This window comes from Yoonia sp. SDW83-1 (genome assembly GCF_046762885.1).
GTDB lineage: Bacteria > Pseudomonadota > Alphaproteobacteria > Rhodobacterales > Rhodobacteraceae > Yoonia.
In genome coordinates, this window is sequence record NZ_JBKQXO010000001.1 from 282,256 (window position 1) to 391,725 (window position 109,470).

General features: G+C 58.7%; 127 protein-coding genes (2 of these 127 cut by a window edge). 62 read left to right on the forward strand and 65 right to left on the reverse strand.

Translation table 11 applies throughout. The annotated features are described in order from the left end of the window. The 8 genes from ACFWW4_RS01390 to coxB form a co-directional block, all read right to left on the reverse strand. Nucleotides 1-935, reverse strand: partial view of a M16 family metallopeptidase gene (locus ACFWW4_RS01390; RefSeq protein ID WP_393931998.1) — the 5' portion only. The gene continues 334 nt to the left of window position 1, outside the view; only the first 935 of its 1,269 coding nucleotides appear in the window; its start codon is at nt 933-935; its stop codon lies off the left edge, out of view. Then, the gene (thrC, locus tag ACFWW4_RS01395; protein ID WP_411889221.1) at nt 936-2,318 is read right to left on the reverse strand and encodes a threonine synthase; all 1,383 of its coding nucleotides are present in this window, start codon (nt 2,316-2,318) and stop codon (nt 936-938) included. A gap of 3 nt (nt 2,319-2,321) precedes the next feature. Continuing rightward, a complete protein-coding gene (locus ACFWW4_RS01400) occupies nt 2,322-2,999 on the reverse strand; it encodes an SURF1 family protein (RefSeq protein WP_411889222.1) in 678 nt (225 codons plus the stop codon). A 95-nt stretch (nt 3,000-3,094) separates the two neighbouring features. Continuing rightward, nucleotides 3,095-3,895 carry a cytochrome c oxidase subunit 3 gene (locus ACFWW4_RS01405; protein ID WP_411889223.1) on the reverse strand — a complete coding sequence of 267 codons (801 nt, stop codon included), beginning with the start codon at nt 3,893-3,895 and terminating at the stop codon, nt 3,095-3,097. A 25-nt stretch (nt 3,896-3,920) separates the two neighbouring features. Continuing rightward, complete coding sequence (locus tag ACFWW4_RS01410) at nt 3,921-4,535, reverse strand: cytochrome c oxidase assembly protein (protein ID WP_393931990.1); 615 nt, start codon at nt 4,533-4,535, stop codon at nt 3,921-3,923. Next, nucleotides 4,532-4,732, reverse strand: coding sequence for a hypothetical protein (locus ACFWW4_RS01415; protein WP_411889224.1), 201 nt, complete (start codon nt 4,730-4,732; stop codon nt 4,532-4,534). Before ACFWW4_RS01415 ends, ACFWW4_RS01410 begins: the two co-directional genes overlap by 4 nt. Next, nucleotides 4,732-5,664 (reverse strand): heme o synthase, encoded by a 933-nt coding sequence (gene cyoE, locus ACFWW4_RS01420; protein WP_411889225.1) that lies wholly within the window; start codon nt 5,662-5,664, stop codon nt 4,732-4,734. The genes ACFWW4_RS01415 and cyoE overlap by 1 nt, the downstream gene beginning before the upstream one ends. 82 nt (nt 5,665-5,746) lie before the next feature. Beyond that, nucleotides 5,747-6,571 (reverse strand): cytochrome c oxidase subunit II, encoded by an 825-nt coding sequence (gene coxB / locus ACFWW4_RS01425; RefSeq protein ID WP_393931984.1) that lies wholly within the window; start codon nt 6,569-6,571, stop codon nt 5,747-5,749. Between the two features lie 179 nt (nt 6,572-6,750). Here coxB and tldD point away from each other — a divergent pair, with 179 nt between their 5' ends. From tldD to topA, 6 genes are all read left to right on the forward strand, one after another. Further along, nucleotides 6,751-8,172 carry a metalloprotease TldD gene (tldD, locus tag ACFWW4_RS01430; RefSeq protein ID WP_411889226.1) on the forward strand — a complete coding sequence of 474 codons (1,422 nt, stop codon included), beginning with the start codon at nt 6,751-6,753 and terminating at the stop codon, nt 8,170-8,172. A gap of 4 nt (nt 8,173-8,176) precedes the next feature. Next, nucleotides 8,177-8,338: a hypothetical protein gene (locus tag ACFWW4_RS01435; RefSeq protein ID WP_411889227.1), complete on the forward strand. Its 162-nt coding sequence runs from the start codon at nt 8,177-8,179 to the stop codon at nt 8,336-8,338. A gap of 30 nt (nt 8,339-8,368) precedes the next feature. Then, entirely contained in the window at nt 8,369-8,827 is a 459-nt protein-coding gene (locus ACFWW4_RS01440; RefSeq protein ID WP_411889228.1) for a hypothetical protein, read from the forward strand. Between the two features lie 53 nt (nt 8,828-8,880). Further along, nucleotides 8,881-9,378 carry an N-acetyltransferase family protein gene (locus tag ACFWW4_RS01445; RefSeq protein ID WP_411889229.1) on the forward strand — a complete coding sequence of 166 codons (498 nt, stop codon included), beginning with the start codon at nt 8,881-8,883 and terminating at the stop codon, nt 9,376-9,378. A 276-nt stretch (nt 9,379-9,654) separates the two neighbouring features. Beyond that, the gene (gene dprA, locus ACFWW4_RS01450) at nt 9,655-10,788 is read left to right on the forward strand and encodes a DNA-processing protein DprA (protein ID WP_393932434.1); all 1,134 of its coding nucleotides are present in this window, start codon (nt 9,655-9,657) and stop codon (nt 10,786-10,788) included. A 96-nt stretch (nt 10,789-10,884) separates the two neighbouring features. Further along, nucleotides 10,885-13,464 (forward strand): type I DNA topoisomerase, encoded by a 2,580-nt coding sequence (gene topA, locus ACFWW4_RS01455; protein ID WP_411889230.1) that lies wholly within the window; start codon nt 10,885-10,887, stop codon nt 13,462-13,464. Here topA and ACFWW4_RS01460 read toward each other — a convergent pair whose 3' ends face one another. Then, nucleotides 13,465-13,911, reverse strand: a complete 447-nt coding sequence (locus tag ACFWW4_RS01460; protein ID WP_411889231.1) for a MarR family winged helix-turn-helix transcriptional regulator — start codon at nt 13,909-13,911, stop codon at nt 13,465-13,467. 82 nt (nt 13,912-13,993) lie between these two features. Here ACFWW4_RS01460 and ACFWW4_RS01465 point away from each other — a divergent pair, with 82 nt between their 5' ends. From ACFWW4_RS01465 to ACFWW4_RS01485, 5 genes are all read left to right on the forward strand, one after another. Next, on the forward strand, nt 13,994-14,590 hold the full coding sequence (locus tag ACFWW4_RS01465; RefSeq protein ID WP_411889232.1) for an SRPBCC family protein: 597 nt from the start codon (nt 13,994-13,996) through the stop codon (nt 14,588-14,590). A gap of 84 nt (nt 14,591-14,674) precedes the next feature. Further along, nucleotides 14,675-15,373, forward strand: a complete 699-nt coding sequence (locus ACFWW4_RS01470) for a CoA transferase subunit A (RefSeq protein ID WP_411889233.1) — start codon at nt 14,675-14,677, stop codon at nt 15,371-15,373. A 9-nt stretch (nt 15,374-15,382) separates the two neighbouring features. Beyond that, nucleotides 15,383-15,625, forward strand: a complete 243-nt coding sequence (locus tag ACFWW4_RS01475; protein ID WP_393931966.1) for a hypothetical protein — start codon at nt 15,383-15,385, stop codon at nt 15,623-15,625. A 3-nt stretch (nt 15,626-15,628) separates the two neighbouring features. Next, nucleotides 15,629-16,255, forward strand: coding sequence for a 3-oxoacid CoA-transferase subunit B (locus ACFWW4_RS01480; protein ID WP_411889234.1), 627 nt, complete (start codon nt 15,629-15,631; stop codon nt 16,253-16,255). Beyond that, the gene (locus tag ACFWW4_RS01485) at nt 16,248-16,538 is read left to right on the forward strand and encodes a GNAT family N-acetyltransferase (protein WP_411889235.1); all 291 of its coding nucleotides are present in this window, start codon (nt 16,248-16,250) and stop codon (nt 16,536-16,538) included. Before ACFWW4_RS01480 ends, ACFWW4_RS01485 begins: the two co-directional genes overlap by 8 nt. Nucleotides 16,539-16,583: 45 nt before the next feature. On the opposite strand, the gene ACFWW4_RS01490 is transcribed toward ACFWW4_RS01485, so the two are convergent. Continuing rightward, nucleotides 16,584-17,423, reverse strand: a complete 840-nt coding sequence (locus ACFWW4_RS01490; protein ID WP_411889236.1) for a lytic transglycosylase domain-containing protein — start codon at nt 17,421-17,423, stop codon at nt 16,584-16,586. A gap of 350 nt (nt 17,424-17,773) precedes the next feature. Here ACFWW4_RS01490 and ACFWW4_RS01495 point away from each other — a divergent pair, with 350 nt between their 5' ends. From ACFWW4_RS01495 to pdeM, 16 genes are all read left to right on the forward strand, one after another. After that, nucleotides 17,774-17,962, forward strand: a complete 189-nt coding sequence (locus tag ACFWW4_RS01495; RefSeq protein WP_411889237.1) for a hypothetical protein — start codon at nt 17,774-17,776, stop codon at nt 17,960-17,962. 182 nt (nt 17,963-18,144) lie between these two features. Next, nucleotides 18,145-18,339 carry a hypothetical protein gene (locus ACFWW4_RS01500; protein WP_411889238.1) on the forward strand — a complete coding sequence of 65 codons (195 nt, stop codon included), beginning with the start codon at nt 18,145-18,147 and terminating at the stop codon, nt 18,337-18,339. 270 nt (nt 18,340-18,609) lie between these two features. Next, complete coding sequence (cpaB, locus tag ACFWW4_RS01505; RefSeq protein ID WP_411889239.1) at nt 18,610-19,461, forward strand: Flp pilus assembly protein CpaB; 852 nt, start codon at nt 18,610-18,612, stop codon at nt 19,459-19,461. Between the two features lie 218 nt (nt 19,462-19,679). Next, the gene (locus ACFWW4_RS01510; protein WP_411889240.1) at nt 19,680-21,110 is read left to right on the forward strand and encodes a type II and III secretion system protein family protein; all 1,431 of its coding nucleotides are present in this window, start codon (nt 19,680-19,682) and stop codon (nt 21,108-21,110) included. A 15-nt stretch (nt 21,111-21,125) separates the two neighbouring features. Next, complete coding sequence (locus tag ACFWW4_RS01515) at nt 21,126-21,776, forward strand: OmpA family protein (protein WP_411889241.1); 651 nt, start codon at nt 21,126-21,128, stop codon at nt 21,774-21,776. 240 nt (nt 21,777-22,016) lie between these two features. Beyond that, the gene (locus ACFWW4_RS01520; RefSeq protein WP_411889242.1) at nt 22,017-23,261 is read left to right on the forward strand and encodes a CpaE family protein; all 1,245 of its coding nucleotides are present in this window, start codon (nt 22,017-22,019) and stop codon (nt 23,259-23,261) included. Between the two features lie 11 nt (nt 23,262-23,272). Further along, nucleotides 23,273-24,730 (forward strand): CpaF family protein, encoded by a 1,458-nt coding sequence (locus tag ACFWW4_RS01525; RefSeq protein WP_411889243.1) that lies wholly within the window; start codon nt 23,273-23,275, stop codon nt 24,728-24,730. Between the two features lie 5 nt (nt 24,731-24,735). Beyond that, nucleotides 24,736-25,701: a type II secretion system F family protein gene (locus ACFWW4_RS01530; protein ID WP_411889244.1), complete on the forward strand. Its 966-nt coding sequence runs from the start codon at nt 24,736-24,738 to the stop codon at nt 25,699-25,701. A gap of 10 nt (nt 25,702-25,711) precedes the next feature. Next, nucleotides 25,712-26,689: a type II secretion system F family protein gene (locus ACFWW4_RS01535; protein WP_411889245.1), complete on the forward strand. Its 978-nt coding sequence runs from the start codon at nt 25,712-25,714 to the stop codon at nt 26,687-26,689. A 7-nt stretch (nt 26,690-26,696) separates the two neighbouring features. After that, nucleotides 26,697-27,254 carry a tetratricopeptide repeat protein gene (locus ACFWW4_RS01540; RefSeq protein ID WP_411889402.1) on the forward strand — a complete coding sequence of 186 codons (558 nt, stop codon included), beginning with the start codon at nt 26,697-26,699 and terminating at the stop codon, nt 27,252-27,254. A 26-nt stretch (nt 27,255-27,280) separates the two neighbouring features. Continuing rightward, complete coding sequence (locus tag ACFWW4_RS01545; RefSeq protein WP_411889246.1) at nt 27,281-28,132, forward strand: tetratricopeptide repeat protein; 852 nt, start codon at nt 27,281-27,283, stop codon at nt 28,130-28,132. Nucleotides 28,133-28,144: 12 nt separating this feature from the next. After that, the gene (locus tag ACFWW4_RS01550) at nt 28,145-28,627 is read left to right on the forward strand and encodes a prepilin peptidase (protein WP_411889247.1); all 483 of its coding nucleotides are present in this window, start codon (nt 28,145-28,147) and stop codon (nt 28,625-28,627) included. 120 nt (nt 28,628-28,747) lie between these two features. Then, nucleotides 28,748-30,058: an ATPase gene (locus tag ACFWW4_RS01555; protein WP_411889403.1), complete on the forward strand. Its 1,311-nt coding sequence runs from the start codon at nt 28,748-28,750 to the stop codon at nt 30,056-30,058. A gap of 75 nt (nt 30,059-30,133) precedes the next feature. After that, nucleotides 30,134-30,919, forward strand: coding sequence for an NAD(P)-dependent oxidoreductase (locus tag ACFWW4_RS01560; RefSeq protein ID WP_411889248.1), 786 nt, complete (start codon nt 30,134-30,136; stop codon nt 30,917-30,919). A 42-nt stretch (nt 30,920-30,961) separates the two neighbouring features. After that, nucleotides 30,962-33,367 (forward strand): ligase-associated DNA damage response DEXH box helicase, encoded by a 2,406-nt coding sequence (locus ACFWW4_RS01565; protein ID WP_411889249.1) that lies wholly within the window; start codon nt 30,962-30,964, stop codon nt 33,365-33,367. 39 nt (nt 33,368-33,406) lie between these two features. Beyond that, entirely contained in the window at nt 33,407-34,090 is a 684-nt protein-coding gene (pdeM, locus tag ACFWW4_RS01570; RefSeq protein WP_411889250.1) for a ligase-associated DNA damage response endonuclease PdeM, read from the forward strand. On the opposite strand, the gene ACFWW4_RS01575 is transcribed toward pdeM, so the two are convergent. The 7 genes from ACFWW4_RS01575 to ACFWW4_RS01605 form a co-directional block, all read right to left on the reverse strand. Next, nucleotides 34,044-34,793 carry a LytTR family DNA-binding domain-containing protein gene (locus ACFWW4_RS01575; RefSeq protein ID WP_393931926.1) on the reverse strand — a complete coding sequence of 250 codons (750 nt, stop codon included), beginning with the start codon at nt 34,791-34,793 and terminating at the stop codon, nt 34,044-34,046. The two genes, pdeM and ACFWW4_RS01575, sit on opposite strands and share 47 nt — an antisense overlap. Before the next feature lie 499 nt (nt 34,794-35,292). After that, on the reverse strand, nt 35,293-35,727 hold the full coding sequence (locus ACFWW4_RS01580; RefSeq protein ID WP_411889251.1) for a hypothetical protein: 435 nt from the start codon (nt 35,725-35,727) through the stop codon (nt 35,293-35,295). A gap of 41 nt (nt 35,728-35,768) precedes the next feature. Further along, nucleotides 35,769-35,936, reverse strand: coding sequence for a hemin uptake protein HemP (hemP, locus tag ACFWW4_RS01585; RefSeq protein ID WP_411889252.1), 168 nt, complete (start codon nt 35,934-35,936; stop codon nt 35,769-35,771). After that, nucleotides 35,936-36,085, reverse strand: coding sequence for a hypothetical protein (locus ACFWW4_RS01590; protein WP_411889253.1), 150 nt, complete (start codon nt 36,083-36,085; stop codon nt 35,936-35,938). Before ACFWW4_RS01590 ends, hemP begins: the two co-directional genes overlap by 1 nt. 140 nt (nt 36,086-36,225) lie before the next feature. Further along, a complete protein-coding gene (locus ACFWW4_RS01595) occupies nt 36,226-36,561 on the reverse strand; it encodes a DUF2794 domain-containing protein (protein ID WP_411889254.1) in 336 nt (111 codons plus the stop codon). 261 nt (nt 36,562-36,822) lie between these two features. Then, nucleotides 36,823-37,107 (reverse strand): I78 family peptidase inhibitor, encoded by a 285-nt coding sequence (locus ACFWW4_RS01600; RefSeq protein WP_411889255.1) that lies wholly within the window; start codon nt 37,105-37,107, stop codon nt 36,823-36,825. Then, a complete protein-coding gene (locus ACFWW4_RS01605; RefSeq protein ID WP_411889256.1) occupies nt 37,107-37,349 on the reverse strand; it encodes a hypothetical protein in 243 nt (80 codons plus the stop codon). Before ACFWW4_RS01605 ends, ACFWW4_RS01600 begins: the two co-directional genes overlap by 1 nt. A gap of 113 nt (nt 37,350-37,462) precedes the next feature. On the opposite strand from ACFWW4_RS01605, the gene ACFWW4_RS01610 reads away from it, so the two are divergent. From ACFWW4_RS01610 to ACFWW4_RS01620, 3 genes are read left to right on the forward strand one after another with little or no spacing between them, the layout of a single operon-like run. Next, nucleotides 37,463-38,575: an S-(hydroxymethyl)glutathione dehydrogenase/class III alcohol dehydrogenase gene (locus ACFWW4_RS01610; RefSeq protein WP_411889404.1), complete on the forward strand. Its 1,113-nt coding sequence runs from the start codon at nt 37,463-37,465 to the stop codon at nt 38,573-38,575. After that, on the forward strand, nt 38,572-39,579 hold the full coding sequence (locus ACFWW4_RS01615) for a serine hydrolase domain-containing protein (protein WP_411889257.1): 1,008 nt from the start codon (nt 38,572-38,574) through the stop codon (nt 39,577-39,579). The genes ACFWW4_RS01610 and ACFWW4_RS01615 overlap by 4 nt, the downstream gene beginning before the upstream one ends. A gap of 2 nt (nt 39,580-39,581) precedes the next feature. After that, on the forward strand, nt 39,582-40,316 hold the full coding sequence (locus tag ACFWW4_RS01620) for an NYN domain-containing protein (protein WP_411889258.1): 735 nt from the start codon (nt 39,582-39,584) through the stop codon (nt 40,314-40,316). On the opposite strand, the gene ACFWW4_RS01625 is transcribed toward ACFWW4_RS01620, so the two are convergent. Both ACFWW4_RS01625 and ACFWW4_RS01630 read right to left on the reverse strand, forming a co-directional pair. Further along, nucleotides 40,313-40,936 (reverse strand): TetR/AcrR family transcriptional regulator, encoded by a 624-nt coding sequence (locus ACFWW4_RS01625; RefSeq protein WP_411889259.1) that lies wholly within the window; start codon nt 40,934-40,936, stop codon nt 40,313-40,315. The two genes, ACFWW4_RS01620 and ACFWW4_RS01625, sit on opposite strands and share 4 nt — an antisense overlap. A 108-nt stretch (nt 40,937-41,044) precedes the next feature. After that, nucleotides 41,045-41,236: a hypothetical protein gene (locus ACFWW4_RS01630; RefSeq protein WP_393932088.1), complete on the reverse strand. Its 192-nt coding sequence runs from the start codon at nt 41,234-41,236 to the stop codon at nt 41,045-41,047. Between the two features lie 153 nt (nt 41,237-41,389). On the opposite strand from ACFWW4_RS01630, the gene mbfA reads away from it, so the two are divergent. Further along, nucleotides 41,390-42,367 (forward strand): iron exporter MbfA, encoded by a 978-nt coding sequence (gene mbfA, locus ACFWW4_RS01635; protein ID WP_411889260.1) that lies wholly within the window; start codon nt 41,390-41,392, stop codon nt 42,365-42,367. Here the strand turns inward: mbfA and ACFWW4_RS01640 are convergent. The 6 genes from ACFWW4_RS01640 to ACFWW4_RS01665 are packed head-to-tail and all read right to left on the reverse strand — an operon-like array spanning nt 42,364 to nt 47,506. Beyond that, nucleotides 42,364-42,942, reverse strand: a complete 579-nt coding sequence (locus ACFWW4_RS01640; RefSeq protein WP_411889261.1) for a GNAT family N-acetyltransferase — start codon at nt 42,940-42,942, stop codon at nt 42,364-42,366. The two genes, mbfA and ACFWW4_RS01640, sit on opposite strands and share 4 nt — an antisense overlap. Next, nucleotides 42,939-45,008: a gephyrin-like molybdotransferase Glp gene (gene glp / locus ACFWW4_RS01645; protein ID WP_411889405.1), complete on the reverse strand. Its 2,070-nt coding sequence runs from the start codon at nt 45,006-45,008 to the stop codon at nt 42,939-42,941. Before glp ends, ACFWW4_RS01640 begins: the two co-directional genes overlap by 4 nt. 17 nt (nt 45,009-45,025) lie before the next feature. Continuing rightward, nucleotides 45,026-45,517, reverse strand: coding sequence for a molybdopterin-guanine dinucleotide biosynthesis protein B (mobB, locus tag ACFWW4_RS01650; protein ID WP_411889262.1), 492 nt, complete (start codon nt 45,515-45,517; stop codon nt 45,026-45,028). After that, nucleotides 45,514-46,101 (reverse strand): molybdenum cofactor guanylyltransferase MobA, encoded by a 588-nt coding sequence (gene mobA / locus ACFWW4_RS01655; RefSeq protein WP_411889263.1) that lies wholly within the window; start codon nt 46,099-46,101, stop codon nt 45,514-45,516. The genes mobB and mobA overlap by 4 nt, the downstream gene beginning before the upstream one ends. After that, nucleotides 46,098-46,628 carry a hypothetical protein gene (locus tag ACFWW4_RS01660; protein ID WP_411889264.1) on the reverse strand — a complete coding sequence of 177 codons (531 nt, stop codon included), beginning with the start codon at nt 46,626-46,628 and terminating at the stop codon, nt 46,098-46,100. The genes mobA and ACFWW4_RS01660 overlap by 4 nt, the downstream gene beginning before the upstream one ends. Then, entirely contained in the window at nt 46,625-47,506 is an 882-nt protein-coding gene (locus ACFWW4_RS01665; protein WP_411889265.1) for a formate dehydrogenase accessory sulfurtransferase FdhD, read from the reverse strand. Before ACFWW4_RS01665 ends, ACFWW4_RS01660 begins: the two co-directional genes overlap by 4 nt. A 60-nt stretch (nt 47,507-47,566) precedes the next feature. Here ACFWW4_RS01665 and ACFWW4_RS01670 point away from each other — a divergent pair, with 60 nt between their 5' ends. Both ACFWW4_RS01670 and ACFWW4_RS01675 read left to right on the forward strand, forming a co-directional pair. Next, a complete protein-coding gene (locus ACFWW4_RS01670; protein ID WP_411889266.1) occupies nt 47,567-48,286 on the forward strand; it encodes an AzlC family ABC transporter permease in 720 nt (239 codons plus the stop codon). Then, nucleotides 48,283-48,618 carry an AzlD domain-containing protein gene (locus ACFWW4_RS01675; protein ID WP_411889267.1) on the forward strand — a complete coding sequence of 112 codons (336 nt, stop codon included), beginning with the start codon at nt 48,283-48,285 and terminating at the stop codon, nt 48,616-48,618. Before ACFWW4_RS01670 ends, ACFWW4_RS01675 begins: the two co-directional genes overlap by 4 nt. Here ACFWW4_RS01675 and ACFWW4_RS01680 read toward each other — a convergent pair. The 4 genes from ACFWW4_RS01680 to ACFWW4_RS01695 all read right to left on the reverse strand — a co-directional run bounded on the left by ACFWW4_RS01680 (nt 48,602) and on the right by ACFWW4_RS01695 (nt 50,363). Continuing rightward, entirely contained in the window at nt 48,602-49,216 is a 615-nt protein-coding gene (locus ACFWW4_RS01680; protein WP_411889268.1) for a hypothetical protein, read from the reverse strand. The two genes, ACFWW4_RS01675 and ACFWW4_RS01680, sit on opposite strands and share 17 nt — an antisense overlap. A 6-nt stretch (nt 49,217-49,222) precedes the next feature. Next, on the reverse strand, nt 49,223-49,360 hold the full coding sequence (locus ACFWW4_RS01685) for an aa3-type cytochrome c oxidase subunit IV (protein WP_411889269.1): 138 nt from the start codon (nt 49,358-49,360) through the stop codon (nt 49,223-49,225). Nucleotides 49,361-49,425: 65 nt separating this feature from the next. Then, nucleotides 49,426-49,905, reverse strand: a complete 480-nt coding sequence (locus ACFWW4_RS01690; RefSeq protein ID WP_411889270.1) for a DUF6173 family protein — start codon at nt 49,903-49,905, stop codon at nt 49,426-49,428. Next, nucleotides 49,902-50,363 carry an Lrp/AsnC family transcriptional regulator gene (locus tag ACFWW4_RS01695; protein WP_411889271.1) on the reverse strand — a complete coding sequence of 154 codons (462 nt, stop codon included), beginning with the start codon at nt 50,361-50,363 and terminating at the stop codon, nt 49,902-49,904. The genes ACFWW4_RS01690 and ACFWW4_RS01695 overlap by 4 nt, the downstream gene beginning before the upstream one ends. Nucleotides 50,364-50,469: 106 nt before the next feature. Here ACFWW4_RS01695 and ACFWW4_RS01700 point away from each other — a divergent pair, with 106 nt between their 5' ends. Genes ACFWW4_RS01700 through ACFWW4_RS01710 form a run of 3 tightly spaced genes read left to right on the forward strand, consistent with a single transcriptional unit; the run spans nt 50,470 to nt 52,225 of the window. Further along, nucleotides 50,470-50,709 (forward strand): DUF6356 family protein, encoded by a 240-nt coding sequence (locus ACFWW4_RS01700; protein WP_411889272.1) that lies wholly within the window; start codon nt 50,470-50,472, stop codon nt 50,707-50,709. Then, complete coding sequence (locus ACFWW4_RS01705; RefSeq protein ID WP_411889273.1) at nt 50,710-51,525, forward strand: class II glutamine amidotransferase; 816 nt, start codon at nt 50,710-50,712, stop codon at nt 51,523-51,525. Next, a complete protein-coding gene (locus tag ACFWW4_RS01710) occupies nt 51,485-52,225 on the forward strand; it encodes a hypothetical protein (RefSeq protein ID WP_411889274.1) in 741 nt (246 codons plus the stop codon). Before ACFWW4_RS01705 ends, ACFWW4_RS01710 begins: the two co-directional genes overlap by 41 nt. Here the strand turns inward: ACFWW4_RS01710 and ACFWW4_RS01715 are convergent. Continuing rightward, a complete protein-coding gene (locus tag ACFWW4_RS01715; protein ID WP_411889275.1) occupies nt 52,222-53,259 on the reverse strand; it encodes an MBL fold metallo-hydrolase in 1,038 nt (345 codons plus the stop codon). The two genes, ACFWW4_RS01710 and ACFWW4_RS01715, sit on opposite strands and share 4 nt — an antisense overlap. Further along, entirely contained in the window at nt 53,259-54,962 is a 1,704-nt protein-coding gene (locus ACFWW4_RS01720) for an acyl-CoA dehydrogenase (RefSeq protein ID WP_411889276.1), read from the reverse strand. The genes ACFWW4_RS01715 and ACFWW4_RS01720 overlap by 1 nt, the downstream gene beginning before the upstream one ends. Nucleotides 54,963-55,078: 116 nt before the next feature. On the opposite strand from ACFWW4_RS01720, the gene ACFWW4_RS01725 reads away from it, so the two are divergent. From ACFWW4_RS01725 to ACFWW4_RS01735, 3 genes are read left to right on the forward strand one after another with little or no spacing between them, the layout of a single operon-like run. After that, the gene (locus tag ACFWW4_RS01725) at nt 55,079-56,029 is read left to right on the forward strand and encodes an L-threonylcarbamoyladenylate synthase (RefSeq protein ID WP_411889277.1); all 951 of its coding nucleotides are present in this window, start codon (nt 55,079-55,081) and stop codon (nt 56,027-56,029) included. Between the two features lie 16 nt (nt 56,030-56,045). Then, nucleotides 56,046-56,819: an aspartate dehydrogenase gene (locus tag ACFWW4_RS01730; protein WP_411889278.1), complete on the forward strand. Its 774-nt coding sequence runs from the start codon at nt 56,046-56,048 to the stop codon at nt 56,817-56,819. A 31-nt stretch (nt 56,820-56,850) separates the two neighbouring features. Beyond that, complete coding sequence (locus ACFWW4_RS01735; RefSeq protein WP_411889279.1) at nt 56,851-58,050, forward strand: Coenzyme F420 hydrogenase/dehydrogenase, beta subunit C-terminal domain; 1,200 nt, start codon at nt 56,851-56,853, stop codon at nt 58,048-58,050. On the opposite strand, the gene ACFWW4_RS01740 is transcribed toward ACFWW4_RS01735, so the two are convergent. The 3 genes from ACFWW4_RS01740 to ACFWW4_RS01750 form a co-directional block, all read right to left on the reverse strand. Next, nucleotides 58,047-58,892 (reverse strand): transferrin-binding protein-like solute binding protein, encoded by an 846-nt coding sequence (locus ACFWW4_RS01740; RefSeq protein WP_411889280.1) that lies wholly within the window; start codon nt 58,890-58,892, stop codon nt 58,047-58,049. The two genes, ACFWW4_RS01735 and ACFWW4_RS01740, sit on opposite strands and share 4 nt — an antisense overlap. Nucleotides 58,893-58,903: 11 nt before the next feature. Then, a complete protein-coding gene (locus ACFWW4_RS01745) occupies nt 58,904-60,193 on the reverse strand; it encodes a calcium-binding protein (RefSeq protein WP_411889281.1) in 1,290 nt (429 codons plus the stop codon). 163 nt (nt 60,194-60,356) lie between these two features. Then, nucleotides 60,357-60,815, reverse strand: a complete 459-nt coding sequence (locus ACFWW4_RS01750) for an Lrp/AsnC family transcriptional regulator (protein WP_411889282.1) — start codon at nt 60,813-60,815, stop codon at nt 60,357-60,359. A 139-nt stretch (nt 60,816-60,954) separates the two neighbouring features. Between ACFWW4_RS01750 and ald the strand changes: the two genes are divergently transcribed. Next, on the forward strand, nt 60,955-62,073 hold the full coding sequence (gene ald / locus ACFWW4_RS01755; protein ID WP_411889283.1) for an alanine dehydrogenase: 1,119 nt from the start codon (nt 60,955-60,957) through the stop codon (nt 62,071-62,073). A 31-nt stretch (nt 62,074-62,104) separates the two neighbouring features. Here ald and ACFWW4_RS01760 read toward each other — a convergent pair whose 3' ends face one another. Further along, complete coding sequence (locus tag ACFWW4_RS01760) at nt 62,105-62,407, reverse strand: hypothetical protein (protein ID WP_411889284.1); 303 nt, start codon at nt 62,405-62,407, stop codon at nt 62,105-62,107. A 60-nt stretch (nt 62,408-62,467) separates the two neighbouring features. Next, nucleotides 62,468-62,896, reverse strand: a complete 429-nt coding sequence (mscL, locus tag ACFWW4_RS01765; RefSeq protein WP_411889285.1) for a large conductance mechanosensitive channel protein MscL — start codon at nt 62,894-62,896, stop codon at nt 62,468-62,470. A gap of 158 nt (nt 62,897-63,054) precedes the next feature. Between mscL and ACFWW4_RS01770 the strand changes: the two genes are divergently transcribed. Continuing rightward, a complete protein-coding gene (locus tag ACFWW4_RS01770) occupies nt 63,055-63,750 on the forward strand; it encodes a glutathione S-transferase family protein (RefSeq protein ID WP_411889286.1) in 696 nt (231 codons plus the stop codon). Between the two features lie 68 nt (nt 63,751-63,818). On the opposite strand, the gene ACFWW4_RS01775 is transcribed toward ACFWW4_RS01770, so the two are convergent. From ACFWW4_RS01775 to ACFWW4_RS01815, 9 genes are all read right to left on the reverse strand, one after another. Further along, entirely contained in the window at nt 63,819-65,276 is a 1,458-nt protein-coding gene (locus ACFWW4_RS01775; RefSeq protein WP_411889287.1) for a nicotinate phosphoribosyltransferase, read from the reverse strand. Nucleotides 65,277-65,360: 84 nt separating this feature from the next. Beyond that, nucleotides 65,361-66,467, reverse strand: coding sequence for an NUDIX domain-containing protein (locus ACFWW4_RS01780; RefSeq protein WP_411889288.1), 1,107 nt, complete (start codon nt 66,465-66,467; stop codon nt 65,361-65,363). Between the two features lie 125 nt (nt 66,468-66,592). Next, entirely contained in the window at nt 66,593-67,042 is a 450-nt protein-coding gene (locus ACFWW4_RS01785) for a YtoQ family protein (RefSeq protein ID WP_411889289.1), read from the reverse strand. 12 nt (nt 67,043-67,054) lie between these two features. Then, the gene (locus ACFWW4_RS01790; protein WP_411889290.1) at nt 67,055-67,486 is read right to left on the reverse strand and encodes a GNAT family N-acetyltransferase; all 432 of its coding nucleotides are present in this window, start codon (nt 67,484-67,486) and stop codon (nt 67,055-67,057) included. Then, nucleotides 67,483-68,262 carry a class I SAM-dependent methyltransferase gene (locus ACFWW4_RS01795; RefSeq protein WP_411889291.1) on the reverse strand — a complete coding sequence of 260 codons (780 nt, stop codon included), beginning with the start codon at nt 68,260-68,262 and terminating at the stop codon, nt 67,483-67,485. Before ACFWW4_RS01795 ends, ACFWW4_RS01790 begins: the two co-directional genes overlap by 4 nt. Next, complete coding sequence (gene pheT / locus ACFWW4_RS01800; RefSeq protein ID WP_411889292.1) at nt 68,259-70,655, reverse strand: phenylalanine--tRNA ligase subunit beta; 2,397 nt, start codon at nt 70,653-70,655, stop codon at nt 68,259-68,261. Before pheT ends, ACFWW4_RS01795 begins: the two co-directional genes overlap by 4 nt. A gap of 106 nt (nt 70,656-70,761) precedes the next feature. Further along, entirely contained in the window at nt 70,762-71,841 is a 1,080-nt protein-coding gene (locus ACFWW4_RS01805; RefSeq protein ID WP_411889293.1) for a rhodanese-like domain-containing protein, read from the reverse strand. Between the two features lie 108 nt (nt 71,842-71,949). Then, nucleotides 71,950-72,153: a phenylalanyl-tRNA synthetase subunit beta gene (locus ACFWW4_RS01810; protein WP_411889294.1), complete on the reverse strand. Its 204-nt coding sequence runs from the start codon at nt 72,151-72,153 to the stop codon at nt 71,950-71,952. Beyond that, complete coding sequence (locus ACFWW4_RS01815; protein ID WP_411889295.1) at nt 72,153-72,983, reverse strand: alpha/beta hydrolase family esterase; 831 nt, start codon at nt 72,981-72,983, stop codon at nt 72,153-72,155. Before ACFWW4_RS01815 ends, ACFWW4_RS01810 begins: the two co-directional genes overlap by 1 nt. Nucleotides 72,984-73,125: 142 nt before the next feature. On the opposite strand from ACFWW4_RS01815, the gene ACFWW4_RS01820 reads away from it, so the two are divergent. Further along, entirely contained in the window at nt 73,126-73,914 is a 789-nt protein-coding gene (locus tag ACFWW4_RS01820; RefSeq protein ID WP_411889296.1) for a hypothetical protein, read from the forward strand. Nucleotides 73,915-73,928: 14 nt separating this feature from the next. Here the strand turns inward: ACFWW4_RS01820 and ACFWW4_RS01825 are convergent, their stop codons facing one another. The 4 genes from ACFWW4_RS01825 to pheS all read right to left on the reverse strand — a co-directional run bounded on the left by ACFWW4_RS01825 (nt 73,929) and on the right by pheS (nt 76,474). Continuing rightward, complete coding sequence (locus tag ACFWW4_RS01825) at nt 73,929-74,276, reverse strand: hypothetical protein (protein ID WP_411889297.1); 348 nt, start codon at nt 74,274-74,276, stop codon at nt 73,929-73,931. 6 nt (nt 74,277-74,282) lie between these two features. Then, the gene (locus tag ACFWW4_RS01830) at nt 74,283-74,711 is read right to left on the reverse strand and encodes an ASCH domain-containing protein (RefSeq protein ID WP_411889298.1); all 429 of its coding nucleotides are present in this window, start codon (nt 74,709-74,711) and stop codon (nt 74,283-74,285) included. A gap of 180 nt (nt 74,712-74,891) precedes the next feature. Then, nucleotides 74,892-75,242, reverse strand: coding sequence for a hypothetical protein (locus tag ACFWW4_RS01835; protein WP_411889299.1), 351 nt, complete (start codon nt 75,240-75,242; stop codon nt 74,892-74,894). A 158-nt stretch (nt 75,243-75,400) separates the two neighbouring features. Continuing rightward, nucleotides 75,401-76,474 (reverse strand): phenylalanine--tRNA ligase subunit alpha, encoded by a 1,074-nt coding sequence (gene pheS / locus ACFWW4_RS01840; RefSeq protein ID WP_411889300.1) that lies wholly within the window; start codon nt 76,472-76,474, stop codon nt 75,401-75,403. Nucleotides 76,475-76,653: 179 nt separating this feature from the next. On the opposite strand from pheS, the gene ACFWW4_RS01845 reads away from it, so the two are divergent. Beyond that, complete coding sequence (locus ACFWW4_RS01845) at nt 76,654-77,697, forward strand: GGDEF domain-containing protein (protein ID WP_411889301.1); 1,044 nt, start codon at nt 76,654-76,656, stop codon at nt 77,695-77,697. 352 nt (nt 77,698-78,049) lie between these two features. Here the strand turns inward: ACFWW4_RS01845 and ACFWW4_RS01850 are convergent, their stop codons facing one another. Next, entirely contained in the window at nt 78,050-79,504 is a 1,455-nt protein-coding gene (locus ACFWW4_RS01850; protein ID WP_411889302.1) for an AMP-binding protein, read from the reverse strand. 164 nt (nt 79,505-79,668) lie between these two features. Here ACFWW4_RS01850 and ACFWW4_RS01855 point away from each other — a divergent pair, with 164 nt between their 5' ends. Then, nucleotides 79,669-80,274 (forward strand): HAD family hydrolase, encoded by a 606-nt coding sequence (locus ACFWW4_RS01855; RefSeq protein WP_411889303.1) that lies wholly within the window; start codon nt 79,669-79,671, stop codon nt 80,272-80,274. On the opposite strand, the gene ACFWW4_RS01860 is transcribed toward ACFWW4_RS01855, so the two are convergent. Then, nucleotides 80,241-80,993, reverse strand: a complete 753-nt coding sequence (locus tag ACFWW4_RS01860; protein ID WP_411889304.1) for an alpha/beta hydrolase — start codon at nt 80,991-80,993, stop codon at nt 80,241-80,243. The two genes, ACFWW4_RS01855 and ACFWW4_RS01860, sit on opposite strands and share 34 nt — an antisense overlap. Nucleotides 80,994-81,056: 63 nt before the next feature. On the opposite strand from ACFWW4_RS01860, the gene ACFWW4_RS01865 reads away from it, so the two are divergent. Together ACFWW4_RS01865 and ACFWW4_RS01870 are read left to right on the forward strand one after the other, a co-directional pair. After that, nucleotides 81,057-82,535, forward strand: coding sequence for an NAD-dependent succinate-semialdehyde dehydrogenase (locus tag ACFWW4_RS01865; protein ID WP_411889305.1), 1,479 nt, complete (start codon nt 81,057-81,059; stop codon nt 82,533-82,535). Between the two features lie 369 nt (nt 82,536-82,904). Then, the gene (locus tag ACFWW4_RS01870) at nt 82,905-84,203 is read left to right on the forward strand and encodes a hypothetical protein (protein WP_411889306.1); all 1,299 of its coding nucleotides are present in this window, start codon (nt 82,905-82,907) and stop codon (nt 84,201-84,203) included. Nucleotides 84,204-84,371: 168 nt separating this feature from the next. Here the strand turns inward: ACFWW4_RS01870 and rplT are convergent, their stop codons facing one another. From rplT to pyk, 4 genes are all read right to left on the reverse strand, one after another. After that, nucleotides 84,372-84,734: a 50S ribosomal protein L20 gene (rplT, locus tag ACFWW4_RS01875; RefSeq protein WP_342078001.1), complete on the reverse strand. Its 363-nt coding sequence runs from the start codon at nt 84,732-84,734 to the stop codon at nt 84,372-84,374. Nucleotides 84,735-84,749: 15 nt separating this feature from the next. After that, nucleotides 84,750-84,950 (reverse strand): 50S ribosomal protein L35, encoded by a 201-nt coding sequence (rpmI, locus tag ACFWW4_RS01880; protein WP_393927924.1) that lies wholly within the window; start codon nt 84,948-84,950, stop codon nt 84,750-84,752. 111 nt (nt 84,951-85,061) lie between these two features. Continuing rightward, a complete protein-coding gene (locus ACFWW4_RS01885) occupies nt 85,062-85,286 on the reverse strand; it encodes a hypothetical protein (protein ID WP_393927925.1) in 225 nt (74 codons plus the stop codon). Between the two features lie 26 nt (nt 85,287-85,312). Further along, entirely contained in the window at nt 85,313-86,758 is a 1,446-nt protein-coding gene (gene pyk, locus ACFWW4_RS01890; RefSeq protein WP_411889307.1) for a pyruvate kinase, read from the reverse strand. A 118-nt stretch (nt 86,759-86,876) separates the two neighbouring features. On the opposite strand from pyk, the gene ACFWW4_RS01895 reads away from it, so the two are divergent. Genes ACFWW4_RS01895 through ACFWW4_RS01905 form a run of 3 tightly spaced genes read left to right on the forward strand, consistent with a single transcriptional unit; the run spans nt 86,877 to nt 88,407 of the window. After that, nucleotides 86,877-87,614 (forward strand): N-formylglutamate amidohydrolase, encoded by a 738-nt coding sequence (locus ACFWW4_RS01895; RefSeq protein ID WP_411889308.1) that lies wholly within the window; start codon nt 86,877-86,879, stop codon nt 87,612-87,614. Between the two features lie 12 nt (nt 87,615-87,626). Next, nucleotides 87,627-87,920: a DUF1244 domain-containing protein gene (locus ACFWW4_RS01900; protein WP_411889309.1), complete on the forward strand. Its 294-nt coding sequence runs from the start codon at nt 87,627-87,629 to the stop codon at nt 87,918-87,920. Then, entirely contained in the window at nt 87,913-88,407 is a 495-nt protein-coding gene (locus ACFWW4_RS01905; RefSeq protein ID WP_411889310.1) for a hypothetical protein, read from the forward strand. Before ACFWW4_RS01900 ends, ACFWW4_RS01905 begins: the two co-directional genes overlap by 8 nt. Before the next feature lie 284 nt (nt 88,408-88,691). On the opposite strand, the gene ACFWW4_RS01910 is transcribed toward ACFWW4_RS01905, so the two are convergent. Further along, nucleotides 88,692-89,555: a D-amino-acid transaminase gene (locus tag ACFWW4_RS01910; RefSeq protein ID WP_411889311.1), complete on the reverse strand. Its 864-nt coding sequence runs from the start codon at nt 89,553-89,555 to the stop codon at nt 88,692-88,694. Nucleotides 89,556-89,642: 87 nt separating this feature from the next. Here ACFWW4_RS01910 and ACFWW4_RS01915 point away from each other — a divergent pair, with 87 nt between their 5' ends. Next, the gene (locus ACFWW4_RS01915; protein WP_411889312.1) at nt 89,643-89,852 is read left to right on the forward strand and encodes a hypothetical protein; all 210 of its coding nucleotides are present in this window, start codon (nt 89,643-89,645) and stop codon (nt 89,850-89,852) included. Here the strand turns inward: ACFWW4_RS01915 and dgcA are convergent. The 4 genes from dgcA to ACFWW4_RS01935 all read right to left on the reverse strand — a co-directional run bounded on the left by dgcA (nt 89,849) and on the right by ACFWW4_RS01935 (nt 93,776). Further along, entirely contained in the window at nt 89,849-90,805 is a 957-nt protein-coding gene (gene dgcA / locus ACFWW4_RS01920) for an N-acetyl-D-Glu racemase DgcA (protein WP_411889313.1), read from the reverse strand. The two genes, ACFWW4_RS01915 and dgcA, sit on opposite strands and share 4 nt — an antisense overlap. Nucleotides 90,806-90,848: 43 nt before the next feature. Beyond that, a complete protein-coding gene (dgcN, locus tag ACFWW4_RS01925; RefSeq protein ID WP_411889314.1) occupies nt 90,849-91,850 on the reverse strand; it encodes an N-acetyltransferase DgcN in 1,002 nt (333 codons plus the stop codon). 239 nt (nt 91,851-92,089) lie between these two features. Further along, on the reverse strand, nt 92,090-93,415 hold the full coding sequence (locus ACFWW4_RS01930) for an ammonium transporter (protein WP_411889315.1): 1,326 nt from the start codon (nt 93,413-93,415) through the stop codon (nt 92,090-92,092). Between the two features lie 22 nt (nt 93,416-93,437). After that, entirely contained in the window at nt 93,438-93,776 is a 339-nt protein-coding gene (locus ACFWW4_RS01935) for a P-II family nitrogen regulator (RefSeq protein WP_393927935.1), read from the reverse strand. 320 nt (nt 93,777-94,096) lie between these two features. Here ACFWW4_RS01935 and ACFWW4_RS01940 point away from each other — a divergent pair, with 320 nt between their 5' ends. Beyond that, complete coding sequence (locus ACFWW4_RS01940; RefSeq protein ID WP_411889406.1) at nt 94,097-96,250, forward strand: transglycosylase domain-containing protein; 2,154 nt, start codon at nt 94,097-94,099, stop codon at nt 96,248-96,250. A gap of 8 nt (nt 96,251-96,258) precedes the next feature. Here the strand turns inward: ACFWW4_RS01940 and ACFWW4_RS01945 are convergent, their stop codons facing one another. Next, the gene (locus ACFWW4_RS01945; protein ID WP_411889316.1) at nt 96,259-96,627 is read right to left on the reverse strand and encodes a hypothetical protein; all 369 of its coding nucleotides are present in this window, start codon (nt 96,625-96,627) and stop codon (nt 96,259-96,261) included. A 158-nt stretch (nt 96,628-96,785) separates the two neighbouring features. On the opposite strand from ACFWW4_RS01945, the gene ACFWW4_RS01950 reads away from it, so the two are divergent. Genes ACFWW4_RS01950 through ACFWW4_RS01980 form a run of 7 tightly spaced genes read left to right on the forward strand, consistent with a single transcriptional unit; the run spans nt 96,786 to nt 103,465 of the window. Beyond that, nucleotides 96,786-98,525, forward strand: a complete 1,740-nt coding sequence (locus ACFWW4_RS01950) for a type I secretion system permease/ATPase (RefSeq protein ID WP_393927938.1) — start codon at nt 96,786-96,788, stop codon at nt 98,523-98,525. Next, nucleotides 98,522-99,835: an HlyD family type I secretion periplasmic adaptor subunit gene (locus tag ACFWW4_RS01955; protein ID WP_411889317.1), complete on the forward strand. Its 1,314-nt coding sequence runs from the start codon at nt 98,522-98,524 to the stop codon at nt 99,833-99,835. Before ACFWW4_RS01950 ends, ACFWW4_RS01955 begins: the two co-directional genes overlap by 4 nt. Before the next feature lie 51 nt (nt 99,836-99,886). Then, a complete protein-coding gene (locus ACFWW4_RS01960; protein ID WP_411889318.1) occupies nt 99,887-100,357 on the forward strand; it encodes a RidA family protein in 471 nt (156 codons plus the stop codon). Continuing rightward, nucleotides 100,354-101,106 (forward strand): glycerophosphodiester phosphodiesterase family protein, encoded by a 753-nt coding sequence (locus tag ACFWW4_RS01965; protein WP_411889319.1) that lies wholly within the window; start codon nt 100,354-100,356, stop codon nt 101,104-101,106. The genes ACFWW4_RS01960 and ACFWW4_RS01965 overlap by 4 nt, the downstream gene beginning before the upstream one ends. Before the next feature lie 31 nt (nt 101,107-101,137). Beyond that, complete coding sequence (locus ACFWW4_RS01970; protein WP_411889320.1) at nt 101,138-102,322, forward strand: GNAT family N-acetyltransferase; 1,185 nt, start codon at nt 101,138-101,140, stop codon at nt 102,320-102,322. Next, nucleotides 102,319-102,618: a 4a-hydroxytetrahydrobiopterin dehydratase gene (locus ACFWW4_RS01975; RefSeq protein WP_411889321.1), complete on the forward strand. Its 300-nt coding sequence runs from the start codon at nt 102,319-102,321 to the stop codon at nt 102,616-102,618. Before ACFWW4_RS01970 ends, ACFWW4_RS01975 begins: the two co-directional genes overlap by 4 nt. Nucleotide 102,619: 1 nt before the next feature. After that, nucleotides 102,620-103,465, forward strand: coding sequence for a mechanosensitive ion channel family protein (locus ACFWW4_RS01980; protein WP_411889322.1), 846 nt, complete (start codon nt 102,620-102,622; stop codon nt 103,463-103,465). A 36-nt stretch (nt 103,466-103,501) separates the two neighbouring features. Here the strand turns inward: ACFWW4_RS01980 and ACFWW4_RS01985 are convergent, their stop codons facing one another. Then, on the reverse strand, nt 103,502-103,993 hold the full coding sequence (locus ACFWW4_RS01985; RefSeq protein WP_393927945.1) for a peroxiredoxin: 492 nt from the start codon (nt 103,991-103,993) through the stop codon (nt 103,502-103,504). Between the two features lie 90 nt (nt 103,994-104,083). Between ACFWW4_RS01985 and ACFWW4_RS01990 the strand changes: the two genes are divergently transcribed. Genes ACFWW4_RS01990 through ACFWW4_RS02005 form a run of 4 tightly spaced genes read left to right on the forward strand, consistent with a single transcriptional unit; the run spans nt 104,084 to nt 106,725 of the window. Then, entirely contained in the window at nt 104,084-105,298 is a 1,215-nt protein-coding gene (locus ACFWW4_RS01990) for an NAD(P)/FAD-dependent oxidoreductase (protein WP_411889323.1), read from the forward strand. After that, entirely contained in the window at nt 105,295-105,852 is a 558-nt protein-coding gene (gene rsmD, locus ACFWW4_RS01995; RefSeq protein WP_411889324.1) for a 16S rRNA (guanine(966)-N(2))-methyltransferase RsmD, read from the forward strand. The genes ACFWW4_RS01990 and rsmD overlap by 4 nt, the downstream gene beginning before the upstream one ends. After that, nucleotides 105,842-106,486: an HAD family hydrolase gene (locus tag ACFWW4_RS02000; RefSeq protein ID WP_411889325.1), complete on the forward strand. Its 645-nt coding sequence runs from the start codon at nt 105,842-105,844 to the stop codon at nt 106,484-106,486. Before rsmD ends, ACFWW4_RS02000 begins: the two co-directional genes overlap by 11 nt. Nucleotides 106,487-106,512: 26 nt before the next feature. Continuing rightward, nucleotides 106,513-106,725 (forward strand): hypothetical protein, encoded by a 213-nt coding sequence (locus tag ACFWW4_RS02005; RefSeq protein WP_393927949.1) that lies wholly within the window; start codon nt 106,513-106,515, stop codon nt 106,723-106,725. Nucleotides 106,726-106,754: 29 nt separating this feature from the next. On the opposite strand, the gene ACFWW4_RS02010 is transcribed toward ACFWW4_RS02005, so the two are convergent. The 3 genes from ACFWW4_RS02010 to map all read right to left on the reverse strand — a co-directional run. Continuing rightward, complete coding sequence (locus ACFWW4_RS02010) at nt 106,755-107,795, reverse strand: TRAP transporter substrate-binding protein (RefSeq protein WP_411889326.1); 1,041 nt, start codon at nt 107,793-107,795, stop codon at nt 106,755-106,757. An 87-nt stretch (nt 107,796-107,882) separates the two neighbouring features. After that, complete coding sequence (locus tag ACFWW4_RS02015) at nt 107,883-109,061, reverse strand: MFS transporter (protein ID WP_411889327.1); 1,179 nt, start codon at nt 109,059-109,061, stop codon at nt 107,883-107,885. Continuing rightward, nucleotides 109,058-109,470: the 3' portion of a type I methionyl aminopeptidase gene (gene map, locus ACFWW4_RS02020; protein WP_411889328.1), read on the reverse strand. It continues 403 nt past the right edge of the window; 413 of the gene's 816 nt are visible here — the last part of the coding sequence; its start codon lies beyond the right edge, outside the window — the gene reads right to left on this strand; the stop codon is at nt 109,058-109,060. The genes ACFWW4_RS02015 and map overlap by 4 nt, the downstream gene beginning before the upstream one ends.

The window sequence follows — 109,470 nt, forward strand, 5'->3', positions numbered from 1 at the left end:
TCGGCGATCTGTTCGGCACTGGTACCGGCATAAATCGTGGTCAGGCCGGTATCTTCATAGGCCCCGGCCTGGGCGAAGATCGTATAGCAAAGCCCCCGGTTTTCACGGACCTCCTGAAACAGGCGCGAAGACATGCCGCCGCCCATGGCCGAGGCATAGATCTGGGCAGTATAGATCGCCGGATCGCGATAATTCGGTCCTTCAAGCGCCAGCGCGAAATGTACCTGTTCCAGGCCTTTGATCTCTCGCCGTTCGCCGCCGCCGAACGCGGCTGGTTGCAGCAGTTCCGGCGCGCGGGTCACAGCGGGCAAATGGCCAAACAGCGCCTCGGCCTGTGTGACAATGGCGTCATGATCCACAGCCCCTGCGGCAGACAGGATCATCTGGTTGGGGCCGTAATGTTCGCCGACAAAGCTCTGCAGATCGCCGCGACTGAAGGCGCTGACCCGCTCGGACGGGCCAAGGATCGTGCGGCCCAGTGCCTGATCGGGGTAAGCCACCTCTTGCAGCCAGTCGAAGATGATGTCGTCCGGGGTATCCAGCGCCTGCCCGATTTCCTGCAGGATTACACCGCGTTCGACCTCGATCTCGGCAGGATCAAAAACCGGGTTCAGCAGGATATCTGCGATCACATCAAGGCCAAGGGCTACGTCATCTTCTAGAACGCGGGCATAGTAGGCGGTCATCTCGCGGCTGGTATAGGCGTTGATATAGCCGCCTACATCCTCGATGCTTTCGGCGATCTGCAGGGCGCTGCGCGTTGCTGTGCCCTTGAACGCCATATGTTCGAGGAAATGGGCAATCCCGTTCTGTTCGATCCGTTCATGCCGCCCACCGGCCTGCACCCAAATGCCGATGCTTGATGATTTCAGCCCGGGCATATGTTCGGTAACAATCCGAAACCCGTTGGACAGCGTGTGCAGTTCAATCGTCAATTACGTGATCCGTTCCCTGATGACGGCCTGTATCGCCGCCAAATCCCCCGCAACGCGTGTGACGCGCTCGGGACGGTCATACAGGTCTGCCATGCGCGGGGGAAGGGGTGCCGCGACGCCGGAGGCTGCTTTCACGGCATCTGGAAACTTTGCCGGATGCGCTGTCGCGAGGGTCACCATAGGTGTTGTGCCCAGATGCGCCTCGGCCACATGAACACCGACGGCCGTATGCGGGCACAACAATTCGCCATGATCTGTGCGGTACGATTTGATCGCAGCATAGGTTTCTTCCTCGGACGCCCGCCCTGATCCGAACGTGTCTTTCAGCATTTGGTAGGCGCCCTGGCTGATCTGGAAACCGCCACCTTTAAGGTCCTCCATCTGGGCAGCGACGGTGGCCCCGTCCCGCCCGTAGGCATCAAAAAGCGCGCGTTCGAAGTTGGAACTGACCTGAATATCCATCGACGGGCTGATCGTTGGTGTCACACCTTCCTTGGTATAGGCCCCGGTTTCCAGCGTGCGGTGCAGGATATCGTTGCGGTTGGTGGCCACCACCAGATCGGCAATCGGCAGGCCCATCCGCTTGGCAATATAGCCCGCAAAGATGTCGCCGAAATTGCCGGTGGGCACTGTGAAGCTGATCTGACGATGCGGTGCGCCCAGCGATACGGCGGCAGTGAAGTAATAGACCACCTGCGCCAGCACGCGGCCCCAGTTGATCGAGTTTACACCGGCCAGCTTGACCTCTTCCCGGAAGGCGAAATCATTGAACATGTCTTTGACGATGGCCTGGCAGTCGTCGAAATCGCCATCGACAGCGAGCGCGTGAACGTTGGATTCGCTTGGCGTTGTCATCTGGCGACGCTGCACCTCTGACACCCGGCCATGCGGATAAAGGATGAAGACATCGACGGCTTCCAACCCGCGAAACGCCTCGATCGCGGCGGAGCCTGTGTCGCCCGAAGTTGCGCCCACGATCGTCACACGATCGCCGGACCGGCTGAGTGCAGCCTGAAACATCTGGCCGATCAGTTGCATGGCGAAATCCTTGAACGCCAGTGTCGGTCCATGGAAGAGCTCAAGCAGGAAATGATTGCTGTCCAGCTGCACCAGCGGGGCCCGCGCCGCATGGCCGAAACCGGCATAGGCCTGCGCGATCAGGGCCTTGAATTCCGGATCGGTGAAGGTGTCGCCGATAAAGGGGCGCATGACCTCGAACGCCACCTCTTCATAGGTTTTGCCTGCCATCGCCGCGATCTGGGCGGTGGTGAGGGTCGGCACGTTTTCAGGTACGTAAAGGCCACCGTCGCGGGCTAGGCCTGTCAACATCGCCTCTTCAAATGTCAGGGCAGGCGCGGTGCCGCGGGTCGAGATATAGCGCATGGCTCAGGCGTCCTTTGGCCGTGTTGTGCGAATGATCAGAAACAGGCTCATGACGGCCCAGACGAGGGCCAGCAGGAACCATGTGATCGCGTATTCCAGATGGTCATTCTTGATATTGGCCGTGTTGATCGGCAGCGGGGTCAGGCGTGGGTCGGCCGGCGCGGTTGTCGTGGCAACCACCATCAGCGGGGCGGTGTTGAGGGCCGTCGACATGGTGGTAACGTTGCGGGCAAACCAGATATTTTCGGCCAGATCAGGCTCTGGCGTGCTGCTGTTCTGATCGTCGGGCCAGAGCAGGACCCCGGTGATCTGCATCGGTTCGATCAGTGGTGAGGCATCTTTGGCTTCAAGCGGCAGCAGACCTTGATCGACAAGGATCGGGCCAAGCCCGGTTTGCATCTTGGATATGACCCGATAGCCGGTCCCGGCCTGGGTGCCTGAGACCAGCACATGCAGCTCATCGCCGGTCGGTATGCCCGAAAATCTGACTCGCGTGTATTCGTGATCGGCCTCGGTCACGTCCAACGTCAGAACAGCCGGAGTTGCGGCCAACCGGGCGTTGATGCCCTCCAAGATATCCTCTTTCCAGGCCAGACGCTGGACCTGCCACAGCCCAAGGCTGATCAGGATCGCACAACCGGCGATACCAAAAATAAGAGGAAAGAGGATATTGCGCAGCATCGGCGACCTTTGATGCAAAAACGCGCGAGTTATCCCGCGCGTCGATCTTGTCAATGAGATGGGTTGAAACCCATCTTACGGTGTGGCGTCTGTTGTCAGCCACCCCAGACGTATACGGCGGCGAACAGAAACAGCCAGACCACGTCAACAAAGTGCCAGTACCATGCAGCGGCCTCAAAACCCACATGTTTTTCCGGCGTGAAGTCGCCCTTTTGCAACCGCAAGAGACACACGGCCAGGAAGATCGTGCCGATGATCACATGAGCCCCGTGGAACCCGGTCGCCATAAAGAAGTTGGCCCCATAGATGTTGCCTGCAAACCCAAAGGCGGCGTGGCTATATTCATAGGCCTGAAAGACCGTGAAGATCGCACCGAGCGCGATCGCCAGGATCAGGCCCCATTTCATGTCCTGACGGTTATTTTCATGGACTAGCGCGTGGTGGGCCCATGTGGCTGCCGCACCAGAACACAGCAGGATCAGCGTGTTGATCAGTGGTAAATGCCAAGGATCGAAGGTTTCGATGCCGACCGGGGGCCAGACCCCATCTACCGCCGGGCTTTGGGGGCCCATCGGATACATGGCGTGTTTGAAGAAAGACCAGAACCAAGCGGCAAAGAACATCACCTCGGACATGATGAACATGATGAAGCCGTAGCGCAGGCCGATCCGGACCACCGGGGTGTGATCGCCGACCCGGCTTTCAGCCACAACATCGGCCCACCATGCATACATGACATAGAGCACAGCGGCGAGGCCCATGAGGAAGATGTAAGGCCCGGATCCGTGCATCCAGAGGGTCGCGCCCAACAGCATGATAAATGCGCCGACACCGCCGATCAGCGGCCAGATCGACGGTGGCAGAATGTGATAGTCGTGGTTCTTTGCATGCGCCATGTGGTGCGTCCCTATCGGCTGGTCGTTAGTTCGTTTCTATGGCGTCTTGCGGCGCCGTTGTCAAAGCTGCGGGGGCCAGAGAGGCCTGGATTTCATCATCTGGCACGTCGATCTGGTAGAATGTGTAGCTGAGCGTGATGGTGTGGACATATTGCCCTTCGCGGTCATCCACGATGGCCGGATCCACGAAAAAGCTGACCGGCATCATCACCGTCTCACCCGGCATCAGAACCTGTTCAACGAAACAGAAGCATTCGATCTTGTCGAAAAATGCGCCCGCCTCGTAAGGTGTCACGTTATAGGCGGCCTGCCCCGCGACCGGCACGTCCAACGGATTATGTGCCTCGTAAAAGGCAAGACCAGTCTCCCCGATCCGAATTTCCATTTCCCGGACTTCCGGTTTGAAGGTCCAGGGCATATCCCGTTCCAGTGACGCATCAAAGCGGACCTTGATCGTCTGATCGAGGATCACGTCACTGCCGGTTTCGGCCACATTGGTGGCCCCGCCAAAACCCGTCACCCGGCAGAACCAGTCGTAAAACGGGACAGAGGCCCATGCGAGCGAGCCCATGATCACCACCACGCTTGCGGCCTGCGCCGCTGTGCGTTTGGGGCCAACGAGGTTAGGGAACAGTTTCATTCACTCTCCTCCTGCGGGACGATCTGTGGACGGGCCACATGGTCGAATTTTTCGAACTGGGCGGCATCGCCAAGCTGCAGCACCTTGACGACGGTAAGTCCAAAGACGATCGCGATAAAGCCAATCAGCAGAGCGAAAACGCCGAAATTGCGGCCGCGCCGCCGTTCGTGCAGCTCGTGTTCGACCTTGATCGCCATCACCAGCCACCCAGACCATACTGGCGCAGCGCCGCTTCGATCAGGAGCGCACCGAAATGGGCAAACAGGTAGTAGAGCGACACTTTGAACACACCGATTTCGACGGCATGCTTGTCCGCTTCGCAGGCGGCGTCATCACGTTTGTAGATGTCGTAGGCCCCTTTGAGGAACCAGACGTTCATCACGATCGCCACCGCCATGTAGAATGGTCCGCCGATGCTGGTCAGTCCCAGCCCCAAGGCCACAGGCACGAGCAATAGTGTGTAGATGATCACATGCTTTCGCGTTGCATCCCGCCCGTGCGTTTCGGTCAGCATGGGAACGCCTGCATTGCCGTAGTCAGACTTTACAAACAGCGCCAGCGCCCAGAAATGAGGCGGCGTCCACATGAAGATCAGGGCGAACATCAGCAGGCTTTCGATGCTCACACTGCCTGTGGCGACCGCCCAGCCGATCATGGGGGGGAAAGCACCAGCGGCTCCACCAATCACGATGTTTTGCGGTGTGGCCCGCTTGAGCCACATCGAATAAACCACCGCGTAGAAAAAGATGGTAAAGGCCAGCAGGAACGCGGCGAGGAAGTTTGTCGCCAAAGCCAGCAAGATGGTGGCAAACCCAGACAGGGCGAGCCCGATGCCCAGCGCCTCACCCGGCGCGACGCGCCCCGATGGGATCGGCCGCCCGGCTGTGCGCCGCATGCGGGCGTCGATATCGGCGTCCCACCACATGTTGAGCGCACCGGACGCCCCCGCGCCCACCGCGATGCACAGGATACCCACAAAGCCGATGAACGGATGCACCGGCACGGGTGCCACCAACAGCCCCACAAGGGCTGTGAAGACCACCAGCGACATCACACGCGGCTTTAGCAGGGCGAAGTAGTCGCCCATGCTGGCCTCATAGCTTGTGTCCTGAATGCTGATATCGCTCATGCGGAACCTTGCGGATAGGATGGGTTGGAACCCATCTTACGGCGTTGATCTGTCGTAAGATGGGTCTTGGCCCATCGCCTTGTTAAGAGGTGCCTTTGGCCTCGGCCAGCCACTGGTCATAAGTCTCCTGGCTCACCACTTTGACCGTGATCGGCATGTAGGCATGATCCTTGCCGCACAGCTCTGAACACTGGCCGAAATAGATGCCTTCACGCTCTGCCGCGAACCATAGCTGCGCCAGACGACCGGGCACCGCGTCCTGCTTCACCCCAAAGGCCGGGATCGTCCATGAATGAATCACATCCGCGCCTGTGACTTGCATCACCACTTTGGCACCAATCGGCACAACAACGGCGGTGTCAGTTGCCAGCAGGTATTCATCCTGGCTGTAGCCAAATTCTTCCAGTTCGTCGCGGGTCAGCATGAAGCTGTCAAAGCTCACGCCTTCGTCCACATATTCGTAACCCCAATACCACTGGTAGCCGGTCACCTTGATATTGATGTCGCCTTCAGGAATTTCCTGCTGTTTGAACAGCACAGGCAGCGAAAACGCACCGATAAAGACCAGAATGACGATTGGTACGACCGTCCATGCCACCTCAAGCGGCGAATTATGGGTGAAACGGGCCGGCGTCGGGTTCTTCGTCTCATTGTAACGCACGATCACCCAGACCAACAGACCCGTCACGAAGAGCGTGATCGCCGTGATGATCACAAGCAGCATGTTGTCCAGCCACACAACGTCGCGCGCCAGTTCGGTTGCCGACGGCTGGAAACCTGTCGCCCCGTTGACGGGTGCCCCTACAATTTCCAGCTCCTGATTCACTTCTTGTGCAAAGACGGATGACCCCGCCATGATCAGGCCCGCTGTCGCCCAGAGTGAGGTGGCAAAGGATTTCAGTTGCATGTTTTACCCTAACATCAGTGCGCCTCTGGCGCGTCTCCCTGGTCATCCTGTCCGGCTGCGGACGGAATCCCGTTGTATCTGCGTGCCCATGTCCCATATCTTGATGAACAACTCAAGAACCGCTGTTGCGGCAAACAGACGCTTTCGCCGATAAATCGCGCCCGAGACGAGGAAATCCCATGTCCGTCGACCCCTTTCGCCCGTTTGAAACCAATCTTGACCAGACCACGGCGCTTGCGCTGCTGAAAGAGGCAACAGACGGTGCCGATGACGGTGAGCTGTTCCTCGAACGCCGCAAATCTGAAGTCCTGTCATTCGATGATGGCCGGGTCAAAACCGCAAGTTTCGATGCCTCCGAAGGGTTCGGGTTGCGCGCAGTGAAAGGCGAAACCGCAGGCTACGCCCATTCGACCACCATCGACGAACACGCCCTGCGCCGCGCTGTTTCCACCGCGCGCCTTGCCGTGGGTGATGGCGGCGGCACCATGTCGGCGGCCCCTGCAGGCACAAATCGCAAGCTTTACAGCGATGACGACCCGATGTTGCAGGCCACATTCCCTGCCAAAATCGATGTCCTGCGCGAGATCGATGCCTTTGCCCGCGCCCTCGACCCCGGCGTGGTGCAGGTCTCCGCGACCCTCGCCGCATCGCATCAAGAGGTGCTGATCCTGCGCCCTGAAGGCACATTGGTCACTGATACCCGCCCCATGTCCCGCCTGAATATCAGCGTTATTGTCGAAAAGGACGGGCGCCGGGAAAGCGGCATGTCCGGTGGCGGCGGGCGTGCTGGCCTGATCGGCCTGATCAGCCGCGACAACTGGGAACCGGTGACGCGCGAGGCTTTGCGCATTGCGCTGGTGAACCTTGATGCCGAACCGGCTCCGGCTGGCGTAATGGACGTGGTGCTTGGCCCCGGCTGGCCCGGCATCCTGCTGCACGAGGCGATCGGACACGGGCTGGAAGGGGATTTCAACCGCAAGGGGTCATCCGCCTTTGCGGGGCTGATGGGCCAGCAGATCGCAGCCAAAGGGGTCACGGTGCTGGATGACGGCACCATCCCCGACCGGCGCGGGTCGATCACCGTGGATGACGAAGGCACGCCCAGTGCAAAGAACACCCTGATCGAGGATGGCGTGCTGACAGGCTATATGCAGGACCGCCAGAATGCCCGCCTGATGGGCGTCGCTCCCACCGGCAATGGACGGCGCGAAAGCTACGCCCATGCGCCGATGCCGCGCATGACGAATACCTATATGCTGGCGGGCGATGCCGCCCCTGAAAGCCTTGTCGCAGACCTCAAGGACGGCATCTATGCGGTTGGCTTCGGCGGCGGTCAGGTGGATATCACCAACGGCAAATTCGTGTTCAGCTGCACCGAGGCCTACCGCGTCAAAAACGGCGTTGTCGGCGCGCCGGTCAAAGGCGCGACGCTGATCGGCGACGGGGCAACCGCGCTCAAACAGATCAGGGGCATCGGCAATGATCTGAAGCTTGACCCCGGCATCGGCAATTGCGGCAAGGCCGGGCAATGGGTGCCGGTCGGTGTCGGCCAGCCCAGCCTTATGATCGGCGGATTGACAGTGGGCGGTGCGGCGGCGTGATGCCATGACGGAGCTATTCGCATTACTGGTCGCGGCCGTTGTCACCGTGGCTGTGGTCGCCCCTCTGTTTCACGGGCCTGCGAACGCATTTCCTGAAACGACAGACACGAACCGGGAGCGGGCCAGCCTCGAACTCGAGCTGCTGGGCGAATTGCAGCACATCTGAGCAACGAAATGACAACGCAAAGGATACATGATGAGCCTCCTGCACGTCTCGCTCAGCGCCTCCGACCCGCAGAACGTGGCATCCTTTCTGGCGACGGTCATGAGCGGCAAACACATGCCGTTTCCGCCTTTTCCCGACAGCTGGATCGCCTTCACCGCAGCCGATGACGGCACGGCGATCGAGGTTTATCCCGACACACATACCCTGACGCAAGGCGAGGATCAGGTGTCCTGCGACGTTGGCCAGAGCGACAGCCGCCCCAGTTTTTGCCACGCGGCTGTCGGGTCCGTTTTATCCCGGTCTGAGATTCGGTTGCTTGCCGACGATCAGGCCTGGCCGAACCGCATCTGCAATCGCGGGCCCTTTCATTGCGTCGAGGTTTGGGTGGAGGACCGCATCCTTATCGAAATTCTCGATCAGGCCATGTATGACGACTACCGGCGCGGCATGACAGCCCGGAATTGGGCGGCGATGTTCGGTCTTGATTAGCGGGGCGTACCCGCAAAGCGACGTTTCCTGCCATCACCAAAATAGGACAGATCATGCATATCCGCCCTGCCACCGCCGACGACGCCATTGGCATGAGCGTGGTCCTGCGGTCGCTGACAGCAGCGGGCCTGCGCACGCGGCCCGACAGCCCGGAATTTGCGCTGCAGAACTACATCGCCCCGGCGGATGGTATCTTATGTTCGGTTGCCGAAAGCGAAGCTGGCGCGGTCCTCGGCCTGCAATCGCTTAAACGTGCCAGTCCGGGTAATCCTTACGGCGTCACACCTGGCTGGGGTATCATTGGCACGCATATCTGCCCCGATGCCACGCGGCAGGGGATCGGCAAGGCGTTGTTTGTCGCCACACTGGATGCGGCCCGTGATGCGGGGCTGACCGATATCGACGCGACCATTGGCGCCGATAACGCTCAAGGCCTCGCCTATTACGAGGCGATGGGTTTTCGCACCTACCGCAGGATGGAAGGAGCCGTGTGCAAGCGGTTTACGCTGTCAGGTGCCAGCCACGGGCGATCCGTATCGCAGGAATCATAGCTGCGGCCTGATGGCCGAAAAGGCGAGTGGCTCGTTTTTGATTCGCGTTGATCCAATTATTGCTGCCCCAGCCCCGCTATTTATGGGGGGCCAGTATGGCAGGTGCATGGACGCGTTACGTAAGGGATATACGAGCCGTCTGTATCGCAGTTCTGTCGCAAAAACAGTCTGTTAAGCGCGCTCCGAACAGCTTTCAGCAAATCTGCTGTAATGCGTTCACACCTCATTAACCCCGACAACCTAATGCTGATCAGGCAATACGGCGGAGCTTACGGGATGACCGGAACACACACTTCTTCCACTCACCCCCCACTCCTACCCACCACGGAAGAGGATACGGTCAACCGGCTCCGCCTATTGCGCTCACGTCGGGTTGGCGTAGCAACTTACCGTCGGCTGCTGGCAGAACACGGCAGCGCGGCGAACGCATTGAAAATACTTCCAGAAATCGCAAAGTCCGCCGGTGTGCAGGACTATCAGGTGTGCCCGCCGGGAGTGGTGCAGGCCGAAATGAAAGCCGCGCGCGCTGCCGGTGCGCAACTGATCGTCGAGGGTGACGCACATTATCCCAGGGCGCTCTCAGACATCCCCGATGCGCCACCGCTCTTGTGGGCGATCGGGAACATCGCCCTGCTCCACCGGCCCATGATTGCGCTGGTGGGCGCGCGCAACGCCTCATCGCTTGGAACCCGGATGGCCAAACGATTGGCCGAGGAACTGACAAAGGAAGGTTTCGTCGTCGTCTCCGGCCTGGCCCGCGGCATAGACACCGCCGCCCATCATGGCGCGCTGGCCGGTGGGACAATTGCCGTTCAGGCGGGTGGTGTTGATGTGATCTATCCCGCGGAAAACGCACAGCTGACGCATGATATTGGAAAAAACGGGCTGCGGCTGTCCGAGATGCCGATGGGGCTGCAGCCGCAGGCCCGGCATTTCCCGGCCCGTAATCGGATCATCTCGGGCCTGTCGCAAGCTGTTGTCGTGGTTGAAGCGGCAGCCAAATCCGGCAGCCTGATCACCGCCCGTAACGCGCTGGACCAGGCGCGCGAGGTACTTGCAGTACCCGGCCATCCGTTTGATGCGCGGGCATCAGGCTGCAACATGCTGATCCGCGACGGGGCAACATTGGTGCGCAACGCAGCTGACGTTGTCGACGCGCTGGCACCCGTCGCCATGCCGGAACCGGAATTGCCGTTGATACCAGCAGAACCGGATGCGCGCCCGCTGCGTGCCACTGCGGCCCTGCATGACGAAATCCTGTCGCGGCTTGGCCCCGCGCCGGTGGCAGAGGATCAGTTGCTGCGCGACATAGCCGTGCCAGCCACGACAATGGCCCCCGCCCTGGTCGATCTGGAGCTTGAGGGCAAAATCGCCCGTCAGGCCGGTGGTCTTCTATCGCGAGTTGTGTGACGTGAAGTCCACAGGTTTTGCGCTGCATTGACATTCCCTTGAGCTACCCCACATCTTGCGCGACCTAAGAGCACGCGTTTTTGGAAAAGGATTCTCATGCCGGTTGTCGTTGTCGAATCCCCTGCCAAGGCCAAGAAAATAAACGGGTATCTGGGTAAGGATTATATCGTTCTGGCCTCTTACGGGCATGTGCGCGATCTGCCGCCCAAGGACGGATCTGTTCTGCCGGACGAAGATTTCGACATGAAATGGGAAATCGCCAGCGACAGCAAAAAGCACATCAAAGCCATCGTTGACGCGCTGAAGGAAGACAATGCGCTGATCCTTGCCACCGACCCCGACCGCGAGGGCGAGGCGATCAGCTGGCACCTGACCGAGGCGCTGACCGCCAAGAAGGCGATCAAGAAAGACACCCCCGTCAGCCGGGTCGTTTTCAACGCCATCACCAAATCCGCCGTGACCGAGGCAATGAAGCATCCCCGCCAGGTCGACGCCCCGCTGGTCGAGGCGTATCTGGCCCGCCGCGCACTGGATTATCTGGTGGGCTTCAACCTGTCGCCGGTCCTGTGGCGCAAGCTGCCTGGGGCAAAATCTGCGGGCCGCGTGCAATCCGTCTGCCTGCGCCTGATCGTCGAACGCGAGATGGAAATCGAGGCATTCCGCGCCCAGGAATACTGGACCGTCAAGGCACTGCTGCAAACTCCGCGTGGCCAGACATTCGAGGCACGACTGACGACACTGGCTGGCAAGAAGCTGGACAAATTCGATCTGGGCAACGAAACGCAGGCCGAAATGGCTGTGCAGGCCATCAACTCCCGCGATCTGGTCGTCAAATCGGTCGAGGCGAAACCAGCAACGCGCAATCCGTCACCCCCCTTTATGACGTCCACGTTGCAGCAGGAGGCCAGCCGCAAATTTGGCATGGGCGCCCGGCAGACGATGAGCGTGGCACAGCGTCTTTATGAGGCCGGTCTAATCACTTACATGCGGACCGACGGGATCGACATGGCCCCCGAAGCGGTGACAAGCGCCCGCGATGCAATCAAGGCGAAGTTCGGCGACAAATACCTGCCGGACCAGCCACGGATGTATAAGAACAAGGCCAAAAACGCCCAGGAAGCCCACGAATGTATCCGTCCGACCGACATGATGGTCGATACGGCCGAAGCCAAGATCGCCGACGCAGATCAGCGCAAGCTCTACGACCTGATCTACAAGCGCACCATGGCCAGCCAGATGGCCGCCGCCCGGTTGGAGCGCACCGTCGTTGATATCGCCAGTGCCGATGGGCAGGTTATTCTGCGCGCCAACGGGCAAGTCATGTTGTTTGACGGGTTCATCGCCATTTACGAAGAAGGCAAGGATGACAGCGTCGTCGATGACGATGACAAGCGCTTGCCCCAGATTGCCGAGGGTGAGCCGACGGACAAGAAATCCGTCACACCCGAACAGCATTTCACTCAACCCCCGCCACGCTATACCGAAGCGACGCTGGTCAAGCGGATGGAAGAGCTGGGGATCGGGCGCCCCTCCACCTATGCCTCGATCGTGACGACCATTCAGGATCGCGGCTATGTGGAAAAGGACAAGAACCGCCTGATCCCGCAGGACAAGGGGCGTCTGGTGACCGCGTTCCTCGAAAACTATTTCCGCAAATATGTGGGATACGATTTTACCGCTGATCTGGAAAACCAGCTGGATGAAGTCAGCGCAGGTGATGCCGATTACAAAAAGGTGCTGGGCCAGTTCTGGCGCGATTTTTCTGCCGCCATCGCCGAAACGGCGGAATTGCGGATCACCGAGGTACTGGAAAAGATCAACGAGGTGCTGGAGCCGCATCTGTTCCCTCCCACCGAAGATGGTGGCGATCCGCGTCTTTGTCCGAATTGCGGCGCTGGCCGGTTGTCGATGCGCACCGCCCGGTCCGGTGGGGCCTTCATCGGCTGTTCGAACTATCCCGAATGCCGCTATACCCGCCCGTTTGGTCCACCGGATCCTGAGGCCGAAGCCTCTGCCATTCCGCCCGAAGGGAAACTACTGGGCACCGATCAGGGCGATGAGATTCGCGTGTTCAAGGGCCGGTTCGGCCCGTATGTGCAGCGCGGTGCCGTGACCGAAGACAACAAGAAACCGCCGCGCACCGGCGTCCCGGAAGGCTGGAGCCCGGAAGAGGTCGATCTGGCACAGGCGCTCAAACTGCTGGAACTGCCCCGCCTGATTGGCACCCATCCGGAAGACGGGGTGAATGTCTGGGCCAATCTGGGGCGCTATGGCCCTTATCTGAAGCATGCCGAAAGCACTTCTTTCAAAGGTGGCACCAACGCCAATCTTGAAACGATCGAGGATGTCTGGACCGTGGGTATGAACCGCGCTGTTCAACTTTTGGCTGAAAAGGTGGCATCGCGCGGTGGCCGCGGCAAGGCGGCTACGCCGATCCGCGAGTTGGGCGAACATCCCGAGGCTGGCGGCCCGGTCAACATCTTTGACGGTAAGTACGGGCCTTACGTGAAGTGGGAAAAGATCAACGCAACGATCCCCGACACGATTGAACCGGCTGACCTGACCATGGCGCAGGCGGTCGATCTGATCGATGAACGTGCGGCAAAGGCCGGCAAGAAAAAGCCGAGTGCAAAGAAAAAGGCAGCGCCGAAAAAGAAAGCTGCGGCAAAGAAGTAGTCAGCCGCTTTCCTTGGTTCTGATATGATCGGTGATTTTGCCGAGCAGACGCAGGATATCCTCGCGTTCGCCCGCATCCAGCGCATCAAGCATCATGGTCATGTTGCGCCGGTCAACCTCCTGAAGGCGCGCCGCCGCGCTCTGGCCTTCGCTCGTGAGTGACAGGGCGAGCGCACGTCCGTCCGTCTGATTGCGCGATTTCTTGACAAAACCCCGCCGGACCAGCCGATCTATGACGCTGCTGGTGGTCGTGGGCACCACACCCAGCGCTTCACCAAGATCACTGGCGCGCGCACCGGGATGTTCATGCAGAAATGCCAGCGTTTGAAAATCATGCGGATTGTAGCGCAGATCGTCCGGATGCCGTTGGTGCAGCCGTTCGCTGACCAGAAAGGCCCGCAACAGGCTGCGCACATAACCCAGAAGTTCCGCCGGTTGATCGTTCATGTTGCCAGCCTTGCCAGTGAAGGCTTGAAAGCTCAAGCGATCTGATTATTTATTACGAATATCGTAATAAATGGAGTTTATCATGCGCGCCCTGAAAATCCTCGGCATCGTTCTGATCCTCATTGTTGGATTTGTTGGCTACCAGTTGCGGCCTATGGGTCCGCCGGATGGCACCAACCCGCCGCCTTTGGCAGATGATGGTGATTATCTGACAAACACCGAAAGTGTGATCTTCAATGGCAGCCGGGACGAGGTGTTGGCGTTCATGGCAGATCCGGGCCTGACATCATTTCTGAAACCGTCCGGGCGCATCCCGGCCATCACGGACGTCAATGTACTATCAGGGACATGGGGCGAGGCAGGTGCCGTCCGTCGGGTCTCGCTGGCCGATGGGGGATACACCGCCGAGCGGATGCTGGAATCGAACCGTGATATCTTTAGTTATCAGATCTGGGATCTGACCAGTTGGTCCGGGCGCGCCATTGATCACATTCGCGGCGATATCTGGTATGAGGATGTCGGTAACGGGCAGACGCGGATGAGTTGGAGCTACAGCATATTGCCGAAAGCAGGATTGCTCAGCGGCCCGATCAGGACCTTTCTGAAGGAGGATTTCCAGCCTTTCATGGAAAACGGGCTGAACGATATGGCGGCCGCATTCAACGCGCAGGCTGGCTAAGCCTGCCGCGCTGCAGCATCCGAATTGACTTTACGCCCCGGCACCGCCAAGTTCAGCGCCAACGACAATCGGGGGATTCCATTCATGAAGAAAGTCTATGGATCGGCCGCGGAAGCGCTGGACGGCTTGCTGAAGGAAGGTATGTTCATTGCGGCGGGTGGCTTTGGCCTGTGTGGCATCCCCGAACTGCTTTTGCAGGCGATCAAGGAAGCAGGCACCAAGGACCTGACCTTTGCCTCGAACAATGCGGGCGTAGATGATTTTGGCATCGGCATCCTGCTGCAGACCCGGCAGGTCAAGAAGATGATCAGCTCTTACGTGGGCGAGAATGCGGAATTCATGCGTCAGTATCTGAGCGGCGAGTTGGAGTTGGAGTTCAACCCGCAAGGCACGCTGGCCGAGCGTATGCGCGCCGGTGGCTGCGGTATTCCCGGTTTCTATACAAAAACCGGCGTTGGCACGGTGATTGCCGAGGGCAAGGAACACAAAGACTTCAACGGCGAAACCTATATCATGGAAGAAGGCATTTTTGCCGATCTGTCCATTGTAAAGGCCTGGAAGGCTGACCCGACCGGAAATCTGGTTTTCCGCAAGACGGCGCGCAACTTCAACCCGCCCGCGGCCATGTGCGGCAAGGTCTGCGTCGCCGAGGTGGAAGAGATCGTGCCGGTCGGCAGTCTTGACCCCGACGGTATCCATCTGCCGGGCATCTACGTGCATCGGATCATTCAGGGCGAGCACGAGAAACGGATCGAACAGCGTACGACGCGCCCGGCCGCATGAGGAACCCTGATGGTGACGACAGAAGATGATCAGGCCTATTCGCAGCGGTTGCGCAACGTTCAGCGCGATTATCAGTTCTGGCTGAACAAGGCCCGCGAACAGGTCCATGCGAATTTCGGCGGTAGTGAAGCCGAATTGCAGCATCTGACCATTCAGGCCGCACATAGCCTGATGATGGAACATAAACTGGGTGAGATCGAAGCCAGTCTGGTTGAGATCAAAACTGCGCTCAAAACCTCAACGGAGAGCTGATACATGCCTTGGGATCGCAATCAGATGGCCGCACGGGCCGCAAAGGAACTGCAGGACGGCTGGTATGTGAACCTCGGGATCGGGATACCGACGCTTGTGTCGAACTACATCCCGGATGGGATCGAGGTGACCTTGCAATCTGAGAACGGGATGTTGGGCATGGGGCCCTTCCCTGTCGAAGGCACCGAAGATGCCGATCTGATCAATGCGGGCAAGCAGACGATTACTGAATTGCCCCAAACCGCCTATTTCGACAGTGCGCAAAGCTTTGGCATGATCCGCGGCGGCAAGATCGCGATGGCGATCCTGGGGGCGATGGAGGTTGCCGAAAATGGTGATCTGGCCAACTGGATGATCCCCGGCAAGCTGGTCAAGGGCATGGGTGGTGCGATGGATCTAGTGGCTGGTGTTGGTCGCGTCGTGGTTGTGATGGACCACACCAACAAGCATGGCGAATCGAAGATCCTGCGCGAATGCACGCTCCCTCTGACTGGTAAGGGGGTGGTTGATCGCATCATCACCAATCTCGGCGTGCTCGACGTGACCCACAAGGGGCTGCATATTCAGGAACTTGCCCCCGGCGTGACCCGGGAAGAGATGATTGCGGCTACGGAAGCGACCATTGTCTGAATTTGATGTCAGACACACAGCGAGCGGCAGCAAGGGCCGCTACTATATAATACACCCTGAAGGTGAGAGTGAACTGACCTACTCGATCATGTCGCCACAGACGGTGATCGCCGATCATACGGACGTGGCGACGGGTTTCGAAGGTCAGGGCATTGGTTTGGTTCTTTTGGAGCATCTATTGGCAGACGCCCGCGAGAAAGGATTTCGCATCATACCGCTTTGCCCCTTCGTGAACGCGCAGCGGCGCAAACATCCCGAATGGGCCGATCTCTTCTCGGTCTAGAGCATCGTCCGTAAAATCTGCAGCGCAGATTTATGGGATTTCGCTTCAAATGCCGTTCACATTAAAGACGCAAGCATCCGTGATCAGTTGTGGCGGGGTCTGACACAGCCCCTTGGCCACCTGCCAGGCAGCCAGCACCTTTGGCACATAGGCACGCGTTTCCGCAAAGGGCGGCACGCCGTTATGTTTACGCACATTCCCCTCACCTGAATTATAGCCGGCCAATGCCATCAGCGGGTCATTTTCAAAGTGATCCAGCAGCCACGCGAGATAAGCAACGCCACCTTTGATGTTCTGGGCGGCATCCATACTGTCTGTGACACCAAATCGGGTGGCGGTATCCGGCATCAGCTGCATGAGCCCTTCCGCACCGGCGTGACTTGTCACGTCAACACGTCCGGCACTTTCAACAGCGATCACGGCAAGCACCAGAGCGGGCGATACATTGGTGCCTACCGTTTCGCGCAGGATGTCCCGCCCGTGAACCGATGCAATGTCCTGCAGGCTTTGCAGCCGTGGCGCGGAAACACCCTTGCCAACGGGCGGATTATTGATCTGTTGCAGGGCAGTCGTCACCCGACCGGGGCTCGCCCCTACCAAAGCTGGCGAGACATTGGACCAGAACCATTCCATGCCAGACGCCCGCGGCGCGACCGCACCACCCGCAATCGGCAAAACTTCCTCTTCCGGCGGATCGGCATAAACCGGGCCGAGACGTGGTGCATTGGGATCTATCTGGACAGTAATGCGGCTCTGGCTGGCGCCTGTCGGCACTCCGACACGCTTGAAACTGAAGTCCGGCTGCAACCGCTCGACCTCAGCGTGGGCCACACCGACAGTCGAAACCGCGGCCACAAGGGCCAAGGCCATGATTTTAGGAGTCATCTTTGTACCGCTCGTCATTTTTGTTGAATCAACAATGGCACAAATCCGCTCAAAAGCCACCAACCCGGCGACAATTGTGAATTTTTGGCCCGATTGCAGACTTTTTCGCAACGTGGTGTAAGGTGAGTAAAAATTTCTTGAAAAAAATTATTCTTCAAAATCAGCGTATTATGATTTTTTGCGGAAAAATTCGAATGCCGTCGAAAAATGCGCCAAACGCGTCAAACTCCCGCCCCATTCCGCTGTCTATATGTATTCATCCAAGACGGGGAGCGAGCCAAACACGAAATGGCAAGCGAGACCCGGCGAGGTAAACATGAACCCTAGCGATACCCTGAGGAGGGACCACAATGCTTAACTTTCTGAAAACATTCCGCAACGAAGAAGACGGCGCTGTAACTGTTGACTTCGTTGTTCTGACAGCTGCGATCGTTATCCTTGGCCTGCTGATCGGTGCTGCACTGACAAGCGGTGCAACCGACCTGGCTGGTGACATCGAGAAGAACCTGACAGACACCACAATCCCAGCTGGTAAGTAATCCAGTATGAGATGCGAAAACCGCGCCTCGCAAGCGGCGCGGTTTTTTCATGCCTGAACACAATTTCATTTTTAGAAACACAGTGTTTTAGTGCAGAATTATCAAAGCGTTAAGTGCCTTAGACTACACTATGCGCAGGCGTCGCACCACCGCTACGCTAATACGACTAAAGGATCAGAAGCATGATGACAGCAATTCAAAAGTTCCGCAGCAAAGAAGATGGCGCGGTCACTGTTGATTTTGTCGTTCTTACGGCGGCTATCGTTGTGCTGGGCCTGATTGTCGGCACTGCCATAACCACCGGTAGCACCGAACTGGCCGCCAAGCAGGAAGCGTCTTTGAAAGACCGACCTCTTGGAACTGAGTGGTTCAAGTAACGCAACGATGTTGCGCTAACTCACCGCCAATCAGGTTGAACTGTCATTGGGATACGTAGTAAAATTGTGTTTATGAGACAATTAACGTGTCGTCACTTGGTTTCGTAACCCGCACTTATCAGTATTTTGTTTGAATATTATCATGTCCATGATACTGCCCGAGGCTGGAGCATCGGGCAGATGTTTTTTCTGGATACACAAGTTGGCTGCGCAACAGCGCGCCTCTCAAGATGACGTCCGGGCTGACAGGCAAAGAGCAAGGGTTGAAACATGCGGCTAGTTTTTGGATTGGTTCTTTTGATCGGGATGGGACTCGCAGGTTTTGCAGTCTACATGGTCAAGGGCTACTTTGACACGCAAGAAGCGGTATTGCGGCAAGAGCGCGAGCGCGCCGCATCTGCCGTCGTGACCGTCGATGTCTACGCACCGACGCGGGCCATGACGTATGGAGAGTTGATTACGCCGGAAGACGTGAAGCTTATCAAATATGCGGAAGAATTTCTGCCAGAAGGTGTATTCAAGACAGAGGAGGAACTGTTCCCTCTCGGTATTGAGACGCCCCGCGTCGTGACCCGCCCGATGGAAATCAACGAACCCATCATGGCGGTGAAAGTAACAGAACCGGGCGCGCCGCGCGGCATTACCGCCCTGCTTGAGCCGGGTATGCGGGCCTATCCCTTGCCAGATAATGTGACAGAGGCCTTCGCACAGGAATTGCGTCCAACGGACCGTCTGGACGTCTATTGGAGTGGCACGCTGAGCAATGGCAGAACAACAACAAGCATCATCCTGTCGTCGCTTGAAATCATTGCCGTTGATGAACCCGACGCTGATGGAAACGGTGGCGGTCGCGGCGTTGTCGTTCAGGTAACCCCGGAAGAGTTTGCCGCACTTGCTGCTGCCCAGAACGCCGGACGCCTGTCTTTGACGCCAGTCGGAACCGGCGACAACACGGTTGTCACAGATATCAATACAGATATCGAACGTGTACTTGGTATCGAGGCTCCGGTCGTTGAAGCACCACCCGAACGTGTGGTCGAAGAAGCCCCCGAAGAGTGTTTCATCTTCCAGATGAAAGGTACAGAACGGGTCAAAATCCAGATTCAGTGCCCCAACGAATAGGACAAAGCAGCCTCCAACCGCTGAATTATATAAGAGCGTCGCGCACTAGCGCGGCGCTCTTTTTCCTTTTAGGGGCCGAAGTGTTGCGATTTATCCACATTCGGTTCACCCGCCAACGTATTGATTATTGCAATAAATGCGCATCTGCCCCATGGTTCCCAACATCATGGGCATCTAAGACCCGTATAACGAGGCGTGATCGGAGAGGCAGGTCACTTATGAAGTATGACAGATTTATCAAAGCCGCAGTAGCCGGCTTGGCGTTGTCGCTTACCGCGGCAGCACCGACAATGGCACCGGCCGAAACGTTGCGCGTCTTGCGCGGCGCGGCGTCCAGTGCACTCAACGTCCCGATGAATCGGGCCGTCGTCGTGGAAAGCGATGTTCCATTCACGGAACTTTCAATCGCCAACCCCGGCATTGCAGACATCTCGTCCCTATCCGATCGCACGATCTATGTGTTGGGTAAGGAACCGGGGCGCACCACACTGACCCTTCTGGGTACTGATGGTCGTCTCATCACAAATGTCGAGGTTCACGTAACCCCCGACATGGCAGAGTTCAAAGAGCGTCTGACGCAGATTCTGCCAAACGAAAACATCGAAGTGCGTACAGCCAATGACGGGATCGTCCTGTCAGGTACCGTCAGCTCGATTGCACGGCTTGACCGCGCATTGGAACTGGCCGAACGCTACGCGCCAGAACGTGTGTCGAACCTCATGAATGTTGGTGGCACGCAGCAGGTTATGCTGAAAGTACGGTTTGCAGAAATGCAGCGGACGGTCAGCAAGGCGCTTTCGTCATCAATCGGTATCCAGGGCACTGCGCTGGATGGTGACCTGGGTTTGTCAGTGGGGACCAATACCACAAATACCGCAGGAGCTGTAAGCAACAGCTTCAACGGCAATATACCCCTGTCGAACGACAACAACGGTGCATTCTTGTTTGGGTTCAACGCTGGTGGTGTCGAAGTCGGCATTCTGCTGGAAGCGCTTGAATCCCGCGGCGTTGTCCGGACCCTGGCAGAACCAAGCCTCACGGCGCTCAGCGGTCAGGCTGCAACTTTCTTGGCAGGTGGTGAGTACCCCATCCCGGTCAGCAACGAAGAGGGAGCGATCACCGTCGAATTCAAACCATTCGGTGTTGAATTGGAGTTCGTTCCAACGGTCGTTGATCACGACATCATCAATCTGGAACTTCTGGCGGCTGTGTCTGCCCTTGATCCGGCCAACAGCTTTACCGCCAACGGTCTGACAATCGCCGCCTTCACCCGGCGCGAAACCTCCACAACGGTCGAGATGCGTGATGGCGAAAGCTTTGCAATTGCCGGTCTGCTACAGGACGATTTTGTTGACCTGAGCGGTCAGGTGCCATGGATCGGAGATGTGCCTATCCTTGGTGCGCTCTTCCGTAGCGCGGACTACCGCCGCAGCCAGACCGAATTGGTGATCATCGTGACACCACATCTGGTAACACCGACACGTGGCACAGCGCTGGCCTTGCCAACGGACCGTGTGCGCCCACCAACCGAACGGGATCTGTTCCTGTTTGGCCGCGTCGCGGCTTCGGATGCACCCTCTAGCGGTGGTGCTGGCGAAGTGGCCCGTCAGGACTTTAGCGGGTCCTACGGCTATGTCCTTGAAGAATGATTGGAGCACAGGTCAATGAAAAAACTTATGACAACAGCCATGGCCGCTGCGCTCCTCGCGGGTTGCGCAACAGATGATCCGGCGGTTTCCTCGCTTGACGCAGAAGCAGGCGCACGGGTAGATTCGGGTACGTTCGGCAACGCCACGATGAACAATATGTTAGTTCAAACGGGTCAGCAGGACTACACGATCAATCTGGCACGTCGTTTTGCGGCAGATGTGAACTCCACGGTCAACTTTGCCTTCAACTCGACCGCGCTGGATGCAGATGCACGGGCGATCCTGATGCGACAGGCCGATTGGATCCGTCAGTTCCCAGAGGTACGCTTCCGGGTCTACGGACACACGGACCTTGTGGGCAGCAACGCCTACAACCGCAGTCTGGGCCTGCGCCGAGCGCAAACTGTGGTGTCTTTCCTTGTGTCACAAGGCATCGACCGCAGCCGCCTGGAAGCTGTGGCATCCTTCGGTGAGACCCGACCAGTGGTCGAGACCGAAGCACGTGAACGCCGTAACCGGCGCACTGTGACAGAGGTATCCGGGTTCGTGGAAAGCAATCCGCTGATCCTGAATGGCAAATATGCCGAGGTGATATTCCGCGAATACGTTGCTGCCGCCGTGCAAGAGTCCGGCCGCACGACGACCCGCCTCGAGACAGGCGGATAACCGCTGAAAAACTGTTACGCCGGGCACTGCCCGGCGTAAACACTCCTTCGATTTCTTCAAGATCGTCGCAATATACCGCACAATTACGATCTTTTTGTCCAAATCTCGACACGATTGTAACCAATACTCATCATTATGGATCCATGAGCCCGTTTTCGGGCTGACTCGAAACCCTGCATCTGGCTGCACGCAACCAAATGAAATAGGTTTCGACGATGAATATGATGAGGACGCGAGACAATGAGCACGAGCCCGGCCGTTCAGCACGACCAACCACCCATCGTTGCTTGCACAATCAGCCGTGATGTACAGATTTTCGACCTCCTGATTGAGGACATGGAAGCAGCGCTGGGCGATTCATGGGGTGATCTGAGCTTCGAAGATGCGGCATCCTTTCTGAGTCAGCCAGAAGCACGTTCGCTTCAGTTTGTGACCATCGCAATGGATTCGGAGGACGAAGACAGTCTGCCGACGATTTCCGGCGTTATCGCTGCCGCCAAGGCCGCCAAGGTCAAAGTTATCCTAATCGCAGAGGATGTTAGCCCGACCGCGCTGCATCAGTTGCTGCGCGAAGGCGGTGATGAGTTTGTCCCCTACCCCCTGCCCGAGAACGAGCTTGCCCGCGCAATCGAACGCGTCCTGACCGCCGAAGATCCCGTTGAAACGCCCAGCGGCGAATCCAAATTCAAGGCAACAGGTGATCGGTCTGGCGTTGTGATACCCATCCATGGTCTGGCAGGTGGCACCGGTGCAACCATGTTGGCCGTCAACATGGCCTGGGAGTTGGCCAATATCGAAAAGGATGATCCACCCAAGGTTTGCCTGATTGATCTCGATTTCCAGTTCGGCACCGCATCGACATATCTGGACCTGCCGCGCCGCGAATCCGTGCTCGAGATGCTGACCGACACCGAATCCATGGACAGCGAAGTGTTCATGCAGGCGCTTTTGACCTACGGCGAAAAACTGCATGTGCTGACCTCGCCCACGGACATGATCCCGCTGGATATGATCACACCCGAAGACATCCAGCGCGTAATTGAGATGGCGCGCGTCAACTTTGACTATGTCATCATCGATATGCCGTCCACGATGGTGGAATGGTCGCAGACCGTTCTGGAACTGGCACACGTCTATTTCGCCATGATCGAACTTGATATGCGGTCGGCCCAGAATACGCTGCGGATCAAGCGGGCCCTGCAGTCAGAGGATCTGCCTTTTGAAAAGTTGCGCTTTGTGTTGAACCGTGCGCCCGGCTTCACCGACCTGAACGGTAAAAGCCGCGTGAAACGACTTTCCGAAAGCCTTGGAATATCGGTCGAGGTTTTGCTGCCTGACGGCGGTAAGCCTGTTGCACAAGCGGCCGACCATGGCGCACCAATGGCCGAAGGCATCCCGAAGAATCCGCTGCGTAAGGAAATCCTGAAACTTGCGAAGTCTGTGCATGACGTCAACCAGGCTGACGCAGTCGAAGCCCGAGCTTAAGAGGCAAATCCATGTTTTCGAAGTACAAAAAACCGAATGGTCCCAAGGACGCGCCAGCCAAGGCGGCGACCCCATCACCCAAAGGGAAAGTATCGCCAATCGTCGTGGCCCCATCAGAGGAGCCGCGCCAGTCCCTGATGAAAACCATGCCCAAGCGGCCCGCAGAGGCTGGCCCGATGGACAAGGAAAAGCGGCGTAAGGAACGACTGCAGGAAATCAAGCTGGAACTGCACAAGTCCCTGCTCGATAATCTGAACCTTGCTGCTCTTGATACCGCGTCCGAACAGGAACTGCGCACCGAAATTAACGCGATTGCAAACGAAACCCTGGAAGACATGGGGATCGTTCTGAACCGCGACGAACGTCAGACGCTCAGCCAGGATCTGTTCTTTGAAGTCACCGGTCTTGGTCCACTGGAAACGCTGCTGAAAGATGACAGCGTGAACGATATTCTGGTCAACGGACCACAGCAGATTTTCGTGGAACGCAACGGTAAACTTGAACTGACCGACATTGCCTTCAAGGACGAGAAGCATCTGCTGCGTATCATCGACAAGATCGTGTCGGCCGTTGGTCGGCGCGTCGACGAAAGTAACCCTTATGTTGACGCCCGTCTTGCAGATGGGTCCCGTTTCAACGCAATGGTGCCGCCGATTGCTGTTGACGGCAGCCTGGTTTCCATTCGTAAATTCAAAAAGGACAAGCTCGGTATTGAAGAGCTTGTCAAATTTGGAGCCTTCACCGAAGAAATGGCCGCCTATCTTCAGGCCGCCGTTTCTACCCGGCTGAATGTCATCGTGTCGGGTGGTACAGGCTCTGGTAAGACAACCACACTGAACGCTCTATCGGGCTTTATTGATGACGCCGAACGTATCCTGACGATCGAGGATACGGCGGAACTTCAACTGCAACAGACCCATGTCGGCCGGATGGAAAGCCGCCCGCCGAACGTCGAAGGCAAAGGTGGGGTATCTCAGCGCGATTGTCTGAAAAACGCCCTGCGGATGCGTCCGGACCGCATTATCGTAGGGGAAACGCGGGGCGAGGAAGTCATCGATATGTTGCAGGCCATGAACACCGGCCACGACGGTTCGATGACGACGATCCACGCCAACAGCGCGCGCGACGGTGTGTCCCGTCTGGAAAACATGATCGCGATGGCTGGGATCGAAATGCCGATCAAGGCAATGCGCAGCCAGATTTCATCCGCTGTAAACCTGATTGTGCAGGCCTCGCGCCTGCAGGACGGGTCGCGCCGCATGACTTCGATCACGGAAATCACCGGCATGGAGGGCGACGTGATCTCAATGCAGGAAATCTTCCGCTATCAGCGTGTGGGTCTGACGCCCGACAACAAGATCATTGGCCACTTCACGGCCACAGGCGTGCGCAGCCACTTTTCGGAACGCTTCAAGCTGTGGGGCTTCGACCTGCCGCCAGCCATCTTTGAACCAATGGTCGCGGAGTAAGCGATATGATTTCGACTGAACCGCTTATCTATATTATCATCTTCATTGCGGTCCTCGCACTCGTGCAGGGTGCCTATCTTGTCATCTTCGGCAAGTCGATCAGCATGGATGGCAAGGTGAACCGTCGCCTTGAAATGCTTGATAAGGGCGGAAACCGCGAACAGGTGCTTGACCAGCTGCGTAAGGAAATGACGCAGCATATGAAATCGCAAAGCATTCCGATCTATTCGATGCTTGCAAACAAGGCGCAGAAAGCGAACATCGCGTTCACGCCGACCCAACTGATCCTCGTGATGGTTTTGGTCAGCGGTGCCGCCTTTGTTCTGCTGTCCGTCATGACAGAAGTCGGGGTTGCGATCCGCGCACTGGTCGCCGTGTCTATGGGTGTCGGCGGTGTTTATACGTGGGTGGGCAGCAAGGCCAACAAACGCATGAACATGATGGCCGAACAACTGCCCGAAGCTGTAGAGCTAATGGTGCGGTCCCTGCGCGTTGGCCACCCGTTTTCGTCCGCTGTAGCAATTGTCGCTCGCGAAGTCCCTGATCCGTTGGGCACTGAAATGGGCATGATCTCTGATGAGGCCGCATATGGCCGCGATATGGGTGAAACGCTCAAGGCTATGGCTGAGCGGCTCGACATTCAGGATATGCGTTTCCTCGCGGTGGCAGTGACCATTCAGCAGACTTCGGGTGGTAACCTCGCCGAAATTCTTGATGGGCTGGCAAAAGTGATCCGGGCGCGGTTCCGCTTGTTTCGTCGGGTCAACGCGATCACCGCAGAAGCGAAATGGTCCGGCAAGCTGTTGTCGGCCTTCCCCATCATTGCATTGGTCGGCATCAACCTGGTGAAACCGGACTATTTTGATGAGGTGATGGAAAGCGCCTACTTCATTCCCGCTTGTCTGGTGGTTGCAGTGCTTCTGGTTCTGAACCTGATCGTTATGCGCGCCCTTGTGAACATCAAAGTCTGAGGTCAATAAGATGGAAGCTGTACAAAACCTGATTATCGAATACCTCGGACCATTTGGCCCACTAATGGTGGTCGGCTTGCTTGGGATATTCTTGATCCTGATCACGCTGCCAGTCTTGCTCAAAAAGGAAGAGGACCCGCTTGACCGGCTCAAGGCAAATGTCCGCCAAGAGAAAAAAACGACCGACAAAGGCGAAAAGCTGCGGGCGGCTAGCAACAAGGATAAGCTTGAGAAGTATTCCAACTTTCTGGAGCCGCAGAATGCGGAGGAGTATTCTGCCGTAAAACTCAAGCTGATGCAGGCCGGTTATCGCAGCAAGAACTCAGTGCGCATCTACCATTTTCTCCAATTCGCTTTGGGCATCTTTGGTCTACTGATAGGTGGCGTCTACGCCATCTGGAGCAGCACAATCAGCGAGGTGGAGCCGACTAACCTGGCGTTAATGATCCTGATCCCTGGCGGTTCCGGTTACATGTTGCCACGATATTGGGTGACGCGCCGACAGGAAGTACGCAAAGCGGCAATCTCCGATGGCTTTCCCGACAGTCTGGACATGATGCTGGTGTGTGTCGAAGCCGGACAATCACTCGACCAATCCATTTTGCGGGTGGCCCGCGAATTAAAGGCCGGCTTCCCCGATCTCGCCGAAGAATACGAAATTGTCTGTCAGGAAATGAAGGCCGGTAAAGACAAAACCGCCGTTCTCAAGGATATGGCAGATCGCGCCGGGTCGACTGATATTTCCAGCTTTGTCACAGTGCTGGTCCAGTCGCAACAATTCGGTACATCGATCGCGGATGCGCTGCGGGTCTACGCCTCTGAAATGCGCGACAAACGCGTCATGCGCGCCGAGGAAAAGGCCAACAAGCTGCCGACCAAAATGACGTTGGCAACGATGATGTTGACGGTGCCGCCACTGATGGCCATTCTGATCGGACCATCAATCTATGCCATTATTAAAAATCTTGGTGGCGGGGCCGGGGGCTAAACAAGAAATGAACTTGAAACGGGTCTTGTCCATCCTGGCCCTGATCACATTGGCCGCCTGCAACTCGGGCGGCCTTGGTCGTTCCGATGGCGTTTTCGCGCCGGGCGTCGCCGGGCAATCAGACGTGGACGGGCTGATCGTGGGGCACCGGCTGATGGCCGCTAATGAGTATGAGCTGGCGCTGAAGGCCTATACTCGTGCTGCGGCCCAGCAAGGCCTGAATGTTGATACGCTGTCCGCATTAGGATCGGCCAATCTCAAACTGGGGCGCCTGGGTCAGGCCGAAAAACTGCTGCGACAGGCCACCGAAGAAGACCCGACCTTTCCGCCCGCCTGGAACAATCTGGGCGTTATCTTGATGGAACGAGGGAAAGTGGGCGAAGCGAGCGAGGTTTTTCGACGCGCATTTGCCGCAGATAACGGAAATTCCGACGAAATTCGCGACAATTTGCGCTTAGCACTCGCAAATTTACAAAATCCGGGTGATAATGCGGCACAAGAAAATCAGAACTTCAATCTGATACGTCGGGGGAGAGGCGATTTTGAACTCCTGACGGCATTATAGGTAGAGCAGCAAAAGGACGCAGAAAAATGCGCCACACCATTCTATTGACGCTATGCGCCGTTGTTGGCCTGGCCGCTTGCGAAGATTCCGGCGAGGCAGAGGTTGAACGCGCGCTAAAAGACCTCAACGTCGTTGACGAAACGAACCTCAACGATGTGTTCTTGACCGTCGGTGACCCGGATGAAGCGGTAAAGTATTTCGCGGGTGCCAACGCCAATGATCCAGGCCGCATTGACCTTCAACGCGGCTTGGCGAAATCGCTGGTCCGCGCCAGACGGCCACAGGATGCAATCGCAGCCTGGCAACAGGTCGTAGCGCATGAAGAGGCCGAAAACTCAGACAGTGTCGATCTGGCTGATGCCTATATTCGCGCCAATCGCTGGGATGAGGCAGCAGCGACGCTCAATACCGTCCCCCCTACTCATGAAACGTTCAAGCGATACCGTCTCGAAGCAATGGTGGCCGATAGCCGACAGCAATGGGACAAGGCTGACAGCTTCTATGAAACCGCCGTTGGGCTGACCACACGGCCCGCCCCGGTCTACAATAACTGGGGTTTCTCAAAACTGACCCGTGGCGAATACAGCGCGGCGGAACGGCTTTTCGCTGACGCCTTGCTGTATGATCGGACCTTGTTCACCGCCAAGAACAACATGGTTCTGGCACGCGGAGCCCAGCGTGACTACACACTGCCCGTTGTGCAGATGACCCAGGTGGAACGGGCACAGCTTCTGCACACTATGGCTCTGACCGCGATCAAGCAGAATGATGTGGCAACCGGCAAGGCGCTGTTGTCAGAGGCGATCGAAACCCACCCAAGGTTTTTCGAAGAAGCAACAAGGGCGCTGGCCGCACTTGAAAACAACGTGTCGAACTAGACCGAAACCCGGATGACGGCATACGCAGCATACTGGTTTCTGCCAGCCGTCATCCCCATCGCCATCTATGTATCCTGGAGCGATATGAGCTCAATGAAGATCACCAATAAATCGGTGATGGCGCTGGTGATCGCATACGCAATTCTGGGCCCGTACGCCTTTGGCCTGCCGATGTATCTGTGGCAATGGCTGCATCTGCCTGTCATGCTGGCGGTCTGTATCCTGTTATGGGCTGCACGGGTCATGGGGGCGGGTGATGCCAAATTCATCGCGGCAGCTGCACCAATGCTGGTTGTGGCCGATCTGGACCTGATTCTGCGGGTTTTCGCCGCTTGCCTGATCGCGTCATTGATTGTGCACCGGCTGGCCAAATACACGCCCATTCGGGCCCAAGTCCCGCATTGGAAAAGCTGGGAAGACAAGCGATTTCCCAAAGGCCTGCCACTTAGCATGACCCTGGTATTCTACCTTCTGCTGGTGGCGGCATATCGCTGAGAAATAGTTCAATGCCTTTTACTGGCACATGTTTGTTCACTATTTCGCCATAATAGGCTGCAATCTTAACCACAACGCGGTGTGATGCGTGGTTGTTGTTCTTGAAGGGGCTGGATGAATATGAACGTGCAAAACTCGACAGTCTTGGCGCCGCCAGCGCCGCGTAGCCTCGAAGGCATGCTGCTGCCCATGTCAATGATGCGCGACATCCTGATCAAGACCATGTTCCGGATGAACCTGGACATGGTGTCAACGCTTAGCCGCGCCATCTGTCTGCCCATCCCAGTCACACAAGAACTTGTGGATCTGGCGCGCGGACAACTACTGCTTGAGGCGACAGGCACGCTGAACGCCAATAACGGCAATGAAATGGGCTATCAGCTGACCGATGCGGGCCGTGCGCGCGCGCTCGACGCGCTCAGCCAGTCGGAATATTACGGCGCGATGCCGGTCCCGCTCGACAAGTATCGCGAACAGATTGCACGCCAGTCGATCCGCAACATCCAGATCACACGCGATCAACTGGCCACCGCGATGGGCCATCTGATTCTGCCAGAGGATTTGCTGTCCAACCTCGGCCCGGCGGTCAGCGCCGGTCGGTCGATCCTGATGTACGGCCCGCCCGGTAACGGTAAATCCTCCATCTCGAACGGTATTCGCGATGCGTTGGGTGATAAGATCTACGTGCCCCGTGCCATCGAGTATTCCGGTCAGGTCATCACCGTCTATGACCCGATCGTACATAGCGCGGCAGAAGATGACGTGGACGATCCCAACAGCCTGCGCCGGACATCAGGCCGGTTCGACACGCGCTATGTGCGCTGCGAACGGCCCACCGTCATCACCGGCGGTGAATTGTCACTGTCCATGCTGGACCTTGTCTATAACCCCACCGCCCGGACCTATCAGGCCCCGTTGCAGCTGAAATCGACCGGTGGCATCTTCATCGTGGACGACCTTGGCCGTCAGGCCGAACCACCGCAGACCCTTGTGAACCGTTGGATCGTTCCGCTGGAAGAAAACAAGGATATCCTGGCCCTGCAATCGGGCGAAAAGTTCGAGGTACCGTTTGACACGCTGGTCATCTTCTCGACCAACTTCCACCCCAACGCGATCTTCGACAAAGCGGCCTTGCGCCGTATCTTTTACAAGATCAAGATCGATGGCCCCGACCAGGAAGATTACCTGAAAATCTTTGCCATGGTCGCCCGCAAGCGGAAGATGCCGCTGGACGAAGACACACTCGTTCACCTCTTGAATGTGCGCTATCCCGAGATCGACAATATCTATGCGAACTATCAGCCGATCTTCCTCATCGACCAGATGATCTCGATCTGTGAATTCGAAGGCATCCCCTATCAGATGTCGCCGGAACTGATCGACCGCGCATGGGCGAACATGTTCGTCAAAGAAGAAGAGATCGTGCGCTAACACCACCATTTCGACATTCCCAAGCAACTGGCTTCCCCATACCATCGGGGAAGTCTTTTTCGTTCGGGGGTAAGGATGGCGGATATCGTCGGTGTGGCAGGCTGCGGCCGAATGGGGGCCGGAATGCTGGCCAATCTGCAAAAGGCCGGGTTTGACGCGCGCGGCTTTGACATCCGTCCGCGCCCCGGCGCCGGGCAGGATATCGACGCATTCCGCGACGGGCTGACAACCCTGATCACGGTGGTTCGTGATGCGGTCGAAACGGACGCGGTGCTGTTTGACGATCAGGCGATCGTCACGGCTGCACCGGACCTGCACACCATCATCATCTGTTCCACCCTGTCGCCAAACTACGTCAAGGCGCTGCGCAGCCGCGTCCCATCCCGCATCGCGTTGATTGATGCCCCGATGTCAGGTGCCAAGGTGCGGGCGGATGCAGGCTCGCTGACTTTCATGACCGGCGGCGATACGTCTGCGGTACTGCCGATCCTGCAGGCCATGGGCACCGTGATCCACAACATGGGCGGTTACGGGGCAGGAATGACGGCCAAGGTGCTCAACAACCTGTTGGCTGCATCAAACACAGCCATGACACGCCTTGTGCTTGATTGGGCCGATGCGGCGGGTGTGGCCGAAGACAAACTGCTCGCCCTGATCCACACGGCCTCCGGGCAGAATTGGCTGGCATCTGGCTTCAATGATATCGAATTCGCACGCGACGGTTTTGCGCCTGACAATACCATCGGCATTTTGGTCAAGGATATCGACGCCGCATTTGACATCGCGCCCGATGACAGGACGGACCTGCCAAAGGCGGCCCAGGCCACGCTGAAAACACTGGCACCCCGGACCCGCCCGTAAGATGGGTCTTGACCCATCCCCCGCCAGCCGCACCTTAGTGCCATGACCACCCTGCCCCCCGTTTTCGAAAACTGGTTCATCAGCCGCGGATGGCATATCCACCCGCATCAGCAGGCCATGCTGGACCGGACCGATGCGCCATCCCTGCTGCTGATCGCCCCCACCGGTGGCGGCAAGACCCTGGCCGGTTTTCTGCCGACGCTGACCGAACTTGCCAATGGCCAGCATGAGGGGCTGCACACGCTCTACGTCTCACCGCTCAAGGCGCTGGCGGCGGACATCAAACGCAACCTGCGCACCCCCGTGGCCGAAATGAGCCTGCCGATCCGGATCGAGGATCGGACCGGCGACACAACCTATACGCAAAAAAGGCGGCAGCGGGCGGACCCACCGCATATCCTGCTGACGACACCTGAGTCGCTGGCTTTGCTGACCAGCTACGAAGACGCTCCGCGTATCTTCCACGGGCTGCAACGGGTAATCGTCGATGAAATCCACGCGCTCGCCGAAAGCAAACGCGGGGACCAGTTGATGCTCGCCATCAGCCGCCTGCAAACACTCGCACCCGGGCTGCGGCGCATCGGCCTCTCCGCCACAGTCGAAGACCCAGCCGCCATCGCCCAACAACTGGCTTGCCATCCTGACCTTTGCGAGATCATCAACGCAGATCCCGGCCCCGACCCGGATATCAGCATGCTGACGACCGACGAGAAACCGCCCTGGTCGGGCGGTGGGGCGGCCTATGCCATTCCGGCGGTGCTGGCACAGGTCAGACAGCACAAAACCACGCTGATTTTCCACAACACCCGTGCGCAGGCCGAAATCTTTTTCCACAATCTGTGGCTGGCCAATGCGGATGATCTGCCTATCGGCATACACCACGGCAGCCTCGCCCGCGAACAACGCGAACGGGTCGAGGCGGCGATGGTCGCAGGCGAATTGCGCGCCATCGTCTGCACGGGATCACTCGACCTTGGCATCGACTGGGGCGATGTCGATCTGGTAATCCAGATCGGCGCGCCCAAGAACGTCAAACGACTGGTGCAGCGGATCGGGCGGGCCAACCACCGCTACAATGCTCCGTCCAAGGCGATTCTCGTGCCCGCCAACCGGTTCGAGGTGGTCGAATGTGTCGCAGCGCTTGAAGCCGCAAGAGAACACGACCTCGACGGTGATCCCAAAGGCCCAGGCCCCCGCGATGTGCTGTGCCAGCATATTCTGATCGCCGCCTGCAGCGGCCCATTCCACGCTGATGCGCTATTTGCCGAGGTCAAAACAGTCGGTGCCTACGCCACACTGACACGCGCTGCATTCGATGATTGCCTCGATTTCTGTGCCACCGGCGGCTATGCCCTGCGTGCCTATGACAAATGGAAACGGCTGCTACAAACGGCTGACGGCCAATGGCAGTTGCGCGACCCCCGCGCGGCCCAGCGCATTCGCATGAATATCGGCACGATTCAGGATACCGACACGCTCAAGGTCCGGCTGAAACGCGGTTTCAAACAACTTGGTGAGATCGAGGAAGGATTTGCTGCCACCCTGACGCCGGGCGATACGTTTCTGATCGGCGGGCAGGTTGTCCGCTACGAAGGCCTCAAGGAAATGACGGTAGAGGTCAGCCGTCGCGGCGACAAGACACCCAAGATCGCCACCTTCATGGGCACAAAATTCGCCAATTCCACGCAACTGTCGCAACGGATCCTTCGCATGTTCCGACAGGACAGCTGGCCCGAACTGCCCACCCACACCGCCGAATGGCTTAGCCTTCAGCATGAAGTGTCCAAACTGCCCGAGGCCGACCGCATCCTTGTCGAAAGTTTCCCCCATGACGGGCGGCAGCATATTTGCGCCTACGGGTTTGCCGGACGCAATGCCATGCAGACCCTAGGGATGCTATTGACACAACGGATGGAGGAAATGGACCTGCATCCGCTGGGCTTCGTCGCGACCGACTACGCCACCCTGATCTGGGGACTTGATCCGGTTCTCGACCCCGCGCCACTGTTCCGCGAACCCGATCTGCGGGCGGGTTTCGAAACCTGGCTGTCTGGCAATGCGGTCATGAAACGCACCTTCCGGGGGGCGGCCACCATCGCCGGCCTTATCGAACGCAACCTGCCACAAACCCGCAAGACCGGGCGGCAGGCGACGTTTTCATCCGACATCCTCTATGACACGCTGGCCAAATACGACCCCGACCACCTGATGCTGCAAATCACCCGTGAAGAGGCAATGCGCGGCCTTGTGGATTTTGGCCGGATCGAGGAAATGCTGACCCGCACACAGGGCCGCGTCGATCACGTGATCCTCGACCGCGTCACACCGCTAGCCGCGCCACTGTTCCTTGAGGTGGGCAAGGTCCCCGTCGCCGGGGCCGCCCAAGACAGACTGCTGGAAGAGGCCGCGCTGCATCTGATGGACACCGCCGGCGTCAGCGACCTTTAGGACTTGCGCCGTCAGACACAATCACGCAAAGAACAGATCATGAACGGCCATAGCTTCCTCTTCTGCAACACGCGCTGCACCGCCCTGCCCTCTGGCGCGCTGCATCTGCCGGATCATGACCTTCTTTGCGTTTCTGACCTGCATCTGGGGAAATCCGACAGGATCGCGCGCCGCAGCGGGGTGATGTTGCCACCTTACGAGGTTCAGGCGACACTGGAAAAACTTGAAAGCGACATCGACACCACCCGCCCGCAAATGGTCATCTGCCTGGGCGACAGTTTCGATGATCTGGACGCCGCACTCAGCCTGTTGGATGACATGGCGCTTTGGCTGTCGCGCCTTCAGGCAGGGCGCAAATGGGTCTGGATCGAAGGCAATCACGATCCAGGGCCGGTTGATCTTGGCGGCAGCCATCTGGCACAGATCAGCATCGGTGCGCTGACCTTTCGTCACATCGCATCCGCACAAACCGCTGAGGTATCAGGACATTACCACCCCAAACACCGGCTCGCCGGGCGCAGCCGACCCGCGTTTCTTTATGACACATCACGGCTGATCATGCCCGCCTATGGGGCCTATACCGGCGGGCTGTCCAGCGACACGCCTGGCCTACAGCAATTGTTTGACGGTCAGCCCATGGCGATCCTGACCGGCAAAAGGGCCATCGCGGTTCCGGTTACAAAAACCCCGCCGCGGCCACATTTTCGCGGTATGTCTTACTGACCGGCACTTTTGCCCCGTCGCCCAGCATCAGAAATTCGCGGTTATTCTCGCGCAGGCTTTGCGTGACAAAACCGGCAGCAACCCAGTGCGATCGGTGTGTGCAAAACCCCAGTGTATCGTCCATCTCATTCACCGCATCGGCAAAGCGCATCAGAATACGATGCACATGGCCGTCATCCATATGCACCTGAACATAGTGATCATCCACCGTCAGCCGGACAATCGCAGCGTCGGTCCCATCCGGCAGGCGGTTGAAAAGACGCGGGCGGATAGTTGTCTCTTCAACCCTTTCAGCTGACGTGCGGGTCATGAAAAACACCAAAAACCCGATAGCCGCCGTGACGCAAAATACGTTGAAAAAGATGACGAAAAGACTGTTCAAGCCGCGAAGCTGATCCGAAAACAACGCGCTATAGGACCAAACAGCAGGGGAGAAGGTCATTGAAAAGACAACAATGGTCAGGACCTGCCATTGCAGCGGCGTCGGATTTGCGGCGAACCTGTTCACCAATCGATTGGAGAGCCGGACAAACACATTTGCTCCCAAAACCACCGGTGCCCAGTACAACAATCGCAATGGCAGGTTCAGCGCGTCAAATGTGCCAAACGGGCCGATCAGTGCCACGATAATCGCCAGCCCGAATAGAAACGACCAAACCGGATCCGTCCCAAACGACCGCACAGCCTTTGACAGAAAACTCATCATTATGAGTGTGTTAACCAACCTATTCACGTCAGGCAACCGTCGCTTGCCCGTCAGAATCAATTGTAACACAGTTTAGATATTCAGTTCTGGCATTCGGTGTATCGCATTCAAGATGGATGTATCTGGATCTGATGCCAAGAATGCCGCCGAAATGTCTACATGGCATGAGACCTTGTAAGGTCTTTTGAAAGAGCGAAAAGCTCTAATCATCAAGGAAGTCGGCGAGGTGGCTTCTAAGATGATTGTGTCTGTCGTCTTGATATCACATCGCGGTCGCGTCGTTGATTGTGCGACTCATCCGTTCGATCTGGCCATTGGTCCATTGGTTGTTGGGCTTAGTCAGGTGATGCAAAGTTTCGATTGCTGCGCATCGTTTATCAAAACGCGTATTGCGGACGCCGTGCGTCCCGTCCCATCATTCGCAGCACAAACGACTGCCGGGCAGCGAGGTCTGGCGCTCGCGCAACGAACGCGCCCAATCGCTGGATCAGAGAACTTAGTGCAGGATGCTGGGCCGCTGCGATAGATCGGTCGTGGCGATCTGGGGGCGCAATTCTATCTGATGCAATGCCAAACCCACCTGAGCCGCGACGCTGGTGATCACCGGGGCAACATCCGCGCGCACAAGCAGGGTGGCGATCAGCATGGCATCGTCACGCTCGCCTGTCGCGGCGGTCATGACGAAATTGGCGAAACACGCCTCGTCCGCACCGACGCAACAACAACCGACAGCATGGCGCATCAGGGGCCGCCGCCCATGCCGAGCGCAGAGGTTAAACAGCATCTCGAACGCGCCCAGTGCGGATCGGCCCCGTTGCGGGCCAAGCGCCTGCGACAGGTCGCTCCACACAGCCGTCTGACCGTCAGATCCATCGCACCAAAGGCGCATGTATAAGATCAGACTGGCCTCTATCGGGCTCAGGTCAGCCATATGGCCAACACTCCTGCCGCCTGCGGGCGCTGATACCGGGTTCATTTCGTCAGGATCAGCTTGCCGGCGCGGGTAATGCGCAACGTATAGACCTGTTCGCCCAGCACGATATGGGCCAGATCGCCACCTTCTGTCAGCACTTCGGCATCATAGACGGGCAGGTTCGGACTGGGCTGGTCGGTTCGGGCAGGCATGGTGTGGATCGACATCACAGATCCTCCGACATGCGCGGCTGCCGTTCAAAGAGCCAGGCAAGATCGACATCTTGTGGGGCGTCCAGCATGTCCATCAATTGCGCAAGATCGGGTTTTACCGGTTGGCGGTTGTCATCGTCTTTTGGGGTTGTGTCCGGTTGCATCGCCTTGGTGTCCTTTCATGTGTCATGATCGGGCTTCCCACGGCGTGCGCGCGGGTGGCTGGATACACTGTTCAGCATGCGCAAAACAGGCGCATATGTCAATCTGAGTTTTTTAGTCAGGTATAGATTTTTTGCCGCGCCTATTCAACCGCCCGGATCAACTTGCGCTCCAACACACGTAGGACCTGGCGCAGGTCATTGCCCCGTTTGAGGACCTGCCCGTCCATACCGATAACAGCATATTGACCCTGCTTCAGGCGCAGTTTGGGCCGTTTTTCGATGCGATAAAGCGGGTTCTCGGCGGTCCGGCGAAACACCGAAAAGATCGCAACGTCGCGCAGGCTGGATATGCCGTAGTCACGCCATTCGCCCGCCGCCACCATCCGCCCGTAAAGCCCAAGAATCACCCCAAGCTCTGTCCGGTGAAATGCAACCTGTGGCGGGGCCTGAAAAGGCGGCTGGGGTTGAATGTTCATACCCCAGCGTCACCGCAAATCCTTGGAAAATCAAGCACGCAGAACCACCTGCCTTTGTTATGCCGCAAAATCACCTTTCCTCCGCCTCTGCTGTTACGCACTGGGAACACAAGTGAACGCAATGTTAAGGGCATAGCGAAATGCTACTCCGGTGTTGCGGTCAATAGCCCCCACCCAGTTCGTGACACCGGAGACTTTCGCTTGAACCCCATCAGACAATATCACCATTCGCCAAGCCAGTATTGGTGACGGCAAGATTTGTCAGCCGCAGGAGATATCGGTGATCCGGTTATCGATGCCGATGCCGAAATTGATCCGTTCCGGTTGGAAATCCATCGTCACCATATCGCCGGGCCGGACCACACGGACCATGCCGAGGATCAGCACCTTTTCCAGCGCGGTTGCATCCTGACCGATCAGATCGCCGTAGCGGGCGGCGTTGCACGTATCCTCGATCGTGGGTGGCAATGGCAGGGTCGGCGTCTCTCCACCTGTACAGGCGGACAAGATCGCGATCAGCCCAATAGGTCCGACGCGACTCAGCATCACCCGCAGCCAAAGCTCAGGATGTTGCGATTGGCGTCGAGGAACACAATGGTCTGCCGTCCCGTCGGCTGGCCGGTCCAGACTTCACCATTTTCGATGATGACAAAATCGGCGTCCGTGCGTTGCGCCAGCACCGATGCATTCTGCCCGACCAGATCGTCAAAGCCAGAAAGGTTACAACCGCCGCCGACCGTGGCATCGCCACAGGCCGCAAGCAGCAGGATAAAAGTCAGTTTCTTCATGCAGCCATCATCGCCGTAGCTGTCCTGCCTTGGCAAGGACGAAGTCATTGAATGGTTGAAATCGACTGCCTGTTGGCTGATGGTTTTCAGGCAATGATAAGGGAGACGGTATGATGCGGACACGTGCGGCAGTGGCCATGGAGGCGGGCAAGCCTCTGGAAGTGATGGAGGTGAACCTGGAAGGGCCGAAAGCCGGAGAGGTTCTGGTGGAAATCAAGGCAACGGGTATCTGCCATACCGATGAATTCACCCTGTCCGGGGCCGACCCCGAAGGCATGTTTCCCGCCATTCTGGGCCATGAAGGCGCCGGTGTCGTGGTCGAAATCGGCGAGGGCGTGACCAGCTTGAAGCCGGGCGATCATGTGATCCCGCTTTACACGCCTGAATGTCGCGAATGCGAATACTGCCTGAACCCGAAAACCAACCTGTGCCAAAAAATCCGCAGTACGCAGGGGGCCGGGGTGATGCCCGATGGAACCAGCCGTTTCAGCATGCTGGATGGTACGCCGATCCTGCATTACATGGGCTGTTCGACCTTTTCCAACCACACCGTCCTGCCAGAGATTGCGCTGGCCAAGGTCCGGGAAGATGCCCCCTTTGACAAGATCTGCTATATCGGTTGCGGCGTCACCACTGGAATCGGCGCCGTGATCAATACTGCCAAGGTCGAGATCGGCAGCCGCGCCATTGTGTTCGGTCTGGGCGGCATCGGTCTGAATGTCATTCAGGGTCTGCGGCTCGCAGGGGCCGACCAGATTGTTGGCGTCGATCTGAACCCCGGCAAGGTCGAGATGGCCAAGCGGTTCGGCATGACCGATTTCGTGAACCCCAAGGATGTGACCGGCGATATGGTGGCCCATCTGGTCGAACTGACCGGTGGCGGGGCCGATTATACCTTTGATGCCACCGGCAATGTCGGCGTCATGCGCACCGCATTGGAGGCCGCGCATAAAGGCTGGGGCGAAAGCATCATCATCGGGGTCGCACCCGCTGGGGCCGAGATTTCCACCCGGCCGTTCCAACTGGTCACCGGGCGCAGTTGGCGCGGCACCGCCTTTGGTGGCGCGCGGGGCCGGACGGATGTGCCCAAGATTGTGGATTGGTACATGCAGGGCAAGATCGAGATCGACCCGATGATCACCCACAAGCTGTCGCTGGATGACATCAACAAAGGGTTCGACCTGATGCATGAAGGCAAGTCGATCCGGGCGGTGGTGGAGTTTTGAACGCAGCCCAGCTTGACGCATTGGCCCGGTCACTGACCGGGCCTTTTGCGTTTTGCGGGATTGCGTTGGCACAGGGGGGAGACACCCATCTTGCAATCGCGACGGCACCGAGGATCAGCGCCGGGCCCGACACCATGTTCCGCGTCGCGTCGATTTCAAAGATCGTAGTGGGGCAGGCCATGGCAGCCTTCGTCAAGACAAAGGCCACGACATGGCAAACGGATATCTCTGACATTCTGGGGTGGCGGCTGCGCAACCCGGATTTCGCCGAAACCCCCATCACGCTGGGCATGGTGGCCAGCCACAGTGCAGGGCTGACGGATGATGCCGGGTATGTGCTGCCGCCGGATGCGGTATTGGCAGAATGGTGCGGTACGCAGCCGATCCACCGCCACCCGCCTGGCACATATTTCAGCTATTCCAATCTGGGCTATCTGATCCTCGCTGCCGCGCTGGAAAAACTTTCCGGGCAACCCTTTCCCGATGCGGTGAGCCACTTGCTGCCGGAACGCGCCGGCTTCAACTGGGTCGGGATCGATAGCGCGGACCGATTGCCGACCTATCGGCGGGACGATAGCGGATTTGTGGCGCAGATCGACGAAACGATTGCACCGGTGCCTGATGGAACCCATCCCGGGGTCTATTCGCCGCAGGGCGGGCTGCGCCTGTCGCTGACCGGTATGTTGGAGTTGGCCCGAGGATTGCGAAACGCCGATGCAACACCACTGTGGACGCCCACGATGGGGCCCGGCGATTATGAAGGCGGGGTGTTTGAAAGCTATGGCGCAGGGCTACAGATATTCGACACGCCGAACTTCTACCCCCGCCCCCTGATCGGTCATTTCGGCAATGCCTACGGCTTCAGGGGCGGGGTTTGGTATGATCGGGAACGCGATCTGAGCGTCGCCTATGCGTTGAACGGGCTGGCGATGGGGGATGAAGATGATGCTTTCTCGGACGCCGAATTGCAGATATGCGCAGCCCTAGCTGACTGGAAAGGATGACCATGGCCAAGGACCGCATGCTGTTTGCCGTGCTGATCGACGCGGACAATATCCCCGCCAAATACGCCGACGCGATCCTGCGCGAGATCACGACGTATGGCGAGCCGGCGCTGCGCCGGGTCTATGGCGACTGGTCAAGTGCTGCCCTGAGCGGCTGGAAGAAACAGGTGGTCGAACTGGGTTTGGTCGCCAATCAGGAAACCGCCAACACGAAGGGCAAGAATGCCAGCGATATCGGTCTGGTCATCGATGCGATGGATATCCTGCATACGGGCCGGTTCGACGGATTCGTGTTGGTCAGTTCCGACAGCGACTTTACCGCACTGGCCAACCGGTTGCGCGAAGACGGGGTCGAGGTGATCGGGATTGGAGAAGGCAAGGCCCCGGTCAGCCTGCGCAATGTCTGCAACCGGTTCATCCTGATCGAGAATATCGTCGGGCAGGACACGCCGGATACACCACCCAAAAAGGCTGCCAAAACAGCGACCACCGAAACGTCAAAGCGTCAGCCACCGTCAAAGGTCGTGCCAATGGTGATCAAGGCGATGGACAGCATCGACCTGGAAGGGGAATGGTTCAAGCTGGGCCAGCTGGGGCAATACATCACCCGCGCCAATCCCGATTTCGATCCGCGGACCTATGGCAGCGCGAAACTCAGCGATCTACTGGAAAAGACAGGTCGATTCGAAACCCGCAAGGGACAAGGAAATCACTTGGAGGTGCGCAGGATCGACTAATCCTTGACGCCGTATCGCGCCATGAACATCTCAACCGCGCCATCCACAACCCGCAGTTTTTCAGCTTCGGTGAATTCGCTGGCCATATTGAAGACCATGCGCGGGAACAGGTCCGCCTTGCACAGTTCGTGGAATTGTTCCGCCGCGAGCGTCTTGTCCTCGATCTTCAATTCGCCGCGCGCGATTGCGTTGTCGAAATAGGCGACCAACCGATCGCGGATCAGCATCGGGCCACTTTCGTAAAACTCACGGCCCAACTCAGGAAACCGGTCGCTTTCACCGACACAGATGCGGAAAATGCGCTGGCCGAATTCCGAGGTCATGAAATCGACCATCTGCCGGGCAATATCGCAAAGCACCGTCTGCACCGGCGCATTCATATCGATCGACTCGATGGCGGTATCCGCCTGCCTGCAGCATTCGGTCTTGGCGACCTGCATGAACAGGAAACGTTTATCGGGGAAATAGCTGTAAAGCGTTGCCTTGGACACACCGGCAGCGCGGGCGATATCATCAACCGACGCGCCTTCGAACCCGTCGGACAGGAATACTTGTCGGGCGCCTTCCAGCACCTGATCAAACTTCCGGCCTTTTTTGGGTTCTATTGTGCCATCGGGCATCGCGTCCTCCCCTTGTGGTAACGCATCATAAACTGATCGGTTCATTTCGAGCAAGGATATTGCGGCGGTGGGGCCAAAGGGGACGGGGTGCCCCACCGCCAGGGGCGCTTACTTTGCGGGTGCGGTGCAAGTTTCGCCCTGAACTGTGGTTGTCAAATCGGTGCAACCCTGTGTCGTTTCCGGGGTCGGCTGTGGCGGGAAGGTCAGGACCGGGAAATCAACGGCGTAGGAAAACGCAGCCGCAGGGGCAGCGGCTGCAAGTGTAGCGGCGGTTAGAGTGGCAAAAAGGATGCGGTTCATCATTGGCTCCTGGGTTGGTGTTATCTCTAAAAACATAACTAAACAGTTCAGTTTAGATTGCAAGGGAAAAATGAACTGATTAGTTCACTTTTTCGTCCTTGCCCTCATCAGGCAATCAGCTAATTTAGAATCATTCTAATCCTGGAAAAACAAATGATCCCCGGACTCGCAAACCGCCGCCGCTTCAAAGACCTGTCAGAGCAGGAAATTCTGGCCCTGGCCATCTCGTCCGAAGAAGACGACGCGCGGATCTATCGCAGTTATGCTGAACATCTACGCGCGGAGTATCCTGCCTCGGCCGCCGTCTTCGATGGAATGGCTGTAGAGGAAGATGAACACCGTCGCCGCCTTATTGACCTGCACGCCACCCGTTTTGGCGAGGTGATTCCACTGATCCGGCGCGAACACGTGTCAGGCTTTTACGCCCGCCGCCCGGTCTGGCTGATCGAAAATCTGGGACTCGAACGCATCCGCGAGGAAGCCGGACAGATGGAGCGTGACGCGCAACGGTTTTACGAAACCGCCGCGGCGAACACATCGGACGCCGCGACCCGGAAATTGCTGGGCGATCTGGCTGCGGCAGAGGCCGGGCATACCGAAAAGGCGGGCGCGCTGGCTGAAAAGCATCTTGGCACCGATGCAAAATCAGAAGAAGAAAGTGCGGCACATCGCCAGTTCGTCCTGACCTGGGTGCAACCGGGGCTGGCGGGGTTGATGGATGGGTCGGTATCCACCCTCGCCCCGATCTTTGCGACCGCCTTCGCCACGCAGGATACCTGGACCACCTTTCTGGTCGGTCTCGCGGCCTCTGTCGGCGCCGGTATCTCGATGGGATTTACCGAGGCTGCGTCAGATGATGGCCAGATTTCAGGGCGCGGATCGCCCTACAAGCGCGGCTTTGCGTCGGGGATCATGACGACAATCGGCGGGTTGGGCCACGCCCTGCCCTATCTGATCACCGATTTCTGGACTGCAACCACCATCGCGCTGATCGTCGTTTTCGTCGAACTATGGGCGATTGTCTGGATCCAGAACCGCTACATGGATACCCCATTTTTGCGGGCCACGTTTCAGGTCGTGCTGGGGGGCGCGCTGGTCTTTGCCGCAGGCGCGCTGATCGGGTCGGGCTAGACGTCGCGCACCATGGTCGTTGAAGAATTGAACCCGAAGATATGGCGCAGAAGGCCGATCTGTCGGGTGTCAACCTCTTCAAAACCTTCATGAAGATATAGCGCCCTCGCACGCGGGTTGGTGTCGATGACATCCAGCCGCACCTGCCGGTACCCCCGCAGCTTCGCCTCGGCATAGACTGCGTGTAGCAGGGCCGTGCCAACGCCCTTTCCCCGCGCCTCTTCCGCAACAAAAATCCCGTCCATCAGGAACCGTTCGTTTTCCGTGTCGCGCTCTAACGCGCTTAGCAACAGCGCCCTAATCGACGCCCCGACCCAGCCATAGACCTTGCGCAGATCGCGAAACTCACCGCCCACAAGCGCGCCTTGCGACGTTTTGAACCCGGCAACCCCCAGCAGTTGACCATCCTCATCATGGGCGCAGATCCCGTGATCGGACCGCAGAACGCGGGTGATGAAAATCAGCGCGCGGTATTTCGGCCCCAGCACAAATCCCAACTTTTCACCAAATGCCTCCCAATACAGGGCGGCGGCTTCGGGGCGGTTAATCTCGGGTATACCTGTTGTGATGATCATATATCGAAACTGCTGAACGGAATGAAATGAACCGGATCGCCCGGGGTGATTTGCTGCGCAACATCGCCCAGTTCGACAAGGCCAGCAGCCCAGCTGAGCCCAGATACCCGGCCCGAACCTTCGGATGGAAAGATCGCCACCCGCCCATCTTCGATCCGGGCGCGTAGATATTCGCGGCGCCCTTCTTTCTTCGATTTTGTGAAACCGGCGGGTACCATGAACCCCTGCGGTTCGACCCAGTCGCCGCCAGCCAAAACACGCAGCGCCGGTCGGGCAAAGATCAGCGCGCAGACCATCGCCGCCACGGGATTACCAGGCAGCCCAAAAACCGGAGTCTTTTGCCAAAGCCCCAGCGCCAGCGGGCGCCCCGGTTTGATCGCCATTCGCCACAAAGCAAGTGTCCCGGTCCCCTCCAGCAAGGCCGACATGTGGTCCTCATCCCCCGCAGAGGCCCCGCCGGATGTCAGGATTACATCACAGCGTCCGGCGGCATCGTCCAGAATGACGCGCAGTTTGGGCCTATCATCCAGCGCGCGGCCCAGATCGACCACATCATAGCCCCATGCCTTCGCGACCGCGCAAAGCATCGGGCGGTTGGCGTCAAATATCTGACCTGGACCTGCGGCATCCCCCGGTTCGCGCAACTCGTCTCCGGTGGAAAGAATGCCGACACGCAATGGTTTACGGACTTTAATCTGCCCAACCCCAGCCGCCGTCATGGTGGCCAGATCAGCGGGCGTCAGGCGACGTCCGGCGTGCATGATCACGTCACCCGCAACCATATCTTCGCCCGCATCACGCGCGTTCTCCCCCTTCTTTAACGGGCCGTGAAAGGCGATCTGCGCCTCGGTCGCGGTCACGTCTTCCTGCAGAATGACCGTATCCACCCCATCCGGCAGGTTCGCACCGGTCAAGATGCGGATCGCATAGCCCTCGGGCACGACGTGGTCATAAGGCCGCCCCGCAGCCGCACGCCCCGCCACCAAAGGCAGTTGGTTCACACCCTCCGGTGCCGGCCCGGCAAACCCGTAGCCGTCCACTGCAGAGTTCGGAGCGGGTGGATGGGATCGCGCAGCCCGGACATCCTCGGCCAAAAACAACCCAGCTGCCTTGGCAACTGGCCGCGTCTCAACCCCTGTGACAACCGAAAGCTGCGCCTTCAGGTGCGCCAGTGCCTCATCCACCGGTGTCCAATGTGCCCCTTGCGGCATCGCAAAGCAATCGTTGCGCAAGGGCGGCGGTTGTAAGGCCATGGCGGCGCGCAGGGTCTCGGCCTCACCGGCGCCCAAGACCCAGCCCTCAGGGCTTGCATCCACCGCCATCAGCCGGGCCATCTGGTCAGGCGGCAGTGCAGAAAAGACGCGCGCAAACAGCGATGTCTGCGATGCATCACGGATCGTATGAGGATCAGCGGCAACCAGATCGGGCAGGAGCGAGAAATAGGTTTCCGCCAGGACGATCTGCGCATCCGGGGCTTCGAAAGGCCAAACGCACAGATCCGCGCCGAAGGCCCTGCGCAGGCGCGACAGCACCGGCAGACCCATGATGACCTGCCCACCGACAGCACCGGCACCGGCCAGTTGCCATGGAGAAAAGCTGCCGGGGATCGCCAGATCCGCCGCGCGTTTTTCTGGCAGGCCATGCCCTGCCCGATCACGCCCCTTTCGCGGCAGATTTGCGATGTCACGTTGCAGCCCGTTAAACCAGAACGGGCCAGTACCGGGAAAGCGGGCGTTGATCTCGGCGGCCAGATCGAACCGGTTGTTGGCCGTTGGGCTATCATGCACCTGTTCCTCAAACCAATCCCAAAGCGCCAGCGTATCCTCGGACCCGATCAACTGCGCGGCAAAGCCCTTTGGATAGGCAAAACACAGATCGAACCCGACAAGCACCCGATGCCCCGCGGCACGCAGATCGGTCAGCATGTCGGTGATCCACGTCTCGGCCAGTTGCCGGTTACGCAGATAGACAGGGGTCTCGGCCTCTCCATGCGCCGCGACGCAGGCCCAGATCGCGTCTTTCACAGGGCGCGGTCCGCGATCATTGCCACCGGACCAGTCCACCATGATGACGCGGTCGAATCTCACAAGCCGACCTCTGACAGGATGAAATTGGCGATCGCCGTCGTGTCGTTCAGGTCAAACACCGGTCGATCAAGGTCAAGCGCGGTGTCGCTGGCCACCGCGCGCACTGTCTGGTCATCGCGAGCAATCAGCGGGTTGCCGGTTTCAGCGCGATGCGCCTCGACCTTGGCATGGCCATCGCGCTTGTAGCCTTCGACCAGCACAAGGTCGACAGGATCAAGACGGGTCAGCAGATCGGCCAGCGGCGGTTCCTCTGCATCCTGGATTTCCGTCATCAACGCCCACCGCGCGCGCGATGCCAATAAGACCTGCTGCGCTCCGGCAGTTCGGTGGCGGTAACTGTCTTTGCCGGGCTGATCGACATCAAAGGTATGATGGGCATGCTTCAGGGTCGAAACGCTGAAACCACGGCCTGTGATCTCGGTCACTAACCGTTCCATCAGGCCAGTCTTGCCTGCGTTCTTGTAGCCGACAATGCCATAAATCCTCATAACATCGCCTCGGCTGTGGCCAGATCATCCGGCGTGTTGACGTTGAAAAAGGCGGCGTCGTCAGGAAATTCAGCCATGCCACAACCATGCCTGTCGGTCCACAGCACAACCTTGCGCAATCCGCCGTGCAAAGCGGCCCGCAAATCGTCGCGCAAGGCCACAGGCCAAAGACCAAAGGTCGGATGCCGCCCGCCCGGCGTGGCGGCAAGGGCCATGGTGGTCCCGGCCTGTTCGGCCGCCAGCATCAAACGGGGAACCAGATCGCAGGGAAAGAATGGGGTGTCTGCTGCGGCCGTCACAATATGGCTGGCCCCTTGCGTTGCGGCCCAGTCCAGCCCCGCCAGCACACCGGATAATGGTCCGGCAAATCCGTCAATGCTATCAGGAATCACCGGCAGACCCATATCAGCAAAACGGTCCGGATCACCGTTGGCATTCAACGCAAGGCCCGCCACTTGCGGTTCCAATCGCTCAATCACATGAGACAAGATCGTCCGGTCACCTAACTGCAAACGCCCCTTGTCACCGCCTCCCATCCGGGTCGCCTGCCCACCTGCGAGTATGACGCCGAGAGGTTGGGTCATCCAGCACTCTTCCAAGTGTTCAACTGCGCAAGCAACGCATCGGGTTCATCCACTGCAGACCGCGGCAGCATGAACGCTATGGCTGCGACGCGGAAAGTGAAGACATCCTTCCCCAGATGAATGTCTTCGACTCCGGCCCAACTGGTCTTCCATTTAGAAGTCGCGTTGGAAAACGTTATGCCTTCTCTATCGAAAAGCGCCTGCTGTGGGCCACGACCATATTTCGAACCGGCGGCAAACCGAGCCATGATCTTATATGGCCATTGCTGGAAGTAGAGATGAAAAACTGCACCGGCCAATGCGCCAAGGAACGCGATCAATCTGATCGATGAACGATCTTCGGTCACATAGGCCGCGATTGCGCTAGCAACGGCGGCGCCTCCGGTACACATCAAAATGACCGACAACATATAGAAAGTAGTCATCACGACCTGATAACGCTTCATGAGACTCTGCCCCGTCTGCACCATCGCATGGAGCATGAGTTTTGGTTCAATGGTGTAGTTTACCAAGATAGATTCACTCATCCCGACCCCTTCCGCCGGCTTTTCCTTGGCTCATCGGCCACCTGCGCCGGGTCCGCATCGCGCACCAGGCGATCCTCCCCGGCCAGGCACACGAACCGTTGCCCTTTCATCCGACCGATCAGGGTCAGGCCCACCTGCTGGGCGATCTCGACCCCCCATGCTGTGAAGCCCGACCGCGAGGCCAGCACCGGGATGCCCATCAGGGCCGTTTTGATGACCATTTCGGATGTCAGGCGCCCGGTTGTATAAAGCAGCTTGTCGGCGGCACTTACCCTTTCGGACAGCATCCAGCCGGCGATTTTGTCCACCGCGTTGTGCCGTCCCACATCCTCCATATAGACCAAAGGGCGCGCGCCCTGACACAGCACCGTGCCATGGATAGCGCCGGCCTCAAGATACAGCGACGGGGTGCGGTTGATCTGCGCGGCGAGCGCATAGAGGTCGGAAGTTTTCACCTGCACATCAGGCAGCACAACACCCTCCAACCCTTCCATCATATCGCCAAAAACGGTGCCAACCGCGCAGCCGCTTGTGCGCGTCTTTTTCTTCAGCTTGTCCTCAAAAGTCGTGGTGCCTTCGGTCCGCACCACCACGGTTTCCAGTTCTTCGTCGTAATCGACGCCCTTGATCGCCTCACCTTCGCGCAACATGCCCTGATTGCGCAGAAACCCGAGGGCTAGGTATTCGGGATAATCGCCAATCGTCATGGCGGTCACAATCTCCTGGCCGTTCAGAAAGATGGTCAGCGGGCGTTCTTCAACTACGTTCAGGTCAACCGCCTGCCCGTTCTGGTCGGTCCCCGTGACAGCGCGGGTCAGCCGGGCCGCCCCGGGTACCGGGGCGATCAGATAATCAGAAATGTCACCAAGACGCGCCAATTGTCATTCCCTGCCTGCCCGGTTAAGCCTGTCGCAACGCTGCCAAGCTAGGGCAATCAGATGTCAGTTTCCACCGCCAAAGCACCTGCCAAAAATGCCTATCTTGCCGGTGTGCGCGATGGCTGGCCGTTCATTTTTGTCGTGATCCCGTTTTCGACGTTGTTCGGGGTGGTGGCTACCGATGCAGGGCTCACCTTGGCGCAGGCCATGGGGTTCACCGTGCTGGTGATCGCGGGAGCGGCTCAGTTCGCGGCGCTGCAAATGATGATGGAAAACGCAGGCATCATTTTTGTACTGCTGGCGGCACTGGCGGTGAACCTGCGCATGGCGATGTATTCGGCATCGCTTGTTCCGCATTTGGGGGCGGCCCCGCTGTGGCAAAGGGCGCTGGTGTCCTATCTGAACTTCGACCAGACCTATATCACCAGCATCACCCGGTACGAGGCGCGGCCGGAAATGACTGTGGCAGAGCGGTTCCAGTATTTTGTCGGGGTCGCGACGCCAATCACCCCACTTTGGTACGGCATGACGCTTGTTGGGATCTACGCGGGCGAGGCCATTCCAGAGGCTTGGGCGCTGGATTTCATCCTGCCGATCACATTTCTGGCCATGGTCGGGCCAATGATGAAATCGCTGGCGCATGTCGCCGCAGCAGCAGTGTCAATCATTGTGGCGCTGGCCCTGATCAGCCTGCCATCCGGCACGGGCCTGTTGATCGCAGCGCTGGCCGCCATGGTCACCGGGGCCGCTGTCGAAACATGGATGGAACCGCGCGCATGACCTATTCGAGTGCCGAAATTTGGGGAATTATCGCCGTTCTGGCCGTGGGCACATTCCTGATCCGATTTTCGTTTCTGGGGCTGATCGGGGATCGCCCCATGCCACCCATCATCTTGCGACTGTTGCGATTTACGCCGGTCGCCGTATTGCCGGGGATGGTGGCACCGCTGGTGCTTTGGCCGGCCGCAACCGGAGGTCAGCCAGATCTGGTGCGCATGATCGCCGCCATCGCGACCCTCGCCATCGGCCTGTGGACGCGCAATGTGCTGTGGGGGATCATTGGGGGCGCGGTTACGCTCTATGCCGGGTTGGGCGTTACTGCCCTGCTCTGAGGGCTGCGTCGATTTCGCGGGCGGCAATGCTTTTGTCGTCGGCATCGGCCTCGCGATATTCACGGGTCGTGACCCCGGGAAGCTTCGCAAAATCATCCGACAACTTGTTGGGAAACCACGTCTGGCGAATGCTTTCAAACCCCGGAAGCTGTCCGATCAGGCGTGACGTGGCGCGGGTACAATTGGCCTGCGCCACCGGGCCGTTCGACAGGGCTAGGATCAATGCGCGCTCAGCCACCTCTGGCGACACCTCGATCTGCTGTCCAACCACGTAATAGGTGACGCGGGCATGAAAGCTCACATAATACTGTTCCAGCTCCGGGGTCACACCAAACAGCACGTCATTGCGTTCCGGCATCCGGGCCTGTTTCCACGATCCAGCCGGGTCAAACATGACCCGTTGGCTGGCGTCGATCATCAGCGCCGAATGGGCCCCGTTATCGGACCCTGTATTCTTCATGGTATAAAGCGTTAGGGATTTCGGCCCTGTGCCACGATGGATGGCGCGGGCAATCACATCGTCAGGGGCCCACACCTCTTGCGCCGTGCACGCAGACACGGCCAGCGGCAAGCCGATCAGGAACTGACGCCGTTTCATAAAGGCCTAGGCGTTGACCAGAGCAATAAAGATCAACACCAGAATGCAGATGATCGCGCCCTTGGTGACCATGCTGATAAAGCCTGCAAAGGTCTTTTCCTGAACGCTGATATCCATTTCACCCGGTTTGTAATCGTCAGCCATCTTTCGGCCCTTTCGTAATTCTGCTTGGTCACCGCATAGCCGATAAAAAACGGGCTGTCACCCGGTCAGGTCGTCACATTCTCGGACCGCTCAAGCGCCTCGGCCAGGCGGAAACCGATGCGGTTCGGTTCTGGCTGATCAATGTGTTTGGGGCTCGCTACAAGGGTGACATTCAACTGGCTGACATGCTGGATCAGCTGGGTTTTTGCCCCAATTTCGTTCGTGCCGTAATAGGTCACGATGTCCGGATCATAATAGCCCAGCCCTTCGATCCGGATCACGCCAACATTCCCTCCGGCCAGCCCCATGCCTACCTCGTGGTCATTGTCCAACTGCTGTTCGAAATTCTGGATATACATGATGATTCGTTCATAGGCCCATTGCGCCGGGCTTTTCTCGGCTGTGGATTCCACCAACGCCTTGGGCAGTTCCTTGTCAGAAGGACAGCCGACATTAGGATCGGTATGCACCTCTTTCATCTTGGGCAGAATGTCGTTCTCCAGCAGCTCTGCCGAGGTGTCGATACTCATGGTCGTCTGGGTCATAGGGGCACCGCCGTTGTTTCCTTGATCTCTTCCATAACGAAACTGGCAGAGATATCCGAGACAGAAATCCGTGATGTCAGCCGTTTATAGAACGCATCATAGGCCGGCACATCGGCAACCCGCACCCGCAGCACGTAGTCCAGATCACCGGTCATGCGGTAGGCACCGACGACCTCCGGCAGCGCGCGCAAAGCTGCCTGGAACTGATCCATCCATTTGGCGTCATGGGCGTTGGTGCGGATCAGCACCATGGCGGTCAGCGGCACGCCCACGCTGGCCGGGTTCACAAGGGCAACGCGGCCCCTGATGACCCCCGCCTGTTCCAGCGCCTTGATCCGGCGCCAGCAGGCATTGCGCGACAGGTTGACCATGCTGCTGACATCATCCACCGAAAGCGTGGCGTCATTTTGCAACAAGCGCAGGATCGCGCGGTCTATTACATCTATCTTCTCTGTCATAATTGGGACGATATCCCAATATTTTGCGATCATGCAATCATATTTGGGATCACTTGGCACGACCCTTCGCATAATCTGCACCCAAGACCAGCCAAAGGAACTTCTAATGTCCGACGCAAGCCACAGCACCGGCCGCCGCAATCCATTTGCCGCGATCTTTCTTGATCACCCGGCGACGGTGAACGAAACCTATTTTGGACATATGCGCTTTGCCTTCGGTTTCTCTTTCTGGCTCGGCGTGGCGGCGATTGCCGCCCTGATCCACGCCATCATTCCCGCACTCTGTGAAACCACGGCCAGCCGTATCCTCAAGCGGCTGCATGCCCGGATCATGGCCCGCCACTGAATGTGCCGCATTGCTGCCTATACCGGCCCCGCGATCCCGCTTGAAAACATCGTCGTCCGGCCGAACCATTCGCTTCTGACGCAAAGCCAGCACGCGACTGAGGCAAAGCTAGCGGTCAATGGCGACGGTTTCGGGATCAGTTGGTATGGCGACAACCCGGAACCGGGGCTTTACCGCGACGTGCTGCCCGCCTGGGCGGATGACAACCTGACCAACCTGTGCCGGATGGTCCGCTCACACCATTTCATCGCCCATATCAGGGCATCGACGGTGGGCGAAACCAGCCGAACCAACTGTCACCCCTTCACTTGCAAGAACTGGTCGTTCTGCCATAACGGGCAGATCCCACATTTCGGGGCAATCAAGCGACGGATGATGGCGGCGTTGCCAGACCATCTGTTCGATTTGCGGCGCGGCACCACAGATAGCGAGATGATCTTTTTGACATTGCTGCATCACGGGCTGGAGAATGACCCGACATCGGCAGTGCAACAAACCCTTACCACTATCGGCCCAGCCACTGATCAGGGTCCCATCAAGCTGACCTGCGTCTTCTCTGACGGGCAAACGCTCTATGCCTTTCGGCACGGCTCTAATGGCATCAGTCCGACACTTTATGTATCCGGTGTGCTGGACAATGGCGGGCGCGCGCTGGCGTCAGAACCGCTCTGCGGTGTGGCATCGCGTTGGACAGCGGTGCCTGACGATACGCTTTGCACCATCACGCAAGCCGGGTTAGAACCGGTGATGGGGTTGACCCTGGGGAAGCGTACCAATGACACAGCAGATCCGTCCCGGACGGCCCATCTGGCTTGAGCTGAACGCCCAGCGGGTCCAGGCCGGGATCGCATTTTATGAAACGGTTTTCGGGTGGTGGTCGCGTCCTCTGCACGTTCCCCCATGGGGCGCGATGCCCAATATCGTCAACCGCAAGCGGATATTCGGCAATCAGTTCATGGCGATGGGATCGTTTGCTGCACCGCGTTGGAACCTGTGGTTTTCGGGCGATCTGGAGAAGGCTGAAAAGGCAATCATTGCCGGTGGCGGCGATGTCGGTCAGGGCATTCACCGCCTTGGTGATCTGGGCTTGCTGCTGAACGCGCTCGACAATCGCGGCTATCCCTTCGCACTCATTTCCCTGGACCAGGATGTCCCTGCACACGACCAATATGGCGATCCCTGCATGGCAGAGTTCTGGGGTCCGGGCGCGATAGAGGCAGCGGATTTCTATGCCGCCGCCCTTGATCTGCAGGCCGTCCCGACAGACACCGGCATCATGCTCCGCGACCGATCCACGCCTCGCCTTTTCCTGCGCAACAGCGATGTGGACATCCATCCGCCGCGCTGGATCCCCTATTTTCGATCATCCAGTGTTGGCGGCGATACAGAGCGGGCGCGGCGGGCTGGCGGCATCATTCAGGTCCACCCCGAAGTCATCCCGCATATGGGCGAACTGGTCGTGATGTCAGACCCGGCTGGCGCGTTCTTCGGACTGGTTGATACCAACGTGTCCTAGATGGCACGATAGACCCAGGCCCCCTGATCCGTCAGCTCCCGCATGGCTTTTCCTGTCTGATGCAAGTGGTTCAGATGCGCCACCGCCTCAACCAGGGCCAGTCCGTATTCACCCGATCCAATACTGCGCTTGAAAAGCGGGGCAAAGCATTCACCCGCCGTGCGCGGTTCTGTCAGGTGATCCAGCAGCCGCGCCAATGCGCCATGGTGGTTTTCGATCATCTGGCTGATCCGCAGTGGCAAGCCGGTAAAGGGCAGCTTGTGCCCACCCAGCACCAATTGATCGTCGCGGGCAAAAGGGGCCAGACGTTCGCAAGATGCGATCCAATCCGTCACCGGATCAGCCTCCGGCTCAGTCGGGTAGACGCCCAGATTGGCGCTGATCGACGGCAGCAACTGATCGCCGCCAATGACCAGATTGTCATCCCGGCTCCAAAACGTTGCGTGTTCCGGCGCGTGCCCGTCACCCATGCGGATATCCCACACGCGCCCGCCCATGCTGATGGTCTCACCCTCTTTCAGCCGGGCATAACCAACAGGCAGCGGCACGACACAATCGGCGAAATTGAATGGGCGATCTGTTTTGCGTTTCTCGAATTCAGCCTCGTCCATGCCAGCGCGCCGGTAAAACTCCAGCGTCTCTGACGTGGCCTGTTCCTGTAGGTCCATCGTCAGCATCCGCGCCATCAGCCAGCCAGTGCGAGGCATATGCAGGTCGGCGCCTTTGGTTATGAACCAACCTGCCAGCCCCACGTGGTCCGGATGATGATGGGTCACGATCAGGCGGGTCACCGGTTTGCCCGTCAAGGGGCCATCCAGCAACGCGTTCCAGATCGCGCGGCTGCGTTTTGACGCAAAACCGGTGTCGATCACCGTCCATCCGTCGCCGTCGTCCAGCGCATAGACATTCACATGATCCAGCGCCATCGGCAGCGGGAGGCGCATCCAGAACACACCGTCGGCGATCTCGATTGCTTCGCCTTCGCCGGGCGGCTCCGCAAAGGGATAACGGATACCGCTTGCGCCGTCAGCCATCAGGCGGCCAGTTCTTCCGGCGTGATCGCCATCAGATCGTCCGCACCTTCACGCACATGGGCCAGCAGGCCGATATGTTCCGGCAGCAGGCGCTTGATATAGAAGGTGGCGAGTTTTTCGCGTGCCTCATCGCCAGCCAGCGCAGAGGCCAGATGCACATGCCCGCCCAGCACACGGGCAAAGGCGCGCAGGTAAGGCACGGCACCCGCGAAACGCTGGTTCAAATCGCCCTGTTCGACCAGCCATTCGGTCGTCTCGCGCAGGGACTCAGCCGCATCCCATACAGCCTCTGCCAGTTCGGGGCATGTCGCCTTGGCGGCTTCGGCCCCTTGCTGGATTTCTTCCAGCAGACGGAAGGCTGCCTCGCCCCCGTCCATCAGCTTGCGCGCGACAAGATCCATAGCCTGAATACCATTGGTACCTTCGTAGATCGCGGTCACACGCACATCGCGGGAATACTGGGCGGCACCCGTTTCCTCGATAAAGCCCATGCCGCCATGGACCTGCACACCGGTGCTCGACGCTTCAATGCCCACATCTGTGCCAAAGGCTTTGCCGATGGGAGTCAGGAAGGCAGCGCGGGCTTTCCACCCTGCATCATTGGTCGCCAGCGCCATGTCGATGGCAACGGCGTTCATCAGCGCGATGGCGCGGGCGGCATAAATATCCGCCTTCATCGTGGTCAGCATGCGGCGCACGTCAGCATGTTCGATAATCGTACCGGTGCCGGGGGCCTTGCCTTGTTTGCGCTCTTGCGCATAGGCCAGCGCGTGCTGTAGCGCACCTTCCGCCGCGCCGATACCCTGAACGCCAACGCCAAGGCGGGCATTGTTCATCATCGTGAACATCGCGGCCATGCCGCCGTGCGCCGGGCCGACCAGCCAGCCAGTCGCGCCGGAGTATTCCATGACGGCGGTAGGCGATCCATGCAGGCCCATCTTGTGTTCAAGGCTCACCACCCGCAGGTCGTTCTGTTTGCCAGGATTTCCAGCCTCGTTGGGAATGAATTTGGGCACCATGAACAGGCTGATGCCCTTGGTCCCGGGCACACCATCAGGCAATCGCGCCAACACAAGGTGGCAGACATTTTCCGTGAAATCATTATCGGCCCAGCTGATATAGATCTTCTGGCCGGTGATCGCATAGCTGCCATCGCCATTCGGCTCGGCCTTGGATCGCAGCGCGCCCACGTCAGACCCGGCCTGCGGTTCGGTCAGGTTCATCGTGCCGCACCATTCGCCGGAAATCAGCTTGGGCAGATAGGTTTCCTTGATCGCGTCGGATGCGTGATGCTCCAGCGCCTCGATCTGGCCTTGGGTCATCAAGGGGTTCAGTTGCAGCGCCAAACAGGCTGACGACATCATTTCATTGACCGTCGTTGTCAATGTCATCGGCAAACCCATACCGCCGTTTTCTGGATCAGCCGACATGCCAATCCAGCCACCCTCGGCAATCGCCTTATATCCATCGGCAAATCCGGGCGAGGTGCGCACAACACCGTTTTCCAAATGCGCCGGATGCAGATCACCGTTGCGGTTCAACGGGGCGAGGATTTCTTCGCACATTTTCGCCGCCTCCGTCAGGATCGCGTCGACCATATCGGGGGTGGCTTCGGCGAACCGTTCGGTCGCCGCCACATCGGCAAAGCCGACGACATGGTCCATCAGAAAGCGGAAATCGCTGACAGGGGCGCGATAAGGCATTGTTTTCTCTCCGGTTTATGCTGTGACTTGGCAAAGGAGGACGCCACAGTTATGCATCTTCAATTCCATTCTAACCTACCTGACAGCCCCACACCCATCTAGCAAAACGCCACGTCATGACCAATGCGACCTTACAGACATTTGGCCCCGATCCGACCGGGTTGGCGCAAGCCGCTGCCATTCTGGCGCGTGGTGGCTTGGTGTCGTTCCCAACCGAAACGGTCTATGGGCTGGGGGCGGATGCCCGCAATGACACTGCTGTCGCAGCCATCTTCGCCGCCAAGGGACGCCCCAGTTTCAACCCGCTCATCGTGCATTTGCCTGACCTTTCGGCCGCAGAAAACCTCTGCCGGTTCAACGATGATGCACGGCGGTTGGCCGGAGCATTCTGGCCCGGTGCATTGACGCTTGTGCTGCCGCTAAAGGCCGATGCAGGCATCTCCAAACTGGTCACGGCAGGGCTGGATACACTGGCGGTGCGTGTGCCTGATCATCCCGTCGCCCAAGGGCTACTGCAGGCTTTCGGCGGGCCGATAGCAGCCCCGTCCGCGAACCCGTCAGGGCGGGTCAGCCCAACGACGGCAGCACACGTCAAGGCCGGGCTTGGCAATAAAATCAACGGATTGGTTGATGGCGGACCATGTGGTGTAGGCGTGGAATCCACAATTGTCAGCTGCGTCGGATTACCGACGCTGCTGCGCGCCGGGGGGATACCTGCCGAGGCCCTAGAGGCGTGTCTGGGTCAGCCATTGGCAGTGGCGACGGACCCAGCAACGCCGCAGGCACCCGGCCAACTCGTTTCGCATTACGCGCCCACCGGTACGGTGCGGCTCAATGCCGAAAACGCGGCTCCGAACGAGGTCTTGTTGGGTTTCGGACCGGTCGATGCACCGCTGAACCTCTCGCCCTCGGGCGATCTGACCGAGGCTGCGGCGCGGCTGTTTGATTGCCTGCACCGGTTAGACGCGATGGGTGCAAAGCGGATTGCCGTTTCACCCATCCCCGACCACGGACTGGGACGCGCCATTAACGATCGTCTGCGCCGGGCTGCGGCCCCGCGCGAGTAGATAAGGTAGAACCAGCATGAAAATTGCAATCATCGGTCAAGGGGCGATCGCAGGCTATGTCCGCACACAAATCAAGCGGCGCCAGATCGTAGAGATCGCCCAGATCGTCCGACCAGGCAAGGAAATGGCAGGATCACCGCCAAGCATCTCGTCCGTCGATGATCTGCCGGGGGCGGTTGATCTGATCGTCGATTGCGGCGGCCATGCGGCATTGGCAGCCCATGGACCCGCCGCCCTGGCACGCGGAATCGACATGCTGACCGTATCGTTGGGCGCGCTGGCAGACGCTGATCTGTATGACCGGCTGTTGGCAGCGGCGCAGACTGGTAGCGCGCGCCTGTCGCTGGCTACTGGCGCCATTGGCGGGCTTGATGCATTGCGGGCGGCTGCGGTGGGGCAGCTTGATCAGGTGACCTACACCGGACGCAAACCACCTAACGGTTGGCGCGGCTCGCCTGCAGAAAAGACGCTCGATCTTGATGCAATCACAGAGGCCGCCGTACATTTCAAAGGGTCCGCTCGCGAGGCCGCGCTGGCCTACCTCAAGAACGCCAATGTGGCGGCAGCGGTGGCGCTCGCCGGAATTGGGCTGGACAGGACAAAAGTAGAGCTGATCGCCGATCCTAGCGTGACCACCAACATCCACCAGATCAGCGCCAGTGGTGATTTTGGCGAAATGCAGTTCACAATCGCTGGCAACAGCCTGCCGGACAACCCGCGCAGCTCTGCCCTTGCGGCGATGAGCGTGGTTGCAGCACTCGTCGACCGCCAGCGGCAGATTGGGTTCTAGACACCCCCGTCATTGCGACTAGGCTGCGGGCATGATCACCACCCCGACTTTTGCAGATCCGGCCCCGCGCGGCTTGTGCACCGATTGCGGCGTATCGCGGATGGCAGACCCGTCAGCTTGCGGCAAGGCCTGCCAGTTCATCAAGCCGGACTATCCGGCGTTGGAGGCGCAGGTGCATGGCCGCGCCGCCGCCGATGCAGGTGACGAACGGTTCTTTGGCGTGTCCCAAGTAATGTATCGCGCTGCACTGCACCCCGCCCGGACGGGCGCGCAATGGACTGGGCTGACCACACGACTGGCCGAAAGGTTGCTGGAAACCGGTGCTGTGGATGCGGTGCTGACCATGGTGCCGGACCCGGCGGATCGCTGGCGACCACGCCCCGCCATCATTACTGACCCCGCCGACATGGCCGAAGCGCGCGGCATGCGGATGGGCTACGCCCCCCTTCTGGCGCTGCTCGAACCGGCGCGGGACGCAGGCCACACACGCATCGCCGTCATCGGTATCCCCTGCCAGATCTACGCCTTGCGCGCGCTGGAAGCCGAACTGGGATTTGACCGGATTTATGTCATCGGTACACCGTGTTCCGACAACACGACAACCGAGAACTTTCACGATTTCCTCGGCCTGTTGACCGACGCGCCAGAGACAGTGACCTATCTGGAGTTTCGGGCGGATTATCACGTGGAACTGCGCTTTGCCGATGGCACACAGCGCCTGATCCCGTTCCTGAAGCTTCCCATCAGCGATCTGCCTGACGATTTCTTTCCGCTGACCTGCCGCACCTGCGTGGATTACACCAACCGGCTCGCCGATATCACTGTGGGCTATATGGCTGGCGAAGGGGAACAATGGCTGATCGTCCGCAATGCGCGGGGGGCCGAGATGCTGGCCGCTTTGGATTGCGAGGTGACGCTGGAACCACCCGGATCACGGGGCAAACGGGCTGGATCGGTGAAAGGGTTTGTCGAAAACACGCGGCTGGCCGCAGGCGGGCTGCCATTGCGCCGGATGCCAGACTGGCTGCGCGGGATCATGGGCTGGCTGATGCCGCGGATCGGACCAAGGGGCCTGGAATTCGCCCGCGCAAGGGTCGAGATGAAGGCGGCTGAAACCGTCCTGCATCTGCGCCGGGCGGAACCGGCGAAGATGAAAAACATGGTGCCAGAGCATGTCTGGAACCTGGCGACGCCATATGGGTTAGAGCGGGAAGATGGTGAGCGGCATTAATCCGCGCTGTAGACGCCCAGGATCTCAAGATCGCCTTGCGATATCGACAAAATGCCGCCAACTTCGTCTGCTGCTGGACCGAAGAATTCCCCGCGTGTCCCAGATAAGTTAGCCGCGCCCGAAATGTCGTCGAACAACGGGCCCGTGCCAGACGCAGCCCCCCCCGTAAACGCGCCGTTCGAAATTGTCGCGTTGGATATTGTGATGGTGCCAGTATCACCCGTTCCAACAAAACCGGAAGTGTTGCCAGTGCCCGATAGTTGAGTGAACGCAGAAGTGACGTTGCCACTACCAGCGAACGTCGCTGTGATATTCACAGTTCCGGTCAGATCATAGCTATCATCCGAGTTTGCTGCCTGCATCTCAACAATGCCGTTGTAAGTCGCCCCACCACTATCGGGGACGTTGGCGGCCCCGCTTTGAATACCAACAACACCAAAGCGATTGAACTGCGATCCCTCAAGATTGAAAAACCGCACGTATTGCTGGCCGTTCGGATTTGTCAGGTTGGCCAAACCACCGTCGGTCAGGTCTACTTGCGTTCGCCCACCGTTCAAATTTCCACCCAGCAGGCCACCGGTAATCAGGTTGCCATCATGATCCAGCGCGCCGGTATTCCCGTTGGAACCCGCACCCGAAGTAGTGACAGCGACATAGCGTAGGGCCGAATCTTCGGTCACGCTCGCATTGCTGAAGACTGTCGCACTTCCTACAACCCCGCCGGTCACGTCGGGTGCGGTAGGCTCACCCGAGTTACCGTCATCACCGCCACCGCCGCCGCAAGCGCTCAGCAAGACGCTCGCGCAAACAGTCAGAAATACGTTGCGTGCGATCTTGATCATATGAGGTCCCATCATATCAGGAAGTCGTTTTCTGAAAGGTCAGTGATCGCCAACCCGACGAAGTGAATTGTTGTGCCTTGATCAGAGAATACCGCATTGCTATCGACCGTTGTGAAATGGTCAAACACCTCTGCCTCACTAGCATAGCCAAAACTGTTTAGGCGGATCTGGTCAATTCCACTGTCGAAATCAGCCGCGAGTGCGATGGTATTCGCTGGGTTGTCAGTATCGATGTTCAATTCAGCAATGAAGTTGGTGCCGTCACCAGTATTGAATTCGAATGTATCGGCACCGCCGCCACCCTGAAGATAGTCGGTTCCGGTGCCAGCCACGAGCGTGTCATCCCCAAAAAAGAACCCACCGGGGTCGCCGCGCAACGTGTCATTGCCGCTGCCGCCGCGCAACGTATCATCACCGACACCACCAAGCAGGATGTCGGCACCTGATCCGCCGTCTGCGGTCATGTTGCCAAAGCCACCAACGATCACATCATTATTGTCATTGCCATTTAGGGTGTTGTTGCCAAAAGTATCGACGATCAGGTCATTGCCGCCGTTGCCGGAAATTTGATCATTGCCAAGCCCACCAAAAATCTGATCATTGCCTTGCGTTGCGGAAACGACATCATTCCCGGCACGAGCCAAGATCAACTGCCCGTCACTGCTGTTGGCAATATCGATGTTGTCACTACTCTCGGTGCCATAGTTGCGCACCCCATAAAGCGCCTGAATACCGGCAATATCGCCGTCACCCAGCGAATTTGTCGAAATCGTGTCGTTCATGATTTCAGAAGTATCATCCACATGATCAAGGCCCAGCGCATGGCCGATCTCGTGCAGGACCACGCCAAAGAAACTCAGATCACCATCCGCGTCGTTGGGGTTGGTGTCGCTGCCGCCAAAGGGGCTCCACGTCGGTTCGAGATCCATGTAGACGGTAGATGCAAAAATCTCCGCCACATCATTGAACCGATCAGCACCGCTCGAAAAGCTGTAACGAGCCAGACCCACTGTGTTGCCAGCCAAAAGCGGTTCCTGTGCCTCAGTGGCTGTGATGACATCGATATCCGCGTCACCAGTCACCATGCGAAATGTCAGATTGGCAACCGCGGCCCATGCATCAAATGCTGCCTCAACGGCCTGTTCGAACTGGCTGATGGAGTACTCCATCCCATCAAAATCAAGCCCGGCCAAAGACATCGACCACGTGATCTCATCACTTGCGCGGCCCAGTTCATCGTCATCCCATTTGAGGTTTTGGGTTCGTCCATCAAAAGTGGCTGTGCTCAACCGATACGTCATCAACACTTTCCTTGCCTACCACGATTTGCGCATAAATCGCTTTTGGCATCTGGTTGCTATCGGACATGGCCAAATTGTGACGAAAGCACGAATTATTCGGCACCATAGTCGTCAAAGGTTGCGATTTTCCTGCGCATTTGTGCGGTTTTTTGCCGAACGGCGGTCAAACGGGAAGCGCCGTCGTCTGCCGCACCGTTCGCAGCGCAAAGGACGATTGCATTTGCGCCACCCCAGGCAGGGTTGCCAGATACCGCCGGTGGATACGGGCGAAATCCTCGGTGTCGCCGGCCACTACTTTCAGCAGATAATCCGCCGTACCAGCCATCAGGTGACATTCCAGCACGTCCGGCACCAGTGCGACCGCCCTTTCGAACGCATCCAGAACCTCGTCCGCCTGTCCGCTCAGCGTGATTTCGACGAAAACAGTGGTCGGTCGCCCCACCTTGCGCGGGTTAAGGAGGGCCACGTAGTCACGAATATAGCCGTCTTTCTCAAGCCGTTGCACCCGCCGGTGACAGGCTGACGGCGATAGGTTGGCGACCTCGGACAGTTCGGCATTGGACATGCGCCCTTTCTTCTGCAGAACCTCAAGGATTCGCCGGTCGATACTGTCGAGTTCCATTTGCCGCACGATCCTTCGATGATTTGTTGGTTTGCCGCACATTCCTATCGCTGTTATCGCCATCATCCAAGAGAAATGCCGGTGCAATTGCGCCGCATTAGGGCAAATCTCGCAGATGAAGATCGGGAGGAGACCGGACATGCATATTGGATGCCCTAAAGAGATCAAACCACAGGAATTTCGCGTCGGACTGACACCAAACGCCGCCCGCGAGGCGGTGAACCACGGACATCAAGTCAGCGTCGAAACCGGCGCAGGGGCAGGCGCAGGATTTTCTGATGAGGATTACGTGGCGGCTGGTGCGACCATTGTCGGGACTGCCCCCGAGATCTTCGAAATCGCCGATATGGTTGTAAAAGTGAAAGAACCGCAGCCGGTTGAGCGGAAAATGCTGCGCGACGGTCAGATTTTGTTCACCTATCTACATCTTGCCCCCGACCCCGAACAGACGAAGGATCTGATGGAAAGCGGGGCGACCTGCATCGCCTATGAGACTGTGACCGACGACCGCGGTGGTCTGCCATTGCTGGCCCCAATGTCAGAGGTGGCAGGGCGGCTAGCCCCGCAAGTCGGGGCATGGACCATGCAAAAGGCGAATGGCGGGCGCGGTGTTTTGATGGGTGGCGTACCCGGTGTCGGCCCGGCACGGGTTGTCGTAATCGGTGGCGGTGTGGTGGGCACGCATGCGGCCCGGATTGCCGCTGGCATGGGCGCGGATGTGACCGTTCTGGACCGATCCCTGCCGCGCTTGCGCTATCTGGACGATGTCTTCGGCAGTGTGTTCAAAACTTCTTATGCCAGCGCGGGCAACACGATTGAGCTGGCGCGCGCCGCCGACATGATCGTCGGCGCGGTGCTGATCCCAGGGGCGGCCGCACCCAAGCTGATTTCCAGGGCGCAGCTGTCGGAACTGAAACCTGGTGCGGCCCTTGTGGATGTGGCTATTGATCAGGGCGGCTGTTTCGAGACATCAAAGGCGACTACGCATCAGGACCCGATCTATGATGTCGACGGGATCATGCACTACTGCGTGGCCAACATGCCCGGGGCCGTCGCCCGGACCTCGACCATCGCGCTGGGCAACGCGACCATGCCCTTCATGCTGTCACTGGCTGACAAGGGCTGGCGGCAAGCCTGCGAGGACGATCCGCATCTGCTGAACGGTTTGAATGTTCATGCCGGCAAGCTGACTTATTACGCGGTCGGCAAGGCGCTTGGGATCGATGTGATCTCACCCAGCCTCGCACTGAAAGCGTGATGGGTTGAAACCCATCTTACCAGCGGAGCCGTCAGCGCAAAGGCTGTGAGAACAGCACCCATTCGCCAACTTGCGTGATTTGCATGGCCCCATCGGCCAGCCGATCGGCAATCGCGCCAGTTTCAACCGCCGGGCAGCCAATCAGGATGGCCGCATCATCGAGATATTCAACCGTCAGTTCATTTTCACCGATAACCTGGCAGACATCCGCAGGCATCGGATAGGGTCGCACACCGATAAGCCCGGACGCCTCTGGTGGGCTATAGGGCGGGTCCATGTCACAACCGGTCACAGCTATCGCCAAGAGTGGTACGGTCAGAACGTTGATTTTCATATCCAATCCCCTTTCAACGAAAAAGGTCCGCCAGTTGGGCGGACCTTTGAGCATCTATTTTCAGGCCTGTTTGGCCAGCGCATCCCGGATCTCAATCAGGATATCAAGCTCTGATGGGCCGGTTTCGACCTCTGGCGCAACCTCGTCGGGCTTTTCAGCGGCGGCTTTGATCCGATTGACCGTCTTGACCAGCATAAAGACCACGAAAGCGATGATCAGAAAGTTGATCACAGCCATCAGGAAGTTACCGATCGCAAAGACGGAAATTCCCGCTTCGGCGCAGGCATCAACCGATGCGCATTCACCGTCGCCAAGCACATAGAACCAGCCCGAGAAATCAATCCCGCCCGTAAACAGTGCAATAATCGGGTTGATCAGATCGCCCACAAGCGACGTGACAATGGCCGTAAAGGCCGCCCCGATGATAATCCCCACCGCCATGTCCATGACATTGCCCTTGGCGATGAAGTCCTTGAATTCGTTGATCATGTGTAAGTCCCCACTACTGTTAACCGGCGCGCGGGTCTGACGCCCGCTGCGCAACTGCGCACAGTCTTACCCCGATTGGCCCACAGAACCATGGGTTTTATTCCGATCTTTTCCCCCTAACTGTCATCAACACCGATTTTGCAAAGGATGCACCTGCGATGACCGATCTGTCCGCCTTTCCCATCACCCAACGCTGGCCCGCCAAGGACCCTTCGGTCATCCAGCTTTATTCCTTTCCGACACCCAACGGGGTGAAGGTATCCATCGCACTGGAAGAGATGGGTCTGGCCTATGAGCCGCATCTGGTCACGCTGAAAGATGAGGATGTCAAAAGCGATGCGTTCCTTTCGCTGAACCCCAATAACAAGATCCCGGCGATTATCGATCCCAACGGTCCGAATGGCCCGGTAGGGATTTTCGAAAGCGGGGCGATATTGCTGTATCTTGCTGAAAAGTCAGGTAAATTCCTAGGATCAACCGCGACGGACAAGGCCCATATCATCCAGTGGCTGATGTTTCAGATGGGCGGATTGGGTCCGATGTTGGGGCAGATGGGTTTCTTCTACAAGTTCGCGGGCAAGGATATCGAAGACGAACGCCCCCGCGAACGCTATCGCGATGAGGCGATCCGCCTGCTTGCCGTTGTCGAGAAGCAGCTGGACGGGAAAGACTGGATTACAGGCGATTTTTCCATCGCCGATATGGCCATCGCGCCGTGGATCAATGCGCTGGAATTCTACGGCACCAAGGATGTTGTCGGCTATCACGATCTGAAAAACGTGCCCGCTTATGTTGAGCGGTTTTTTGCCCGTCCGGCCGTTGAGAAAGCCAAGCGTATCCCTGATCCGTCATAGGTGGGGTGAAACCCCACCTTACCCACAGGATGATAGGCCCCGTGATCAGCACCGGGGCCTATCGATTTCTAAGCTGCCGCGCCAAAGCCCAAGGCATCAGGCCAAGCGCGCGCCCTGATCTTGTCAAATGACTGCAGGTTCAGGATGCGCCCGTCCCGAAACACGGGCACCAACGCATCCGCCCCTAGCGGAATATTCGCGGCGGGCCGTGCGACGAAAGCGCCGCTATCGGTGCGCATCGCCCCCTGCTTGCCCTTCTTTGAGGTCTTGGCGCCGCGCGCGGTCTTCGGGTCCTTGAACACATCCCTCCATTGGCCGTCATAGAAGATGGCAGAGGCTTTCATGGCATAGCCAAAGCAATCGCGGTTCACCTTCTGCAGCAGCCCGCCACCCATACCAAAGGCGATGTTCCCGATAGCAAGGCCACGTTCCATCATGGTGTCCATGATCCTGACGATGGAGTCCTTGTCGACCCCATCCCCCTGGATCACCCGCACCTTGTCATTCAGCAGCCGGTAACCCTGATCCGTGGTGCTGTAGCCGAACTTGGCCATCAGCGCCTCGATCACATCCGGCACAATCTGGACCGGGTCACCGCTGTCGGGGCGCACAACCAGCACACCATCGCGGGCAAGCACGGCGTCTTTCAACGTGCCGCCCCAGTATTCTTTCACTGCGCGCATCAGGTCATAGCTGTCGCTGACACAGGCGATAAGGCCGGTTGGGTTGGCGGCCAGAAACCGACGCATCTGGTCCAGCTCGCCCGCCTCACCAGCAGCTGTCATGGTGCTGTGTTCAGTCGCGGGGATGGAAAACCCGGCCATATCAGCGCCATAGTAATTCCGCGCATAGACCAGCCCGGCGATGGTATCGGACCCGAAGGAGTTAACGAGATGCGCGGCACCACCAATGCCCGCCGCCTCATTGCTCGACGCGCCGCGCGCACCGAAATCATGCAGTTTGAACTCGGCCCCGGCATCGCTGCCATCGGTCAGGGCCAGCCGTTTCCGGATGCTGCCCACGACGTAGTGCGACAGGCTGGCGACGGTTGATCCGTACCAGACCGCCCGCAGCAGCCGGGTTTCCAGATAGCTGACCAGCCAGTAGCAATTAGGGTCGGTGTTTTCGATCCGCAGTTGCGGGACCGACACCGGGGCCAATGTGCCCTCTGGCAAGGCTTCGATCAGCACGGGCAGCCGACCCTCATGCCGATCGATGATATATTGCCAGCCATCGACGAACAGATCGAACCCGTGCGCCTTCAGAAAGGGTGCTGCCTCGTCCAGCATCGCCTGCGTGACCGCCTGCCCTGCCAATTTCGCCAGTTCAATCTGCAGGCCAAAGAACATCATCCGGTCGATATCACCCCACGCCCGGCGTGGCTCGATATAGGACGACACGTATTGTGCCCCTTCGGGGTATTGGCTGAAGTGGGAAAGTTTATAGCTGTCGGTATCGAAGATCAGATTGTCGAACGCGACAGGGTTATCAAACAGCGCCGCAGCGCCAGTGATTTGGTCTTTCATTGTCCTGTTCCTCCTCGGATATGGACGATTTGATGTTCCACGCGGACCTCCCGCGTGGGTGCAAAGATCGGCTCTTTGCGGGCCTTAACCTTGCGCCATCAGGATCGATGAATACGCAAAGGGCACATCAGGCACGAGGGCCTGGATGATGTCAAAATGGTCCTCGAATATGTTGTCCGGTGTGATTTCGGTGATCGGCACCCAGCGGGCGGCGGATGCATCGCTGCCGGATTTGATCTTTTCCAGCTTCGCTTTGTCTTGCAGTTCGAACACGAACGCCTCTGTCCGGACCCATCCCTTTTCGGATCGTTCAGGATGGTCGAACACCCGCCGTTCCCGCAGCCTGCCACGCATCGCCCCTTTAGGCATGTCCAGTCCGGCCTCTTCATAAAGCTCGCGGATTGCAGCATCCAGCGCCTGCTCGCCCCGATCGATATGTCCACCGGGCAGCGCCCATTGGCCTTTGCCAGGTTGCATTTTGCGCTCGACCATCAGGATATGGCTGGACTGCACAACGACAGCGTCAGCGGTGTTGACCGGGATCGGATAGCCAAAAACCTCTTCGGCTTTGGCAGTCCGCTCGCGATAATCCAGCACAAACGATCCTTCGTCGCGGACAGTCGACACCGCATCAGGATGTTTCTTCATCCAGTCCAGCACCGGCGCGATCTGCGCCAGACCATAGCGTTTCGCCATCCGGCCTGTGTTTTCACCACGGCCAAAGAACAGTTCCTGCCGCAGGTCCGTGGCGCTGACGATCTCTCCCTCATGCATATGTGGGTCGGCTGGCAGCATCTGCCATGTCGGAAACCATCCCAGATAGCGCGATGATTTGTCCTTTTCGAACCCGGTCAGCACCACATCTGTCTTGTCCGGGTTCAAGCCCGCCTTGCGCATGTGCAAGGTCACGGCAGTCCGCACATTCACCGTCCAGGCCCGGTCGTTGTAAAGGGTATCCACCAGCGGCAGCGTGGCGACGGGCTTACCAACCTCGTCCGTGCTGGCGCGGACAAAGGCAGCCCTTTCGGCATAGGTGAAGGGGTTCTTCCAACTGCGTGGCCGATAGGCGCTGCCCACAAGCATCAAAAGGCTATCGGCTTGCGTCAGTGCATTCTGCACGACGTCCATGTGACCTGCATGAAAGGGTTGGAAACGGCCAATAAAGACGGCCAGCCTGTGTCTGGTACTCATGTCGCGCGACCTCCGCAGCGTATGGATTTTCCGCCAAGACCTCCTTGGCTCATCACTTACATAGCCATATCAGCAGGCTGGCGGAAGCCCCCAATGCGCATGACCGCCCCACGGATGTTGCATAGCTACGACGGTAGTTTCCCATCCAGAACATAGCGCAGGATATCCACCACCTGCTTTGGTTCCTCGACCACCGCAAGGGCGGCGGCATCGACTTCTTTGAGCGGATGCTGGTGCTCGGGGCCGTGCATCACGATCAGCGATTTGCCAAGGGCCGCAGCAAAGCCCGCATCAAATGCTGCGTTCCATTGCTTGTATTTCTCACCAAAGCGAACCACAACGATATCGGCATTCTGGATCCCATGCCGCGTCCGGATAGCGTTCAGGTTGGCCCCCTTGTTGTCGTGCCAGAACTTGTCCGGCTCCGCCCCCATGATCGCGACCCCACAATCATCCGACGCCGCGTGATCGGTCACCGGGCTGCTGAAGGTCACATCCAGCCCCTTGGCCCCTTCCGTGATCTGATCGCGCCAATCGGTATGGATTTCACCGGAAAGATAGATGTTGAGTGTCATGGTCGGGCTCCTTCATAATTGCATTTCAAAATAGACCTTATTGCCGTCCCGACCAGCTTCAACCCATCCAAGCCACAGGTAGAAGTCTTGCGTTCCTGTCATTTCGATATGTGTGGCAAGGTGCAATTTGTCGTGTCCAGCCGCGCGGGCGGCATTGGTCGCGGTGGCGATCAACGCCTGACCCAGCCCTTGCCCACCGGCATCCGGGTGAACGGCGAGGTTGGCCAGATGGGCGGCGTCACGCAGCACCAGGACAACACCGCCAACGATCCGGTCGCTGCGCGTTGCGACCCAGACGTGATGATCGCGGATATCACAGGCAATTCCTTCACTCACAGGAGGCAGGTCGAGGCCCTTGGCAACATAGGGGGCGTAGGCCGCATCGATACAAGCGGTAAGCCCCGGCGCATCATCTACCGTCGCAGGTCGGATGACGACGGTCATGCCCGGATACCGGTGATTATGTCCTGCACGCGGGGCATAGGGACACGGCCGTCATGTTCATTCATCATGTCACCAACCGCTTGTCGCAATCGGGCCTGTCCTTGCGTATCGGCCTTGTCACCGGGCGGCATTGTCAGCAGCATGTCGATCACCGGTTCGGGATCGTCCACCTGATAGATATCTTCGCAGGTCTGTTGCGAGATTTCCGTGAAATGCTGCCCCATCAGGTCCAAGGCAACCGGAGTGCCGAACCGCTCCTGCACCATATCGTCAATCGCCGACCCGAACGCTTGCCGCGACAGGGCGGCAATCTGGGGCAGATCACGGGGGTTGTTGGTGGTGACGATGCAGCGACCGCCGGGGATCAGCACGCGGTGCATTTCGCGCAGCGCCACCGCCGGATTGGGCAGGTGGTAAAGCATATGCATGGCAACCACCACATCAAAGCTTTGGTCCGGGAACGGCAGGTTTGAGGCATCCGCCACGACACTGCTCGCGATATTCAGGTGCTTCAGCCGCTCAGTCGTTTGTTCGACCATATGCGCCGATTGGTCCAGTAACGTCAGCGTCATGTCAGCAGGCAGATGGCGACACGCGGCCCAGAACCATCCCGGCCCGCAGCCCACATCCAGCACCCGCGCGCCCGGCGCGATGTTCAGCCGGGCATCCACCCAGCCAAACCAGCCCACATTGGAATAGCGCGCGTGAAACCCGCCCCGCACGGCCAGCTTGCTGCTGTCCTTGTAATGCGCGGCGGGGTCATCACTGTCGGTCATCCGCGTAAGGTGCCACCTGTCGCCTTGGTGACCTTTTCGACGATCTTTGCGCTGACCGCCTCGATATCCGCGTCCTTCAGGGTTGCCTCGGTCGGTTGCAGGCGAACCGTGACGGCGAGGGATTTCTTGCCGTCGCCCAGCGAACCCCCGATGAATTCGTCAAAGACGCGCACATCGCTGATCAGCGCCTTGTCGGCCCCGGCGGCGGCGTTGACGAGCGTCAGCGCCTCGACTTCGGCATCGACGACAAAGGCGAAATCGCGTTCGACTGCCTGCAGATCAGTGGCCACAAATGGCGCGCGGGCAGCGGATTTGTTGCGCGGCGCAGGCACCTCATCCGGCCAGATGGTAAAAGCGACAGCAGGACCTTTGACATCCATCTCGCGCAACACCTTGGGGTGCAGTTCACCAAAGATGCCCAGTACCTTTTTGGGGCCAAGGCAGATCATGCCGTGGCGGCCCGGATGCCACCAATCCGATGCTCCGCGCAGGATCTGCACCTTGGCGGGGGCGTTGATAGAAGCCAGCACGGCCTCTGCGTCGGCCTTGGCATCGTAAAGGTCAACAGGCCGCGATGTGCCATGCACGTCCTTTGGCCCGGTCCGCCCGATCAGGACGCCCGAGATCAGCGTGTGCTGTTCACCCGGTTCACCACCATGGAAGCCCGCGCCCACCTCGAACAGCGCCATATCCATGAAGCCACGCGCCTGATTGCGCGCCGCAGCCCGCAACAGTCCGGGCAGCAGGTTGGGCCGCATATGGGACATTTCAGACGAGATCGGATTTTCCAGCATGGTGCTGTCATCACCGCCGCCGAACAGCTTGGCGGCCTCATCATCAATGAAGCTGTAGGTCACACATTCATTATACCCCAGCGCCGCCGCGGTCCGGCGCGCGGCCTGCTGGCGCGACTGGCTGGCGGTCAGGATCGGTTTCGGCACACCGGGTTGGGTGCGCGCCATGGGTTTGCCCTGCAGCTTGGTCAGCGATGCAATGCGGGCGACTTCCTCGACCAGATCAGCCGTCCCCTGCACATCGGGACGCCAGGACGGGACATGCGCCATGTCGCCATCCATCCAGAAGCCGAGGGCGGTCAGCGTCTCGTGCTGGGTCTCTGCCGGAATATCCATACCCACAAGCGACGAACACCGCGCCGTGTCCAGCTTATAGGCGCGGGATGTGTCAGGGACAGCACCGGCGACGATCATCTCTGACGCTTCGCCGCCGGCATGATCCACGATCATGCGCACGGCATGGTCCAGCCCTTCCGGCGTGAAGGCCGGGTCGACCCCGCGTTCGAAACGATAGCGGGCGTCGGAGTTGATCTTCAGCGCGCGACCCGCATAAGCGATCTGGATCGGGTCCCAATAGGCGCTTTCAACGAACACGTTCACGGTGTCTTCCGTGCAGCCGGTCGCGAGCCCGCCCATGATCCCGGCGATGCTTTCAGGGCCTTCATCGTCCGAGATCACCATCTGGCCTGACTGGAATGTGTATTCCTTGTCATCCAGCGCCATCAGGGTTTCGCCCCCCTCGGCGCGGTGGACGCGCAGATTGCCCTTCACCTTGTCGGCGTCAAAGACGTGCAGCGGGCGGTTCAGGTCATAGGTGAACCAGTTGGTCACATCGACAAGAAAGCTGATCGGGCGCAGGCCAATGGCGCGCAACTGCGTTTGCAGCCATTCAGGGCTGGGGCCATTCTTGACGCCTCGGATCAAACGACCACAGAAAACCGGACAGCCACCCAATGTATCGTCATCAATGGACACATTCAAGTCAGATGCGAAACCGGCAGGCACAGGATCAACAGCGATAGACTTCAACGTACCAAGGCCACGGGCGGCAAGGTCACGCGCCACACCGCGCACGCCCAGCGCATCGGGACGGTTGGGGGTGATCGCGATTTCGATCACCGGATCGACCTTGGATGGATCATTGGCGGCGAGCCAGTCGATAAACCGCTCACCCACTTCGCCAGAAGGCAGCTCGATAATACCGTCATGTTCCTCTGACAGTTCCATCTCGCGCTCGGAACACATCATACCGTGGCTTTCAATCCCGCGGATCTTGCCCACGCCGATGGTGGTGTCGATCCCCGGCACGTACGTCCCAGGCGATGCGATCACGACAGTGATGCCAGCACGCGCATTCGGCGCGCCGCAGATGATCTGCGTCGGGCCATCCTTGGTTTGCACCTGACACACTTTCAGCTTGTCGGCATCAGGATGCTTTTCCGCCGTCAGCACCTTGCCGATCATGAAATCGGCCAGCCGTTCGGCGGGGTTTTCGATGCCTTCGACCTCAAGCCCGAGGTCGGTCAGGGCATAGGCGATATCGGCGACCGAAGCATCGGTTTCCAGATGGCGTTTGAGCCAGGACAGGGTGAATTTCATGCGTTCTTATCCGTCAGTCTGCGGTTCGCGCGTTCATAGCGCATCAGACTGACGGGTGAAAGCATGACCGTGCAGCGATTGCGCGGGGGCGACACCCCCCGCGCGGTCAGTCCAACCCGGCAAATAACCGGCCACCGCCATCGGCCCAGCCAGCGACGGATTCAGGATAAAGCAGCATATTATCCAGCCCGGCCAGTTCGGAGGCATAGAACCAGCTGAGCGCGCCCAACTCTCCGGTCTGACAGAACGTGATGACCTCACCGGTTTCCCAGTTGGCATTGTGGCGTTGCAGATGGTCAGCGACGGCCTTGACCGCCGTTTCAACCGGCACCTCTGACCCAAAGGCCGACATCAGCGGGCCAATCGGCGCACTGCGTGCATTCGGCAGGGTCGTACCCAACTGTTTACCCTCATCATCGACTTTGGAGAACATATGTTGCGGCCGCGCATCCAGCAAATAGCCAGTGATCTGGGATGTGGCGATGGCATAAACATCCAGTTCGTCGGCGCGCCATTTATAGGAAAAGAGCAGTTCCGCATCGTAAGGCGAAGGCGCTGCAGGTGCGGCGGCGGTAGGCAACCCGGCCTCTGTCCAGCCCTGAAACCCGTCCTTGAGGATCGCGATCGTGTCAAAACCGCTGGATTTCAGCAGCCAATACACCATGGCCGCGCGTCCTGTATCCATCATATCCGGCTGTGAATGCACGATCAGCACGGGCTGATCGACGCGCAGCCCCGCATCACCCACAATGCGGGACAACTCTACATCCGTCGGGGTCGCCCCCGCAGGGCCACGCCATTGGCTGTAGGGGACGGACACCGCGCCGGGAATGACGCCCTTGGCAACAGCGGTCGGGCGACGGATATCCAGGATCTGGATATCTGTGACCTGCTGCAGTTGGGCAATTGTCGCGGCACTTGGCATCACCGCCCAGTTCACCGGCTGGCCCGGACACGGCAGTTGCAATGTCATGCCCGCCTGAATGCGGTCGGGGTTGCTGCCGATCACATGGCGGTTCGCCTCAAACAGGGATTGATAGGCAAAGAATGATCCGATTTCGGCCCGAGCAATGCCGGACAGCGTATCACCTGATTTCACCTGATAAGAGCCACCACAGGCAAAGGCGCCTGTTGCGCAAATAACCAAAAATATGGCCGCCGACGCGACCCGCTTTAAAATATGCATTTCATCACCCAAAAGGAATTGTGTTCAAAATATGGCCAAGCCTAACACGCTAGTTTGCGCTCGCCAAACAAAAAACTGTGAAGTGGCTAAGCCATTGATCTGATGTTGCTAAGCATCGTCCTGATCATCATTTTTGACCCTATGATGCGCCGCCCAGCGCGCCACACCACATACGGGAATCAAAACAACTGCCCACCCGGCTGCGTTGATCAGGGTCAGCTTCAACGCCAGATCGCGCGGCATATCGGATGTCCACATGGCGATATGCGCGCCGACGATCACAATCAACAGGGCGATGATATAGACCCGCATCACGGGTAGCTTGGCGGCAGACCCAGCAACTCGTCCAGCTGCCGTCCGATCCAGCCTTTGGGGATGAAATGCCCGCGCGGATGCAGATCAAGCGTCACACGCTTGCCGGTGGTACATCGCCCCCATGCATGACGGGTGAAGGCGTCGTCGCTTGTAATGGCCCAATCGCTGACCTGATCACTGGCACCGCAACCGAATTGTTGGCGCCACAGCGCAACCGGATAGCGCGTATCGCCGCCTGGCCCCATGGGGAAATCCATCACCGTATCGGACAGCCCATGCACATGGCGCACCTCACGCGGGCCCTGGGCGCATTCCTCACGCTGATCAAGTGTACCGGCCACCGCCAACAGGGCTGCCACACCGTCACCGTTCTGGCAGACATAGCGCCAGGCCATGGCGGACCCGAACGAATATCCCGATACAAAGATGCGGTCACGGTCGATAGGATAACGCTTCGCTGCATCCTCGATCACAGCGGCGCCAAAGGCCACATCACCGGGACGTCCCGACCAGAAATCCCATGTCTTGTTGATCCCCGTCGGCGCCAGCAACAGCACGCCCCGCCTGCGGGTCGCCCCGGAAATCCGCCCGTGATAAACCGGCACCGCCCCGGTGCGCGCCCACCCATGAAAATGCAGCAGCACCGGCAAAGGCGACACACCATTCCAGCCGTCAGGCTCCTTGACGTGATAGGTCCGGCCATCCAGCGCGCAAGGGGTCTGACCGTGACAGGGGCGTCCGGGCAGGATCGAATTGGGATTGGTTTGTTGTGCCGCAGCCGGGGCCGCCAGCAACGCCAGCAGGATCAGAAAAACACGTATCATCATGGGTTTGGTTGTAACCGGAACATGCGATCTGTCACCTGACAAATTGGTGGGCGAGGATTATTGCCAGAACCCTTCGGAAGTTTTCATTGCTTTTGACATCCGCAGTCTTCACCATCCTGGCATTATTTTCGGGGGTTTTGAGATGTTAAGATTGATCGCTTTACTGACTCTTATTCTGATAGGTTTCGCAGGCTGCCGCACCATACCGGTCGATGTCAGCCACGCCTATACCGACAAGGGGTACCTGAATTCCGGTCTGCGCACTTTGGGGCAGCTATACCTGCTGGACACCGAAGACGGCAGCCTCAAGGAACTGGCCGTTCTTGACCTCAGCAACCGGGTGCGGGGCGCCACATTCGAAGAGCAATTCGCCCGCAATGTGCGCGGCGTCGATATCGGCGCAGGTGGCGAGGTCGGGATCGATGCAGAGGTCAAGGCCAGCATCACCCGCAACAGCTATATCCGGCTGACCAACGCGTTTGACGAAACCTATGCTAACACCTTTGGCGATCTCTCGGCCGAGATCAACCGGCGCGAGGCGATTGGCGAAGATGTCGGTTTCACATGGTTTCTGGACGACGCGACCAAGCCCGGATCGACGATCCGCTACCTGCTGGTCTATTCCACCATCCGGGCCGACGAGGCCGTGATTGGCTACAACAACGTCACCGCCGTCGATGGCAACCTGACCGTGCCCGTCCGGGGCCGGGCCGAGGTGGACGTGACCGTATCGGGCCTGAGCGAAGAAAGCTGGAAAGGCAAGGCAGTGCCCGTGCTGGTGGACTACCACGTCATCCAGGCCTTTCAGGATGACGGTTTCTACAAATTCCGGATCGACAGGGCATTCCGCGACGATGACCTGACCGACATCCTCAAAGGACGCCGATTGCCCCCGGCAGAGGAAGAGGAACTGGTGGCGCGGCGGCGGTAGGATGGCGTTCTGACCTAAACCTTTGGCATCCGTTTCGCCTGCCGCCAAAGCTCTCTGCGCGAGCGCCGGTAAGTTGGGGCGGGCAATAAACCTTCTTTTGCCACGATATGTTCACGCAACACGGTGGCCATGATCAACGCCGCCTCGGCCCGCCGTAGTGATCCTTTGGGCCTTGGCCGGTTTTGCAGATACCCCGCCACGATCTTGATATTGGTAGCATACCCGGCTTTCAGGTCCGCGAGGTCAAGATGCGCGGTGGCGTCGCTGAACCGCCTGCGCAGCCGATAATCACGCGTGATCCGCAGGCAGTACCACAGAATGGCGAGGGCCAGTGGCGTATCAAGAAGGGTCGGCCAGAACATGAGCAGTCAGAGTTCCCGGCCCGCCAGGTCTTCGACCAGTTCGAAATGCTCGAAGATCAACAGCATTTCCGGGTCAAACCCGCCATTGCGTTTGAAAAAGGCTTTGTGATCCTTGCGCCAGCCCAACAGGCTGTCGTTTTCGCCCTCGGCCAGCGCCATGTCTTCTGTCACGTCGCAAAAGCGGATTTCCTGCACCTTGGTGGTGCGGATGACCAGCGCAGGCGTGCCATCCCAATTGGCGGCGATATCACAGCGGCCGACCACGGGCATCGCCTCGGGTTCATCCGCGAAATCCGCCGCCGCGCCACAGGTCGCCGTCTTCTTGCCTTGACGGACAAGGGCGATGAGGCGCTGGCAGAGTTCGGCGCTATCCCCGAATTTGAAAGTGCCCGCGCCGGGGTAGGTGTCTTGCAGGTCTTCGGTGTCGTTGGTCATTTCATGTTCCATTCACAACACAGGGCAGCGTTCGGACCTCGGGGTGGGTGCGAAGCGCCCTTCCCGTGGGGGAGGGTTTGAGCCGTCTCGGAATTGATCCGGTGGATCAATTCAGGCGAAAACGGGCGGAGCCCCGTCGAGGGCGCTGCCCGGCTTCGCCGGGCGGACCATTGCCTACTTTTACTTCTCTTCTTTTCGAGCGGCCCCTTCGCTTTCCCTAAGCTGCTTCCAAGCTTTCTTATGGCGAAAGCGCTCGAATTGGAATCTTGGTTGAGTCATGAATAATTCAGATTTCAACTGCTCCCGAAGAACACCAAGCGCTTCGTTCAGTTGCGAGACCAAGTGCTGTTTGTCTTCTTCAGTCCAGCTACTGCGATCCGCCTCTCGTAGTGCGACGAAGCGATTGTAGAATTCATCAGATATGATCATCGCGCGTGGAGATGCGTGGAGTAAGAAATCTGGGCTAGCTTTCTGAAATCTCTCATACGCCTCAAGCACAGCTTCTGATGCTGGATCGTCAGGTCTATGCATGATTTCGCGGCCTAAGTCGTAAGTCGCCACAAAGTAAGCAGTGTACGAGCCTCTCCGGTGCTCCATTATGGAGTCAGCGTTATCCCACCATCTTTTCAGAACGTAGCCAAAGACCGCCAGAAGTAACGCGAGCCAACTGACGGACAATGCCGCTCCACTCACCGCGACAACCCACCATGCAGCGTCGGCTGATCCAGCGCAGCAAATCCATAATGCCGCAACCACCGCAAATCTGAATCAAAGAACGCCCGCAAATCCGGGATCCCGTATTTCAGCATCGCGATCCGGTCGATGCCCATGCCGAAGGCAAAGCCTTGCCATTCCGCCGGGTCGATCCCGCCGGCTTCCAGCACCTTGGGATGCACCATCCCAGACCCCAGAATCTCCAGCCAGTCATCGCCCTCGCCCACTTTCAGGGTCCCGCCTTCCCAGGAACAGCGGATATCGACCTCGGCGGACGGCTCCGTGAACGGGAAGTGCGAGGCGCGGAAGCGGATGTCGACGTGATCCACCTCGAAATAGGCTTTCACGAATTCCTCCAGCACCCATTTCAGGTTCGCCATGGAGATATCGCGATCAATCGCCAGCCCCTCGACCTGATGGAACATCGGGGTGTGGGTCTGGTCGTAATCGGCGCGGTACACACGGCCCGGGCAGATGATCCGGGTGGGCGCGCCCGTCTTCTCCATCGAACGTATCTGCACTGGCGATGTATGGGTGCGCAGCACATGCGGTGGGCGGTTATCGCCTTCGCGCCGGTGGGTATAGAACGTGTCCATCTCGGCCCGCGCCGGGTGATGGCCAGGGATGTTCAGCGCGTCGAAATTATACCAGTCGCTTTCGATCTGCGGGCCTTCGGCCACGCTGAACCCCATATCGGCAAAGATCGCGGTAACCTCTTCGGTCACCTGCGAAATCGGGTGGATGGTGCCCTGACGGCGACCACGGGACGGCAGGGTCACATCCAGCCATTCGTCGCGCAGACGGGCATCAAGGGCGGCGTCCGCAAGGGCAGATTTCTTGGCGGACAAAGCTGAATTGATCTCATCCTTCAAGGCATTCAGCGCGGGGCCTGCGACCTGCCGTTCCTCTGGCGTCATCTTGCCCAGCTCGCGCATTTTCAGGCTGATCTCGCCCTTCTTGCCGACGGCCTGCACGCGCAGGTCTTCGATGGCGGCTTCATCCGCAGCACCCGCTATCAGGCCAAGGTATTTCTGTTTCAGCTCGTCCATATCGGCGCCTCGTTTGACTATGCAGACCTGCTACCGCGCCAGCGCGCTGCGTGCAAGAACATGACCGGGCTTCGCACCATCATCCCGAGGCATCGTTTGCCCATGCGGATTTACGATATCTTGACGCGTCGCCGCTATCGAACAGGCAACTGCGATCAGACCGCAAGGGGTCACAATTCATGGGCGACGGCGACATCAGCGCGACATGCGATGCCACCTCAAAAGAGCAATTGTTCATCCCCATCGGACTGGTCGCTGATTTGTGGTCCGCCAGAAGCAGGGACGAAATCCTGCAATCCTTTTCCAAGTGGGTGTCAGTCGCGATCAAAGCGGATCGGTGCAGTATCGCATTGCCCGATGGCGATAACCTCGTCGTGAAGGCGTTGAACGGCGATCAGGCCATTCCGCAAGGAACAGCCGTACCGATAAACGGGTCGGTCCTGGGCCGCGTTTTTGCAAACCGGACGGCAGAGGTTGTGCGCGACCTGGCCGAGCAACCCTTCATGGACTGCCGCAAACTGGCCGATGCGGGGATGAAATGCCTGATTGATGTGCCGCTTCTGGCCGGGGATCGCTGCTTTGGCACGCTTGCCGTGGCGCTGCGGCAGGACAAGGATGATCTGTGCAAAGAAACCGCGATCCTGACGGCATTGGCCCAATGCATCGCCACCCAGCTTCTTGTGATCGAACAGATGGACCATCTTGTGGCCATGGCGCGCACCGACGCGCTGACCGGGGCGGGCAATCGGCACGCGCTTTATGAACGGGCCGCACAGGTCTGGCAGGATTGGCAGCAGAACAGCCGACCTTTTTCGTTTCTGGCCATGGATGTCGACCACTTCAAGCAGATCAATGATACTTATGGGCACGATATCGGCGATACGATCCTGTGCGCTTTTGTGCGCCGGGTGGCGGCCCGCAGCCGGGCGGGAGATCAGATCATCCGCACCGGAGGGGAGGAGTTTGGGCTGCTGATGCACGACACTGACCTTGCCACCGCGACCAGCCGGGCCAATCGCCTGTGTGACGCCATCGGCGATAGCCCGTTTGCGATCAAGGGGATGGAGTTGAACATCACCGCGAGCTTCGGACTGACACAGGTGCTGTCATCTGACGCTGGCTTTGAGGATGTGATGAAGCGGGCCGATATGGCGCTCTACGAAGCCAAGGCGGCCGGCCGAGATCAGGTGATCAGTCTAGATCAGGCGGAACTCGCCGCCTGACGAGGCAATTGTCCCAAAGCCTCCCCATCGCTCCCGATATTCAAATGGTGCGCAACACAGCACAGCTTTGGCACCACTGCGTCGCATTCCAGAGCCTGCACGAGGGGCCTACGCCGCGCCATCCTGCGTCAAACCCCACGTTTACGGATGAAGCACGGGTAATCGGAGGTGTTCCAATACCAAGCGCATCTTGAGAAAGCAGCTCAAGCCCCGAAACATCATTATAGGAAGCCCTAGGGATTATTAGTTGCAATAAATGACATCAGCAGCGGAGGGTTTTTGTCTTCCTACACGGGCTGACTTCAGGCGCACCACGCGTCGTTGACGACAGTCGCGCTTCCAACCAACCGTCCTACCCGAACATCTCCCTCAGCACATTCTTCTGCACCTTCCCCATCGCGTTGCGTGGCAGCGCTTCAACCACCTCGTAGTGGCGGGGTTGTTTGTATCGGGCCAGCGCCTTGGCCGCTCCCGCCTGCACCGCCGCGATATCCAGATCACCTGCGGCCACCAACACGGCCAGCACCGCCTCGCCCAGATCGTCGTCGGGCACCCCGATGACCGCACTTTCCAACACACCCGGCTGATCATCGAGGATAAGTTCGATCTCTTTCGGGTACACATTGTACCCGCCCGAAATGATCAGATCCTTGCCCCGCCCCACGATGGTGACATAGCCATCCGCATCCACCTGCCCCAAGTCGCCAGTGATGAACCAGCCGTCGGGGCGCAGCTCTTCGGCGGTCTTTTCAGGCATTTGCCAATAACCCTGAAACACATTCGGGCCGCGCACCTCGATTGTGCCAATCTCGCCGGTTGGCACCTCTGCACCCTCGTGCGTGATACGCAGTTCGACCCCCGGCAACGGGTGACCCACCGTGCCTGCCCGCCGTTCCCCCTCATACGGGTTCGAGGTGTTCATGTTGGTTTCGGTCATCCCGTAACGCTCAAGAATGCGGTGACCGGTCCGGGCGGCGAACCGGTCATGCGTTTCCGCCAAAAGCGGGGCAGAACCAGACACGAACAAGCGCATATGTGCGACCAGATCACGGTCAAACCGGTCATCATCCAACAGACGGCTATAAAAGGTCGGCACACCCATCAGTGTTGTCGCCTTGGGCAGCCCTGCAATCATCGCTTCCAGATCAAAGCCGGGCAGGAACACCATCGCCCCACCGGCGAGCAGGGTGATGTTGGTGCCGACAAACAGCCCATGGGTATGAAAAATCGGCAAGGCATGCAGCAGCACATCATCGCCGGTAAAGGCCCATACATCGCGCAGCACCTCGGCATTGGACAACAGGTTACGATGGCTCAGCATCGCGCCCTTGGACCGGCCCGTCGTGCCAGAGGTATAAAGCAGCGCGGCCAGATCATCAGGCCCCCGGTCCACCACCTCCGTCATCGGCCTGGCGGCATCGGCCAATTGCGCCAGCGTCGCCTCTGTTTCGACCCATGGCGTGATATCCATCACCTCATAGGTCGGCACCCGGTCCCCGACAAACAACCCGGCCCCGCTATCGGTCAGGAAATAGCGCAATTCCGCGATCGTATAGGCCGGGTTCAGCGGCAAAAACACCAGACCGCGCTGCACACATGCGGCATAGATCGCGAGCGCATCGGGCGTCTTGGCAATCTGCACTGCCACACGCTCACCGGCGTCAAGCTGCGCCAGAACGGCAGCAAACTGGCCCACGCGATCCACGAACCCGCCATAGGTCACGCGGCGCCCGTCCGGCAGGTGCAAGAACGGATCAGCGCTGCCACGATGCGGCGCAAACAGCGCGTCGAACAATATGTTGGCCAATGGCATGCCCCCTTTGGATCAGGCGCATCATTCCCGGTCACCAGGACGGCGGCAAGCACGAAAAAGGTTCACATTAACCTTTTGCAACGCCGCCTAGGGTCCGACGTTTTGCCGACGCAAGTCCGACGCTTGTCCGACCGGGCCAAACCGGGCATAGCGGGGCAATGGTTACCGCGCAAAAACCGGTATTGCTGATCGACGTGGACGGCGTTGTCGTCACCACCAAACCGCATTGGTCCGCCGATCTGCAGCGGGATTTCGGTTTCGACAAATCGGCGCTGCGCGATCATTTCTTTGCCCCGTTCTGGCCCGATATCGTCACCGGATGCAATGATCTGCTGCCACGTCTGGAACAGGCGCTCAAGGCCATGAATTCAAACATCAAAGCATCCCATCTGCGCGATTACTGGTTCAGTAAGGACGCCACGTTGAACCAGGATATGCTCGACTGGATCTCAAAGCGGCGGCAGGACGGGCACCGGGTCATGTTGGCAACCAATCAGGATCACAGCCGCGCGATGTATCTGATGAACAACGTGGGGCTGGAAGCACATTGCAACGGGATCTATCATTCCGCAGCCCTCGGCGTCGCCAAGCCTAACCCGTTGTTCTTCAAACATATATCAGAGCACGAAAACCGCGAAGCCAGCGATCTGATCCTGATCGACGATACATTACAAAACGTCACCGCCGCCCGCGCCGCAGGCTGGCAAGCGCATCACTTTACCGATGTCACTCAGCTGACAACCGCCATGGTCAGCGGTGACTGAAGGTCGGCCAACCCCTCCACCACATTGAAATGATGCAACCCCGGCTCAACCACATGCGCCGTCTTCCAACGCTTTGCCAATGCCTCTGCCTGTTCCAGAAACACCGGCCGTTCCTCTGCCCCGACCCAGACCGTTACCGGTACTTTCGGGACCGGCAAATGCACCGGGCTTTCAGCCCGCGCCTCATCTTCATCAATCCGTAAATCCTTGTTCATACTGGTTTTCATCAGCGGCGCGATGTCTGCCACGGGCGAAATGGGAACGACATTTTCCACCCTGTCCAGATATGCCAACCGCGCCACCAACTGCCCGCCCGCCGAATGCCCGGTCAGGCGCACAGGCCCCGGCACACGCGCCGCAATCACATCAATCGCGCGGGCGATCTGCTGGCCGATATCGGTAATCCGCACATTCGGGCACAGATCATATGACGGCATTGCAACAGCCCAGCCATGGGCCAGCGGCCCGGCGGCCAGATGCGACCAATAGGATTTGTCAAAGCGCAGCCAATAGCCCCCATGCACAAAGATCACGACACCCTTGGCCAGCCTGCGCGGGTGAAACAGATCAAACCGTTCGCGTTCGCGCTCACCATAAGGCAGATCAATCTCGCAAGTTGTGCGTTCGCGAAACGTGGCCGCCAGCCCGGCCCATTTGTCAGGATAGGCCTCGGCTCCGTCAATATAGGCCGCGTTGGCATAAGCGTCGTCTAATTCCATGATCCCCCCTTTACGTTCCCCCGCCCGATAGGTCAGATAGCGCCAAACCTAGGGGAGGCTACCATGCTTGACGAAACCACCAACCTCAAATCCATGCTTTCGCGTCCCGACCTGGTGTGCGAGGCCGCGTTTGTCGCGGGCGACTGGGTGCATGCCGCCAGCGGCAAGACATTCGATGTCACCAACCCAGCCCGCGGCGACGTGATCGCAAAAATCCCTGATCTGAGCCGCGAGGAAGTGGCCGACGCCATCGACGCCGCCGAAAAGGCGCAAAAACCATGGGCCGCGCTTGCGGCCAAGGAACGGGCTAAGGTACTGCGCAAATGGTACGACCTGATGATGGAAAATCAGGAAGACCTCGCCATCATCATGACCGCAGAACAGGGCAAACCGCTAACTGAATCACGGGGCGAGGTTGCCTATGGCGCCGGTTTCATCGAATGGTTCGGGGAAGAGGCCAAGCGTGTCTACGGCGAAACCATCCCCGGGCACATGGCCGACAAACGGATCACCGTGATCCGCCAGCCGATCGGTGTTGCAGCCGGGATCACGCCCTGGAATTTCCCCAACGCCATGATCGCCCGCAAGGTTGCCCCAGCGCTGGCCGTCGGCTGCGCCTTTGTCATCCGCCCCGCATCGCTGACCCCGCTGTCAGCGCTTGCCATGGCGAAACTCGCCGAGGAAGCGGGAGTGCCCAAAGGGCTGCTCTCGGTTGTTACCTCCACCTCATCATCCGAGGTCGGCAAGGAATTCTGCGAAAATCCGATCGTGCGCAAACTGACCTTCACCGGCTCGACCGAGGTCGGGCGGATATTGCTGAAACAGGCCGCCGATCAGGTTATGAAATGCTCGATGGAACTGGGCGGTAACGCCCCATTCATCGTGTTTGACGATGCGGATCTGGACGCCGCCGTCGAAGGTGCCATCGCCTGCAAGTTCCGCAATAACGGGCAGACCTGCGTCTGCGCCAACCGGATCTATGTGCAGGCCGGGGTATATGATGATTTCGCAACCAAGCTGAAAAAGGCGGTTGAGGATCTCAAGGTCGGCGACGGGCTGTCCGACGGCACCTCCCTTGGTCCGCTGATCGAGCCGGCGGCAGTGGACAAAGTGCAGGAACACCTCAAGGATGCCCTGTCAAAAGGCGGCAAGGTGCTGACCGGGGGCAAGCCACATGATCTGGGCGGTCAGTTCTTTGAACCGACCATCGTCACAGAGGCAACGCAGGACATGCAGGTTGCGACCGATGAAACCTTCGGCCCCTTCGCGCCGCTCTTCAAATTCGAGGACGAGGACGACGTCATCGCCAAGGCCAACGACACGATCTTCGGCCTCGCCTCCTATTTCTACGCTAAGGACCTGAGCCGGGTTACCAAGGTGGCCGAGGCGCTGGAATACGGGATCGTGGGTGTGAACACCGGCATCATCTCGACCGAGGTCGCACCTTTCGGCGGGGTCAAACAGTCGGGTCTGGGCCGCGAAGGATCCAGCCACGGGATCGACGACTATATGGAGATGAAATACATTTGCACGTCGGTCTGAATACTCCCCAATTCAGCATCCGAACAATGACCGGCCGCCATAGATCTTCAGATCTGTCCGGCCGGTCTCAGACCCATATCGGCCCGCGTCAGTCTGCGATGGCATGATGACCAATCGGACCGAAAACGCGCGCAACACTCGACCTTGATTGGCGTGCTGTTGCGAGTTCATTCAGTTACATCACACATGGGTCGCTGCCACCTCGTGTTGTTCAGATTTGCATTGGGCACAGGGTAAAACTCGTTCTTCCTTCGCCAATGTTTGCTTGCAGGGCGGTGGACTGTCGATAGTGTCGCCCTGGGGCAAAGCTGCTCCATAGTGTAGCCACAATTCGTTGCAAACCGTGATTAAAGTTCGGAGCCTTTCTAAATGCAGCGAATTCTCAAACCGCTTGGTAGCCTTGGCATGATGTTGCTTGGGCTCTTGCTCTTACCTATTCGATTGATCGCCAACTTTGGACTGATCAAGGACTTCTTCTCTGGCTTGTTCAGTGGGGTTGGGTTTGTCTCTCTTAATGAGAAGAACCAGCGTCAGCGTCTGACTTTTCGACAGCTTCTGACCACGCCGTCGCTTCAGACCCGGCAGAACGTCAAAAAAGAGGTCTCGGCCCTTATCGAAGCTGGTAACTGGCTGGCCCTTTCCACGAAGATCGTCGAGTGGGACCAGAGCCGCAGCAAGTGCGAAGCTGGTTTCCCGCTCGCCCATACCGCGATGACCACCGCGATCCAGTTTATTGCGCGTGGTGTCTATGAAGGACATATCTGCCACCCCGGTCCGATTTACGATATCTCTGATGAAGTCGCAGATATGCTGGAAACCAAAGCCGCCATACATTCTGATAGTTACGCATTGCTCGCCCTTGCTGCTGCTGCACGTTGCTACCAGGGCTGGTGCGACCGGGGCGATGACTACGCTGAATATGTCAGTGATGACGGCTGGTTCGGAACGAGTGCGCGCTTCGCCAAAGCGCGTTGGCTGCTTGATCGATTTGACCCGGTTGCATTGGACGCGCCTTTGCTGGCGGCGACACAGCACAAGCTGCTTGCCTTCATGCCAGACGCTGAAAAACACGTGTATCGGTACTACGAAGAATGGTCGGCGCTTGATCCCTACGACCAGACACCACACACCGCTCATGGTCAAATGATGTTGCTGCGCTGGTTTGGGGATCAAACCACTCTCGAAGTTGAGGCGCGAAAAGCCGCACAAGCCACATCACAACAAACCGGCGATGCGGCGTATTTTTCAATATACGCCTCTGCGTTCGAGGCATGGGATCCAAATGTTTTTAACATTGATCTGGATGTCTTTGAGCAAGGCGCGCATGATTTGATTACCTTGCGTGGCGGCGATCCCGCGTTTGTCGCACAACTCCACCAACAGATGTCCTGGTGGGCCAACAAGGCAGACTATCGGGAGGCCACCAAGCACATTCAAGATCAGGCAACCACAGTCAGAAGTGGCATTAAAGAACTTCGCGATGAGATTCTGCGCACCCGGCTAACAGCTATTCATGGCCATTCGTGGGAAGGCGGGGTTAGAGGCGCAATTGACGAGATATCCGCACTTGTTCAGGCTGAGATTGAAGAAGGACATGCAACCTTTGCATTGACCGAGAGCGGTCTCGTCGTAACGCCAGGAATGGAGGCCGCGCCGAGGCCCGCTTGATCATCTGACATCGCCAAGGACTAACCATCCCTCCCCGGCCCGGCACATTGTGATGCGCATAGCGACAAGCGATGAGGATCTGGCAGAGGCCCCCTTTAGCAGCTTCCCAAAGAAAAAGGGCCCGGGTGATGATACACCCGAACCCATCAAATTGGTGTCAGGTCTGGCTCAGGCGGCCAGCGCATCCTTGGCTTTGCCAACGATTGTCGCAAATGCGTCAGGTTCGTTGACGGCCAGATCGGCCAGAACCTTGCGGTCCACTTCGATCCCGGCCAGGTTCAGCCCGTTGATGAACTTGGAATAGTTCAGCGTTTCATCAACCGAACGGACACCTGCATTGATCCGCTGAATCCACAGCGCGCGGAAGTTGCGCTTGCGGTTGTGACGGTCGCGGGTTGCATACTGGTTGGCCTTGTCGACAGCCTGCTTGGCGACCTTGAAGGTCTTGGAGCGGCGATCGTAATATCCTTTGGCAGCGTCGAGAACTTTCTTGTGACGACGGTGCGTGACGGTTCCACCTTTAACGCGCATATCAAATTCTCCTTATCAGCGTGCGTAGGGCATCATTGGCTTGATGATCTGCTCATCAGCCTTTGACAGCGTTGTCGTACCGCGCGCGTTACGGATGAATTTGGTGCTGCGCTTGATCATGCCGTGGCGCTTGCCGGCCTGGCCTGCCACAACACGGCCAGAGGCCGTCACTTTGAACCGCTTTTTGCAGCTCGATTTTGTCTTCATCTTCGGCATTTCCGTCTCCTCTTTGGGTCGGTCGAAACGCGCGACTCGGCATGCCATATCGGCCGGACGCGCGGGTGAAGGCCGCCATATAGGCCGCATCCCGTTCAGGTGCAAGACAATTCAGATGATATATCGGGCCACAACGCTGACAAAAACATCGTCAATCGTTTCCAGCGTATAGGCCCCTTCATTCTGCTGTATGGCGAAATAGACCATACCGCCGCCCATCAGGGCCATGACCAGCGGCATCTTGGGAAACCGCCGGTCAGAAAACGCGCTGACAAAGCCCGGCAGCGAAAACGCCGCAATCACAAGCCCAACAACAAAGATCAGATCCATATCCATAGCCAGCGCCTTTCCTTGGACGCATGCTACTCCTGATCGGCGGCGTAGATCAAACGTTCCGCGCAGGGCGCCACACGCAAGATGTTCGTCGACCCTGGAGTGTTGAACGGCACACCGGCGGTCACCACGATCATGTCGTCTTCGGTCGCCAGCTTCTGTTCGATGGCGGCGCGCACAGCCGCGATCACCGCTTCCTTAAACCGGTTGACCTCACCAGTCACGACACAGTTCGTCCCCCAGGACAGGCACAGGCGACGGGCGGTCGAGACATAGCTGGTCAGCGCAATGATCGGAACGCGCGGGCGTTCGCGCGACACAAGCAGCGCGGTTGTCCCGGATTGCGAGAAACAGCAGATCGCGCTGACATCGGTGGTTTCAGCGATTTCGCGTGCCGCCGAAACGATCCCGTCAGCAACCGTGATCCCTTCGGATTTGCGGGACGCCTCGATGATCTCGGTGTAGTTCGGATCGGACTCAACCTCGCCTGCGACGTTGTTCATCGTGGTGACCGCTTCGATGGGATAGGACCCAGCCGCGGATTCCGCCGACAGCATGATCGCATCCGCCCCTTCGTAAATGGCCGTGGCCACGTCAGACACTTCGGCCCGGGTTGGCATCGGCGATTCAATCATCGATTCCAGCATCTGTGTCGCCACGATCACAGGCTTGGCCGCAGCCCGGCATTTGCGCACCAGTTGCTTCTGGATCGGCGGCACATTCTGCACCGGCAATTCGACCCCCAGATCACCGCGCGCCACCATGATCCCGTCACTGGCCGCCAGAATATCGTCAAATGATTTCACGGCATTGGGCTTTTCGATCTTCGACAGAATGGCAGCACGGCCCTTGGCCAGTTCGCGCGCGTCTTCCACGTCGGCGGCACGCTGGACAAATGACAGGGCCAGCCAATCGACCCCCAGTTCGCAGACGAACTCAAGATCCTTGCGATCCTTCTCCGACAGCGCGGCCAATGGCAGGGTCACGTCAGGGACGTTCACGCCCTTGCGGTTGGAAATCGTGCCACCCACGATGACCTCGCAATCGGCAAAATCGGCACCACAGTCCTTGACCCGCAGCTTGATCTTGCCGTCATTGACCAGCAGATGGGCCCCAGGTTCCAGCGCGTCGAAAATCTCCTTATGGGGCAGCTTGACCCGCGTTGCGTCGCCTTCTGCATCGTTCAGGTCCAACCGAAAGTCCGCACCCTCGACCAGGTCTTCCTCGCCCTTCGCAAAGACGCCCACCCGCAGCTTGGGCCCTTGCAAATCGGCCAGGATTGCTATCGGGCTGTTCAGATCCTTTTCCACCTGCCGGATGATCGCGTGCCGGGCCCTGATCTCTGCATGATCGCCATGGGACATGTTCAGCCGGAACACATCCGCGCCCGCCTCGTGCAAAGCCCGGATCATGTCGTAATCATTTGAAGCGGGGCCAAGCGTGGCGACAATTTTCACGTTGCGGTGGCGTCTCATGGTCTGTCCTTCATGCTGCAGGACCGTTAGCGGTAACAATCCCATTTGCGCCCTTATTGCGCAATTCCCTTCCCGCGACAACTAGCCTAAACGCGGTGATAAAGGAATGACAGGCAAGATGACTGACGACGCTTTTGAGATTATTGGGGCCGACCGTCCGGGCCGCTGGCTGGTGGCCTGTGATCACGCCACCAACCATGTGCCCGACTGGGTCAATGGCGGCGATCTGGGGCTCACCCCTGCAGATATGGACCGGCACATCGCCTATGATATCGGGGCGGCAGGCGTAACCCGCCATCTGGCCACCCTGCTGGACAGCCCCGCCATCCTGTCGCGCTTCTCGCGGCTGGTGGTCGATCCCAACCGGGGCGAAGATGACCCGACCATCATGATGCGCCTTTATGACGGCACGATCATCCCCGGCAACAGGCATGCCGACGAGGCGGAACGGGCAGAGCGTATCCGGCGGCTCTATCACCCCTACCACGCGGCCTATGCCGATCTGGCCACCCATATGCAAAACCCGGTGATCTGCGCGGTCCACAGTTTCACCCCGCGGCTGCAAGGGCGTCACCCCCGCCCGTGGGAGGTGGGCATCCTTTACGCTGACGATGACCGACTGGCCCAACCGTTTCTGGCCGCCTGCCGGGCGCAAGGCTGGTGCGTAGGCGACAACGAACCTTATGCAGGGCATCTGCCCGGCGATGCGGTCGACCGGCACGCGCTGCAACACGGACGGCCCAACGTGCTGATCGAATTGCGGCATGATCTGATTGCCGATGCGGCGGGCCAGACCCTTTGGGCTGAACGGCTCGCCCCTATATTAAGTGATGTACTGACCCAATCCGGACTTTGAAGGAGAGCCTAAATGGACGACCAGACCCGTATCGAACTTGAAGCCGCCGCCTTTCGCCGCCTGCAACAGCACCTGTTGCAGGACCGGACCGATGTGCAGAATATCGACATGATGAACCTTTCCGGGTTCTGCCGGAACTGCCTGTCACGCTGGTATCAGGAAGCCGCCAATGAACGGGGCATCGAGATGAGCAAGGACGAAGGGCGCGAAGCGTTCTACGGCATGCCCTTTGCGGAATGGAAAGCCAAGTACCAGACCGAAGCCAGCGCAGAGGCACAGGAAGCGTTCAAAACGTCGCATGGCTAAGATGGATAAAGGTCTGATCGGCAGTGCGGTTGCAAATGCATCGCGGCGGACGACCGTCTGGTACTTTGTTCTGGCGCCCGTGGTTCTGGCCTACCTCGGGGCGGCCTTCTATCTGGTCGCCGACACCAGACCGCTATCGCGCCTCTTTCAGCTTTCACCAACCCATGCCGAGGCGTGGCTGGTCGATCTGATCCTGGTGGCACTGCCGCTCCTTGGGGCCATTGCCGCTTACATCTATCGCAAAAACGCGAGCGATATGCAGCGACGGCACAACTTTCTGGCCGCATTTGCAGGACGGGAACTGGTGCAGGCGCGTCACAACCCAAACCTGATCTATGCCGTGCTGGACACGGCAACGGGGCCAGACAAGATTACGATACAGCTGGTCTGGACACCGGATGGACCGCATAGGGGCAAAGACATCTATGCGGATATGAACCGGGAGCAGGTCGCCCCCTTGGATCAGCAGCACTTTCTCGGACAGTAAGAAATCCCAATACGCAGGACAGCCCGCAAAAATCTTCGAAGATTTTTGCCAAGAATATTTCAATATTCTTGGCCCGCCTCCGATCAGACTTTCTTAACACTTTCCACCGCGCGCACCGTTAACCCTGCTTTTCACCCCGAAAGGGTCCGACGCAAGGCCGACGCTTTGCCGACGCGATGCCGACCGACCAAATCCAGCAAAACGCCAATGTTTACGAATGATTCGTCAATTCGGCCGATCAGGGGTGTTGCTCCCCCGATCCCCACCCACCGAACGTTGCGCGATCAGACGGCGCGCTTGCGGCTTTCGTCCAGATAAATCTCTCGCAGGCGGGTCGCGACGGGCCCCGGCGTACCTGCCCCGATAGCCGCATCATCAATCTCGACGACCGGCATCACGAATGTGCTGGCCGAAGTGATAAAAGCCTCATCCGCCTCTTGTGCCTCAGCAATGGTGAAACTGCGTTCCTCCACCTTCATCTGCGCCTCTTTCGCGAACCGCAGCACAGCGGCGCGGGTGATCCCATGCAGGATTTCATTGCCCAGATGCCGGGTAATAATCGTATTGTTTTTAATGATATAGGCGTTGTTCGATGTCCCCTCGGTCACCGCCCCATCCTCGACCATCCAGGCGTCATCCTTACCGGCCGCCTTGGCCATCATCTTGCCCATGGACGGGTAAAGCAGCTGAACCGTCTTGATATCACGACGCGACCAGCGCTGATCCTCGATCGAGATCACCTTGATCCCTTTCTTCGCCGCCGGGCTATCGGCCAGCCCCGGCTTGTTCTGGGTGAACAGCACCACTGTCGGCGTGGTCGTCTCCGGGTCCGGAAACACAAAATCGCGGTCATCCGGGGCCCCCCGGGTGATCTGCAGATAGATCATCCCTTCCTCGATCTCGTTCAGACGCACCAGTTCCTTATGGATTTCCAACAGGTTAGGTAGAACCGCAGGATGCGGCATGTCCAACTCGCCCAATGATCGCTCCAACCGTTTGGCATGGCCGTCAAAATCGATCAGCTTGCCATCCAGCACCGACGTGACCTCGTACACCCCGTCCGCCATCAGAAACCCGCGATCAAAGATCGAGATTTTGGCCTCCGCCTCTGGCAGGTACGCGCCGTTTACATAAACTATACGGGTCATGGTTAGGCTCCCTCTGATCGCTTGTGATGTTCGTCCAATGATTTGCCGGTGGCGTCAAGCAGGTCATTTGATGATAGGCTTACGCGCATGACCAGATATGCCGTCATCCGCGTCCCGACCTCAGGGCCACCGGCCCTGATTGCGGCACCCAACGTCTTTGTCAGCGCGGCAGAAGCGGCGGCGCGTGTCGCGGCGATTGAGCAAGGCCAACTCAAACAGCATCACACCTATCTTGATGTTGTGGCCTTTGACGGACCACTGGCCGAAGCAATGGCCGCCAAGGGCATTCAGATCTAACCCCAGAGCGCGGCATCCGGCGGATGCACGCCCGCATCATCGAATAGCAGCGGATGCGGGCGGTCCTCGGCCAGCAAAAGTGGGCCATCGAGATCGGTAAACGCCGCCCCCTGTGCGAGGATCGTCGCGGGTGCCATGGCCAGCGATGACCCCACCATGCAGCCGATCATGATTTCGTAACCCTCCGATATTGCTTGCTCTTTCAACGCCAACGCCTCTGTCAGCCCACCGGCCTTGTCCAGCTTGATATTGACCATGTCATATTTGCCCTTCAGCCCGGGCAGGCTGGCGCGGTCATGGCAGCTTTCGTCGGCGCAAACCGGCAGCGGGCGCACGATTTCGCCTAGCATGTCATCATCACCAGCAGGCAATGGCTGTTCGACCATCTGCACACCAAGACGGATCAGATGCGGGGCCAGATCGGCATAAATCTCTGCCGTCCAGCCTTCGTTGGCGTCCACGATAATCGGGGCATCCGGCGCACCCCGCCGCACAGCCTCCAGCCGCGCCATATCGTCAGGCGTACCTAATTTTATCTTTAACAACGGGCGCTTGGCGTGCCGCATGGCCTGTTTTTCCATCGCCTCCGGTGCGTCCAAAGACAGGGTATAGGCCGTCACCTGTGGCTTTGGTTCGTCCACTCCCAGCAGGTCCCACACACGGACACCTGACCGCTTTGCCGCCAAATCCCAGAACGCACAATCAACCGAGTTGCGTGCAGCACCCGCTGGCAAAAGGTTTTGTAAACTTTCGCGGGTTAAGGTCGCGGGCAGACCTTCGATCTGCGCCGCAACACTGTCCAACGTTTCACCGTAGCGTGCGTACGGAACACATTCGCCGCGCGCGACACCGTCCAGCGTCACAGTCAGCACATCGGCCTGTGTCCGCGACCCCCGGCTGATCGTAAACACCTGTGCCAGCGGGAAGGCATCCCTGCTTACTTCAATTCGCATCCGCATCTTCTTCTTCTGAGCATAAACATCCCCGCCGGAGGCATCAAAGTTCTGCAAGGGCATCCACCAGACGCCCGGCCCCCTGACGGAATGTATCGACCGTTGGCAGCCCCATGCGTTTCTCAACCTCGGCCATATAGGTCAACGCCTCATCCTCTTGCAAATGCTGGGTGTTCACTGAAATGCCCATGATCCGGCAGTCCGGATTGGCCACCCGGGCCAGAGGCAGCGCAGTATCGCGCAAGGTCTCAAGGCTGGGCAGATCATAGTCGGGCAGGCCGCGCATATGGGTTCGCGTTGGCTCGTGGGCGAGGATCAGCGCGTCGGGCTGCCCGCCATGGATTAGCGCCATCGTCACGCCGGAGTAGGAGACATGAAACAGGCTTCCCTGCCCTTCAATGTGATCCCAGTGATCAGGGTCATTGTCGGGCGTCAAGTATTCCACCGCACCGGCCATGAAATCGGCAATCACCGCATCCAGCGGTACGCCGCCCCCAGTGATCAGAATGCCGGTCTGCCCAGTGGGCCGGAATGTCGATTTCATACCGCGCCGCTGCATTTCGGCATCCATAGCCAAGCCAGTATACATCTTGCCCACCGAACAATCAGTCCCGATAGCCAGGCACCGCTTGCCCGTGCGTTTCTTGCCGTTTGCGATGGGATAGGCCACCGACGGGATGCGCACATCAAAAAGCGAACGGCCCGCTACGCGCGCAGCGGCGACCAGCTCATCCTCGTCCCGCAACAGATTGTGCAGCCCCGATGCAATGTCGAACCCCATTTGCAGCGCCTTGACCAAGACTTCCTTCCAGGCCTTGGAGATATAACCGCCCCGATTGGCCACCCCGATCACAAGGGTCTGAGCACCGGCGGCCCGTGCTTCTTCCAGTGTCAGGTCATTGATGCCCAGATCCGCCCCGCAGCCTTTCATCCGGAATTGACCAACGGCGTTTTCGGGGCGCCAATCCTTGATCCCCTGGGCCACCTTTGCGGCAAGCCCGTCAGGCGCATCGCCAAGGAACAGAAGGTAAGGGGTCTGGATCATGGTACGCTCCGGTCTGGCTGGTAAATCGTTCGGTGCGAAAATTGCGCGCATATCGCGAAATGTCATCGCGCAACCGTCTGCAAATTATGCCAATTGCGGCAGAAACTCCCGGGAAAATGATATATGATGCAAAGTAATTGCGTTGTCTGGTCGTAAGATGGGTCTTGACCCATCCCCGCCTGTAAAAAAACCCGGGCGTTTCCGCCCGGGCCAGTACTCGAAAGACAGCTTGGAAGGGATCAGCCTTTCGAGAAATCAGGATAGGCTTCCATCCCCAGTTCCGAGGTATCGAGCCCGTTGATTTCGGCCTCTTCGGTGACACGGATGCCCATGATGCCTTTCAGGACGATCCACAGCACGATGCTGGCCACAAAAGTGAAGACACCGTAGGCGAGAATACCGGTCAACTGTATCACCAACGACGCTTCGGCGTTGTAGAAAACAACCGCAATGGTCCCCCAGATACCGGCAAACAGGTGGACAGGGATCGCACCAACCACATCGTCGATCTTCAGCTTGTCCAGCATCGGAACCGCGAATACGACGATCACGCCGCCGATTGCACCGATCCACAGCGCCCCAAACAAGCTGGGTGCCAGCGGTTCAGCGGTGATCGACACCAGACCGGCCAACGCGCCGTTCAGCACCATGGTCAGATCGACCTTCTTGTACATCACCTGCGTCAGGATCAGGGCGGCAACAGCGCCAGAGGCCGCGGCCATATTCGTGTTGGCAAAGATTCGCGAGATGTCGGTGATGTCGCCAACTGTCCCGGCGGCAAGCTGAGAGCCGCCGTTAAAGCCGAACCAGCCAAGCCACAGGATAAATGTACCCAATGTCGCCAGCGCGAGGTTGGAGCCAGGCATTGGATGCACGCGACCGTCCTTGTACTTGCCCAGACGGGGACCAAGGATCAGCGCACCGGCCAAGGCCGCCCAGCCACCAACAGAGTGCACGATGGTCGATCCCGCAAAGTCATTGAAGCCAGCGGCGTCCAGCCAGCCCGCGCCCCATTTCCATGAACCGGAAATCGGATACAGCACGCCCGTCAGAACGACGACGAAAATCAGGAAGGGCCACAGCTTGATCCGTTCCGCCAGCGCACCCGATACAATGGATGCCGTGGCTGCCACAAACATTAGCTGAAAGAAGAAGTCGGACCCGACAGACGCATAATCCAATGCTGCATCTTCCGCGGCCAGGCCGACCGCCTCAAGCTCTGTCCAGTTGAAGAACGGCCCGAGCCAGCCGCTGACAAGCCAGCCGTCGCCGGGATACATCAGGTTGAAGCCAATCAGCCAGTACATGATCGACGCGATGGAAAACAGTGCGATGTTCTTGGTTAGCTGCATAGTGACGTTTTTGGACCGCACCAGACCTGCCTCGAGCATGGCAAAGCCAGCGGCCATCCAGAATACGAGGAAGCCGCCCACGAGGAACAGCAGGGTGGTCATCAAATACGGGCCGATTTCGTCGAATGTCGGTGCCGGGGCGTCCTGCGCCAGCGCGACTGTCGGCAAAAGCGCGAGACCCGCACCGACCGTTGTAAGCTTGAAAAATTTCATTGATTTGTCCCTCATTACGCGATCACAGCGCGTCATCATTTGTCTCGCCGGTGCGCACCCGCAGCGCGCTTTCCACGTCGAGTACGAAAATCTTGCCATCGCCGATCTTGTCAGTTTTGGCCGTTGTCGCGATGGTGTTGACGACCTGATCGGCCATGCTGTCCTGAACCACGATTTCGAGCTTCACTTTCGGCACGAAATTCACGGCATATTCTGCGCCGCGATAAATCTCCGTATGACCCGATTGTGATCCGAAACCTTTGATTTCAGACACCATCATGCCGCGCACGCCCACAGAGGTCAGCGCCTCGCGCACCTCTTCGAGCTTGAACGGCTTGATTGTTGCAATGATGAGTTTCACATTCTTCCCCTTGCGCATTCTTTGGCGGGTCCGTTTTGGCAGCGCCCGCTTGCCCGGCAAGACAAAGCGCCCGCGAAGGCGGCGGACAAGGCAATGCTGCGATGCAGCGTCACTTAAACCGGCCACTGTTGCACATTTTTTGCACAAATGCCGCCGAATGCCCACTTATTGGGCAGATAGATGATTGAGTCAGCGATCCTACGCCGTGTCCGAAAACGGCCTGTCTGTGCCTCGTCTGGTAGAATCTTACCGGGTGGTGGCGCGTCGCAAGACCCGCTATGGTGCAGCAAAATCAGACCGAACAGTCAGTCGAGCGGAATATGAGTGGAAACGGCAAAAAACGGACACCTCTGGTGGCCGAACGGCGCTATCCTGCGGGCAGCACAGGCAAGAAGCCTGCGCCAAAGAAGAAGGCCGCGTCGTCCCGCACGACACGTCGCAAGGCAGCGCCCAAGCGGAGCAAACCCACAGGTCCCATTGGCTGGCTGCTGCTGCCCTTCCGCTGGGCAGTGCGGATCATCTGGGCCATCGGCTGGCGGCTGGGGCTGGTCACCGCTCTGATTATCGGTGGCTTTTCGCTTTATTTCGCAAGCCAGATGCCTGCGATGGAAGAGTTGATTGATGGCCGCACCCGTGGTTCCGTCACCATGACCGATCTGACGGGCGAGGTCTTTGCCTGGCGTGGCGATCAGTTTGGCGGGATGGTCAGGGCTGAATCTGTTTCACCCCATTTGCACAACGCCGTTGTCGCGACCGAGGATAAGCGGTTCTACCGCCATCTTGGCATTTCGCCGCGCGGCATTGCATCGGCCATCCGGATCAATCTACGCGAGGGGCGCGGACCGCTGTCAGGCCATGGCGGGTCCACAATTACCCAACAGACCGCCAAGCTTTTGTGTCTGGGCGTGCCGTTCGATCCGACCAAATGGGAATCAGAGGCCGATTATGAGGCCGACTGCCGCCGCACATCGCTGCGCCGCAAAGCCCGTGAGGCTGTCTTTGCCCTGGGCATGGAACTAGCCTATTCCAAGGAAGATATCCTGACGATTTATCTGAACCGGTCCTATCTGGGCGCAGGCAGCCGAGGCTTTGAAGCGGCTGCGCAACGCTATTTCGGCGTATCGGCGGCAGAGGTGGACCCGGCACAGGCGGCAATGCTGGCGGGGCTGCTGACCGCCCCATCCACCAACGCCCCCACCCGTAACCTCGAACGCGCCCAGAACCGGGCCGCGATTGTGATCGGGCTGATGGAAGAACAGGGCTATCTTTCGACGCAAGAGGCGATGAACGCGATCGCCAACCCCGCCACGCTGTCCGAATCCGCCCAGCAGGATTCAGGCGGCTTCTTTGCGGATTGGGTCATGGAAAGCGGGCCTGAGTTCTTTACCCGCGACACCACCGAAGACGTTATCATTCGCACGACGCTGGATCAGGATATTCAGGCCGCCGCAGAGGAGGCCCTGATTTCGGTCTTTGAGAACGAAGTGCGTGAAGGGTCCGAAGCACAGGCTGCCATTGTCGTGATGTCTGCAGACGGGGCCGTGCGTGCCATGGTCGGCGGGCGCAATATCTCGGCCACCGGGGCGTTCAACCGCGCCACGCAAGCGCTGCGCCAGACCGGATCGGCCTTCAAGCCGTTTATCTACGCCGCCGCGCTTGATCTGGGCATGTCGCCTTATGCGATGGTTGATGATGCACCAACCTGCTGGCAACGACGCGGGTCCCGTGACTGGTGCCCCGTGAATTACGACCGCACCTTCAAGGGGCCTGTGACACTGATTCAGGCCTTGGCCGAAAGCCGCAACATTCCGGCCATCATTGTGTCCGAGGATGTGGGCCGCGAACTGGTGCGCAATGTCGCCAACGGGTTCGGGGTCGAGGGTGATCTGGCCGCTGGCCCGGCACTGGCGCTGGGTGTATCCGAAAGCACATTGATCGAGATGACAGGTGCCTTTGCCGGCATTTTGAACGGTGGATCGGCGGTGACACCTTACGGACTGACAGACCTGCGCATTCAGGGCGATGACACATCGCTGATGGACGCCACCGGCGCCGGCATTGGTGAGCGGGTCATCCGCGAGGATGCCGCCCGCCAACTGACATGGATGATGACCAAGGTGGTTGAAGAAGGCACCGGCCGTCGGGCGCGCATTGATGGCTGGCAGGTTGCAGGCAAGTCCGGCACCACAAATGGCGCCCGCGATGCCTGGTTCATCGGCTTCACCGGCGATTATGTCACCGGGGTCTGGATGGGCTATGACGACAACCGCCCCTTGTCAGGTGTAACGGGTGGCGGCCTGCCCGCCACGATCTGGCACGAAACGATGGTGCGCGTCCTTGCGGACAGATCGCCCACACCGCTGCCCATGATCGCCCCGCCACAACCCGCCGCAACGGGCCTGCTGCAAAGCGAAGGTGGTCAAATCGTGGATAATGATATTCTGGATGTGCTGGATCTGATCGTGAACAACTGACGCCAGGGTCAGTATTCACCCTCTTCACAAAGATCATAGCGGAAGGCATAGCCGTCCCATATCATGTAGATGCCCGGGTCCTGCGCGTCGATCATCATGATCGCCCGTTCGGTCCACGTCTGCCCCTCGCCGGAACATTCCATGGTATAGATCGTGGCATCCATATCGTTGATGTCGACAGGATTGGTCATCCGGCACTCAACCTCGACCCCGTAAAAGATGCTTTCAGCGATCTTGAGCGATCCGCCATCGGCACCAACCAAAGAACATTCAGCATTGGCCGTCTGCTTGTAGACGCCATCATAGGGCCCGGCATGCCCTTGCCCCGGCGTCAGCAGGCAGAAAACTGCCAAAGTCAGATAGTATTTGCGGTTCATCGCCCAATTGTGTGGGCCATTTTTATCGCCAGATCAACGATTCATGCTAGAGGATGCGTCACGCAAGGTCAGAGCATAGAATCGCATTAACTCTGTCCTGAATTTCTGCTACCTGCCGCCGCAGGGTATGAATACGACGAAAAGGCGAACTGGGGCACATGTTGGACGAAGTCAAAGCCAAGGGCGAAGCCGAACTGATCGAGGCGCGCCGCGAAAGCCGTCATTTATACTGGATGGTTGCGATCTTCAGCTTTTTCGTGAACCTGCTGATGCTGACCGGTCCGCTTTATATGCTGAGCGTCTACGACCGGGTGCTGAGCTCGCGGTCGTTCGAGACGCTTTTTTTCCTGACCGCGCTGGTTGCGTTTCTTTATACCATGATGGGTATTCTGGATTTTGTCCGTGGCCGCGTGATGGGCCGGGTCGGGGCCCGGTTTCAGGCCCGTCTGGACCGGCGCGTTTTTAGTGCCGTCCTGAAGGCCACGACGCTGAACCGCGCCCCGCGCGAGGCCGCGACTGGCCTGCGCGATCTGGAAGCGACACAGCGTCTGATCACATCGCCGGCCTTGATGGCCCTGTTTGATTTGCCTTGGACGCCCCTTTTCATCTGGGGCATTTTCATCTTTCACCCTACGATGGGTGTTCTGGCATTGGTTGGCGGTGCCATTCTGGTTGCCGTCGCGATCCTGAACCAATTGACCACCCGCAAACCGCTTGAGGCTGCAAATGCGGCGTCATTTGCCTCGGAACAATTGGGCACGCAGATCCGCGGCGAAAGCGAGATGGTCCATTCGCTGGGGATGCGCGGGGCTGCGTTTGACCGCTGGCAATTGGCCCGTGGCAAGTCGCTTGATGCCACGATCGGGGCGGCTGATGCCTCTGGCACATTCACGTCGCTGACCAAGGCATTCCGTCTGTTTTTGCAATCCGCGATGCTGGGTCTGGGTGCCTATCTGGTGCTGTTGAACGAACTGTCCCCCGGTGCGATGATTGCCGGTTCCATCCTGCTTGGCCGCGCACTTGCTCCTATCGAGATGATCGTGGGCCAGTGGGCTGTGTTCCAAAAGGGCCGCGAAGGCTGGCGCAAACTGTGCATCCTGTTGGGGTCGGTGGGCGAGGAAGAGCAGCGTACGCAATTGCCCAAGCCAAAGGCCCGTCTGATTGCCGATCAGGTGACTGTCGTTCCACCGGGTGAAAAGCAGGCATCACTGCGTCTGATCAGCTTTGATATCAAACCAGGTATGGCTGTCGGTGTTATCGGTACGTCAGGTGCCGGGAAATCGACGCTCGCCCGCGTGCTGACCGGCGTGTGGCAACCCGCTGGCGGCAAGATCCGTCTCGATGGCGCCGCGTTGGATCAGTACGACCCGGACGTGCTGGGCCAGCATATCGGCTATCTGCCGCAGCGAGTGCAGTTGTTTGACGGCACGATCAAGGAAAACATTGCCCGGATGTCGATGCAGCCCGACGATGCGGCCGTGGTGAAAGCCGCAAAAAAGGCCGCCGCACACGAGATGATCCTGAAACTGCCCGATGGCTATGACACACGCGTGACCAGCAATACGGGCCGTTTGTCGGGTGGTCAGATCCAGCGCATCGGTCTGGCGCGGGCCATGTATGGCGATCCGGTTGTGCTGGTGCTGGATGAGCCGAACTCGAACCTCGACAATGATGGATCGGCGGCGCTGAACAAGGCAATAAAGACACTCAAATCCGAAGGTAAGGTCGTTTTCATCATGGCCCACCGTCCGGCGGCCATTCAGGAATGTGACACATTGCTGGTCATCGAGGGCGGGGCCCGCCGCGCCTTTGGCCCCAAGGACGAGGTGCTGGCCGAAATGGTCAAGAACCATAAGGAAATCCAGAAAAGCGTTGGCAAGACCGGGGGCGTGTCATGAACCAGCAACGCGATGCGCTAAGCACCCGCTGGTCGGCCAAGCGTCATATGACCGTCGGTCTGATCGCTTTGGTGATCCTTGTCGGCGGGTTTGGCACATGGTCAGTCATGGCCCAGATTACCGGGGCGGTTATCACATCGGGCCAGATAGAGGTCGATCGCAACCGTCAGGTTGTCCAGCACCCCGATGGCGGTGTGGTCGAGGAAATTCTGGTGGATGAGGGCGATACCGTCGAGGCCGGCGCTCTGTTGATCCGGCTTGATCCGTCAGTCCTGCAATCGGAACTGGCCGTCGTCGAAGGCCAGTTGTTTGAAATTCTGGCGCGCCGCGGCCGTCTTGAGGCAGAGCGGGACAATCTGGACCGCCCCGTCTTTGATGCTGTTTTGCTGGAGGCTGACAACGCCGATGCAGAAACACTGATCAATGGCCAGATCCGTCTGTTTGAGGCACGGCTGGAGTCGAGCAAACGGGCGGTCGAGCAATTAACCCAGCAGCGGGCGCAGATCGCCAGCCAGCTGAATGGGATCGAGGCGCAACAGACCGCACTATCGACCCAGCGTGATTTGATTGCACGGGAACTGACCGACCAGCAAAGCCTGCTGGATAGGGGTTTAGCCCAGGCTAGCCGGGTTTTGGCCCTGCAACGCGAAGAGGCCGATCTGTTGGGCCGTGTGGGTGAGTTGACAGCGCAAGCCGCACAGGCCGCCGAACGCATGACCGAGATTGAGATCCAGATCCTTGGATTATCCACCAGCCGGAGGGAAGAGGCGATCACCCGTCTGCGCGACCTGCAATTCAACGAGCTGGAACTGTCGGAACGCCGCCGCACACTGCGTCGCCAGTTGGATCGTCTGGATATTCGCGCACCCGTTTCGGGTATCGTCTATGGCTTGCAGGTCTTTGCCGAACAATCGGTGATCCGGCCTGCAGACCCGGTCCTGTTCCTGATCCCGCAGGACCGCCCGCTGGTGATTGCCACAGAGGTGCAGGTCATCGATATCGACCAGATCCATCTGGGTCAGGAGGTCACCTTGCGTTTTTCCGCATTTGATCAACGTCGCACGCCCGAGCTGAAAGGCGAAGTCACCCTGATCTCGGCTGACGCCTTTCAGAATGAGAATTCTGGTCTGTCCTACTACCGGGCCGAGGTGCAATTGAACGACGGCGAGATAGATAAACTGCCGTCGGACATGACCCTGATCCCCGGTATGCCGGTGGAGGCCTTTGTGCGGACCGCCGAACGAAGCCCGATGCAGTATCTCCTCAAACCGTTGGCCGATTATTTCGCCAAGGCCTTCCGCGAGTCCTGATTGCACCTGTCTGCGTTGCCCGCTAGCGTCCGGGCAACAATGGAGGATGCTATGAGCGCGATTGAAAGCAAACTGGCGGAACTTGGCGTGACCTTGCCGGATATGGGTGCCGCACCCAAGGCTGCTGGCAACTACCTGCCTTTCGTCACCGTGGGCGGTCTGGTTTATGTGTCAGGCCAGATCTCGCAGGACGAAAACGGCCCGGTGAAAGGAGTCGTTGGTGCTGATTTTACGCTGGAACAAGGGGCCGAGGCGGCAAAGCTCTGCGCCATCTCCCTGCTGACGCAGCTCAAAGGGGCCTGCGATGGCGATATTGATCGGCTGGTGCGTGTGGTCAAGTTGACCGGTTTCGTGAACTCCACCCCGGACTTTGTTGATCAGCCCAAGGTGATCAACGGCGCCTCTGATTTCTTTGTGGCTGCATTGGGCGACAAAGGCCGCCATGCTCGCGCTGCGGTCAGCGCCGCAAGTCTGCCGCTGGGCGTCGCGGTCGAGATCGAAGCAATCTTTCAGATCAAATGAGCCTACCTGCCGCATTCTTTGATCGCCCTATTGCCCACCGCGCCTTGCATGACCGCAAGGCAGGCCGGGTCGAAAACAGCATGAAATCAATCAAGGCGGCCATTGAGGCTGGGTATGGCATCGAGATGGACGTGCAACTGACCGCCGATGGTCATGCGATGGTGTTTCACGATGATGTGCTGGATCGGTTGACCGCACAGGACGGCGCAGTGCGCGCCCATACCCGCGCGGGATTAGAGGCGATCGAGCTGACCGATGACGGCGGCACGATCCCTTCGCTAGAGGACGTGCTGGCGCTGGTCGACGGTCGTGTGCCCTTACTGATCGAGATCAAGGATCAGGATGGCGGGATGGGGCCGGATATCGGGCCTCTGGAGCAGGCAACGGCGGATGCGCTGAAGCCATATGCTGGCGATGTCGCCCTGATGTCGTTCAATCCGCACAGTGTCACCAAACTGGCCGAACTGGCACCGGATATTCCGCGCGGCCTTGTCACCTCAAGCTATCAGGCGCAGTTCTGGCCAGAGGTCCCGGATCAAATCCGGGACAGGTTGCGCGACATCCCGGATTATGACCGCGTGGGGGCCTGTTTCATTAGCCACGAAGCGGGCGATCTGGACCGGCCTCGTGTCGCGGAGCTCAAACATCAGGGGGCCGCGATCCTTTGCTGGACGATCCGTAGCGCCGCCGCCGAGGCAGAAGCGCGGCGGATCGTGGATAATGTCACCTTTGAGGGCTATCTGGCTTGACGGCGGCCCACAGCCCCCCAAGTAAACCCCCATGGATGACACACCCATCGAAATTGCAGCCCACGGCAGCATCAACGGGATCGACCCCGTCGATTGGGACGCCTGCGCCTGCCCGGAGGCGACGGATGGGCGGCCCGATGACCCGTTCACGACCCACCGTTTTCTCAAAGCCTTGGAAGACAGCGGATCGGTCGGCGCCGGCACAGGCTGGCAGCCCCGCTATCTGACGGCCAGGATCGACGGACAGATTGCTGCTGTCGCCCCGCTTTATGCCAAGGGGCACAGCCAGGGCGAGTACATTTTCGACCATAACTGGGCCCATGCATATGAGAGTGCGGGTGGACGCTATTACCCCAAGCTGCAGATCGCTGTGCCGTTCACACCGGCCACAGGCCGCCGATTTCTGACCCGTCCGGGGTATGAGGCGGCGGGCATGTCCGCCCTCATTCAGGGGGCGATTCAAATCGCTGCGGATAACGAGTTGTCATCGGTCCATGCCACCTTCTGCACCGAGGCTGAAGCGATTGCTGGCGCTGAAATGGGATTGCTGCATCGGGTCGGTCAGCAGTTTCACTGGGTCAATGATGGCTATGGGACATTTGATGACTTTCTGTCATCCCTTTCCAGCCGCAAGCGCAAGAACATCCGCAAGGAACGCCAGCAGGCGAATGACTTTGGCGGTGAGATTTTGGAATTGACCGGTGACGCGATCCAACCGGAACACTGGGATGCGTTCTGGCAGTTCTATCAGGACACCGGGAACCGGAAATGGGGTACGCCGTACCTGACGCGCAACTTCTTTCACTTCGCCCACGAAACCATGCGCGATGACATCCTGATGGTGCTGGCGATCCGGGATGGGCGACCCATTGCGGGCGCTCTCAATTTCATTGGGCGCGATACGCTGTTCGGCCGCTATTGGGGCTGCACCGAACACCACGCCTGCCTGCATTTTGAACTGTGCTATTACCGGGCCATAGACTTTGCCATCCGGCATCGGCTGGGTAGGGTGGAAGCGGGCGCGCAGGGCGAACACAAGCTCGCCCGTGGCTATCTGCCCACCCCCACCCATTCATTGCATTGGTTTGGCGATCCAGGGTTCCGCGATGCCGTCGCCCGCTATCTTGACGCCGAACGCAATGCGGTGGATCACGAGATCGAGGTGCTGACCAGCTACGGCCCTTTCCGCAAATCCCATCAGGAGGACCACCAATGACCGACAAACTGACCGAGGCTGAACGGGACGAACAGATCAAACCCCTGCTTAACAATGGCTGGGAACTGGTCAGTGGGCGTGATGCGATCCACAAGACATTTGTGTTTCGGAACTTTGTCGAGGCATTCGGGTTCATGACAAAGGCCGCCATATGGGCCGAAAAGTGGAACCATCATCCAGAGTGGTCGAATGTTTACAAGACGGTCGAGGTGACCTTGACCACCCACGACGCCGATGGTCTGTCGGCGCTGGATGCAAAACTGGGCGCAAAACTGGACGCGCTCGCAGGAGAATAAGTTGGAAGAGTTACTGAATACCGAAATCTGGGATGGTCGGACCATCGCGGATTTACTGACGCTTGAGTTTTTGGCGTCGATCTTTGGCAGTGTAATTGCCGCGATCCTGATCTTGATCGTCGGCTTTATCATTGGCGGCTGGGTGCGCAAACGATTGGTCCGGCTAGGCGAACAGTACAGCCATCTTGATGTGACGCTGTTCAATTTCCTGGGCAATGTCGTCCGTTACGTGGTGGTCGGCTTTGCGTTCCTGTTCGTGCTGAACACATTCGGGGTGCAAACCACATCTGTCATTGCCGTCATCGGTGCGGCTGGTCTGGCCATTGGTCTGGCCTTGCAGGGCACGCTTTCCAATGTGGCAGCAGGCGTGATGATCGTGTTCTTCCGCCCAATCAAGATCAGTGATTTCGTCGAGGTCAACGGCCAGATGGGGACGGTCAAGGATATCACCTTGAACTACACTGAACTGGCGTCCATCGGGAATGTGCAGATCATCATCCCCAATTCCGAAGTCTGGGGGAACACGATTTCCAATTATTCCGTCTACCCGACCCGCCGGGCCGAATGGACCTTTGGCGTCGGTTATGGCGTAAACCTGAAACAGGCCGAAGACGTGATCCGCGAGACAATCATGGCTGACCCCCGGTCCATGTGCGATCCGGAGCCGTTTATCCAGGTCAACAATCTAGGCAGCAGTTCGGTCGATTTTCTGGTGCGGGTCTGGTGCGCCAGCGGCGATTACTTCGCTTATCAGGCGGATATGAAGCGGAAGGTGAAAGAAGCGTTGGATGCAGCCGAAATCAACATCCCCTTCCCGACACGGACCATTGTCAACGTATCGGAATAAGAAGAAAGGGCGGCCTGTTGGCCGCCCGCTTCACAGTTAGTCCATTTGTTCCAACAGCGTCTCGCCCGCAGAAATTTCGCATTCGCCGGGGTTACTTTCGGCGTTCAGGATTTTGACCTCACCGTTTTCGACCAGCATCGAATACCGCTTGGACCTGTTCACAAAACCGACCGGCGGCGCGCTGAAGTTCATGCCGATGGCGGTGGTGAAGCTGCTTTCGGCGTCAGCCAGCATGGTGATGCCGACGTCATTGGCTTTTGTGCTGTCGCCCCAGGCCTTCATCACAAACGGATCATTCACGGCCACGCAGATGATCTCGTCCACGCCCTTGGCCTTGAAATCGTCATGTGTGATCATGAAGCTGGGCACATGGGCTGTGGAACATGTACCGGTATAGGCCCCCGGTAGCCCGAAAATCACCACCTTGCGATCCTTGACCTTGTCGGCCAGCGGCACCTGTTTTGGTCCATCGTCGCTCATCACCAGCAATGTTGCGTCCGGCAGCGTGTCACCCACTTTGATTGTCATCTCATTAGCCCCTGTTCGTAATTGTGTCTTCCGACGCTTCCCATATAGAGTCCTGCTGAACAAGGGGCCAGCGAAGAGGGGCGATTTCCCGTGACACATGTGGTTGTGGTTGGCGGCGGCCAGGCTGGCGCCTCGCTCGTTGTGAAATTACGGGCCGAAGGATTTGATGGTGACATTACCCTGATCGGCGCTGAAACGGTGCCCCCCTATCAGCGCCCGCCGCTCTCAAAGGCTTATTTACTTGGGGAAATGGCCGAAGAGCGCCTGTATCTGCGCCCCGTTGAATTCTACGACGACAACAACATCACACTGCGTCTGGACACGCGCGTCGTGGGCATCGACCGCCCCGCAAAGGTGGTGACCCTGACGGGCGATGAGCGCTTGCATTATGACGAACTTGTGCTGACCGTCGGCGCATATCCGCGCACCTTGCCTGCAGAGGTCGGGGGGATGCTGGATGGGCTGTATCTGGTCCGTGATCTGGCGGATGCCGATGCCATGGCGCCTGCCTTTCAGCCGGACAGGCGCGTGCTGATCATCGGTGGCGGCTATATCGGACTGGAAGCTGCGGCGGTTGCATCCAAGCTGGGATTGAAGGTCACGCTGGTCGAGGCAGCCGACCGCATTCTGCAGCGCGTGGCCGCCCCCGAGACATCCGACTATTTCCGGGCGCTGCACCAATCCCATGGTGTCGACATTCGCGAAGGTGTGGGGCTGGACCGGTTGCTAGGCGATGATCATGTCTCTGGTGCAGTGCTGACCGATGGCAGCATCTTGCAGCTTGATTTCGCCGTGGTCGGTGTTGGTATCACACCTGCGACGATCCTGGCCGACAGTGCGGGGTTGGAGGCGGATAACGGGATTACGACCGATGCCTATGGCCGCACCTCTGATCCGCATATCTGGGCCGCCGGTGACTGTGCCTCTTGCCTGTTTCATGAGGAGCGTATTCGGCTGGAAAGCGTCGGCAATGCCATTGATCAGGCAGAGGCGGTGGCGTTGAACATCATGGGCCGCGACATGCCCTATACGCCCAAACCGTGGTTCTGGTCGGATCAGTATAACTGCAAGCTGCAGATCGCCGGGCTGAACAGGGGCTACACGGATGTTTATGTACGCAAGGGTGATACCCCCGGCGTGCAGTCCAACTGGTACTACAAGGGGCCTGAACTGCTCGCCGTGGACGCCATGAACGACCCGCGCAACTACATGATCGGCAAGCGCCTGATCGAGGCAGGACGCAGCCCCGATCCTGCCGTCATCACCGACCCGGCGACGGATATGAAAGTTCTGCTAAACCCGTGAGGATCATCGGCGGCACCCATCGCGGCACGGCGCTGGCGACCGTGGGCAAGGGTGATGCCGGCGCGCATCTGCGCCCCACATCCGACCGAGTGCGCGAGAGTCTGTTCAATGTCCTGCAAGGAGGTCGCTTTGGTGACCCAATCACGGATGCCCGCGTGCTTGATCTCTTTGCAGGCACCGGCGCGCTGGGGTTGGAGGCGCTGTCGCGCGGTGCGGCTCATGTGACCTTTGTCGACAGTGGGCGCGTGGCGCAAAAGTTGATCCGCAATAATATCGTCAAGCTGCGCAGGCAGGCGGATACAACACTGGTCGGGGCAGAGGCGACAAAGCTGCCAAAGGGTCAGCAGTGCGATTTAGTCTTTCTTGATCCGCCTTATGGGCAGAATCTGGGCGGCAAGGCTCTGATCGCTGCAATCGATGGCGGTTGGGTCGCTGAAGGTGCCTTGATCGTCTGGGAGGAAAGCCAGCCCCAGATTGCGCCACCCGGTTTTACGCAACTGGACCAGCGCCGCTATGGTGACACTTGGATCACGGTGATGCGCCATGGCGACTAAGCTGGTGATTTTCGATTGCGACGGCGTGCTGGTCGATACCGAGCCTTTGACGGATGTGGTTTTGTCGAAAAAGCTGACAGAATACGGCCTGCCCTTGGCGCCGAGTGAAATACCCGGCCTGTTTCGTGGTGGCACGATCCAGGCTGTGGGTGAGGAGGCGATGAGGCGCGGCGCAACCCTGCCAGATAACTGGCTGGATGATCTCTACGCCGCCGTCTTTGATGCACTGCGTCAGGATGTGCCGGTGATTGACGGCGTGTTCGATCTGATTGACGTGCTGGACGGGGCGGGGATTGGCCGGGCCATCGCATCCAACGGCCCCGTGGCCAAGATGAAGATCAGCCTGACCCCCAGCGGGCTGTGGGACCGGTTTGCCGGACGGATTTATACCGGGCATGATCACGGCCCCAAGCCGAAACCGGATATGCTGCTGCGGATCATGGCAGATGCCGGTGTGACCCCGGACGAAACGGTGATGATTGATGACATGCCTGCCGGGTTCAACGCGGCCAAGGCCGCTGGCATTCGCTGTTTCGGCTACGTGGCTGACGGCAATCCGGATCGGGTGAACGGGACCGGAGCAGTGCCTGTGACAAATTTTGATCAGATCGCACTGGCGCTTGATTTGCGCTGATCGCGTGCCGCCGCTAGGCTGACCTTATGACCGACGCGACCGATTTCAGCGTTATACCAACGGTGCGCAGGCAAAAGACGGCAAGCCTGCCGCTGCCTGCGCCAGTACCATTTGGCGCGCCTGTTCTGATTTCCGACTGCGTCAGCCCATTGGCGGGGGAAACACTGCTTAGCCTCATCTGGCGCAGGCTGGACGGGACCGACGAAAAAACGCCCGATCCAAAGGACCGGACGCGATAATCGGCAACCACTCACGCTATGTAAACGCCTTAGTCACCAGTATTGTTCCGCACCGCCACCTGTGCGGCATCAACAAGTGCGGCACCGTCATAGCCCTTGGCATCCATCTCGACGATCCAGTTGGCGGTCACGGTATCGCCCAGCGCCTTGATGCGCGCGGTTTCGTCCTCTGACATTTCCGCAATCTGGTTACCGTCGGCGGCCATCACATCACGACCCACGATATCGCCGGTGTCATGCGCCCGGCCTGCCCACATGCTGGCCATCATGCCGGAATTGGCGTCGATGACAGCGCGCAGGTCGTCGGGCATGGCGTCATACACATCCTTGTTCATCGCCCAGATGAAATAGAGGTTATAAAGCGCCCGGTCGCCTGCCACATCCGTGTGGCTGTCGGTCAACTCGTTCAGCTTGAGCGATGGTGACATCTCCCAGGTGATGACGCCGCCATCGACCACGCCTTTTGACAAGGCTTCGGGGAATTGCGGCACTGGCATTCCGATTGGCGTGGCGCCCAATTCCTCTAGCAGCAGGGTCGCCGGGCGCGATGGACCACGCAGTTTCAGACCAGCGAAATCATCCACTGTATCAACCGCGTCACCACGTTTGTGCACGATGCCGGGCCCATGCATGTGCGCGGCGATGACATGCACATCCTTGAAGTCATCCATGAGGTAGTCTTGGGTAAATTCCCACGCAGCGGCAGAGGCTTCCTCGGCCGATTTGGTGGTCATGAAGGGCAGTTCCAGCGCCTCGGCTTCGGGGAAGCGATTGGGCTGATAGCCGGGGATCACCCAGCCGCCATCAATCGCGCCATCGCGGATCAGGTCATACTGGTTGGGGGCGGCCCCACCAAGCTGCATGAAGGGGTAAAGTTCGACCTTGATGCGCCCGTTCGACTGTTCTTCGATGGCGTCAGCCCATGGCTGCATGAAATAGGTCGGGTTCGCGCTGGCCGGCGATACGAAGTGCTGAAAGCGCAGGGTCACCTCTTGGGCCAGAGCAGGGGTCGCGGTCAGGGTGAAGGCGGCAGCAATGGCTGCATACTTTGTCAGGTGCATGTCATGCATCCTTTCATCAGTGATTTTAGGAAGGGGTGTCACCGCTAGCGACACCGGGTAGGTAAGCGGTGCCGCCGCAGGATACAAGCAAAGAACTTAGGGTGAATTTAGGCCTGTTTTTCCCCCTTGCCGGTTCCAGACCTCTGAAACTGAGATGTGGATCACCGCCAAAAGGGCGACAAACCCGCCTGCAACACCCAGCCCCGTCACGCCGTATCCGCTGATCACCGCGCTGCCGATGGCCGAACCGATGGCCGCGCCGATATAGATAGCGGCGGCATTCAGGGCCAGCACGATGGCGGCACTTTCGGGGGCGATGCTGATGATCCTGACTTGTTGGGCGGCCATGAAGGACCAACCAAACACCGACCAGAGCCCGCAGATCACAAAAACCCAAACGTCGGGCAAGGGCAGCAGCGACAAAAGCGGCATCGTGACAAACTGAATGATCGACAGGCAGATAAGGGTGCGGAACGGACCGATCCGGTCGGTCATCCGCCCGCCCAGCAGATTGCCCCCAACGGCCCCCAGCCCAAAAACGACCAGAACCATGGTGATGCCATCGCGCCCGTACCCCATCGTGTCTTCCAGCAATGGCGCCAGATAGGTGTAGACGACATAGATGCCCGTCAAAAAAGTGGTCGTGAACATGACGGCGAGCATGGTCCGCGCCTCGCCCAAGGTACGGCCCAGATCGCGCAAGGTGACCACCTGAAAGGCCAGCCCGGCAGGCACGACCCGCCAGACCATGATGATCACCGGAATGGCCAGCATGACCACAACGCCAAAGGCGACCCGCCAGCCGAATGTGTAGGCGATCCAGCTACCCACCGGTACGCCCAGCACCTGTGCCAGCGTCAGCCCGAAAAAGACAGCAGCCAGGGCCTTGCCCCGCTCTTCCTCCGCGCTCAGTCCGGCGGCCACGGCAGCGGTGACCGGTGTCATGACACCGGCACCTGCAGCGGCCAGAATACGCGCGCCGTGCAGCATTGCTTCGTTTATGGCAAGCGCGGACAGAAGGTTTGCTGCCGCAAACGTGCCCAGCGCAAAGGCGAGCACGCGCCGCCGCCCGATCTGCCCGGTCAGCGATACCAGCAAGGGCGAGAGTACGGCATAGGCCAATGCATAGGTGGTCATGATCCAGCCGGTGCGGGCCGGTGTGATCCCCAACCCTTCGCCCAGCGGGGTCAGCATCCCGATCAGGACAAAGGCCCCCATGCCGATGACGAAATTCGCCGCACTCAGAACCGGGATCAGTGTCCGGTTCGGCGTCACCCGGTGATCCAGGTGGGATGATATCGGTTGCCGGGGGACAGCGTGAAAATCTCGCAGCCATCCGCCGTGATCCCGATGGAATGTTCGAACTGTGCTGACAAGGATTTGTCGCGGGTCACCGCGGTCCAGTCATCGGCCAGCACCTTGGTATCGGCCCGGCCCAGATTGATCATCGGCTCAATGGTAAAGAACATGCCTTCTTCCAGCGTCGGACCGGTGCCCGGCCGACCGTAATGCACCACGTTCGGCGGCGCATGAAACACGCGGCCCAGCCCGTGACCACAGAAATCTCGGACAACCGACATGCGATTGCTTTCGGCATAGACCTGAATGGCATGGCCGATATCGCCAAACGTGTTGCCGGGCTTCGCCGCCTCGATCCCTTTCATCAGGGAATCGTGGGTCACCT

Excerpts from the sequence above, each read along its gene's own strand:
- ACFWW4_RS01630 (WP_393932088.1), bottom strand. The coding sequence starts at position 41,236 with ATGAACCGCATCCTTTTTGCCACTCTAACCGCCGCTACACTTGCAGCC.
- ACFWW4_RS01675 (WP_411889267.1), top strand. The coding sequence starts at position 48,283 with ATGACCTATTCGAGTGCCGAAATTTGGGGAATTATCGCCGTTCTGGCC.
- ACFWW4_RS01950 (WP_393927938.1), top strand. The coding sequence starts at position 96,786 with ATGTTGGACGAAGTCAAAGCCAAGGGCGAAGCCGAACTGATCGAGGCG.
- ACFWW4_RS01740 (WP_411889280.1), bottom strand. The coding sequence starts at position 58,892 with ATGATCAAGATCGCACGCAACGTATTTCTGACTGTTTGCGCGAGCGTC.
- cyoE (WP_411889225.1), bottom strand. The coding sequence starts at position 5,664 with ATGAGCGATATCAGCATTCAGGACACAAGCTATGAGGCCAGCATGGGC.
- ACFWW4_RS01970 (WP_411889320.1), top strand. The coding sequence starts at position 101,138 with ATGGATGACACACCCATCGAAATTGCAGCCCACGGCAGCATCAACGGG.
- ACFWW4_RS01660 (WP_411889264.1), bottom strand. The coding sequence starts at position 46,628 with ATGAGTGAATCTATCTTGGTAAACTACACCATTGAACCAAAACTCATG.
- ACFWW4_RS01600 (WP_411889255.1), bottom strand. The coding sequence starts at position 37,107 with ATGCTGAGTCGCGTCGGACCTATTGGGCTGATCGCGATCTTGTCCGCC.
- ACFWW4_RS01845 (WP_411889301.1), top strand. The coding sequence starts at position 76,654 with ATGGGCGACGGCGACATCAGCGCGACATGCGATGCCACCTCAAAAGAG.
- topA (WP_411889230.1), top strand. The coding sequence starts at position 10,885 with ATGCCGGTTGTCGTTGTCGAATCCCCTGCCAAGGCCAAGAAAATAAAC.
- ACFWW4_RS01680 (WP_411889268.1), bottom strand. The coding sequence starts at position 49,216 with ATGAAACGGCGTCAGTTCCTGATCGGCTTGCCGCTGGCCGTGTCTGCG.
- mobA (WP_411889263.1), bottom strand. The coding sequence starts at position 46,101 with ATGACCCAACCTCTCGGCGTCATACTCGCAGGTGGGCAGGCGACCCGG.
- pyk (WP_411889307.1), bottom strand. The coding sequence starts at position 86,758 with ATGAGACGCCACCGCAACGTGAAAATTGTCGCCACGCTTGGCCCCGCT.
- ACFWW4_RS01870 (WP_411889306.1), top strand. The coding sequence starts at position 82,905 with ATGCAGCGAATTCTCAAACCGCTTGGTAGCCTTGGCATGATGTTGCTT.
- ACFWW4_RS01495 (WP_411889237.1), top strand. The coding sequence starts at position 17,774 with ATGCTTAACTTTCTGAAAACATTCCGCAACGAAGAAGACGGCGCTGTA.
- hemP (WP_411889252.1), bottom strand. The coding sequence starts at position 35,936 with ATGTCGATCCACACCATGCCTGCCCGAACCGACCAGCCCAGTCCGAAC.
- ACFWW4_RS01910 (WP_411889311.1), bottom strand. The coding sequence starts at position 89,555 with ATGACCCGTATAGTTTATGTAAACGGCGCGTACCTGCCAGAGGCGGAG.
- ACFWW4_RS01405 (WP_411889223.1), bottom strand. The coding sequence starts at position 3,895 with ATGGCGCATGCAAAGAACCACGACTATCACATTCTGCCACCGTCGATC.
- ACFWW4_RS01815 (WP_411889295.1), bottom strand. The coding sequence starts at position 72,983 with ATGATGATACGTGTTTTTCTGATCCTGCTGGCGTTGCTGGCGGCCCCG.
- ACFWW4_RS01805 (WP_411889293.1), bottom strand. The coding sequence starts at position 71,841 with ATGCATATTTTAAAGCGGGTCGCGTCGGCGGCCATATTTTTGGTTATT.
- ACFWW4_RS01670 (WP_411889266.1), top strand. The coding sequence starts at position 47,567 with ATGTCAGTTTCCACCGCCAAAGCACCTGCCAAAAATGCCTATCTTGCC.
- ACFWW4_RS01720 (WP_411889276.1), bottom strand. The coding sequence starts at position 54,962 with ATGCCTTATCGCGCCCCTGTCAGCGATTTCCGCTTTCTGATGGACCAT.
- ACFWW4_RS01640 (WP_411889261.1), bottom strand. The coding sequence starts at position 42,942 with ATGATCATCACAACAGGTATACCCGAGATTAACCGCCCCGAAGCCGCC.
- ACFWW4_RS01480 (WP_411889234.1), top strand. The coding sequence starts at position 15,629 with ATGCCTTGGGATCGCAATCAGATGGCCGCACGGGCCGCAAAGGAACTG.
- coxB (WP_393931984.1), bottom strand. The coding sequence starts at position 6,571 with ATGCAACTGAAATCCTTTGCCACCTCACTCTGGGCGACAGCGGGCCTG.
- ACFWW4_RS01610 (WP_411889404.1), top strand. The coding sequence starts at position 37,463 with ATGCGGACACGTGCGGCAGTGGCCATGGAGGCGGGCAAGCCTCTGGAA.
- ACFWW4_RS01475 (WP_393931966.1), top strand. The coding sequence starts at position 15,383 with ATGGTGACGACAGAAGATGATCAGGCCTATTCGCAGCGGTTGCGCAAC.
- ACFWW4_RS01835 (WP_411889299.1), bottom strand. The coding sequence starts at position 75,242 with ATGCATAGACCTGACGATCCAGCATCAGAAGCTGTGCTTGAGGCGTAT.
- ACFWW4_RS01855 (WP_411889303.1), top strand. The coding sequence starts at position 79,669 with ATGGTTACCGCGCAAAAACCGGTATTGCTGATCGACGTGGACGGCGTT.
- ACFWW4_RS01975 (WP_411889321.1), top strand. The coding sequence starts at position 102,319 with ATGACCGACAAACTGACCGAGGCTGAACGGGACGAACAGATCAAACCC.
- ACFWW4_RS01695 (WP_411889271.1), bottom strand. The coding sequence starts at position 50,363 with ATGACAGAGAAGATAGATGTAATAGACCGCGCGATCCTGCGCTTGTTG.
- ACFWW4_RS01760 (WP_411889284.1), bottom strand. The coding sequence starts at position 62,407 with ATGAAAATCAACGTTCTGACCGTACCACTCTTGGCGATAGCTGTGACC.
- ACFWW4_RS01415 (WP_411889224.1), bottom strand. The coding sequence starts at position 4,732 with ATGGCGATCAAGGTCGAACACGAGCTGCACGAACGGCGGCGCGGCCGC.
- ACFWW4_RS01725 (WP_411889277.1), top strand. The coding sequence starts at position 55,079 with ATGACCAATGCGACCTTACAGACATTTGGCCCCGATCCGACCGGGTTG.
- ACFWW4_RS01960 (WP_411889318.1), top strand. The coding sequence starts at position 99,887 with ATGAGCGCGATTGAAAGCAAACTGGCGGAACTTGGCGTGACCTTGCCG.
- ACFWW4_RS01605 (WP_411889256.1), bottom strand. The coding sequence starts at position 37,349 with ATGAAGAAACTGACTTTTATCCTGCTGCTTGCGGCCTGTGGCGATGCC.
- ACFWW4_RS02005 (WP_393927949.1), top strand. The coding sequence starts at position 106,513 with ATGACCGACGCGACCGATTTCAGCGTTATACCAACGGTGCGCAGGCAA.
- ACFWW4_RS01400 (WP_411889222.1), bottom strand. The coding sequence starts at position 2,999 with ATGCTGCGCAATATCCTCTTTCCTCTTATTTTTGGTATCGCCGGTTGT.
- ACFWW4_RS01555 (WP_411889403.1), top strand. The coding sequence starts at position 28,748 with ATGAACGTGCAAAACTCGACAGTCTTGGCGCCGCCAGCGCCGCGTAGC.
- ACFWW4_RS01690 (WP_411889270.1), bottom strand. The coding sequence starts at position 49,905 with ATGACCCAGACGACCATGAGTATCGACACCTCGGCAGAGCTGCTGGAG.
- ACFWW4_RS01790 (WP_411889290.1), bottom strand. The coding sequence starts at position 67,486 with ATGACCGTCGTCATCCGACCTGCGACGGTAGATGATGCGCCGGGGCTT.
- ACFWW4_RS01900 (WP_411889309.1), top strand. The coding sequence starts at position 87,627 with ATGGACGACCAGACCCGTATCGAACTTGAAGCCGCCGCCTTTCGCCGC.
- mscL (WP_411889285.1), bottom strand. The coding sequence starts at position 62,896 with ATGATCAACGAATTCAAGGACTTCATCGCCAAGGGCAATGTCATGGAC.
- ACFWW4_RS01490 (WP_411889236.1), bottom strand. The coding sequence starts at position 17,423 with ATGACTCCTAAAATCATGGCCTTGGCCCTTGTGGCCGCGGTTTCGACT.
- ACFWW4_RS01440 (WP_411889228.1), top strand. The coding sequence starts at position 8,369 with ATGAGCCTCCTGCACGTCTCGCTCAGCGCCTCCGACCCGCAGAACGTG.
- ACFWW4_RS01750 (WP_411889282.1), bottom strand. The coding sequence starts at position 60,815 with ATGGAACTCGACAGTATCGACCGGCGAATCCTTGAGGTTCTGCAGAAG.
- ACFWW4_RS01745 (WP_411889281.1), bottom strand. The coding sequence starts at position 60,193 with ATGACGTATCGGTTGAGCACAGCCACTTTTGATGGACGAACCCAAAAC.
- ACFWW4_RS01860 (WP_411889304.1), bottom strand. The coding sequence starts at position 80,993 with ATGGAATTAGACGACGCTTATGCCAACGCGGCCTATATTGACGGAGCC.
- thrC (WP_411889221.1), bottom strand. The coding sequence starts at position 2,318 with ATGCGCTATATCTCGACCCGCGGCACCGCGCCTGCCCTGACATTTGAA.
- ACFWW4_RS01785 (WP_411889289.1), bottom strand. The coding sequence starts at position 67,042 with ATGACACTCAACATCTATCTTTCCGGTGAAATCCATACCGATTGGCGC.
- ACFWW4_RS01575 (WP_393931926.1), bottom strand. The coding sequence starts at position 34,793 with ATGAGTTTTCTGTCAAAGGCTGTGCGGTCGTTTGGGACGGATCCGGTT.
- ACFWW4_RS01470 (WP_411889233.1), top strand. The coding sequence starts at position 14,675 with ATGAAGAAAGTCTATGGATCGGCCGCGGAAGCGCTGGACGGCTTGCTG.
- ACFWW4_RS01895 (WP_411889308.1), top strand. The coding sequence starts at position 86,877 with ATGACTGACGACGCTTTTGAGATTATTGGGGCCGACCGTCCGGGCCGC.
- cpaB (WP_411889239.1), top strand. The coding sequence starts at position 18,610 with ATGCGGCTAGTTTTTGGATTGGTTCTTTTGATCGGGATGGGACTCGCA.
- pheS (WP_411889300.1), bottom strand. The coding sequence starts at position 76,474 with ATGGACGAGCTGAAACAGAAATACCTTGGCCTGATAGCGGGTGCTGCG.
- ACFWW4_RS01770 (WP_411889286.1), top strand. The coding sequence starts at position 63,055 with ATGACCGATCTGTCCGCCTTTCCCATCACCCAACGCTGGCCCGCCAAG.
- ACFWW4_RS01705 (WP_411889273.1), top strand. The coding sequence starts at position 50,710 with ATGTGCCGCATTGCTGCCTATACCGGCCCCGCGATCCCGCTTGAAAAC.
- ACFWW4_RS01735 (WP_411889279.1), top strand. The coding sequence starts at position 56,851 with ATGATCACCACCCCGACTTTTGCAGATCCGGCCCCGCGCGGCTTGTGC.
- ACFWW4_RS01530 (WP_411889244.1), top strand. The coding sequence starts at position 24,736 with ATGATTTCGACTGAACCGCTTATCTATATTATCATCTTCATTGCGGTC.
- ACFWW4_RS01445 (WP_411889229.1), top strand. The coding sequence starts at position 8,881 with ATGCATATCCGCCCTGCCACCGCCGACGACGCCATTGGCATGAGCGTG.
- ACFWW4_RS02000 (WP_411889325.1), top strand. The coding sequence starts at position 105,842 with ATGGCGACTAAGCTGGTGATTTTCGATTGCGACGGCGTGCTGGTCGAT.
- ACFWW4_RS01550 (WP_411889247.1), top strand. The coding sequence starts at position 28,145 with ATGACGGCATACGCAGCATACTGGTTTCTGCCAGCCGTCATCCCCATC.
- ACFWW4_RS01565 (WP_411889249.1), top strand. The coding sequence starts at position 30,962 with ATGACCACCCTGCCCCCCGTTTTCGAAAACTGGTTCATCAGCCGCGGA.
- ACFWW4_RS02010 (WP_411889326.1), bottom strand. The coding sequence starts at position 107,795 with ATGCATGACATGCACCTGACAAAGTATGCAGCCATTGCTGCCGCCTTC.
- ACFWW4_RS01780 (WP_411889288.1), bottom strand. The coding sequence starts at position 66,467 with ATGAGTACCAGACACAGGCTGGCCGTCTTTATTGGCCGTTTCCAACCC.
- ACFWW4_RS01830 (WP_411889298.1), bottom strand. The coding sequence starts at position 74,711 with ATGACCAACGACACCGAAGACCTGCAAGACACCTACCCCGGCGCGGGC.
- ACFWW4_RS01580 (WP_411889251.1), bottom strand. The coding sequence starts at position 35,727 with ATGGCTGACCTGAGCCCGATAGAGGCCAGTCTGATCTTATACATGCGC.
- ACFWW4_RS01515 (WP_411889241.1), top strand. The coding sequence starts at position 21,126 with ATGAAAAAACTTATGACAACAGCCATGGCCGCTGCGCTCCTCGCGGGT.
- ACFWW4_RS01500 (WP_411889238.1), top strand. The coding sequence starts at position 18,145 with ATGATGACAGCAATTCAAAAGTTCCGCAGCAAAGAAGATGGCGCGGTC.
- mobB (WP_411889262.1), bottom strand. The coding sequence starts at position 45,517 with ATGAGGATTTATGGCATTGTCGGCTACAAGAACGCAGGCAAGACTGGC.
- rpmI (WP_393927924.1), bottom strand. The coding sequence starts at position 84,950 with ATGCCGAAGATGAAGACAAAATCGAGCTGCAAAAAGCGGTTCAAAGTG.
- ACFWW4_RS01625 (WP_411889259.1), bottom strand. The coding sequence starts at position 40,936 with ATGCCCGATGGCACAATAGAACCCAAAAAAGGCCGGAAGTTTGATCAG.
- ACFWW4_RS01945 (WP_411889316.1), bottom strand. The coding sequence starts at position 96,627 with ATGAACCGCAAATACTATCTGACTTTGGCAGTTTTCTGCCTGCTGACG.
- ACFWW4_RS01620 (WP_411889258.1), top strand. The coding sequence starts at position 39,582 with ATGGCCAAGGACCGCATGCTGTTTGCCGTGCTGATCGACGCGGACAAT.
- ACFWW4_RS01730 (WP_411889278.1), top strand. The coding sequence starts at position 56,046 with ATGAAAATTGCAATCATCGGTCAAGGGGCGATCGCAGGCTATGTCCGC.
- ACFWW4_RS01795 (WP_411889291.1), bottom strand. The coding sequence starts at position 68,262 with ATGACCGACAGTGATGACCCCGCCGCGCATTACAAGGACAGCAGCAAG.
- ACFWW4_RS01540 (WP_411889402.1), top strand. The coding sequence starts at position 26,697 with ATGAACTTGAAACGGGTCTTGTCCATCCTGGCCCTGATCACATTGGCC.
- ACFWW4_RS01820 (WP_411889296.1), top strand. The coding sequence starts at position 73,126 with ATGTTAAGATTGATCGCTTTACTGACTCTTATTCTGATAGGTTTCGCA.
- ACFWW4_RS01545 (WP_411889246.1), top strand. The coding sequence starts at position 27,281 with ATGCGCCACACCATTCTATTGACGCTATGCGCCGTTGTTGGCCTGGCC.
- ACFWW4_RS01865 (WP_411889305.1), top strand. The coding sequence starts at position 81,057 with ATGCTTGACGAAACCACCAACCTCAAATCCATGCTTTCGCGTCCCGAC.
- ACFWW4_RS01510 (WP_411889240.1), top strand. The coding sequence starts at position 19,680 with ATGAAGTATGACAGATTTATCAAAGCCGCAGTAGCCGGCTTGGCGTTG.
- ACFWW4_RS01940 (WP_411889406.1), top strand. The coding sequence starts at position 94,097 with ATGAGTGGAAACGGCAAAAAACGGACACCTCTGGTGGCCGAACGGCGC.
- ACFWW4_RS01460 (WP_411889231.1), bottom strand. The coding sequence starts at position 13,911 with ATGAACGATCAACCGGCGGAACTTCTGGGTTATGTGCGCAGCCTGTTG.
- ACFWW4_RS01590 (WP_411889253.1), bottom strand. The coding sequence starts at position 36,085 with ATGCAACCGGACACAACCCCAAAAGACGATGACAACCGCCAACCGGTA.
- ACFWW4_RS01905 (WP_411889310.1), top strand. The coding sequence starts at position 87,913 with ATGGCTAAGATGGATAAAGGTCTGATCGGCAGTGCGGTTGCAAATGCA.
- rplT (WP_342078001.1), bottom strand. The coding sequence starts at position 84,734 with ATGCGCGTTAAAGGTGGAACCGTCACGCACCGTCGTCACAAGAAAGTT.
- ACFWW4_RS01685 (WP_411889269.1), bottom strand. The coding sequence starts at position 49,360 with ATGGCTGACGATTACAAACCGGGTGAAATGGATATCAGCGTTCAGGAA.
- ACFWW4_RS01520 (WP_411889242.1), top strand. The coding sequence starts at position 22,017 with ATGAGCACGAGCCCGGCCGTTCAGCACGACCAACCACCCATCGTTGCT.
- ACFWW4_RS01930 (WP_411889315.1), bottom strand. The coding sequence starts at position 93,415 with ATGAAATTTTTCAAGCTTACAACGGTCGGTGCGGGTCTCGCGCTTTTG.
- ACFWW4_RS01915 (WP_411889312.1), top strand. The coding sequence starts at position 89,643 with ATGACCAGATATGCCGTCATCCGCGTCCCGACCTCAGGGCCACCGGCC.
- ACFWW4_RS01885 (WP_393927925.1), bottom strand. The coding sequence starts at position 85,286 with ATGGATATGGATCTGATCTTTGTTGTTGGGCTTGTGATTGCGGCGTTT.
- ACFWW4_RS01955 (WP_411889317.1), top strand. The coding sequence starts at position 98,522 with ATGAACCAGCAACGCGATGCGCTAAGCACCCGCTGGTCGGCCAAGCGT.
- ACFWW4_RS01775 (WP_411889287.1), bottom strand. The coding sequence starts at position 65,276 with ATGAAAGACCAAATCACTGGCGCTGCGGCGCTGTTTGATAACCCTGTC.
- ACFWW4_RS01525 (WP_411889243.1), top strand. The coding sequence starts at position 23,273 with ATGTTTTCGAAGTACAAAAAACCGAATGGTCCCAAGGACGCGCCAGCC.
- ACFWW4_RS01465 (WP_411889232.1), top strand. The coding sequence starts at position 13,994 with ATGCGCGCCCTGAAAATCCTCGGCATCGTTCTGATCCTCATTGTTGGA.
- ACFWW4_RS01965 (WP_411889319.1), top strand. The coding sequence starts at position 100,354 with ATGAGCCTACCTGCCGCATTCTTTGATCGCCCTATTGCCCACCGCGCC.
- ACFWW4_RS01595 (WP_411889254.1), bottom strand. The coding sequence starts at position 36,561 with ATGAACATTCAACCCCAGCCGCCTTTTCAGGCCCCGCCACAGGTTGCA.
- ACFWW4_RS01435 (WP_411889227.1), top strand. The coding sequence starts at position 8,177 with ATGACGGAGCTATTCGCATTACTGGTCGCGGCCGTTGTCACCGTGGCT.
- ACFWW4_RS01410 (WP_393931990.1), bottom strand. The coding sequence starts at position 4,535 with ATGAAACTGTTCCCTAACCTCGTTGGCCCCAAACGCACAGCGGCGCAG.
- ald (WP_411889283.1), top strand. The coding sequence starts at position 60,955 with ATGCATATTGGATGCCCTAAAGAGATCAAACCACAGGAATTTCGCGTC.
- dgcA (WP_411889313.1), bottom strand. The coding sequence starts at position 90,805 with ATGCGAATTGAAGTAAGCAGGGATGCCTTCCCGCTGGCACAGGTGTTT.
- ACFWW4_RS01825 (WP_411889297.1), bottom strand. The coding sequence starts at position 74,276 with ATGTTCTGGCCGACCCTTCTTGATACGCCACTGGCCCTCGCCATTCTG.
- dprA (WP_393932434.1), top strand. The coding sequence starts at position 9,655 with ATGACCGGAACACACACTTCTTCCACTCACCCCCCACTCCTACCCACC.
- tldD (WP_411889226.1), top strand. The coding sequence starts at position 6,751 with ATGTCCGTCGACCCCTTTCGCCCGTTTGAAACCAATCTTGACCAGACC.
- ACFWW4_RS01535 (WP_411889245.1), top strand. The coding sequence starts at position 25,712 with ATGGAAGCTGTACAAAACCTGATTATCGAATACCTCGGACCATTTGGC.
- pheT (WP_411889292.1), bottom strand. The coding sequence starts at position 70,655 with ATGAAATTCACCCTGTCCTGGCTCAAACGCCATCTGGAAACCGATGCT.
- ACFWW4_RS01710 (WP_411889274.1), top strand. The coding sequence starts at position 51,485 with ATGACACAGCAGATCCGTCCCGGACGGCCCATCTGGCTTGAGCTGAAC.
- ACFWW4_RS01700 (WP_411889272.1), top strand. The coding sequence starts at position 50,470 with ATGTCCGACGCAAGCCACAGCACCGGCCGCCGCAATCCATTTGCCGCG.
- ACFWW4_RS01715 (WP_411889275.1), bottom strand. The coding sequence starts at position 53,259 with ATGGCTGACGGCGCAAGCGGTATCCGTTATCCCTTTGCGGAGCCGCCC.
- pdeM (WP_411889250.1), top strand. The coding sequence starts at position 33,407 with ATGAACGGCCATAGCTTCCTCTTCTGCAACACGCGCTGCACCGCCCTG.
- mbfA (WP_411889260.1), top strand. The coding sequence starts at position 41,390 with ATGATCCCCGGACTCGCAAACCGCCGCCGCTTCAAAGACCTGTCAGAG.
- glp (WP_411889405.1), bottom strand. The coding sequence starts at position 45,008 with ATGGTGGACTGGTCCGGTGGCAATGATCGCGGACCGCGCCCTGTGAAA.
- dgcN (WP_411889314.1), bottom strand. The coding sequence starts at position 91,850 with ATGATCCAGACCCCTTACCTTCTGTTCCTTGGCGATGCGCCTGACGGG.
- ACFWW4_RS01810 (WP_411889294.1), bottom strand. The coding sequence starts at position 72,153 with ATGCGGGTCTATATCATCGCCCTGTTGATTGTGATCGTCGGCGCGCAT.
- ACFWW4_RS01560 (WP_411889248.1), top strand. The coding sequence starts at position 30,134 with ATGGCGGATATCGTCGGTGTGGCAGGCTGCGGCCGAATGGGGGCCGGA.
- ACFWW4_RS01985 (WP_393927945.1), bottom strand. The coding sequence starts at position 103,993 with ATGACAATCAAAGTGGGTGACACGCTGCCGGACGCAACATTGCTGGTG.